Annotated in this window: 90 protein-coding genes and 2 pseudogenes (1 of these 92 running past the window's edge); 80 read left to right on the top strand and 12 right to left on the bottom strand. The window is 48.9% G+C overall.

Going from position 1 to position 115,343, the window contains the following annotated elements:
• The 9 genes from AC0YNV_RS35675 to AC0YNV_RS35635 form a co-directional block, all read left to right on the top strand.
• Positions 1-38, top strand: partial view of a hypothetical protein gene (locus tag AC0YNV_RS35675; protein WP_475772293.1) — the 3' portion only. It extends 406 nt beyond the left edge of the window; the window shows 38 of its 444 coding nt (coding positions 407-444); the start codon falls outside the window, past its left edge; it ends in the stop codon at positions 36-38.
• A gap of 275 nt (positions 39-313) precedes the next feature.
• Positions 314-709: a hypothetical protein gene (locus AC0YNV_RS35670; RefSeq protein WP_475772292.1), complete on the top strand. Its 396-nt coding sequence runs from the start codon at positions 314-316 to the stop codon at positions 707-709.
• Positions 710-817: 108 nt separating this feature from the next.
• The gene (locus AC0YNV_RS35665; protein ID WP_475772291.1) at positions 818-1,183 is read left to right on the top strand and encodes a hypothetical protein; all 366 of its coding nucleotides are present in this window, start codon (positions 818-820) and stop codon (positions 1,181-1,183) included.
• A 970-nt stretch (positions 1,184-2,153) separates the two neighbouring features.
• Positions 2,154-2,627, top strand: coding sequence for a cupin domain-containing protein (locus AC0YNV_RS35660; protein ID WP_475772290.1), 474 nt, complete (start codon positions 2,154-2,156; stop codon positions 2,625-2,627).
• 493 nt (positions 2,628-3,120) lie between these two features.
• Positions 3,121-3,393, top strand: coding sequence for a WGxxGxxG family protein (locus tag AC0YNV_RS35655; protein ID WP_475772289.1), 273 nt, complete (start codon positions 3,121-3,123; stop codon positions 3,391-3,393).
• A gap of 1,375 nt (positions 3,394-4,768) precedes the next feature.
• On the top strand, positions 4,769-5,521 hold the full coding sequence (locus tag AC0YNV_RS35650) for a hypothetical protein (protein WP_475772288.1): 753 nt from the start codon (positions 4,769-4,771) through the stop codon (positions 5,519-5,521).
• A gap of 148 nt (positions 5,522-5,669) precedes the next feature.
• Positions 5,670-5,852 carry a hypothetical protein gene (locus AC0YNV_RS35645; RefSeq protein WP_475772287.1) on the top strand — a complete coding sequence of 61 codons (183 nt, stop codon included), beginning with the start codon at positions 5,670-5,672 and terminating at the stop codon, positions 5,850-5,852.
• 497 nt (positions 5,853-6,349) lie between these two features.
• Entirely contained in the window at positions 6,350-6,721 is a 372-nt protein-coding gene (locus AC0YNV_RS35640; protein ID WP_475772286.1) for a hypothetical protein, read from the top strand.
• A gap of 1,359 nt (positions 6,722-8,080) precedes the next feature.
• Positions 8,081-8,365: an endonuclease/exonuclease/phosphatase family protein gene (locus AC0YNV_RS35635; protein WP_475772296.1), complete on the top strand. Its 285-nt coding sequence runs from the start codon at positions 8,081-8,083 to the stop codon at positions 8,363-8,365.
• On the opposite strand, the pseudogene AC0YNV_RS35630 reads toward AC0YNV_RS35635, so the two are convergent.
• Positions 8,314-8,451: pseudogene (locus AC0YNV_RS35630) on the bottom strand (winged helix-turn-helix transcriptional regulator); the annotation flags it as partial. The gene AC0YNV_RS35635 and the pseudogene AC0YNV_RS35630 sit on opposite strands and share 52 nt — an antisense overlap.
• 62 nt (positions 8,452-8,513) lie before the next feature.
• On the opposite strand from AC0YNV_RS35630, the gene AC0YNV_RS35625 reads away from it, so the two are divergent.
• Entirely contained in the window at positions 8,514-8,921 is a 408-nt protein-coding gene (locus AC0YNV_RS35625; protein WP_475772285.1) for a hypothetical protein, read from the top strand.
• Positions 8,922-9,122: 201 nt separating this feature from the next.
• Here AC0YNV_RS35625 and AC0YNV_RS35620 read toward each other — a convergent pair whose 3' ends face one another.
• Positions 9,123-9,959: an IclR family transcriptional regulator gene (locus AC0YNV_RS35620; protein ID WP_475772284.1), complete on the bottom strand. Its 837-nt coding sequence runs from the start codon at positions 9,957-9,959 to the stop codon at positions 9,123-9,125.
• A gap of 384 nt (positions 9,960-10,343) precedes the next feature.
• Here AC0YNV_RS35620 and AC0YNV_RS35615 point away from each other — a divergent pair, with 384 nt between their 5' ends.
• The 12 genes from AC0YNV_RS35615 (at position 10,344) to AC0YNV_RS35560 (ending at position 23,717) form a co-directional block, all read left to right on the top strand.
• Positions 10,344-12,125, top strand: a complete 1,782-nt coding sequence (locus tag AC0YNV_RS35615) for an extracellular solute-binding protein (protein WP_475772283.1) — start codon at positions 10,344-10,346, stop codon at positions 12,123-12,125.
• 186 nt (positions 12,126-12,311) lie between these two features.
• Complete coding sequence (locus AC0YNV_RS35610; RefSeq protein ID WP_475772282.1) at positions 12,312-13,178, top strand: ABC transporter permease; 867 nt, start codon at positions 12,312-12,314, stop codon at positions 13,176-13,178.
• 15 nt (positions 13,179-13,193) lie between these two features.
• Complete coding sequence (locus AC0YNV_RS35605) at positions 13,194-14,066, top strand: carbohydrate ABC transporter permease (protein ID WP_475772281.1); 873 nt, start codon at positions 13,194-13,196, stop codon at positions 14,064-14,066.
• Positions 14,067-14,188: 122 nt separating this feature from the next.
• Entirely contained in the window at positions 14,189-16,093 is a 1,905-nt protein-coding gene (locus tag AC0YNV_RS35600) for a hypothetical protein (RefSeq protein WP_475772280.1), read from the top strand.
• Between the two features lie 73 nt (positions 16,094-16,166).
• Entirely contained in the window at positions 16,167-16,907 is a 741-nt protein-coding gene (locus tag AC0YNV_RS35595; protein ID WP_475772279.1) for a PIG-L deacetylase family protein, read from the top strand.
• The gene (locus tag AC0YNV_RS35590) at positions 16,904-18,046 is read left to right on the top strand and encodes an ABC transporter substrate-binding protein (RefSeq protein ID WP_475772278.1); all 1,143 of its coding nucleotides are present in this window, start codon (positions 16,904-16,906) and stop codon (positions 18,044-18,046) included. The genes AC0YNV_RS35595 and AC0YNV_RS35590 overlap by 4 nt, the downstream gene beginning before the upstream one ends.
• 109 nt (positions 18,047-18,155) lie before the next feature.
• Positions 18,156-18,827 (top strand): RraA family protein, encoded by a 672-nt coding sequence (locus tag AC0YNV_RS35585; RefSeq protein ID WP_475772277.1) that lies wholly within the window; start codon positions 18,156-18,158, stop codon positions 18,825-18,827.
• Positions 18,828-18,836: 9 nt separating this feature from the next.
• The gene (locus tag AC0YNV_RS35580) at positions 18,837-19,997 is read left to right on the top strand and encodes a mandelate racemase/muconate lactonizing enzyme family protein (protein WP_475772276.1); all 1,161 of its coding nucleotides are present in this window, start codon (positions 18,837-18,839) and stop codon (positions 19,995-19,997) included.
• Positions 19,994-20,881: an amidohydrolase family protein gene (locus tag AC0YNV_RS35575; RefSeq protein WP_475772275.1), complete on the top strand. Its 888-nt coding sequence runs from the start codon at positions 19,994-19,996 to the stop codon at positions 20,879-20,881. The genes AC0YNV_RS35580 and AC0YNV_RS35575 overlap by 4 nt, the downstream gene beginning before the upstream one ends.
• Positions 20,882-21,901, top strand: a complete 1,020-nt coding sequence (locus AC0YNV_RS35570) for a zinc-dependent alcohol dehydrogenase (protein ID WP_475772274.1) — start codon at positions 20,882-20,884, stop codon at positions 21,899-21,901.
• 113 nt (positions 21,902-22,014) lie between these two features.
• Entirely contained in the window at positions 22,015-23,394 is a 1,380-nt protein-coding gene (locus AC0YNV_RS35565) for a GH39 family glycosyl hydrolase (protein ID WP_475772273.1), read from the top strand.
• A 137-nt stretch (positions 23,395-23,531) separates the two neighbouring features.
• Positions 23,532-23,717 (top strand): hypothetical protein, encoded by a 186-nt coding sequence (locus AC0YNV_RS35560; protein WP_475772272.1) that lies wholly within the window; start codon positions 23,532-23,534, stop codon positions 23,715-23,717.
• A gap of 336 nt (positions 23,718-24,053) precedes the next feature.
• On the opposite strand, the gene AC0YNV_RS35555 is transcribed toward AC0YNV_RS35560, so the two are convergent.
• Entirely contained in the window at positions 24,054-24,830 is a 777-nt protein-coding gene (locus AC0YNV_RS35555) for a hypothetical protein (protein WP_475772271.1), read from the bottom strand.
• Between the two features lie 690 nt (positions 24,831-25,520).
• Here AC0YNV_RS35555 and AC0YNV_RS35550 point away from each other — a divergent pair.
• Positions 25,521-26,120 (top strand): TetR/AcrR family transcriptional regulator, encoded by a 600-nt coding sequence (locus AC0YNV_RS35550; protein WP_475772270.1) that lies wholly within the window; start codon positions 25,521-25,523, stop codon positions 26,118-26,120.
• A gap of 142 nt (positions 26,121-26,262) precedes the next feature.
• Complete coding sequence (locus AC0YNV_RS35545) at positions 26,263-27,498, top strand: DUF418 domain-containing protein (protein WP_475772269.1); 1,236 nt, start codon at positions 26,263-26,265, stop codon at positions 27,496-27,498.
• A gap of 835 nt (positions 27,499-28,333) precedes the next feature.
• Here AC0YNV_RS35545 and AC0YNV_RS35540 read toward each other — a convergent pair.
• On the bottom strand, positions 28,334-29,209 hold the full coding sequence (locus tag AC0YNV_RS35540; protein WP_475772268.1) for an AraC family transcriptional regulator: 876 nt from the start codon (positions 29,207-29,209) through the stop codon (positions 28,334-28,336).
• Between the two features lie 172 nt (positions 29,210-29,381).
• Between AC0YNV_RS35540 and AC0YNV_RS35535 the strand changes: the two genes are divergently transcribed.
• The 3 genes from AC0YNV_RS35535 to AC0YNV_RS35525 all read left to right on the top strand — a co-directional run bounded on the left by AC0YNV_RS35535 (position 29,382) and on the right by AC0YNV_RS35525 (position 31,619).
• Complete coding sequence (locus AC0YNV_RS35535) at positions 29,382-31,199, top strand: beta-L-arabinofuranosidase domain-containing protein (RefSeq protein WP_475772267.1); 1,818 nt, start codon at positions 29,382-29,384, stop codon at positions 31,197-31,199.
• Between the two features lie 39 nt (positions 31,200-31,238).
• On the top strand, positions 31,239-31,424 hold the full coding sequence (locus AC0YNV_RS35530; RefSeq protein WP_475772266.1) for a DUF5703 domain-containing protein: 186 nt from the start codon (positions 31,239-31,241) through the stop codon (positions 31,422-31,424).
• A 66-nt stretch (positions 31,425-31,490) separates the two neighbouring features.
• Positions 31,491-31,619 carry a hypothetical protein gene (locus AC0YNV_RS35525; RefSeq protein WP_475772265.1) on the top strand — a complete coding sequence of 43 codons (129 nt, stop codon included), beginning with the start codon at positions 31,491-31,493 and terminating at the stop codon, positions 31,617-31,619.
• A gap of 211 nt (positions 31,620-31,830) precedes the next feature.
• Here the strand turns inward: AC0YNV_RS35525 and AC0YNV_RS35520 are convergent, their stop codons facing one another.
• Complete coding sequence (locus AC0YNV_RS35520; RefSeq protein ID WP_475772264.1) at positions 31,831-34,173, bottom strand: helix-turn-helix domain-containing protein; 2,343 nt, start codon at positions 34,171-34,173, stop codon at positions 31,831-31,833.
• 277 nt (positions 34,174-34,450) lie between these two features.
• Here AC0YNV_RS35520 and AC0YNV_RS35515 point away from each other — a divergent pair, with 277 nt between their 5' ends.
• The 8 genes and pseudogenes from AC0YNV_RS35515 to dgoD all read left to right on the top strand — a co-directional run bounded on the left by AC0YNV_RS35515 (position 34,451) and on the right by dgoD (position 45,765).
• A complete protein-coding gene (locus AC0YNV_RS35515) occupies positions 34,451-35,413 on the top strand; it encodes an ABC transporter permease (protein WP_475772263.1) in 963 nt (320 codons plus the stop codon).
• Positions 35,414-35,441: 28 nt separating this feature from the next.
• Positions 35,442-36,341, top strand: coding sequence for a carbohydrate ABC transporter permease (locus tag AC0YNV_RS35510; protein ID WP_475772262.1), 900 nt, complete (start codon positions 35,442-35,444; stop codon positions 36,339-36,341).
• Between the two features lie 42 nt (positions 36,342-36,383).
• Positions 36,384-38,066, top strand: coding sequence for an ABC transporter substrate-binding protein (locus tag AC0YNV_RS35505; protein WP_475772261.1), 1,683 nt, complete (start codon positions 36,384-36,386; stop codon positions 38,064-38,066).
• Between the two features lie 18 nt (positions 38,067-38,084).
• Positions 38,085-39,356, top strand: coding sequence for an alpha-L-fucosidase (locus AC0YNV_RS35500; RefSeq protein WP_475772260.1), 1,272 nt, complete (start codon positions 38,085-38,087; stop codon positions 39,354-39,356).
• Positions 39,357-39,425: 69 nt separating this feature from the next.
• A pseudogene (locus tag AC0YNV_RS35495) lies at positions 39,426-39,772 on the top strand (alpha-N-arabinofuranosidase); the annotation flags it as partial.
• Between the two features lie 2,428 nt (positions 39,773-42,200).
• A complete protein-coding gene (locus AC0YNV_RS35490; RefSeq protein WP_475772259.1) occupies positions 42,201-42,560 on the top strand; it encodes a hypothetical protein in 360 nt (119 codons plus the stop codon).
• A 128-nt stretch (positions 42,561-42,688) separates the two neighbouring features.
• Complete coding sequence (locus tag AC0YNV_RS35485; protein WP_475772258.1) at positions 42,689-44,572, top strand: sialate O-acetylesterase; 1,884 nt, start codon at positions 42,689-42,691, stop codon at positions 44,570-44,572.
• Positions 44,573-44,643: 71 nt separating this feature from the next.
• Positions 44,644-45,765: a galactonate dehydratase gene (dgoD, locus tag AC0YNV_RS35480; protein ID WP_475772257.1), complete on the top strand. Its 1,122-nt coding sequence runs from the start codon at positions 44,644-44,646 to the stop codon at positions 45,763-45,765.
• Positions 45,766-46,229: 464 nt separating this feature from the next.
• Here dgoD and AC0YNV_RS35475 read toward each other — a convergent pair whose 3' ends face one another.
• A complete protein-coding gene (locus tag AC0YNV_RS35475; protein ID WP_475772256.1) occupies positions 46,230-47,663 on the bottom strand; it encodes an alpha-L-fucosidase in 1,434 nt (477 codons plus the stop codon).
• Positions 47,660-49,705 (bottom strand): beta-galactosidase, encoded by a 2,046-nt coding sequence (locus tag AC0YNV_RS35470; protein WP_475772255.1) that lies wholly within the window; start codon positions 49,703-49,705, stop codon positions 47,660-47,662. Before AC0YNV_RS35470 ends, AC0YNV_RS35475 begins: the two co-directional genes overlap by 4 nt.
• A gap of 210 nt (positions 49,706-49,915) precedes the next feature.
• On the opposite strand from AC0YNV_RS35470, the gene AC0YNV_RS35465 reads away from it, so the two are divergent.
• From AC0YNV_RS35465 to AC0YNV_RS35445, 5 genes are read left to right on the top strand one after another with little or no spacing between them, the layout of a single operon-like run.
• The gene (locus AC0YNV_RS35465) at positions 49,916-51,550 is read left to right on the top strand and encodes an extracellular solute-binding protein (RefSeq protein WP_475772254.1); all 1,635 of its coding nucleotides are present in this window, start codon (positions 49,916-49,918) and stop codon (positions 51,548-51,550) included.
• A 7-nt stretch (positions 51,551-51,557) separates the two neighbouring features.
• Positions 51,558-52,469, top strand: coding sequence for an ABC transporter permease (locus tag AC0YNV_RS35460; RefSeq protein ID WP_475772253.1), 912 nt, complete (start codon positions 51,558-51,560; stop codon positions 52,467-52,469).
• Positions 52,470-52,488: 19 nt separating this feature from the next.
• Positions 52,489-53,358 carry a carbohydrate ABC transporter permease gene (locus tag AC0YNV_RS35455; protein ID WP_475772252.1) on the top strand — a complete coding sequence of 290 codons (870 nt, stop codon included), beginning with the start codon at positions 52,489-52,491 and terminating at the stop codon, positions 53,356-53,358.
• 29 nt (positions 53,359-53,387) lie between these two features.
• Positions 53,388-55,142, top strand: a complete 1,755-nt coding sequence (locus AC0YNV_RS35450; protein ID WP_475772251.1) for a sensor histidine kinase — start codon at positions 53,388-53,390, stop codon at positions 55,140-55,142.
• On the top strand, positions 55,120-56,697 hold the full coding sequence (locus AC0YNV_RS35445; protein WP_475772250.1) for a response regulator transcription factor: 1,578 nt from the start codon (positions 55,120-55,122) through the stop codon (positions 56,695-56,697). The genes AC0YNV_RS35450 and AC0YNV_RS35445 overlap by 23 nt, the downstream gene beginning before the upstream one ends.
• A gap of 2 nt (positions 56,698-56,699) precedes the next feature.
• Here AC0YNV_RS35445 and AC0YNV_RS35440 read toward each other — a convergent pair whose 3' ends face one another.
• Entirely contained in the window at positions 56,700-57,515 is an 816-nt protein-coding gene (locus tag AC0YNV_RS35440; RefSeq protein WP_475772249.1) for an AraC family transcriptional regulator, read from the bottom strand.
• Between the two features lie 398 nt (positions 57,516-57,913).
• On the opposite strand from AC0YNV_RS35440, the gene AC0YNV_RS35435 reads away from it, so the two are divergent.
• From AC0YNV_RS35435 to AC0YNV_RS35420, 4 genes are all read left to right on the top strand, one after another.
• The gene (locus tag AC0YNV_RS35435) at positions 57,914-59,599 is read left to right on the top strand and encodes a type 2 periplasmic-binding domain-containing protein (protein ID WP_475772248.1); all 1,686 of its coding nucleotides are present in this window, start codon (positions 57,914-57,916) and stop codon (positions 59,597-59,599) included.
• Positions 59,600-59,674: 75 nt separating this feature from the next.
• Positions 59,675-60,592, top strand: a complete 918-nt coding sequence (locus AC0YNV_RS35430; RefSeq protein ID WP_475772247.1) for an ABC transporter permease — start codon at positions 59,675-59,677, stop codon at positions 60,590-60,592.
• Between the two features lie 18 nt (positions 60,593-60,610).
• Positions 60,611-61,519, top strand: a complete 909-nt coding sequence (locus AC0YNV_RS35425) for a carbohydrate ABC transporter permease (protein ID WP_475772246.1) — start codon at positions 60,611-60,613, stop codon at positions 61,517-61,519.
• A gap of 39 nt (positions 61,520-61,558) precedes the next feature.
• Positions 61,559-63,544 carry a beta-galactosidase gene (locus AC0YNV_RS35420; RefSeq protein WP_475772245.1) on the top strand — a complete coding sequence of 662 codons (1,986 nt, stop codon included), beginning with the start codon at positions 61,559-61,561 and terminating at the stop codon, positions 63,542-63,544.
• A gap of 166 nt (positions 63,545-63,710) precedes the next feature.
• Here the strand turns inward: AC0YNV_RS35420 and AC0YNV_RS35415 are convergent, their stop codons facing one another.
• A complete protein-coding gene (locus AC0YNV_RS35415) occupies positions 63,711-65,198 on the bottom strand; it encodes an alpha-N-arabinofuranosidase (RefSeq protein ID WP_475772244.1) in 1,488 nt (495 codons plus the stop codon).
• Positions 65,199-65,509: 311 nt separating this feature from the next.
• On the opposite strand from AC0YNV_RS35415, the gene AC0YNV_RS35410 reads away from it, so the two are divergent.
• From AC0YNV_RS35410 to AC0YNV_RS35345, 14 genes are all read left to right on the top strand, one after another.
• On the top strand, positions 65,510-67,225 hold the full coding sequence (locus AC0YNV_RS35410) for an extracellular solute-binding protein (RefSeq protein ID WP_475772243.1): 1,716 nt from the start codon (positions 65,510-65,512) through the stop codon (positions 67,223-67,225).
• Positions 67,226-67,317: 92 nt separating this feature from the next.
• The gene (locus AC0YNV_RS35405; protein WP_475772242.1) at positions 67,318-68,220 is read left to right on the top strand and encodes an ABC transporter permease; all 903 of its coding nucleotides are present in this window, start codon (positions 67,318-67,320) and stop codon (positions 68,218-68,220) included.
• 11 nt (positions 68,221-68,231) lie between these two features.
• The gene (locus AC0YNV_RS35400) at positions 68,232-69,110 is read left to right on the top strand and encodes a carbohydrate ABC transporter permease (protein ID WP_475772241.1); all 879 of its coding nucleotides are present in this window, start codon (positions 68,232-68,234) and stop codon (positions 69,108-69,110) included.
• Positions 69,111-69,185: 75 nt separating this feature from the next.
• Positions 69,186-70,904: a sensor histidine kinase gene (locus AC0YNV_RS35395; protein ID WP_475772240.1), complete on the top strand. Its 1,719-nt coding sequence runs from the start codon at positions 69,186-69,188 to the stop codon at positions 70,902-70,904.
• 2 nt (positions 70,905-70,906) lie between these two features.
• A complete protein-coding gene (locus tag AC0YNV_RS35390) occupies positions 70,907-72,625 on the top strand; it encodes a response regulator transcription factor (RefSeq protein WP_475772239.1) in 1,719 nt (572 codons plus the stop codon).
• 778 nt (positions 72,626-73,403) lie between these two features.
• The gene (locus AC0YNV_RS35385; protein WP_475772238.1) at positions 73,404-75,065 is read left to right on the top strand and encodes an extracellular solute-binding protein; all 1,662 of its coding nucleotides are present in this window, start codon (positions 73,404-73,406) and stop codon (positions 75,063-75,065) included.
• A gap of 90 nt (positions 75,066-75,155) precedes the next feature.
• The gene (locus AC0YNV_RS35380) at positions 75,156-76,895 is read left to right on the top strand and encodes a sensor histidine kinase (RefSeq protein WP_475772237.1); all 1,740 of its coding nucleotides are present in this window, start codon (positions 75,156-75,158) and stop codon (positions 76,893-76,895) included.
• Between the two features lies 1 nt (position 76,896).
• Positions 76,897-78,519 carry a response regulator transcription factor gene (locus AC0YNV_RS35375; protein ID WP_475772236.1) on the top strand — a complete coding sequence of 541 codons (1,623 nt, stop codon included), beginning with the start codon at positions 76,897-76,899 and terminating at the stop codon, positions 78,517-78,519.
• Positions 78,520-78,736: 217 nt separating this feature from the next.
• Positions 78,737-78,880 carry a hypothetical protein gene (locus tag AC0YNV_RS35370; RefSeq protein ID WP_475772235.1) on the top strand — a complete coding sequence of 48 codons (144 nt, stop codon included), beginning with the start codon at positions 78,737-78,739 and terminating at the stop codon, positions 78,878-78,880.
• Positions 78,873-80,411, top strand: coding sequence for a glycoside hydrolase family 43 protein (locus AC0YNV_RS35365; protein ID WP_475772234.1), 1,539 nt, complete (start codon positions 78,873-78,875; stop codon positions 80,409-80,411). Before AC0YNV_RS35370 ends, AC0YNV_RS35365 begins: the two co-directional genes overlap by 8 nt.
• A 458-nt stretch (positions 80,412-80,869) precedes the next feature.
• A complete protein-coding gene (locus AC0YNV_RS35360) occupies positions 80,870-81,607 on the top strand; it encodes an ABC transporter ATP-binding protein (RefSeq protein ID WP_475772233.1) in 738 nt (245 codons plus the stop codon).
• Positions 81,570-82,628: an efflux RND transporter periplasmic adaptor subunit gene (locus AC0YNV_RS35355; RefSeq protein ID WP_475772232.1), complete on the top strand. Its 1,059-nt coding sequence runs from the start codon at positions 81,570-81,572 to the stop codon at positions 82,626-82,628. Before AC0YNV_RS35360 ends, AC0YNV_RS35355 begins: the two co-directional genes overlap by 38 nt.
• Positions 82,629-82,674: 46 nt before the next feature.
• Positions 82,675-85,548: an ABC transporter permease gene (locus AC0YNV_RS35350; protein WP_475772231.1), complete on the top strand. Its 2,874-nt coding sequence runs from the start codon at positions 82,675-82,677 to the stop codon at positions 85,546-85,548.
• A 3-nt stretch (positions 85,549-85,551) separates the two neighbouring features.
• On the top strand, positions 85,552-86,445 hold the full coding sequence (locus tag AC0YNV_RS35345) for an ABC transporter ATP-binding protein (RefSeq protein WP_475772230.1): 894 nt from the start codon (positions 85,552-85,554) through the stop codon (positions 86,443-86,445).
• 283 nt (positions 86,446-86,728) lie between these two features.
• Here the strand turns inward: AC0YNV_RS35345 and AC0YNV_RS35340 are convergent, their stop codons facing one another.
• A complete protein-coding gene (locus AC0YNV_RS35340) occupies positions 86,729-87,490 on the bottom strand; it encodes a helix-turn-helix transcriptional regulator (RefSeq protein WP_475772229.1) in 762 nt (253 codons plus the stop codon).
• A gap of 284 nt (positions 87,491-87,774) precedes the next feature.
• Between AC0YNV_RS35340 and AC0YNV_RS35335 the strand changes: the two genes are divergently transcribed.
• From AC0YNV_RS35335 to AC0YNV_RS35240, 20 genes are all read left to right on the top strand, one after another.
• Positions 87,775-89,163, top strand: coding sequence for an extracellular solute-binding protein (locus tag AC0YNV_RS35335; RefSeq protein ID WP_475772228.1), 1,389 nt, complete (start codon positions 87,775-87,777; stop codon positions 89,161-89,163).
• 97 nt (positions 89,164-89,260) lie between these two features.
• The gene (locus tag AC0YNV_RS35330) at positions 89,261-92,149 is read left to right on the top strand and encodes an extracellular solute-binding protein (protein WP_475772227.1); all 2,889 of its coding nucleotides are present in this window, start codon (positions 89,261-89,263) and stop codon (positions 92,147-92,149) included.
• Positions 92,150-92,166: 17 nt separating this feature from the next.
• A complete protein-coding gene (locus AC0YNV_RS35325; protein WP_475772226.1) occupies positions 92,167-93,123 on the top strand; it encodes a carbohydrate ABC transporter permease in 957 nt (318 codons plus the stop codon).
• Positions 93,124-93,140: 17 nt separating this feature from the next.
• Positions 93,141-94,001, top strand: a complete 861-nt coding sequence (locus AC0YNV_RS35320) for a carbohydrate ABC transporter permease (RefSeq protein ID WP_475772295.1) — start codon at positions 93,141-93,143, stop codon at positions 93,999-94,001.
• 16 nt (positions 94,002-94,017) lie between these two features.
• Entirely contained in the window at positions 94,018-95,478 is a 1,461-nt protein-coding gene (locus AC0YNV_RS35315; protein WP_475772225.1) for a hypothetical protein, read from the top strand.
• A complete protein-coding gene (locus tag AC0YNV_RS35310; protein WP_475772224.1) occupies positions 95,471-96,097 on the top strand; it encodes a Yip1 family protein in 627 nt (208 codons plus the stop codon). Before AC0YNV_RS35315 ends, AC0YNV_RS35310 begins: the two co-directional genes overlap by 8 nt.
• Before the next feature lie 16 nt (positions 96,098-96,113).
• Complete coding sequence (locus AC0YNV_RS35305) at positions 96,114-98,666, top strand: DUF5696 domain-containing protein (RefSeq protein WP_475772223.1); 2,553 nt, start codon at positions 96,114-96,116, stop codon at positions 98,664-98,666.
• Entirely contained in the window at positions 98,663-99,571 is a 909-nt protein-coding gene (locus tag AC0YNV_RS35300) for a carbohydrate ABC transporter permease (protein WP_475772222.1), read from the top strand. The genes AC0YNV_RS35305 and AC0YNV_RS35300 overlap by 4 nt, the downstream gene beginning before the upstream one ends.
• 22 nt (positions 99,572-99,593) lie before the next feature.
• Positions 99,594-100,535: a carbohydrate ABC transporter permease gene (locus AC0YNV_RS35295; protein ID WP_475772294.1), complete on the top strand. Its 942-nt coding sequence runs from the start codon at positions 99,594-99,596 to the stop codon at positions 100,533-100,535.
• A 330-nt stretch (positions 100,536-100,865) separates the two neighbouring features.
• The gene (locus AC0YNV_RS35290) at positions 100,866-102,686 is read left to right on the top strand and encodes a family 43 glycosylhydrolase (protein ID WP_475772221.1); all 1,821 of its coding nucleotides are present in this window, start codon (positions 100,866-100,868) and stop codon (positions 102,684-102,686) included.
• A 151-nt stretch (positions 102,687-102,837) separates the two neighbouring features.
• Positions 102,838-103,851: an endo-1,4-beta-xylanase gene (locus tag AC0YNV_RS35285; RefSeq protein ID WP_475772220.1), complete on the top strand. Its 1,014-nt coding sequence runs from the start codon at positions 102,838-102,840 to the stop codon at positions 103,849-103,851.
• A gap of 18 nt (positions 103,852-103,869) precedes the next feature.
• A complete protein-coding gene (locus tag AC0YNV_RS35280; protein ID WP_475772219.1) occupies positions 103,870-105,402 on the top strand; it encodes a glycoside hydrolase family 43 protein in 1,533 nt (510 codons plus the stop codon).
• A 247-nt stretch (positions 105,403-105,649) separates the two neighbouring features.
• Complete coding sequence (locus AC0YNV_RS35275) at positions 105,650-105,880, top strand: hypothetical protein (RefSeq protein ID WP_475772218.1); 231 nt, start codon at positions 105,650-105,652, stop codon at positions 105,878-105,880.
• A 67-nt stretch (positions 105,881-105,947) separates the two neighbouring features.
• Positions 105,948-107,498, top strand: coding sequence for a glycoside hydrolase family 95 protein (locus AC0YNV_RS35270; RefSeq protein ID WP_475772217.1), 1,551 nt, complete (start codon positions 105,948-105,950; stop codon positions 107,496-107,498).
• Between the two features lie 38 nt (positions 107,499-107,536).
• The gene (locus tag AC0YNV_RS35265; RefSeq protein ID WP_475772216.1) at positions 107,537-108,181 is read left to right on the top strand and encodes a glycosyl hydrolase family 95 catalytic domain-containing protein; all 645 of its coding nucleotides are present in this window, start codon (positions 107,537-107,539) and stop codon (positions 108,179-108,181) included.
• Positions 108,165-108,506, top strand: a complete 342-nt coding sequence (locus AC0YNV_RS35260; protein WP_475772215.1) for a carbohydrate ABC transporter permease — start codon at positions 108,165-108,167, stop codon at positions 108,504-108,506. Before AC0YNV_RS35265 ends, AC0YNV_RS35260 begins: the two co-directional genes overlap by 17 nt.
• 134 nt (positions 108,507-108,640) lie before the next feature.
• The gene (locus tag AC0YNV_RS35255) at positions 108,641-108,859 is read left to right on the top strand and encodes a hypothetical protein (protein ID WP_475772214.1); all 219 of its coding nucleotides are present in this window, start codon (positions 108,641-108,643) and stop codon (positions 108,857-108,859) included.
• Between the two features lie 30 nt (positions 108,860-108,889).
• Positions 108,890-109,030, top strand: a complete 141-nt coding sequence (locus tag AC0YNV_RS35250; protein WP_475772213.1) for a hypothetical protein — start codon at positions 108,890-108,892, stop codon at positions 109,028-109,030.
• A gap of 659 nt (positions 109,031-109,689) precedes the next feature.
• On the top strand, positions 109,690-111,552 hold the full coding sequence (locus AC0YNV_RS35245; RefSeq protein WP_475772212.1) for a beta-L-arabinofuranosidase domain-containing protein: 1,863 nt from the start codon (positions 109,690-109,692) through the stop codon (positions 111,550-111,552).
• A gap of 6 nt (positions 111,553-111,558) precedes the next feature.
• On the top strand, positions 111,559-111,738 hold the full coding sequence (locus AC0YNV_RS35240) for an S-layer homology domain-containing protein (protein WP_475772211.1): 180 nt from the start codon (positions 111,559-111,561) through the stop codon (positions 111,736-111,738).
• Between the two features lie 150 nt (positions 111,739-111,888).
• On the opposite strand, the gene AC0YNV_RS35235 is transcribed toward AC0YNV_RS35240, so the two are convergent.
• On the bottom strand, positions 111,889-113,373 hold the full coding sequence (locus tag AC0YNV_RS35235; protein ID WP_475772210.1) for an alpha-L-fucosidase: 1,485 nt from the start codon (positions 113,371-113,373) through the stop codon (positions 111,889-111,891).
• 154 nt (positions 113,374-113,527) lie between these two features.
• Between AC0YNV_RS35235 and AC0YNV_RS35230 the strand changes: the two genes are divergently transcribed.
• Positions 113,528-114,313: a helix-turn-helix transcriptional regulator gene (locus AC0YNV_RS35230; protein WP_475772209.1), complete on the top strand. Its 786-nt coding sequence runs from the start codon at positions 113,528-113,530 to the stop codon at positions 114,311-114,313.
• Between the two features lie 82 nt (positions 114,314-114,395).
• Positions 114,396-114,818 carry a hypothetical protein gene (locus AC0YNV_RS35225; RefSeq protein ID WP_475772208.1) on the top strand — a complete coding sequence of 141 codons (423 nt, stop codon included), beginning with the start codon at positions 114,396-114,398 and terminating at the stop codon, positions 114,816-114,818.
• Positions 114,819-115,090: 272 nt separating this feature from the next.
• On the opposite strand, the gene AC0YNV_RS35220 is transcribed toward AC0YNV_RS35225, so the two are convergent.
• Positions 115,091-115,343: transposase (locus tag AC0YNV_RS35220; protein WP_475772207.1), on the bottom strand; the 253-nt coding region annotated here is incomplete at its 5' end.

Here is a 115,343-nt window from a genome sequence, read left to right as displayed (position 1 = left end):
TTAATGAACCGATTAAATCAGCAATTGAAAAACTCTAAAGGTCAACTGACTGTCAAGTGAAATTGATTATCCGTTCAACTACTATGAAAGAACGGATTAACTTTCATGCTCTGTGGTGCAGCAAAGAGATGCATGGATGGCTAACGGGTACGATAGCGTCATGACGAAAGGCTGCCGACGAACTGGCAGCCTTCGCTCACCTAACGGGCAGATTTGCTTAATCATCAATTGCCGTGATTATGTATTTTTCTAATACGATACTAAAAGCAAGTTTAGTTTCTAAAAATCATCATTTTGATAGGAGAATATCTTAATGAAAAGACCTTTAGGGGTTTCTTTAATTAGTTATTTTTATATTTTCAGTTCTATAGTTTTACTTTTTACTTCAATTTTCTATGATGCTAATGCCAATCAGATAGGTATAGCTGCACGATTTGGATTATCAAATGCCCCTGAGCAATTAATGAGGGTGTTAGTGGCTCTTACATCTTTAATCATGGTCTTTGGATATATGAGGCTTAGAAAATGGGGATTTTGGATTATGATTGCATATTCCGTGCTGTTTGGAGTAATAAGTTTGTTGTTATCATTATCACATAATCAACAGCCTTTTACTGGGAATATGGTTTGGTCAATTATTGTATTACTGTATACAATTTATGTGAATAAAGCCTTCTTTCAAAATGAAACATCAGTAAAGCCTATTTAATTTATTACCACTCTTTTTAATGCCATCATCAACAATATTCATTGACAGAGTCAATATTAGAACAAAAAATGGATGCACTTTATTAAGCTAACTAGGTACAAGAGCTCAATGTGGCTGCCGCGATTAAGCGGCGGCCTCACTCCGTCTCAAGAGGCATTTTTAAAATATATAATGTTGTATGGCGAAGTTATTTCTTTAGGTGGTGGGCAGTTGAGACTTAAAACTAGTTTAGTGTGTTTGGTGATGTTTTTCATGATGACTGGTTGTTACACTAACAAATCATTGGATGACGCTATACAGAGGAAGTGGGAATCACCCATTAAAGTTCTTCTCATTGATAATAAAAAAGATACCGTTGTCTTTCTAGATCAAGACCAGTATGTGTTTAACACTTTCGAGAAAAAAGGTGACACCTACATTTATTCTACTGACGGGGAAGATGGATGGACATTTACTGATAATACCAGTAGTTGATAATGTGTTTATTGGTCATCCTTCACGGGATTTTTTCGAATCTGAAACTATGTTATGGAAATTTTCAGCGAAAGCATTCGATGAATACGGAAATATAATGGCTGTAACAGGTAATTAAATTAGAGCTTTCTTCCGTACAGATGAATTTGTTATTGAGCAATTACATAGCTTAATAACGCAGGACTGCCGCGTTGCTTCGAGGCAGCTCCTCTTTGGGTTGAAGTAACGGGTACGATAGTGGAGGAGCTTGCTTCGAAGCAGCTTCTCTTTAGTTTATTGAAGTAACGGGTACGATAGCACAATGCTGAACGGCTGCCGCGCGGCACCCTTTTTGGGTTTACTGTGTATATGTAAATAAATGGAGGCGAAACCGTTGAAGCAGAACGTACTAAAGTTCCTTTTTCTTTTGCTTGCATCGTTTCTGATGCTGGCCGGATACGGGGGCCAGGATACGGTTCGGTACTAAGGGCAGGGCTCGAGCCAAGTCCATTTGTGACACCGGTGAGCCTGACAAAGCAAAATTTTGGTCAAGTCCCTCGTTACTATATTGAAGGCCTTCGAGATCATGCCATGCCAATCGACATGCAGAGGCAAATGCAAGCCGCATCTCCTTGCAAGGAAGTATTCACGTTGGATACAGACCATTCGCCGTTCTATTCAACTCCAAAACAACTAAGTAAAATTCTGCTCAACATTGATTAAATTGTATCATTATTTCCTCGGTTCGCAAACGGACACGCAGGAAGACCTTACCGGCCAGCACCTGACAGGGAAGATCGTCATCGTTATGGGGGGGATATTCCGTACTCAGCTTGGAAACCATAAAAGCGCTCAATTGTATTGTTGAAGCATAAACTAATCACCTTAAGGTGTGAGAATGGATCTTTTTTTGATTATCCCTTTCGAACAAAAGAACGGGTAGATGGCAAATTTGAGTTTTTAATTTGTAATTAAAATAGGAGGATAAAAAATGGAACACTTTAAAAACGGGGAAATTTTGGAGGTACTTGGACCGACTATTCAGCACTTAACGGAGTTATCGGAAGATATACCTTTCTGCGTGATGAAAGGCGAGATTGGGCCAGGCGTAGCCGTGCCTGTTCATAGCCATGCGGATCACGAAACTTTCCATGTACTCTCCGGAGAGCTGGAAGCATTCACGGAAGATAGCTGGGTTGTCGTTCGGACCGGCGATACCGTAAACATTCCGGGAAACATGAAGCACGCTTGGAGAAACTCCTCGAGCGAAAATGTAACCTTGCTGATCGCAACGACAGTGAAAATGGGGAAGTTTTTTGTGGAAATTGGCCGACCGGCCGATTCCGTGCAGCCGGGTCCTCCCGAGCCGGCCGCTTTGCAACGTTTTTTTGAAGTGGCCCTAGCTTACGGCTATTGGCTCGGAACACCCGAGGAAAATGCCTCTATCGGTCTCTCGCTGGGCTAAGCTCGCCAAAAGCACCTCCATGCTCTTGACCGTAAGGGGCCGCCTAAGCGTTAACTTGGGTTGGCCCCTTACATATAGGACTTCGAGGATTGGCCGCGTCAGGACACTTTCCGGGCTGGCTATAGATTCCTTATCCCTCCTCGCAAATTAACCTTTCAGTTGCAGCGCGATTTCTCATCGTTATCTCATTTTCATGTTATAAGGTAGGTTGTGTAAAGCAGTGCTTCCCGACAGCATCGCTACATAATGGTCCGCGATGATCCTGCGCCTGCATGGGAATTCATGCCTCGCGCTGCAGTGCCGACCGCAAGGGTCTATGCTACGCTCCCCAATTATTGTTCATTTGGCACAGGATGTGTCTATATCGGCATGCGAGCCGCTCCAAAGATTGCGTAAAGCGAATCACTTTTTATGAGGGATTCTTCAAATGAATATTATTTTTCAATGAGGGGAAAACACATCTGAGGACATTAAATCAAATGGAGGATTTCTCTTGAAAAAACTCATCGCAAGTTTTTCATTGTTCGCTGTTCTCTTTATTATGCTGCTGTTCCCGGCTCAAGCCGAGCAATTGAAAGGCAATGATGATACGAACAGCGCATACGGTACGAATGGTACTTACGGCACGAACGGAATGAATAGCTATAGGGCCTATACTACAGGTATAAACGACAATGATAATACAGATTGGGGATGGGTAGGCCTTCTTGGTTTGATTGGTCTGGCTGGACTCATGGGCAGAAACCGGGGAAGGAACAAAGCTTAAAAACCCTGTTAAATAGCTCTCCTGAAAGTTCGAGATACACTGAAGACCCCGCTAACCGGTTGGTTGGCAGGGTTTTCAAATTAAACGGCATACAACCAAAAAAATTCCAGAACGTTTTTCCTTCTTTAAATGGAAAAATCGTTCCAGAGGTGATACGATGTACCTCCTCCCGATGTTACTAAGAAACGCGAAGATCCTTTTTTGATCCCCATTACTTGTATGAGTCCAATAAAAGATGGTATCCGCAGCGTACTCTCGCTTACGGCCGGACAGCCGCATCTTTACACCCGACACAAAACCGATATAACCCCATCATCCTGGACGGCGAGGTCGCCTGCGTTGATCCGGATACGGGCGACATGGACTTGAAGCGGTCATGTCCCGATTTAAGTAAGAGCCGTGCAGCGATCAAGACCCAATAGTTCGTCTATAAGTTCTTCTATTTTAGCATTGTTTACTGCCTGCATTAATTAGGTTAGACAACGTGTTCTCGAATGCTTTCGGCTTTGCAACCGAGCTTCGCACGTCTTCCCATCTGACTTGCAGTATGTTAATGGTGAAGAAATGGATCAGCTGCCGCTCGGGGGATAGCTGATGTCACAGGGAAGGAGGCAACCTGAAAGGGACTAAGAGCATGTATTGAAAAAATTCAGTGGACTCAAAATCTTTTCATCCGTCCATTCAGCAATTTTTATATCAACAAGCTAATCAAATCGGAATTCAAAACATGTAAACATGGAGAATTAAGGAGGAGTTTTAATACTATATACCGAGCCAAATGATATTGAGGCATTTGAGAACCACTATTGCAAATAAACGGACCCACTGGATATATGCAATCCTAACCAAGAAAGAAACCTTCCGCTTAGACTAAAAAGAAATACTTAGACATTGAGGAAAACCTTCCTAAAATCTACGAGGCGGTTACTTGTTATTCCCTTTTCTTCCTTCCGGTGACTGAAATGCCTTATTGATATCTTCCATACTATCCCAATCCAGTGGCCACGAGATAGTAGAGCCTGAAATTTTTAAAGATGAAATTAAAATTTTTTTAAACTCCGTTTTCTCACGAATGCTCGCTTATTCGCAGGATTTCACCCTTGCCAGAAATACAGAAAGATAGTAAGAGAACTCACGTGGTAGACCTGGACAACGTGAAGGCGTGAGGAAATAGAGGGGGAGACTATTCCCCCATGTTCTTCCATATCCTGCACGTTTCTCACGCCGCCCCTGGAGGTTTTCACTCATATCGAAGCAGGGAATCAATTTATCATCAAAACGTTTTTTTACTGAACGTGATTGGTTTCTGCGTCAGCCCAGTATCAAACAACTCGTACAGGAACATCGTGAATTTATGAGAGGGAAGGGTTCTTTGGTGAGCTTTTATAAGGATGAAGAATGGCTCATTTATGCCGAACCGGTTTCTCTGGATGAAAACTCCATCCAAGTGGAAGTGCTTGATTTGAAAAATATTCAAATAAAGCGGTATGAAGCAACCATTCCGGAACAAAAGGGTTTGTCTTATCTGTACGTGGCGGATGTACAGCGGGTTGGAAATGTCATTCATATTGTGAGCACATATCTTAGCGCGCAGACACGGATCACGCGGGTAGGTCCGTCAGAAATCTATTTCTATAGTGTAATTGACATGAAAAATGGAACATTAATCAGACAGAATCAGTTAAACGTTGGAGTCGACGTCAAGGATGATGAAGATCTTTCAATAAGCCGGAATACTGGTAACTCCTTCGGTCCCAGCGAATATTTATTGTTTGATGCCAGTGTAAGAAAAACCGTATCTGACGGAACCGATAACTTAATTTCGAGGCACCTTTTTTCCTACACATTCAAGACCGGGGAGCTGAAGACGCTTACTTTGCCTACAACGGAAGATCCTTTTGAATCGGTATTCGTTCAGCCTGGCAGCAATCAAGCGACTGTAATTAAAAAAGATAGCGTGATCAAAAACAAGTCGACATTCTCCGATATGATATTAGTACTGGGAAGATCGATAAGAAACAGACAATTACTGCCGAGCAACTGGGTGGAGACAAGATTTATACGGTTCTTACGAAAGAAGACAAGATATTCATTCTCTTGCACCGAAACGAGGTTCCCCAGGTTTTAGTACTTCATGCCACTGATGGAACTATTTTGTATAGTGGAGAAGTTGAATACACGGGGGCGGAGGAGAAAGCTGCCATAGAGATGAAAGAATTGACAGTATTGAACATGAATTTTAAAAGTTAACTAATGTTTTACCATGGGAGGACAAAATGTCTGCTCCAACAGGATGCGAAGATAGAGTCAAAACTCTGAGTAAGGTTGAAAATTTCTGCTATCAAATTGCATACTACCTGCTTCTGGACGAAACGTTGGCTGCCAATGCGGCGATGAAGGCGTTGCTCGCCGAAAGCCCGATTTTTTCCGAGAGACATCAACAGTCCAACAAGAAATAACGAAATGGGTTACGATCAGCCTCCTCAAATAACTTGAGAGACTATACCTTTTCTTGTTATATGGACTTTTTCAGTGGCCTCGTATTGGTCAGGAGTCATCTTTTTTAATTCCCATTGATACCTGTGGCCATAAGCTCCATCTTATCCCAATATGCTTTCGTCAACAAGCTGCGAATCAGACCTGTCAGGTTAACGTTTCCGATAAACGCCTCTATTTCGTGGTCGATGGCCTTCCAAACAGATGGGTGCAGGGTGATCTTTACCGCATGATATCGCCCACCTTGGGTCGGCCGGCACCCTCGGGAGCACCACCATTATTTTTCCATCAATGTCTACCACCACGATTATTAAACAAGCATTGCTAGTTAAGTTCTTAGAGCCTATTAATTCAAAATGTGCGAATATACCACGCCATTCGTCTCGTCCGATATTTGACTTCTTTCATATGCTGATGGGTAGTAACTCATTCACTTATGAAATGGAGTGATCTTGACTAAATGCCAACTATAAAAAATTGCAAAAAAAGGTCACCACACAAAATCGTAAGGAATTGTGCATCGATCAGGCAATTGCAGGCTCAATTGCAAGCCCAACTCCAAGCCCAATTACAGTTCCAAGCGCAAATACAAGCGCAATTGCAAGCACAAGCACAAGCTCAACTACAATACCAAGCGCAAGTACAGTCGCAGATCCAGGAGCAGTCACAGGAACAACTACAAGCGACAATTCAATTACAAGCTCAGATTCAGGCTCAGCATCAAGCGCAATTACAATGGCAAACCCAAATGCAGGGGCAGATGCAGAGTGAAAAGACGACCGTGAATATCAGATCATGTGACCGTCCTGAGCCACCGCCACCGACTATTTAAGTTGTGGAAACGACTTAAATAGTGAATAAATTCTGAATCGGCTCAAGATTATAGTAGCGGGGAATGGTTCAAGATTCGTGAGGTCGAGGGCAAGTAGAATATGGAATAAGCTTCAGCGCAGCTAAAAGCGTCAAGCTGCCATCCTGTAATATATGTCGTTTATTCAAATATCTGCTAGCGTGATCGTTTGGATCGGTCCGCCATAGTAGGCACTTTCGCCTTCCGACGATCGGCATTCTTTGCAAAACTAAAAAAGTGTATGACACTGTACCCGTTCCGGAAACACCACCGGACGCGGTGTGAAGCAAATCGGAACGGGTACAATTGGGAAGATAAGCGGTACACATTCTTGAGATTCGACACCACTATCCAGAAGAGGGACTACTGCAGATTCGAAACCCGAAAACCAGTGGGTCCCTATGTGCGAGGCGCACGACCTAACTATTCGTTAGTGAACAAACAACGGCAATCTGGGATTTTACGTTTAAGTCCTGGACTGCCGTTTACTATTTTTCTGAAGCCACTCTAATAGTAATTATGAGAAACTGCCGACCCTGGCAGATGCTCAGTCTTGGCTCAAAATATAAAGTGGAATTTTTGTTCATATGGGTAGCTTTTTGCATCAATTATAACTACTTGGTTAAGTCTTAATTGAAAGTACATAAATTTTTCGTAACAGAAGGTTTTGCATTCTTCGATGAAGGAAGTCCATATACCTGGCTTAAATGGATGGTTGAGATTTAAATGGAGATATTCAGATCCGGGGAAAAAGAGCTGTATTTTTTGTGTCAGAAATCATGATTTTAGGCTGAAGTTAACAAAATGCACAATCTGTTAAATTGGCGAAAACGCATGCGGGTAGCTGAAAAGCAGCTGCCCGCAAAGCGTTGGCTTCCTCCCCCGACACATATCCGCCATCGTTATTCTGTTGGCGAATTTCTTCTTCGCTTAAATGTCGTCGGGTTTCTGCAGGTCAGGCTCTTTCCTACAAAGCGGATTTCTTCCAGAACGATCGATCAAATACTGTAGGAAGTCGAAGACCGTTTTCTGATCGTGTTGCTATGCTTATTTCGCAAGCATGCAACATATCCCAGGCGCTGCGCTCAATCTGGATGAGGACTTGAACCCGTTTGTATTTACAATTTAATTACGTCAAGATGATCGCTGTCTAATCTTCCCAATACTTCAACAACAAGAGCTGAATTTCCGACAAGACGAACGAAATATACCATTTTTTTGCATAATTCATTCTTTCTTAATCTAGTGCTAATTTTTCGTGAATAAACGGATGATATACTCTCTAGTGAATCTACTAAACGAGAGGATGAATTAATATTGAAAAAATCTTTGGCTTGGCTCATGGTCCTGTGCATGATGGTTCTGCCCTTGCTGACGTATGCGGGGCAGGCAGTAGCTGCGAAGGCCCCAGAGAAAAAGGACAAAGAACTGGGAATCAAAATCATGACATACAACATTCATCACGCCGAAGGCTCGGATGCCGTACTCGATCTGCAACGAATCGCAGATATCATCGGGCAGTCTGGAGCTGACATCATCGGCCTGCAGGAAGTTGACAATCATTGGTCGGAACGGGGTATCGCTTTTTTTAACTCATTGGTTCTTTTATGTCTAAAGGTTAAATGACAAAGAATAAGCGTTTTCCATTTCCCGCCGATCAGATCCAGCGTCGCTTCCACAGGGATGTTATAGGATTTCGGATTACGGGCCACAATGTCACCTCACGCGGTTTATATGCTGTATTATAGCATAAATCAAATGGACCTCTCGCGGCATGAAGCGGAATGGTGAGAGCGTCATAACGGCCACCATGCCGGCTGGTTCCATTATGATAAGAGATGACCGGATGTGGCATCGCGGCACGCCGAATCAATCGGATCATCCCAGACCGAACATTGCCCTGATTTATACGGCAGCGGAAAACGGACCGCAGCAGGGCAGCATTCAAATTCCGCAGGAGACCTACAATGGGTTCTCCGAAAAAAACGAAACAACTCGTTCGCAAAGAGAAAATTGGCTTTCCGGCAGCTCAGCCTTACTAAGCGAGCCATCCTCACCTGACCGCACGGTCAGGTATTTATTTCTACGGGCACACTGTGAGCTGACCATAGTCATTGAGGCTCAACCGTCAGTTCGCCTTGTTCAAATGACTATTAAAAAAACACCAAACACCACCAAGTAGGATAATGTTGGCCAATCAAAAATTTGGTCCAATGAGCCGTGAACTTGGTAACCGTCTGCTAGTATTCCAACAGCAACGACACAAAAGTTTTCGGGATTGAGTTTCGCAACGCACGCAGATCCCAGCGCACGGTGCGGCGTTGTCTGATGGGGGGGACCACATTATGGAGGTCCGCATCGTGGTCTTTCAAGAATAGAAATCCTAACTGGTTGGTTGCTTCTGGTTAGTTGTGTTAACGACAGTGGCTGCAGGGAAATCGTCTCCAGAAAAACCGATAGATTTTGATATTTTTAACGCCGTTTGACTGACCAGATTACCGATCACAGGAATTTCGTGAATGGTTAGTTCTGCTCTTAACGCAGTCACGCTGATTGATGCTTTCAAACGGCCCTCCGCGTCAAAAATCGGAGCACCGATGCAGCGTACTCCAAGCTCCCCTTCCTCGTCCTCGACCGCATAACCCTGCTTACGGATCGTCTCCAAGGCTGCCTTGAATTCACGAATAGTAGTAATGGTGTTCTCTGTTTTCTGCGGAAGCCCTTTGGTTGCTATAATTTCATCAAGCACCGAATCCGGGATGTAAGCAGCTAAAGCTTTCCCGACACCCGATACATGTAGCAGTTGGCGCTGTCCGATGTATGTGGAAAATTTGACGAAGCCCTGATTTTCCAGCTTCTCAATGAATAGAGCCTCACCTTGATCCAACACTGCCAGATGAACGGTATATTTAGAGTCTTCCAACAGCTTCTGCATATAAGGCATTGCGAACTGACGGATATCCATTTTGTTGAGAATGGAATATCCGATGGTCAGAAACTTTGTGCCAATCATATATTTGCCATCTTTTGTTTTGGTAATGTACGCCTGACTTTCAAGCGTATTTAATATGAAAAAGGCGCTTGTTTTTGGAATATCGACGAGCTTGCATAAGTCGGTTACACCAATCGGTTTATCTTGTTCTGCCAGAGTTTCGATAATCGAAAGCGCTTTGTTAAGTGTGGGCACATTATATTTGTTTTTCGATTTTTCCTGATCCATAAGGACTCCTTTTTATCAATAGGATAGCAATTTTTTTTAAACAGCGTTTATCTAAAGTATACATTTGGACATCTGAGGTTGCAACAGCTTTATAAAATAAATTCGCTTAAAGAACCATTAGCCATAGTGGAGTTCTTTGGAAAATTATAGTTGACATTTATAAACACCATTTAATATTATAAACGTAGTTTAAAAAACACGCATTGAATCATGAATATTGGTGACTGAGCATTTACAATCTTAAGGGATTTCATCATTTTAAACAATGTTTGGTTTACGTTGGGTTTGATGCGCGGTTTTCAAGGGGGCGGTGTGTACATAGTGCAGTAATTGTTCAAAGGATGACTGTTGTGTGTTGTTTATAATTCATGGAGGTGCGGGTGGATGAATATGAAAAGATCCAGAATGTTCAGTTTGATAATGGCGCTGTTGCTCATTTTCATTTCAGCTTGTTCCGAAAGTCCGACGAAATCAACGACGACTCCTGCAGACAATGCCACGACTAACACGAGTGATGCAAAAACTAACGAAACCAGCACAACGGAATCGACTAAACAAGAAAACGTTAATAAAGAAGAGTATGTCATTAAAACATTTGCCGACAGTCGTGTGACTAACCACGTCAAACGATTCAGCGATACGCCCATCGGTAAAATTGTAAAGGAAAAATTCAACATCGATTTTGAATTTGTTCCATTCCCAGCGGGGGGAGATATCAAGCAGAACTGGAACTTGATGCTTGCCGGCGGGAACTACCCCGAAATTATATATGCACGGTGTGAGTGTCTGGACACGTTCTCGAAATATATACAAGCCGGTGCCGTGCTGCCACTGGATCCCTACCTCGACAAGATGCCAAATTTCAAAGAACTGTACAAAGAATCTTTGCCATATTGGAAGCATTCCGCCGGGGACGGCAAGCTGTACAACTGGAGTATTCTCGTACCGCAGGACAAGTACAACTGGCTTGAAAGCAATGATATCGCGGTTCGTGCGGATATTCTAAAGGAAGCCGGGTATCCGGAGCTGCTGACTCCGGATCAGTATGTAGATCTGCTTGCCGACGCTATCAAGAAGCATCCACAGACTAACGGCAAGAAGACGCTTGGCGTTGTGGCTCCTTTCGGAGAGGAGTGGGGGATGGCCGGTATCGCACCAATCCTTTACGAGAAAGGGTACAATGTCCAGGTTGCCAATAGCGCCGTCATCTGGAACCAGAAAGACGAAGTATGGGAAGACATGTTTACCAATGAATACACGAAGGAATCTTTCCAATTCTTTAACAAACTTTATAGGGCTGGGGTTCTTGATGAGGAAAGTTTTACGGACAAGGCAGCCCAAACCGCAGAGAAACTGAAAAGCGGCAGAGCTCTTGCGGCATGGTATGTTTGGGGGGATGCAGTGGGATCAAACCAGGCGCTGGCACAAGCTGGCTACCCCGAATTATCCTATATCAAGCTGCCGATTATGGCACAGGGAGCTCTGGATAACGGTGAGAAGAACTGGACACCTCTGCAGGCAACCCGTCCGTTCGATTATGTATGGCTGACCAAAAACACCAAGCATCCGGAAAGGATCATGGAACTCGTTGAATGGGCATCTTCAGATGAAGGCCAAACATTGCTTCAAAGTGGCATAGAGGGTGTTCATTACACCATAGTGGATGGAAAGCGTGTTCCAACCGACGCCTATTTGAATGGCCCCCAGGAGGATCCGGATTATAGCGTGAAAGAAGGCTTTAGCCTGGCTAGCTTCATTGGATGGGTTATGAAAAATTCTCCAACGGATGATCAACCATACAATATGATGAATATTCCGGCTATCAAAGACCGCAATCTCAATGATGTCGAGAAGGAAACGCTTAAGGGGATGGGCTGGGAATCTACTGACGACTGGTGGCTGAAGAACGCAGAGTCGGTGCCGACCGGACTTGCAGCTGGCATCACGGTAGCCCCTAGTTCCTCATTTGGTGCTCTGGAGACAAAATTGACGGAATTCCGGGTCAAAAATACATTAAAGCTGTTTAAGGCGAAGAGTGATGAGGATTTTGAAAATCAATATAATGACCTGATCGCTCAGTATAACAAGATGAATCCCCAATCCTTGGTTGATGAATACAATCGAATGTACAAAGAAGCAGAGGCAGACCTCAAAAAATACGAATAAAGAAGTGATATGCAGGAACCGAATTCCGCAGCGAACGGTATCCGGTTCCGTTCCTTAAAGTAAAGGAGTGAATGCCTTATGGGCACTCAGAGTGGGGAAACGATAGCATTGGCGGAAGCCGGGACCGGGCACCGGTCGAGAGCGTTCCGGTGGTCCAGAATATATAGACACCGCTATTTATATCTCATGGTGATGCCAGCCATTCTGCTCGTATTACTGTTTTCCTATATTCCATTGTTCGGCTGGATAATCGCTTTTAAAAACTATCAGATCGGCTTGAGTCTCTGGAAGGCGGAATGGATCGGTACCGAACAGTTTTCAAGTTTCTTGCTTCAAAGCAGCGATTATTTATACCTGCTCCGAAATACGCTGGTCATGAATGTATCGTCAATTATTGTAAACCTTGTTATAGCTGTTATATTTGCGATCCTTTTAAATGAGCTTCGTGCCAAAAGATTTGCAAAGTTTATTCAGACTGTATCTTTTTTTCCTTTTTTCATCTCTTGGGTCATCGTTTATTCCATGATGAATGCCCTCTTCGGTGTATCAACCGGGGCGATAAATGAGACGTTGATCAGCTGGGGCTTTCTCTCAGAGGGTCTCGACTTACTTGGGGATCCGCGGTATGCATGGACACTAATTATTCTAATGTCGTTATGGAAGTATCTTGGATATAACGGTGTCATATTTATTGCGGCCATTGCATCAATCTCCCAGGATCAATATGAAGCGGCTGAAATCGACGGGGCGTCCCGTTTTCAGAAAATCATGTTTATTACGATCCCGAGCCTCACGCCAACAGTTGTCGTACTGCTAATCATGAACAGTGGATGGATTCTCAATTCGAATTTTGATCTGTTTTATTTATTCACAAATCCCAATAACTGGCCACGTATGGAAGTATTAGATATGTATATTTATAAATACGGATTGCAGCTCACCAACTACCCTTACGCGACTGCGGTGGGGATTATTAAGTCCTTTGTCAGCATTCTGATCCTTCTGTCGGTAAATCGTATTGCTAGAAGATTTACAGGGCGGGGAATCTTGTAGAGGGGAGGGAGCACGATGGGAAGGCGATCTGCCTCTGGCATAATATTTGATTTGGCCAACTTGTTGTTCATGCTGCTTTTGGCCGTATTGATGATCTACCCATTTCTTTATATTTTCAGTTACTCCTTGAGTGTACCGACAAGACTTGGCGGTGGAATGCTGCTGTGGCCTCAAGGATTCACCATCGATTCATACAAGGCTGTATTTCAGCAGCCTTCCTTGCTGCACGGTATTCTCGTCTCGGTAACCCGAACCATTCTGGGTCCTATAGTCATGATTATCATTACCTCGATGGCAGCTTATGTGTTAACCCGGGACGAGTTGTTCGGTGTAAAATCCATGCGTAAATTTTTTGTCTTTACCATGTATATTAGCAGTGGATTGATTCCCTTGTATTTGCTCGTGAAGTCTGTAGGATTGATGGGCTCCTTCTGGGTTTATATCATCCCAGCGTCCGTCTCGGTATTCAATATGATTCTTATCAAAACCTATATTGAAAGCTTGCCCAAAAGTTTGGAGGAAGCGGCTTTAATCGACGGGGCTAACGACCTTGTTCTATTCTGGAAGGTTATCTTCCCTATATGCACGCCTGTTATTGCGGCAGTTGTCCTATTTACCTGCGTGGAGCAGTGGAATTCCTTCATAGATACCCAGATCTATAACGTTATGAATCCGGAGAACCATACTCTGCAATATATGCTCTATCAGACGGTTTCGGGAGCATCCTCGTTGGAACAGGTGAAAATGAATCAGAAGACTGTTAATTTCACGCCGCAAAGCATTAAGATGGCGATCACAATCATTACAGTGCTTCCCATTGTTTTCGTTTACCCTTTCCTGCAAAAACACTTTTCCAAAGGTTTATTGATCGGTTCTATCAAAGGTTAAAACGTTGAAGGATGAAGGCTGAATGTTCAGATGGAAGACTTGAAGATGAGGAAAGAGCTGCTCTAAGGAGAGACGCAGAGATGTATATATAACCAATTTTGGGATGAAGGAGCTAACTTCAGATGGAAAATGTGTCAATCAGCGTATATAAGCTTAGGCTGCGTTTCGAGCAGGGTGAAGGCATGTTTCTTGAGAATCAGTCTTCCGGACAGGTCTGGTTATGGCCATCGTCCACACTTGGTGCAGCAAGTGAGAAATCTGCCAGGAACACGGATACATCGCTCAAACCTTTCAACGGACAGGAACCGATTGTTCTGGAGTCTGCCACCGATTGGGAGATCAAAGCTGTGAATACGGATGGCAGGACTATACGGCTGGAGCTTTCGGGACCCGAGGGAAGGCTCGTTCAGCACTGGGAGCTTGAGTCCATCGGAGTCAATGTATGTACGGAAATCATCGAGTGGAAGGAAAGTCTTCGAGGCGTCAGGGTCATTTCTCCGGGCATTGTGAGGTCCGCTTCCGGAACTTCCCCCGTGGTGCTGCCAATCTACCAGGGCCTGCTCCACAATAAAGGTGCATATGCTGCACTCATCAAGCCAGGATCCCATGGCAGACATCAACAGGGTGTAACCGGATTGCTTGGTTCGGCGGATGGCCTATCCGCCATTGTGGATTTGAATTGGGACTATGAGATATACATTAATGCCCATGAGAATCTTGAAGACGCAGTAGCTTACGTACCGCTTACGACCTTTGGTAAATATATTGATTCCTATACGACGCACTTTCGCATATGCCGTTCCACTGTATTTGATATAGCCCAAACATATCGGGATCACAAAGTTGCCCAGAACCGGTTCAGGACGTGGGATGAGAAGTTGAAGACAACACCCGAATTGGAGAGCATGTTTGGCGCTCCTCATTTTTTTATTGGATATTTTGACAGTGGCCATGATTATCTTGGCGCAATGAACGGGGCGAAAGCAATGGGATTCGATCACGCGTTCGTATACCCTACAGTATTCCGCAGTTTCAACCCGGAAATGCCGCTGAAGGATGGGACGAAATGGATCGATATCAGCAGGATGCATCAAGAGATTAAGGACCTCGGCTATCATATTGCATCATGGTCCTGGCCTGAGGAGGCCGCTATCCAATCCGGTTCCGGAAGGGGCTTATGGTCTATTCTGGGATTGAATGAACAGGGACGCTATGCCGAAGGGTGGGCAACCGGCGACTATCAATGGTATACGGTTGCTGGAGAAGCGCAAGTACAATTCATGCACTGGGCCCAGCAAAATATGTGGCCGGAGCTTACAGCCCAGCATTTCGATGTCACCGGTAACAAGGTGGTTGCTCACAGGTTCGGAAACAGACTGTTTAACCGGGCGGCTGACGTGGAATGCCGGAGATCCTTATTGGAACAGGCCGCTTCTATCGGACCGGTATCGACAGAGGGATTCTGCGACGGATTCCAGGAGGCGATCCATTGCGGGAGTGTGATGGCTTATCCTGCTTGGGGTGACAGTGATTGGTGGACTGTTCCGCTAAATTCAATTATTTATCACGACAGTGCGATGAATGTCTGGTGGGAATGTGACAGTTATAACAATCCATACCACCAGCAACAGCATCATCGTGACCGACACGCAGCTCCGGCCGGGGGAGGTAAGGCGTTACTGCAATCACTTTGGGACGCATTGCAGGGAAGTCCCCCAAATGTGTTCTTGTGCGGCAAAATGTACCGGCCGTCAGATGATGTGAATTTCGCAAATGGTTATAATTTCTATGAAATCGGCTATTACGAAGAGTCGACACAGCAGGCGCTGAAACTAGCAAAGCCTGTTGCCGAGCTGCATAAAAAGATAGGGAAGGAGCAAATCATAGGCTATGACCTCCTAACAACGGACGGCCGGGTCCAGCGCACTTCATTCAAGAACGGGACTACGGTTACCGTAAATTTCGGTCATGAGAGTTGGACCGACGGCGTTAACGTGTATCAATCAGAGTCCTGGTCGTTAAGCTGAGGTTTTGATAAAGGCATGATCTCCCAGGGATGAGAAGAAAACCGCGATTATCATACTGGAAAGGAAGATGGTTATGAGAATATTGGCAGTCGGAGCTCATCCGGACGATATTGAACTGCAGTGCGGCGGTACGCTGGCATTGTATCAACAACAGGGGCATGAAATTTATATGGCCGTATCAACGAATGGGGACAAAGGAAACTTCGATGTCGACCCCACCGAGTTGGCTGAAATCCGGGAGTCTGAATTCCGTGCCTCCTGTCAGGTACTCGGCGCTACCGCGATATGGATGGGCTATGAGGATGAGTATCTTGTCAATGATTTGTCCGGTCGGCTCACATATGTAGACATGATCCGCAGCGTTAATCCGGATCTTGTCATCACGCACAGTCCGAACGATTATCATCCGGACCATCGATATACGCACCAATTGGTATGGGATGCGATCACACTAGCAGGCGTATCGAATGTAAAGACCAAGCATCCGGCAACCAACCGCCAGGTCACGCTTTATTTTATGGATAATCTGGGCGGTATTGAGTTCCATCCGACCGAGTTCGTCGACATCACGGCGGCGATGGATCTAAAGAAGAGTGCGCTGGGTAAACACGTGAGTCAGCTCCGCATTTTTCGCGATTTGTTGGATGTTGATCTGTCGGATGTGGTGGAAACAGTCGGTAAATTCAGGGGCTATCAGGCGGGCTGCAGGTACGCGGAGGCATTTACCAAAGCAGAAGCCTGGTACAGAGGTCTTTCTGAAAGACTCCTGCCGGTAGGCGGCAGTGAGAGCCGATTCGTCTACAAAACGAAATGAAGACGATCACATTTCATAAGCCTTCACACGGCCCGCCGGGTGATGAGAAGCTCTTTCTTGACCGATGGTTTGATGGCTTTCGGCGGGATAAAGGCATTGAGGCGGCATACAGGATCCCGCCCTGGGAGGAGTGGCGTGCCAGACTGCACGCATGGACCGACCGGGAGGACATACACATCATTTATATTCCTGGCTCTTGGCTGCCTGAATTGTCGGCCAAGGGGTTATTGCGGGATCTGTCGTTAGCCATACCTGAGTTCGTAAAACGCTGGGAGGTGCGGTATTCGGCAGAATTGTACGCAATGGGACGTTTTGGAGGCAGGCAATTCGGTATTCCCGTCTATGGTGCGGTATGGTGCTTCATGTATAATGACCGGCTGCTTAAACGCGCGGATATTACCGCCCCTCCTGCAACATGGGAAGAACTCATGAATTGTGCGAGAAAGATTAATGCCGCCATCAATAATGTCATTCCATACGGCATTAATGATGACTCTGACGGACATTTCGTGGACCATGGCTTCGTTTATCTGTTCGCAGGCGGACTGGCAAAATGGAAAAGCTGCGGTGAATCGATTCGTTTCGATAATGAATGGTCTGTAAAGGGGCTTTCGCAACTCCAGGATATGGTGACACAGGGGCTTGCTAACATGCCGGTTAACTCACCGAGCCACCGCATTAAGGAACTCTTTTTTGCGGAACAAGTGGCAATGACCGTAGGGCCGTCGGACTGGATTCTCGAGCAGAGGCGCCGATTTCCGGAGCTTTCCTTACGCGTGGCCATGATGCCCTGCCCTAAAGGAGGGGATCCGCTGTCCTACGCGTCGTGTGGCTTCTACTGTATCATGGCGGGAGATGGAGAGTTACGCGCAGCGGCTTCCTTGTTGAATGAGTTGCTCGAACCGCGTCATCTCGAGCGGCATATCGCAACGGTCGGTATGCTGCCACTCCAAACAGATATGAACTTATACGGTCAGGATGTGGAAATGTCTCTGTTTGTCAGGCAAGTTGCACTTAGCGGGTCACTACCTACCGCCGATGCCGACTTTTCCGGGCCATTGACCCGTGAAATGCTTTCCTGTCTGAACCTGGAGAAGTCTCCTGAAGAGGCGCTTCGGAACGTCAATACGCTCCTATAACAGTATCGATAGGAAAGGGACTCACCATGTTCAACACCGTTTATATTGCGTATCGCCCCTAACCGTAAAACCAGTTTCTAACGCGATACGTTGAGGAGGATGAATTTTAGTGGTTACCAATAAGGATACGGAAATGTTCAAGATTATGAAACAAAAGCTGTATACCGGCGTCATTTGCGATACGTTGGATGAACTGGGTTACCGGAACCAGGCGATGCGTGAAAATATTCGTCCACTGGGTACGCATGTTCCGGAGCCTATTGCGGGAAGGGCGAAGACGATTCTATCGGTGGATGTCTATCATATTCCGGAAAACCCTTATGAGCATGAAATAGCAGCCATCGATAGTATCAAGCCCGGAGAAATCGTCGTAGCATGTACCAATCAATCCGTTCAAAACGGTTTATGGGGAGAGCTGTTGTCCACGGCATCCAAGATGCGAGGAGCCAATGGAGCCATTATCGACGGCCTTATAAGGGACACGAAGAAGATCGCAGAGATCGGATTTACGGTCTACTGTACCGGGATAAAACCAGTCGATTCCCGGGGAAGAGGATCCGTGATCGGCTACGATTGTCCGATTGAGGCTGGAGGGGTTACGGTTAATCCCGGCGACGTGATTTTTGCCGATGCCGATGGTGTTGCCGTCATTCCTTCCGAGATCTTTGAGAAGATCGTTACCGCCGCACAGGAAAAAGTAGAACGCGAGAATCACACACGAAAGGAACTGCTTGACGGCAGACTTCTTCGAGAAGTGTACGACAAATACGGTGTACTTTGAGGTGCGACGATGAAGATTACAGATATTGAACTCTCGATTCTTGAAAGTCCCTACGAATATGGAATGGCAGACGATGCAGGTGATTCGCGTGGTCCGAAGTATGCGATGCTGGTGAAAGTGCATACGGATGAAGGGGTAACCGGCATCTCCGACTGTGATTCCCATCCGCATGTCATGAAAGCGATCATCGATGCCCCCCGTTATTTGCCAGGAATGTCAGAGGGGCTGAAATATGCGGTGATCGGGTCCAATCCTTTCGAATTCGACAAAATATGGAACAGAATGTATCAAAGCGGGTTCTATCATGGGCGTCGTGGTGCGGTGGTTCAGGCTATGAGTGCCATTGATATAGCGATATGGGATATTATCGGCAAGGCTACAGGGCAGCCCGTCAGTGTAATGCTGGGGGGAAGAAATCATGAAAAAATCAAAGCATATGCCAGCACTTTATTTCGTAGCACACCACAGGGGATGAAGGAGGCGGTGCAGAAATATCGGGAACTTGGCTTTAGGGCGGTAAAGTTCGGCTGGGGTGTTGTGACAGCCAATCCTCGCCTTGTAACGGGTCTGGTTGAGGCGGCTCGCCTGGAAGCCGGGGACGAGATGGATATTATGATTGACGGGATATGGACATCCGATTTAAAACTGGCAATTCAGCTTGTTAAGGAGCTTGAGCCGTATCGTTTATTCTTTGTGGAGGAGCCGCTAAAGTCGGATGACCTTGAAGGGTATGCCAAACTAGCTCGCAGCGTGAGCACTCGTATCGCCTGCGGTGAACAGTTAGGGGGTTTATACGAGTATCGTCAACTGATCTCACAAGGTGATGTAGATGTCATTCAGCCCGATCTGACCAGGGCCGGCGGTCTTACAGAAGTGCGCAAGCTGGTATCCCTGGTGGAGCACAGCGGCAAGCTGCTGATTCCCCATGCCTGGACATCCGATGTATTGACCGCCGCTTCGCTGCATCTTAACGCTTATCAGAAAAATCCGGTATTTCAGGAATTCTGCACGAACGATACACCTTTGAGTCGGCAGCTAGCCACGAATCCGCTGGTCCTCGGCGAAGACGGTTATCTCCAGGTTCCGGATGGTCCCGGTATCGGAATTGAACTTCATGAAGAGGCGGTTAGAGCATACACAATTGACAAAGTAAAGGTGGCGTGTACATGACTTCGATGAAGTGGGAGACAGTTTTCGATGGACATACCCATTTATTTGGGCCTGGACATGTAGGGGGAAGCTTCCGGTCAGATGCAAAACGCGCGTGGGGGCAGGGCTATGAACTAATGGCGACGCAGGAAGATCATGCCCGGGCTTTTAATCAATATGCAGGCGCGATTGTTCTGGCATTCAATTGTCCGGCTACAGGAGTCGTTGTACCAGATCTATATGTTTCCGACTATGTTCGATCACGCCCCGGTCAGCTTTTCGGTTTCGCGAGTGTAAACCCGCACGACCCGGATGCGCCGCAAATACTGGAATATTCGATTAAGGAGCTGGGATTATCAGGTTTGAAGCTTGCGCCGATATATCAAAATTTTTATCCCGATCGGGAAATCTATTTCCCGATCTATAAGAAAGCTGCGGAGCTTGATATTCCAATTCTTTGGCATCAGGGAACCTCATTCGTATCGGAGGGATTTCTTGATGCTTCCCGGCCTGCCATGCTGGATCCGATCGCTCGTGCGTTTCCGGAATTGAAGATGGTTATCGCTCATCTTGGTCATCCGTGGCATGGAGAATGTGTATCGGTCATTCGCAAGAATCCAAATGTGTACGCGGACATGTCTGCGCTTGGTTCCAGGCCGTGGCAATTTTACAATGCCATGATGAACGTCGTGGAATACGGTGTGCCCCATAAGGTGCTATTTGGCTCCGACTATCCGTTCTTCACAACGAGTCAGACCATAGATTCATTCCGCAGAATCAATGATTTGACGGAGGGAACCAAGCTGCCGCGCATCCCTGAAGAGGTCATTGAGTCGATTATCTACCGTAACACTGCTATGGTTCTTGGACTTAAATCATTAATACAGAAGCGGGGTGACGCTTAGTTGAGAGCGTTGGTATGGAAAGAAAATGGCGGTATTGAACTGGAACCGGACTGGAAGGAGCCTGACCGCTCTGGACAAAGTATCGTTGTTCGCGTTAAAGCGGCCGGTATCTGCACAACGGACATCCACATGATCACCGGCAAGCTGGAATTCGCCCATCCACCATGGGTGTTAGGGCATGAGATGTCGGGAATCGTGGAAGAAGTCGGTCAAGGAATCGAAGGCTGGATGCCCGGCGACCGGGTCATCATAGATCCAGTGGTCACCTGTGGTAGCTGCAGTTATTGCCTAAGCGGGAAAAAATATCTCTGTCCACATGGTGGAGAGCTTGGAACGACCTGCGGCAGTGGCGGCTATGGCGAATTTGTCGTGGTAAAACAAAGTAATCTGTACCCTCTTCCGGATAATATGAGTTTCGAAGAAGGGGCGATGATGGAGCCGCTAAATTGCACACTGGGAGCTATCGAGCGTGTTCGGAATATGGCGGGGGCAAAGGTTGTCGTTTTCGGACCTGGGCCCGCAGGGCTGCTATTCATGCAGTTGGCCAAAGCATACGGCGCCTTATCAGTAACCCTGGTAGGTCTGGATGATGAAAGGCTCGCTCTTGGCGTTCAGCTGGGGGCGGACCAGACCATTAATCTAAACCGGATAGACGGGGAAGGCAACATTTTAAAAATGGCTTCATTTGATGTTGCCATTGAGGCATCCGGCAGTGAGCGGGCTGTCAGGGATTGTTTCAAATACGTTGCATCCAGCGGAACGGTTGTGCTCTATGGCCTGCATGGGAACGGCAGGATGACAATTGACTCCGATGTAATCGTCAGCAAGGATTTAACGGTGTGCACCTGCATCTCCGCTCCAATGTTGTGGGAGAAGGGGATCAGGCTAGTTGAAGCGGGTAAATTGAATGTCCGTCGCGTCATTACCGATATTATTCCATTCAACGAGGCAGAAGAAGCTCTTAATGCCATTGTAAATAAAACGAATCAGCCAATCAAGGCAGTCATAGCTTATTCCTGAAAAAAGGTAAGGGCAAAAATAATAGCGACCTCCGGCAGGTATTTCGTTCGATGTTGATGCGCTGTAATTAATGGCTGAGTGTTAACGGCAGTAAAATACGAAGGAGGCTGACCATGTATCATAAATATCTGAATCTCCCGAACATAAATATTGGGATTGACACTTCGCGAGTCATAGGACCATTTGAATGGTGGAGACATTCCTTGGGACACGGCGGAATTAATAGTATGCCACTGCCAGATAAAGTCGTACAAGGTGCCGAAAAACTGGGCACAAAGCTCATCCGGACTTTTCTCCAGGAATATTTCTTCATTTATCCCGACCATGACAAGTTCGACTGGAGCAGGATGGACCCCTATATGGATGCCTTGAGCCGAACGGGAGCCGATATCGTAGCATGTATCTGTATCAAGCCGAAAGTGCTGTTCCCGAAGATCGACCAGAGAATTTGGCGTCCTAACAATGTCGGTGAATGGCAAAAGGTCATCTATGAGCTTGTAAAGCGATATTCCGTAGACAAAAAAATTGTTACATACTGGGAGATCGCGAACGAGCCCGACATTGGAGAGTGGGGTGGCTGTCCGTACCTGATCGAAGATGCCAAGGATTACATGGAATATTATCAATTCACCCTGGAACCCATTCTGAAAGCATTCCCTTCGGCAAAGATTGGTGGAATGGCTATAGCCAACGGTCAAAATAGGCTTCTATACGATTTTATTGAAATGTGTCACGCAGACAATATTCAACTGGATTTTGTTTCCTGGCACCTTTACAACGACGATCCGTTCCAGCATAAAAATCTTGTTAACAATGTGAAACAGGCACTCGACAAGTTCGCGACACGGCCGGAGATGCTGGTTACCGAATGGAACAAAGGGTTCGACCAGGTCAGCATTGAGGAACTGGCCATGATGCCGAGAAGAGCAGCCTCCGTCGCCGCTAGCATTTTCGAAATGATGGATGCTGGACTAGACTGGTCCTTCTATTATCATGTATGGGATCAGACCTGTTATCCTGAAGAGTTTTCACCCTTCTTTGAAGATGTAACCATAATGCTGACACATTGGAACGAGATTCCTCACCGGTTCGGTCTGTTTGGCGTTTACGGTGAAGTGAGACCGCAATATTTCGTGTATCAGATGCTTTCCCGGATGGGTGATAGGGAAATAGAGTGGCAAAGTGATGATCCCGAATTATGGGTACGTTCATGTGTTGGTGGTGATCAAATTGCGTTAATGATCTCGAATTATCAGAAGGATATGGACAAATCGGAAGATAAACTTGTGACAAGTCATTTTAAAAATCTGCAGCCTGGCCATAAAGAGATCACAGTTTACCGAATAGATGGGAACCGACGGTGGTCAGAGGAAGATATGGAGTTACTCCCTGTTGAAAATCGTGAGATCTCCGTCGCAGAGGGCATAGAATATAAGATTCAGGTGTATTGTCCTTCCGACAGTGTGACGATGGTAGTTCTTAAAAACAAGTAAGTAAATTGGGAATCACAGCACTGATTCTTTAATAAAACGATCTTGACTGCCGGACCTCCCGGCAGTCATTTTTTTGATGATATTGAAGGGAGTAAATGCGTTTTCGTCTATGCTGATAAACGTTTAAGGAGTGGCATATGATTGAAAAGTACACATTAGCGAATAAGCCTGATCGGAAAATGTTCGTCTTTGTGAAAAATGGTAAGTATTATGGCCACATCGTTAAGGAACGGACTGATAAGGCGCCGGCGCGGATTTTGTTTGAAACAGACAAGTACGATACTGTTGATGCGATAAAGGAAGACAATACGGCTCTAGAATGACACAAATGCTCAGCCGGCCCCGGATGAATCCGCATCCGGAGCTGACGTCTGCGGCATGGCCAGCTTAACTGCAGGTCAAGCAGCTGCTCGGCCCCCGCGGGCTTCGAGCAGCCGGCTCGATTCACTGCTTGCCGGATCCGGCGTTTCCGTCCGGAGCTGATGGCATGCTGGCGAAGCTGCAGGAGAACCTGGAGCGCGGCCGGTTTTTTTAGTTTGAGGGATTGTTGTGTCACCATTGAGGTTAATTGAGTTACTGTCCCCCGGCAGTATTCGACTGATGCTTTAATAAATCACGGCGTGCCAAAAACTATCGTCACCTGCATCCGTTCACAAGCATCAACACTCTAATCGCGAGCCATATACCATGGTCCAGATTGGATCCAGACCATCAATGTACACATTGCCCATCCAAGGTGTGCCGCAGATGTGCAAATAGGCGTATGGAGTACCATCGAACATCACCCAGGAACCTGCATCTCTAATCGTATTAGGCAGTCCGCTCTGCTTGGCATTAAAAGGCCACACGATCATCCAGTGGGGACCAATCGGAATTGCCGGGCTTGTTCTATCAAAAGGATCGGTGTTACTGTGCTGCGTGGCACCACATAGCATATAAATGAGGCCCGGAGCCCGATTCGTGGGCCGTGGCCTCTTGACGATATAGTCCATCACCCATTGTAAGCCCATAGGATCGGCACACATAGGAGGATTGCCAATCTGATTCTCATCGCCAGGAAAACAGACCCAGTTGTTGGTCCCTCGCCGCAGTATGACCAGATTGCCGTCTCCACCCATTTCCGCAACTGTTGCATCTTTGGTGATGTTCAGAGGGCCTGACAACATCGCTCTCGCAATCTTAATACCGAGGGTCTGTTCTTGCTTCGATGTAGGGACTGGCTGTCCAGACGGCATCATTGCAACCGCACTGTTACTGTAAGAGCCAGAGGCCCCTTCTTGATATACCGAACGGGGGGTGTGACTACTTTCATTATTACCTGAAATATTAGCAAGAGGATCGATAAGGGTCTTTCCATTCATTGTTGCTTTAGTTCGGGATGCCACAGAGGAGCGATTTCTCCTTGTTTTTTTGAGCGTTGATTTTCCCTTTGCCATAAACTTCTTCCTCCCTTTATTTTTACTCTTATATAAAGATCTCGCTCGCCAGTAGGATAGAATCCCGTCTTCTCCACAAAAATATATTTCAGATGTCTTGTATTAATGATAACTTTTTCACCTACGTGTTTGCTGCAAACGTGGCGGTTCCGCCCAGCTGTCGGGCCGCCAGCGGCTTCACGCGACGTAGATGCGATTTATTCTATAGAAACTTCGATGGGCTGAGAGATTAATATATCGATACAAGTAAATCCCATTCCCCCTACAGACATTAAAAAAATAACTATCGTCGCTTGGATGGTTATTTTTTATTTTAGACTACCGACACTTTGTCGACAGTCTGGAGCATCAAAATAAAATGATGCCTATTAGCTTGTTTTAACTCAATCAACCTTGTTAATGAGATATCGATTCTTTCAGAACCTCTCTAAAACTCATCGGAGGTCGACTGATTAAATTAGTTAGTGCAGGATCAACTTGTGCGAAATCACCCTGACGACTCGCTATAAACATCCCCATCCGCAAATTTATGACGCGGGCTTAGGCATTTGTAGGCCGTTGGTTTTAAACTTTCCGAGGGGATGGAGGTACCGAAGGAGCTGGAAGTGAAGTTTCTCATATCAGAGTTGCAAATCGGTTGCCATCATTTTATAATGAATAAACATTCAATCTAAAAAGAAAGGAGACCCTATGCCGCGAACAAAGGAACAGTTCGAGTACTTACGCTCCGTCACGAAAAACAAAATCCGTTCGGCCGGTTTGCAATTGTTCTCTCACAAGGGTTTGAAGGGGACGAACGTGCAAGAAATTGCTGTCGTAGCCGGCATCAGTACGGGATTGATGTATCAGCATTATAAAACAAAAGAGGATCTATTCCACGATTTAGTCAATACGGCGATCCAAGAAATGAAGGCGATCGAATTTTTGCTGGAAGCCGACGAACGCCCGTCCGGCATTTTCAAACTATTATCCGGCGCTATGATGCGTGAAATGAGCAAGAATGACGAGTCCGCGCAGTATCTGGTGTTGGTTGCGCACTCTTTGCTGATGGGTGATTTGGACCCGAAGATAGCGGGAGGGCATAATGCCCAATTATTCGAGCGAGTGGCGAATCTAATTAGAAAAGGACAGTCCATGGGGGATTTGCGTCCCGGCGATCCGTATCAAATGACGCTGCTGTTCTTCTCGATGGTGCAGGGTTTAGCTGTGTTGAAGCTTTCGTTAAAGGAACGATTCGTATGCCCAGATGCGGACATGTTGACGGCGTATTTGATCATGGATACGAACTGACCGGAGCCAACCTGTTGTATGCGTGCCGATTATCCAGATCCAATGGAGCGCTGTTGGCTAAAATGGCCGACGCTCTTTTTTTGAACTATTATTGAATGAAAATTTATTCATCAAAATAAACTATTGATAAGGGGATTAAACCATGATAAACGAAGGACCTGTCCCAAAACAGGATCGGGCTCTCGCGCCGGATTTGGCAAGAGGAGTCATGCTGCTATTTATCGCGTTGGCCAACTGCGCCGGAGTCTTCTTTGCCACCGCTCCCGGCGTCGATCCCAACCCGCAAGGATGGGAGCGAATCTATAATCTATTCTCGTTTATGTTTCTCCATGCACGGACATACCCCATGTTCGCCTTCATGTTCGGATATGGGATGATTCAGCTTGCGATGCGTCAGCAGGCGGCGGGAAGAAGTCCGCTTGAAGTGCGTATGATATTGCTGCGCCGTAATGGTTGGCTTCTCGGTTTCGGTCTCATTCATGGCGTATTGCTCTATTCCGGCGACATTCTTGGCGCATACGGAGTAGCGGGGCTGCTGTTCGTCTTCCTGCTGCTGAATCGAAGCGAACGTATCTATCGATTGGTATTCTGGTATTGGGGGCTCCTGATCGTCTACTGTCTGGTCTTGATGATTTGGATTGCCATTAATCTCGCCAACGGGTCTACGGAAACGGCTGTAATTGTTACAAGCCCGTTTCCTTCGTCTTTGTCGCCGTCGTATTCCGTCTCCTTTACGGAAAGACTGAACGAATGGCCGATGCATACGGCTTTAATGTCCGTCTCGATTGCCATTATCGGTCTCGGTGCTTGGTGCGCGAAACGGCGGATACTGGAAAACCCCGCGAACCATCTTCGGATGCTGAGCTGGTGTGCCGTGATCGGGATCGCAGCGGCTGCAATCGGCGGTTTACCGATGGGGCTGCTTAATCTTGGCGTTCTTCACGCCGATGCGGATACCGCGCCGTTGATCAAATTGCTTTATGAAACGATCGGCACGTTCGGAGGGGTGGGCTATGTCTCCGTGTTCGGATTGATCGCCTATGCAATGACCAAATACCCGGTATGTGCTAAAAGCCGGATCGTACGGGCCATTACGGCGCTTGGGCAGCGGTCATTAAGCGGCTATCTGTTTCAATCGATCGTGTGGATGGCCGTCGTATCGCCGTTCACGCTGCATCTAGGCGCGCATTTCGAGCGTTTGACCTTGGTTGCGATCGGAACAGCCGTGATCACTTGGCTCGCAAGCGTAATTGCGGCTTATTATATGGATCGGTACGGAAAGCGGGGGTGGGTCGAAGTGCTGCTCCGGAGATTAACCTACGGACGCTTCTACCGTAAAGGCGTTGTCGACGAAGGCCGGGTAAAGGCAGGATTGTAGAAAATTGCACTAATGGCAGCAACCAAGGGAGATAAAAAGAAAGGGCCATCCCGCAAAGGATGGCCCTAAAACTTGCCGTTACAGACGGCACGGCGAACCGTATCATAAGTAGGGCGAGATTTCGCACGCAAAATCAGTCCGCAGATTATCGGGTGTAAAATTCTCTGTTTGCTAAGATGAGATGGAAAGGTGGTCATTACAATGGACTCGATTCAGAACATGAACAAGGCACACTAGCCTATATTGAGGAGAATCTTGACGATGAAATCGACTTTGAACTAGTGGCCAGAACAGGAGGCTGAGAAAATCACTGGCAGGAAAAAACCCTATTTCTACCATATAATTTCATCAAGAGTTTATATGGGCCAAGTGTAGTCGCGATTGTAACGATGCCTTCGCCAAGGCCCTATGCCGCTTCTCAGAATCTAACTTTTTTTGTAGGAAGTTCACATGAATTTAAGCCGCCAAAATGAGAGGGGGGTGCAAGCTTCTATCAGCATCTTTATTTGCCAATTTTGGGGGTCATAAAGTAAATGCCGATCCTGCTTATGTTCCGGTGAATGACGGGAAATATCAGTCATTCGTGACTTATAAGACGTTTGCTAATTGACATCGGTAGAAACATACCAGCGGATGAATCTGCTTTTTACATGTCTGGCACTGCCACGGGAAGCTTAACCAACGCGGTGCTAAAGAAAGATATCAAGGAAGGCACGGATGTCACTATTGTAGTGGATAAAGTAGGGGCGGATTACAACGGGGTAATTTCTCTGGTATTTAGTGACACGGTCATTGGCTATAAACAAATTTGTCAGTCCCAGCTGGTTCACTTTTTTTATTCGTTATCCCTGTAAACCCTGTTCATGTATTCTGACGGCGAACAGCCCATTACCTTTCGGAACACCCTGCTGAAATAAAAGGGATTTTTAAAGCCGAGTAGGTCGCTGATTTCAGATATATTCCGATTGGAATTTCTCATCATTCTAACCGCTTTATCCATAAAAATCTGGGAGTTAAAAAGATGGATCGTGCTCCCAGTTTTCTTTTTGAATACTTCGCTCAAGTAGCTGTAATTCATATCCAGGGAATTAGAAAGCTCCTGTGAATTAAGGGCGTACACTTTCTTTTGTTCCAGGTATTCCATAATCCGTTGCACGGTACGGTCGGACTTGGTTAAAGGGGATTTTTGCATGGACTCTCTGAAAAGATCTGAAAAAAGCTTCATCGTTTGCAAACTGAGGGTGATTGCCCGAAAAGGATCGGTGGAATGGAATATTCGAACGATGAGCTCTAATCTTTGCTCCATTTTTTTAGGTTGTGAAATCTCTCCTTGTTTGGGAAGCGCAATAAATTTACGATAGTCCTCTTGCGAAATGGACAGCGATGGAGTAGGAGTCAAATAGATGTTCAATTCTTGGAATGTCTCCGTATCCGAATGGCCGTAAAAATGTATCCAGTACCATGAGGTCCCGGCAGACGTTTTCGGCTCTCCCCAATGATGCAGACCGCTCTTCAAAAAGAGGAACTGTCCTTTCTTAATTACATATTCCTTATCTTCTTCCCAAACCTGCATTTGGCCGTCGGAAACATAGAAGAAAACATTCCAGTCCAGCGTCCGATTAGGGTGCGTATATTGGTTTTTTGCGGTATGAACACCCAAATCAAGTATTCTTAGCATTTGATCGAATTGTAGCAATACGCTACTGCTCACCGAAATTCCCCTTTTCATGCAAGTCGTTCATTTTAATTATAAATTCGCATTTCCTAAGTGTCCATTCATTAGAAACCCAAAAATAATATAGATTATCCAAAGGGAATGAATTCAAAGCTCGGATTTGACGTTATAAAATAAAGATATATTCGTTGGAATTGAGGTGTCCGGCATGTTTGCCAATTTTAAACTCGATGAAGTAATGTTGACCGACTATACTTTTTCTCACCGAAGAAATCTCGTTAAAAAGTATATCATTGATTTTGACATCGATCGGCTCATGCACACGTTTAAAATCAATGCGGGAATTCCGTCGAACGCGGAGCCACTGGGCGGTTGGGAAGACGTCGATTGCGGCTTGAGAGGACATTTTGCCGGGCATTTTCTTTCGGCGTGCGCCAAATTCGCATTTGCCGATAAGGATGAAGGGTTGAGCAACAAAGCAAACGAGATCGTCGATATGATGGTAAAATGCGCAAAGCCGAACGGCTATCTAAGCGCGTTCGAAGAAGAGAAGCTGGATATTCTGGAATTCGAAGAAAACCGAAACGTATGGGCACCATACTATACCCTGCACAAAATCATGCAAGGCCTGGTTGACTGTCATCTCTACTTGGGCAGCTCTAAATCTCTGTCTCTTGCCGTAAATTTGGCCCATTACATTCGTAACCGATTCGAAAAGCTATCCTTCTGGAAAATCAACGGGATCCTCCGCTGCACGAAGGTGAACCCGGTGAACGAGTTCGGAGGCATTGGGGATGTTCTCTGCACTTTGTATGACCTGACGGGCGATGTCAAGCTTCTCGAACTGGCGAACATTTTCGACAGGGATTATTGGATTGGGCATCTTGAAGCCGGCAGGGATGTACTTGAAAATCTGCATGCCAACACACACCTCCCCATGATCATTGCCGCCATGCACAGGTTTAACATCAGCGGGGAGGATAAATACAAGACAGCCGCCTTAAATTTTTATCGCTACTTGCAGGGAAGGACTTTTGCCAACGGCAACAGCAGTTCAAAGGCCACTGCGTTTATAAAAGGCGGAGTTTCTGAAAAGTCGGAACACTGGGGAGGATATGGAAAGCTGAATGATGCGTTAACCGGAGGGGAAAGCGAAAGCTGCTGCGCGCATAATACGGAAAGGATTCTGGAGCGTTTGCTCGAATGGTCGGGCGCGATTGAATATCTGGATCATATGGAATCCCTGAAATTTAACGCCATCTTAAGCAGCGCGAGTGATAAAACGGGTCTTTCCCAGTACCACCAGCCGATGGGAAGCTGCGCGTTCAAGAAATTCAGCGGCCCGTACGATTCCTTCTGGTGCTGCACCGCGTCCGGAGTCGAGGCGATGAGCGAGCTTCAAAATAACATCTGGTTTAAACATGATGACACGATCCTGCTCAACGCCTTTATATCCTCGACTGTGATTTGGAAAGAAAAGAATGCCAAGATCACTCAATCGACAGACTACCCCGACCTGCTTACCTCAACGCTCGTGATCGAGGCCGCCGAACCTGCGGAGTTTAAACTGATGTTGAAGGAAAAAGCCGTTAAAGCGGTCAGGATCAATTCCGTCTCTATCGATCTGAAGAAGGAAGACGGCTATATCGTGGTTCAACGTGTTTTTAAGGATCAGGATAAAATCGACATTGAAATCGATGCCCACTTGCATTTGGTACCGCTGCAAGGTTCCGAAGGTCTGTCGGCAGTTAGGTACGGTAGCATTTTACTCGCTCAGATTGGACGAAATCGTCCTTTGAAGGGCATTGCCGAACGCTATCTCCATGAAAAATTCGTCAAGTTTCAGTCGAATCGATTGGAATTTGCTGTCGATGACGATCAGGGCAATCAAGCTAAATTTATCCCATTGTATCGAGTGGAGGAAGAAGAATACACGGTCTATTTGGACTTGACGGGGAATTCATTGCTGGATAGCGACGGCTTTTCCTACGCAAAGGACGGAAGCTCGGCCTATGCAGAAGGATGATAGTGGGGATTATATGGATATCCGAAAGTATCATGTGAAGTGGCTGTCGCAAAGCGTCAAATCCGGCGAACCATGCCCTACGGTATCTTTGATACGGGCGCCAATGTTTGGGTTGACAAGAACGAAGTTCTGATGTACATCGATCGCAGCGGAAGCTTCGATGAGAACAATCAGATGCTGAAGCTCGGCTGGTTCAGTTTACGTTTTAGCCGGAATCCATTTTAGCAAAAATTTTCGCAAGAACTTGATCTGGAAAAGGGTTTTGTAAGATCTTGCGGCGATGACATGGGGATGGCAGTCTGGTTAGAAATCGAATCCGTTGCAGAGATTGAAGTTACGATGCAGTACGAGAGTTGGCGTACGGAAGAGAGGAAGCTGGCTTACGGAGAATCGGGACGGGGGAGAGGCAAGCGGCCGTAAGCTACGTCTGTTACCCCGGGAAGGTGATCACGTACCCGGACCGCATCGTCCGCGACGACAAGAGCGTTACGTCCAGCGATTGAACACCGACTATGTCGATATCCTGTTCCTGCACGATGTAGAATTTATGGAGCGGGATATCCTTTCCTTTACGAAGAAGCGATTCCCGCTCTTCAACGGCTTAAGGAACAGGGCACGCCGGACATTAATCTTACAGATTTCCGCCACCTCCGGGCAAGGTCGTGCCCGGGCAGTCTTGCATCCTAGTCGACTTATATTCGGTCGGCGTAATGCCGTGAATTCTTCGGAACGCTCTGCGAAACGTATTGGCTGAATGGTATCCGACCTCCTCCGCCAGCCTTTGGATCGGCAAATCGGATTCCACGAGCAGTTCCCGAGCTTTCTCCATACGCAAAACCTCCACATATTCGGAAAATGTGACACCCGTTTGTTCCTTGAAAAATTGGGACATGTAGGCTTCGGACATGCCTGTCTGATCGGCGGCGTACGTCAGGCTGAATTCGGGATTCATGAACGAAGTCCGGATCAGCTCGATCACTTCTTCCCTCAATCGATGATTGTGGCTTTTTTTTCGTTCCAGCACCGAATCGCAGATCGAATAATAGGCAGTACGGATATTATCGTACATCCGCGCCATCGTGTCCGCCGTGTCCGTCGCGTCGACGGATCTAATCTGATTGGCCCAGTATGATTTCGCAGCTCCCTGCTCGTCCAGCTTGACGACGCTCCCCCATAATTCGCTCAGGAACAGATTCAGCATCGGAAGAGACAGCTTCCGTGTCCTGAAGTTTTCAACAAACAGGCTTTGTAAAATCTCGTTGATGCTCGCTTTGTCCCCGATGCGGGCGCTGTTCATCAAGCGGACTTCCATATCGTCGGGGTAAAAGTACCGGTCAAAATGGACTGGCCGTTCGTTGTACCATAACACACCGGGCTTATGCTCCTGCCACAGGGCGAGGCTCATGATACTCCTCGCATCCTCGAATGATTGAGGCACATGAGCCAGACTGCCGCACGGTCGTCCGACAGCAATGACGGCAGGCAGCTTCAGCTTTTCCCGGATCAACTCGTCGAGCTGCTGGATCGTACGGCTCAACAGTTGCCTGCTTTCTTCCCATTCAAGTCCCGGCAGTTCAATCAGTAATGCGATCAGGTCTTCGTCCAGATCGTAGAGATGCACCTTTTCGGACACCCCCTTCAGGACGGCTTGTCGCACATGTATCCGCTTTCTTTCCAGATCGTGCAGAAGCTCGACATTCATTTCGTCTGGATACCCGCGAAACTGCAGCAGAGCGACGGCAAAAAAGGGACCCTGAATCTGCAATCCGCTGTAGGCCAGCAAGGAATGCAGCTCGTTTGTCGAGCTAAAGCTGCCTTTTAATAATTTATGGAAAAAGTCGCTGTATACATACGGAAATTGCTCATCCAGCCTGACCCGCAGCTCTTCGTTGCTCAATAGCAGCCCGGACAGCGTGGTTGCGATCGTGCCGAAGGCATCACGAATTTCGTTAAGATCCTTGTGCAGCCGGTTGGGAATGAGCTTCAGCAGATCCCGAACAGCTTGGGTGTTCTTGTAGGCCAACAAACACGCGAAGGCCAGTCCGAACAGCAGGGTAATAAATAAAATGATCAACGTCATTTTTTTAATGTAGTAGACGTTTTGCAGCACCACCTTGGCGGGTTGGGCAACGACAAAGGTCCAGCTATTGACTTTGGACGTAATGTAGCTAATGTATTGATCGCCGGTCGCTGCCGACGGCTCAATGATCCCCGCGGCATTGCCGGCGGGAATATACTCCGGCCGTCTGCCGGCGGAATGAGACAACTGGGAAACTACCTTTTTGTTCTGGTCGAGAATATATACCGCTTCGCCGTTGGCTGTGTTGATGGCGCTTAGGATGCGCTGGATTTCGGTATTGTCGATCATAATCATGACCGCTCCGTAGGAGAATTTCGGCGTTCCCAGGGACTGCATGTATGTGATCGCCGTATAGGGCTTGCCGTCCATGACGACATTCCGAGCAGGCAGCGTATCCTCCTGATGCCAGACGTTCATTGCCTGCTGGTGCCAATAATCGAAGCTCTCATCGTCGAACTGCAGGTGCTGACCGTAAAATTCCTTCGCCTTGTAGATGGAATTGGGGGTCAGGGCAACGTCGCTGTTGCGGAACAAGATCGCGTAGTCGAGGATGATGCTGTTGGCGATGCGGTAGTCGACGATGCTTTGCTGAGTATTGATCATGCGGTATACGTTCTGAAAGGGCTGCGTTTCATACTGAAACGATTTAATTTTCGGATTGTTCATTGTCTGGTATACAATCATGTCGACCTCGGAAAATTTCTGGTCGATCCCACTCTTGATCTGCTCCAGCGTCGTCAGGTTCGACTTCATAATGCCGGCTTCCACGATATCTAGCGTCTTCTCGTACACAACGGTGCCGATGATGAGCGGGAACAGCAAAAAAATCAAATACGGGATTAAATAGCGGATGAGTATATTTTTGTAGGAACGCATTTCGGAGAAACGGGACATTGGATCACCTGCAGAACGGATTTTAAAGCGGTTTCAAAAAAACAGTCTAGCCATGTGGGCGATCAGTCTAATTTATTATAGTACAACGGCCTGCCTGCAGATAGGTGCAATTGCCATTTCTAATGAATTGCACGCTGGTTTTACAAATGCTTCTCCGGTTTTCTAATGCATTACCCCGTTTTTGGGGAAAAGCCGCTATCGCCCGAGAAGCTCTACTGCTAACGTAATAGACGTAATCGCGAAGGTTGCGAAATTTTATGGGGAGGTCACTTGCTGGATGAAGACACTCATTGGAGATCGGAAGAAGGTGAGGCACAAGACAGCCGAGCAATGGCTGGTGTTCAGACGGGTCCGCAGAGATTGGCAGTTGTATGCGCTTTTATCGTTGCCGCTTCTTTATCTGCTGCTGTTTAAGTATGTCCCGATGTACGGAGCTTCGATTGCCTTCAAGGATTTTTTGCCGTCAAAGGGCATTTGGGGCAGCGATTGGGCAGGCCTGAAGCATTTTTACCGCTTCTTCGGCTCGTATGATTTTTGGCGAATCATTAGGAATACGTTCAGCCTCAGCGTCTATCAACTCGCTGCAGGGTTTCCTTTCCCGATTCTGCTGGCGCTCAGTTTGAACCAAGTGAGGGACGGATTTTTCAAGAAATCGGTGCAGATGGTGACATATGCCCCGCATTTCATCTCCGTCGTCGTGGTCGTCGGTATTCTGCTGCAGTTTCTGAATCCCCGGACGGGCATTTTTGCCAATCTGTTCGGCCTTCTTGGCATGCAGCCCGTCAATATTATGGGCAAAGCGGAGTATTTTCAATCCCTGTACGTTTGGTCAGGCGTCTGGCAGCAGCTCGGATTCTCATGCATCATATATTTGGCGGCGCTTACAAACATTGATCCGTCGCTTCATGAATCCGCTGCCATCGACGGCGCGCACAAGCTGCACCGGATGTGGTACATTGATCTGCCGGGCATTATGCCCATCGCACTCATTCTGCTGATATTAAATGTAGGGAGCATGCTGGACCTTGGCTTCGAGAAGGTGCTGCTGCTGCAAAATCCAATTAATCTGCGAACGTCCGAGATTCTCGACACGTATGTGTACAAGGTGGGGCTCATTTCAGCCTCAATGAACTACTCGTACTCCGCCGCGATCGGGTTGTTCCGCAATGTGGTCAGCCTGTTCCTGCTTGTTGCCGTTAACCGAATCGTTCGAAAATTTACGAACAGCAGCCTGTGGTAAATGCTGCGGTCGACGAAAGGAGCCGTTCATGAAACAACAACATGCCATCAAGGATACGGGAATCGACCGCATGTTTGCGATTGTCAATCATGCACTGCTGATCTTGCTGCTGGTAGTGGTATTGTATCCTTTGATATTTATATTAAGTTCCAGCTTCAGCTCGATGGATGCGGTCATCGGCGGCAAAGTATGGCTGTGGCCGGTCGATCCGGGGCTTGAAGGCTACAAGGCCGTCTTCAGCCAGAAATCCGTCTGGGTCGGGTTTGCCAATTCGACCGTCTACACGGTAGTAGGTACGGTGATCAGCGTCGCAATGACGGTATTGGCCGCATATCCGATGTCTCGTAAAAATTTGCTGGGACAAAACTTCATTATGTTCCTGTTCGTTTTTACCATGATGTTCTCGGGCGGGCTGATCCCGACCTATTTGCTGGTCAAGGATCTCGGCATGCTCGATACCAGATGGGCGATGCTCTTGCCAGGCGCGCTGTCGGTATGGAATATGATTATTACCCGTACTTTTTTCCAGACTTCGATTCCAAGCGAGCTGCTGGAGGCGGCTCAGATCGACGGCTGCTCGGATTTCCGTTTCCTGACCAGCATGGTGCTGCCGCTATCAGCACCGATCTTGGCGGTCAACTGTCTCTTCTATGCGGTCGGACAGTGGAATTCGTTTTTTAACGCCCTAATTTATTTAAGCTCGCCTTCCCTGTTTCCGCTTCAGATTGTGCTGAACAATATTCTCGTTCAGAATGAGGTGGACAACAGCATGCTGGCGCATGCCGGTGACCAGTTGGCCCGGCAAGGCTTGCACGAGCTGCTGAAATATTCGCTGATAGTCGTAGCGTCTCTCCCGGTGCTGGTTATTTATCCGTTTGTTCAAAAGCACTTTGTCAAAGGAATCATGATCGGTTCGCTGAAAGGCTAAGTGTTGCGTACTTAAACTCTATTCGGGAAAGGAAGATTGGCGTTGGAAGGAAAAGCTTTCTATATCGCAATGTCGGTCCTGCTCGTTCTAACATTAGGTCTGTCCGCCTGCTCCGGCTCGGACTCCTCTGGCAACAAGAAGTCCGAATCGTCCGCCGCAAATCAGGAAGGAAACATGACGGAAGCGGGGACGTTTCCGATCGTCAAGGAGAAAACCACCCTGCATGTGCTGATCAGGGGTCATGGACTGGTGCAGGACTTCGTGAACAACGAATTTACGAAGTGGTATGAGGAAAAGACGAACGTGCACATTGAATTTGACATCGCTCCCGAGAAGAATTCCGGCGACAAGCTGAGTCTGATGCTGGCAAGTGGCGATTTGCCGGACATCATCATGGGATTCAATATGCCGGATACGCAGGTTCTTACGTACGGCCAGCAAGGCATCTTTATCCCGATGAACGATTTGATCGAGAAGTACGGCGTCAATACGAAGAAGGAATTCGAGAAGTATCCCGTCATTTTCAAGGACCGGATTACGGCGCCTGACGGCAATATTTACGCGCTTCCGAATATTGAAAACTGCTACCATTGCTCCATGTCGCAGCGCATGTGGATCTATACGCCGTGGCTGGATAAACTCGGACTGAAGATGCCGACGACGACCGAGGAGTTTTATCAGGTGCTGAAGGCGTTCAAGGAGAAAGACCCGAACGGCAACGGAAAGCAGGATGAAATTCCATTGACCGGCGCCATCGACACGTTCACCAGCTATCCCGACGCCTTTTTGATGAATGCCTTTATTTACAACAACTATTTTCAAAACAACAAGCAGTTCTTTGTCAAAGACGGAAAAATTGATACGGCCTTCAATAAACCGCAATGGAAGGAAGGGCTGCAATACCTGAACAAGCTTTACAAGGAGGGTCTGATCGCGCCGGAGACATTCACGCAGGATCAGACGCAGTTGCAGCAATTGGGCGAGAACCCAGATGCGGTGATTGTGGGGGTATCCGCCGCCCACAATATGGGAACGTTTACGCAGTACAACGGCGAGAGCGGCAGGTGGCTCGATTATAAGGCGATCCCTCCTCTCAAAGGACCAGATGGCCTGCAGGTAGCGGCATACGACCCGTACGGCGGGAATGAATACGGCGCGGCAGTCATCACCAATTCCAGCAAAAATTCTGAAATCGCATTCAGATGGCTGGACGGCTTCTACGATTTCGAGGCTTCTTTCCGGAACAGCTACGGCATAGAAGGCAAACAATGGGAGAAGGCAAAGCCGGGAGACAAGGGGCTTGACGGCCGTCCGGCTACCTGGACAAGACTGGAAGAGTATGGATCTCCGCAAAGCTTCGGCTGGTTTGCCCGTGCGTTGTTCGACAATGCCGAGACGAAGATGGGCGAGTCGGTAGCTGACCCCAATACCAACCTGGAAGCCATTCTCTACAACGAGACGAAGAATAAGATGGAACCTTATCAGGTGAGCATGGATCAGATTGTGCCGCCGCTGTACTTCGGAGAACAGGAAGCGGCCGAAATCAGCGACCTGTCCACAACGATCAACGACTATGTCAATGAGATGAAGGTGCGGTTTATTACGGGCGACGCTAATCTCGATCAGGATTGGGATTCGTACCTGAAGACACTGGACGGAATGAACCTGTCGCGTTATCTGGAAATTTATCAGCAAGCCTACGATGCAAAGAAGAAAAATACCTAAACGGAGGAACAACAAGCCATGGTTCAACGCTTTTACGATGAGAGAGACATCTTTTTCGACAGAAGGTTCGGCATGTTCGTTCATTGGGGCTTATATGCCATCCCTGCCTGGCACGAGCAGATTTTATGGCGCGGAAAGGGGATGATGAAGCGCAGCGAATACGAGCGGCTGGTCGATCAGTTCAATCCGGACCGCTTCGATCCGGACGCCTGGATCGATATGGCGGAAGCCGCCGGCATGCAATATATTTGCTTTACAACCAAGCATCATGACGGATTCTGTCTGTGGGATACCCGGTATACCGATTACAATGTAATGAACAGTCCCTTCGGAAAAGATATACTCGCGATGCTGGCCGAGGCATGCGAGCGGAGAAACTTCCCGCTCAGTCTCTACTACTCATGTCCGGATTGGCATCATCCCAATTATCCGAATATGGGCAGGCATCACGAGATGTTCGCTCCCCGGGCCGCCGAAGAGCCCGATATCGACCGGTATTACGAGTTTGTGCGCAAGCAGATCGAAGAGCTGTGCACTCGCTACGGCAAAATCTATCAATTTTTCTGGGACATCAACGTGGCGGAGCACTACGATCCCAGTCTGAATGAGCTGATCCGCAAGCTGCAGCCGGGCATTCTGATCAACAACCGCGGGCCGGGCGAGGGCGATTACAGCACACCGGAACGGATTCTTCCCGAAGGAAACGAATTTCGGTCGCCGGCAGAGGCCAACCAGTCGCTCGGGAGGGAGAGCTGGTCCTACAAAAGCGACGAGGATTATTACAGCCACAAATTTCTGATGCAGAGCATCGACAAAATTTTGGCGATGGGCGGCAATTATTTGCTGAATGTCGGCCCCAAGGCAGACGGCTCGTTTCCGGAAGAGAGCGTTCAGGCTTTTCAAAAAATTGGAAAGTGGTATAATACAGTCAAAGAATCGTTCGAACAGGCGCTCCCCGCCTCCGCGCTGATTCACAAGGATGTCGTAGTTACGTCCAGTGGAGACAGGATTGAAAGAGACCATGCGCTGGCGACGAAAAGAGGAAACACGCTCTACGTTCATCTCTACCGGGATATCCAAACCACGGCGATCGTGCTGAAACCATGGGATATTCTTCCCAAAAAAGCAGTGCTACTGAACAACGGACAGGAGCTGGAAGCCCGTGTCGATCTTATTCCCTCTCACTGGAGAGAGAAACCTTATCTGAGAATCCGAAATCTGCCTGTCAATGAATTGACGGACGAAGTACTTGTCATAAGGCTTGACTTTGACGAATCGTTAAGCGATTGACGACAGGACTTCTGCAGCGAGCCCTTCAGGCGCCACCCGGAAGGGGTAATCCTGACGAGGAAGCAGACGATGAAAAACGTGGTCAAAATTGACGCCCAGGCCGGCAAACACACAATCGACCGTAACATTTACGGGTATTTTGCGGAGAATCTGGGCCGTTGTATTTAGCAGGGTTCTGGGTAGGGGAGGATTCGTCCATTCCGATTACGCTCGGCATTCGGAACGATATTGTGGAAGCGCTTAAATGGCTGAATATTCCGATTCTTCGCTGGCCGGGCAACTGCTTCGCCGACGAATACCACTGGATGGACGGCATCGGCCAGCGCGAGAACAGGCCCGAGATGATCAACACGCATTGGGTCAGAGTGGTCGAAAACAACCGTTTCGGCAACCATGAATTTTTCGATTTGTGCGATAGCCGCCCGGAACTCGTACTGAACGCCGAACTGAACATAGAACGTCCGCATGCAGCGGACAGGAAAGGAATGAAGAAGATGGAACGGGTTGTTATAGCATGGGATGAAACGATCCCGGCGGTTTCCTTTGCGGCTGCAAAGCTGCAGGAGGCGTTGGAAAACCGTGGCGCGGCCGTTGCCGGCATCTCGCCCCCCTCACTGGCCGAGACGGACGCCCCAATTCGCATTGTGCTTACCGTTGCGCAGGAGGGGGACGCCGCTCTCGCGGCGGAAGGCTACACGATCCGGATGGAGTGGAGAGATGGCATTATGCTGTGCCGTGTGACCGGCGCCGATCCGGCCGGAGCAATGTACGGGGGGCTTGACGTCGCGGATTCAATCAATGCCGGAACGAGCGTCTTCAATCTTTTGAACAAGACCGGCAAGCCGCATATCGCCGGACGCGGGATCAAATTCAACATCCCGCTTGACGCGCGCACGCCAAGCTATTCCGACAACGGCGACTCTGCACAGCACAATATTCCCGAGATGTGGAGTATGGGCTTCTGGCGGGAGTTCCTCGACGATATGGCGCTGTACCGGTACAATACGCTGTCGCTGTGGAATCTTCACCCCTTCCCGTCGATGGTCCGCGTGCCCGAATATCCCGACATCGCCCTCAGCGACGTGAAGCGGACGACGTCTCCGATCCAGGCGAGCCTGATGGGAACCGACATGTCGACCGAGAAGACACTCGCTTCGCTTGAGACCGTCCGCGTTATGAGCATCGAGGAGAAGGTCAACTTCTGGCTCGAGGTTATGCAGCATGCAAAGAACCGCAACATCGAGGTCTTCATCATCACGTGGAATATGTTCACATACGGCACAGAGGGCAACAGCTACGGCATCTCCTGCGATCAGGACAACGAAACGACAGCAGACTACTTCCGGGCCAGCGTCCGCGCCTTGTTGGAGGCATATCCTCTGCTTGCCGGAATCGGCGTAACCGCTGGCGAAAACATGAAGCACGGCGATTCGCGTGCCAACGAGGATTGGCTTTGGCGCACGTACGGAGAGGGCGTAATGGATATCAAGCGGAAGAATCCGGAACGCAAGGTGCGGTTCATTCACCGGGCGCATCAGTCGGCTCTGTCCACCATTGATCAGGCGTTCTCAGCTTACCCGGATACGTTCGATTACAGCTACAAATATTCGCTTGCGCACATGTATTCGTCCGTTCATCCACCGTTTATTTATCAGACGAGCGGCTACAAGGAGCTGGAAGGCGGCTTCCTGACCGAACTGCCGGAGGGCCGCAAGACGTGGCTTACTGTGCGGGACGACGACTACTATTATTTCCGCTGGGGCGATCCGGAATTTGCCCGCCAATATATTCTGAATATGCCGCCAGCGGAGAAGCTGGCCGGTTTCTACATGGGATCGGACGGGGTCGTCTGGGGGCGTGAATTTGTCAGCACTGAGCCGGATACGCCGCGACAGTCGATCATTCGCAAGCGCTGGTACAGCTTCTTGCTGTGGGGCCGGCTGGCTTACGAGCCGACGCTTCCCGACTCCTATTTCGAGCGGCAGCTTGCGTTCCGTTTTCCGGAAGCGCCGAGCCACGCGCTGCTTGAAGCTTGGTCGGCGGCCTCGCGCATTTTGCCGCTTGTCACTACGTTCCATTGGGAAGATAACCATCTGGATTTTCAATGGTATCCCGAGGCGTGCTGCAGCAATCCGAAAATCGCCAAGGGGTTCCATACGGTGGAGCACTTCATGAACGACGCGCCGATGCCTGGGAGTGGACTGATGAGTATCCCCGATTATTGCGCTCATTTGAGCGGCAAGCGCGCCGTCGACGGCATCACGCCGGAGAGGGTAGCGCAGAATTTGCGCGAATATGCGGAGCGCGCGCTGCAGTTCGCCGGCGAAATCGACCATGGGGATGACAAGCAGCTTCGCCTGACGCTCGGCGATCTGCAGGCGATGGCATACCTCGGCCGATATTACGCCGCCAAAATTTCCGGCGCGCTGCAGCTGTGCCTGTTCCGGCAGACGGGCGATACGTCCTGTCAAACGCAGGCGGTCTCATATCTGCATTCGGCGTCCGGACACTGGCAGGATTACGCCGCGCAAACTGCGAGCCTATACGTGCCGCAGCAGTTGACGCGCCAGGGATGGAACGTTGTGGACATTTCGGCACTCCAGACGCGGGTGGACGAGGATATCGCCATAGCCAAGAACGCGTAGGCGCATATCATCTTCGCCCGGCGGGCCAGGACACGGCGGAACCTGCGACAACATGGATATTCAGGACAAGGAGGCGGGCATCTACGCCCTGTTCGGACTCCTGTCCCTGTACGATCTGACCGGCGAGGCCCGATAGCTCGAGGCCGCGATCGGAGCGGCCGACTATACCGAAACGTGGACCTATGCCTGGAAATTCCCGGTGCGAACGCTGCTGCCGAAACATCCCTTCAACAAGTATGCGATCAGCTGGCAGAGCATTATTACCATCGGCGGCGGAGCCGACGTCTACATGGCCGCATGCTCGTATACCTACTACAGGCTGTATGTCATAACGGGCGACGAGCATTATCTCGATTTTGCCGAGTTCATTCACAAGAATACCCGGCAGTCCAACGACGTGGACGGCAGCATCGGATACATTATGCCAGGACTTGGGCACGAGGCGGCAACTTTACCAGCCAGATCCTGCAGAGCCACTACCACTGGCTGCCCTGGTGCACCTATGTGGAAATCGATCCTTCTTCGAGGCTGTTTGACACCTTCTGGGGCTACGAGATAGCGGACGCCTAGCGACTCGGCCCGGAGGAGAGAGCCGGGAGAAACCGGATATACGACACGTTTGCTTGACGGGAGCGGACGCACAGCGGGAAAAGCGCTTAAATTGGAGAATGAAACAAGGAGCTTTCTATGACGAAAATCAAATTGCCCCGCCTGATCGGCGACGGTATGGTGCTGCAACGAAACGCAAAGGTGAACATATGGGGCCAGGCGCCGGCGGGAGAAGCCATTACGGTCCGCTTTATGGGCAAGATTCACAGTGCGGCTGCCGATGCGAACGGCCGGTGGCAGGTAAGTTTCCTGACGGAAAATGCAGGCGGACCCTATAATATGGTAATCGAGACCGGGAAAGGCAAAGAGAGCGTCACAATAAGCGATATCCTTCTCGGTGATGTATGGCTTTGTTCCGGTCAATCCAATATGGGAATGAGAATGCTTTCCGTCAAGGGTTTGTATCCCGAGGAAATCGCCCGCTCCGGCAATGATTCCATACGGCAGTTTTCCGTTCCGGTCAAATACGACTTTCAAGAGCCGCAAGCCGATTACGAATCGGGGAGCTGGATGGCGGCAGACCCGCAAAGCGTTCTGGACTTCACGGCTGTAGGATATTTCTTTGCCGCGAGGCTGTTCGAGCAGTATGGCGTTCCAATCGGCCTGATTCACGCAAGCCTGGGCGGCGCGCCGATAGAAGCCTTCATGAGCGAAAAGGCCCTGTCCGCTTTCCCGGAGTGTGTTGAGGCGGTAAGCGTGCTCAAGGATAAAGCCTTCGTGGAAGCTCTGGAGAGAGGGGATCAGACGGCGCGGGAGGAGTGGACCTGCAATATCAATCGAAACGACGCGGGATTGAGCGATGACGGGAAGCCGAGTCTGGGTACCGGCTTCTTCACGGCGGCATGGCCGACCATAACGGTGCCGTCTTATTGGGCGGATGAGGGATTGGGGCAATTCAACGGCGTTGTCTGGTTCCGAAAGGACATCGAGCTTCCGCCCTCGCTTGCGGGCAAGCCGGCAAAACTTTTTCTGGGACATATAATAGACGAGGATACGGTTTATATCAACGGAATCTTTACGGGAAGCACCCCCGGCCAATATACGCCACGAAAATACGAGGTTCCGGAATGCTGTCTGCGGGCAGGCAAAAATACGCTGGTCGTTCGGGTGGTCAATGCCTCGGGCAGAGGCGGCTTTTACAAGGGCAAGCCCTATCATCTGGTAATCGGGGAGACCATCATCGATTTAAGCGGGGAGTGGCAGTATCGAATCGGGGCTAAAAGCGAGCCGCTGCCCGTCCCCGCGTTTGTCCAGTGGCGTCCGCTCGGCCTGTACAACGGCATGATTGCACCGGCCGTCCGCTACGCCGTCAAAGGAGCCGTCTGGTATCAGGGTGAATCCAACGCCAAAAATCCCGAGCCGTACGAGAGGCTGTTCAGGGCCATGATTGAGGACTGGAGAGCGAAATGGGGCATCGGTGATTTCCCGTTCCTGTATGTTCAGCTGCCCAACTATATGGAACCCTCGGATCGGCCTACCTCAGGCGGATGGGCCGCAATCCGTGAGGCTCAACGGAGGACGCTCACCCTGCCCGGCACAGGGATGGCGGTCGCCATCGATCTCGGAGAGTGGAACGACATTCATCCTGTAAATAAAAGGGACGTCGGGCGGCGGCTGGCCCTCGCGGCAAGGCGGGTAGCATACGGTGATGATGCGGCGGCCCATTCCGGCCCCATGTTCAAGTCAGCGGCAAGAGAGGGAAACCGAATCCTGCTGTCCTTCGACGGTACGGGCGGCGGATTGACAGCCAGGGGAAGGGACAGCCCGGGACACTTCGCCATATCGGGAGCAGATAGGGTATTCGTCTGGGCGGATGCCGCGATTGAGGGCGACGTTGTCGCTGTATGGCACGACCGGATTCCCGATCCCGTCTATGTGCGATACGCATGGGCCGACAATCCGGTAAGCGCCAATCTGTGCAATCAGGAAGGATTGCCCGCTTCGCCCTTCACTACCGAATAAGCTGATTCATTGCAGGCCGAATCACTGCCTGCCATCTTGCATGTGAATTTAATCATGGAGGCCCAAACGAGATGAAAATCACCGAAATTAAAACCTATCTGGTATCCACGCTCAGACAGAATTGGCTATTCGTCAAGGTCATGACGGACGAGGGGATTTACGGCTGGGGCGAGGCCAGCGTGGAAGGTCAGACGAAGGCGGTCGAGCAGAGCATTCATATTTTGGCGGAGCGCAGCGTGATTGGCGAGGATCCCCGCAATATCGAGAAGATCTGGCAGAAGATGTACCGCCACGGCTTCTGGAAGGGTGGGTTCCTCTATATGTCCGCCATCAGCGGGATCGATCAGGCGCTGTGGGATATAAACGGCAAACTCTATAATGTCCCGGTATACATGCTGCTCGGTGGAGCCGTGCGCGACAAAATCCGAACCTATACGCATGCGGGCAACGCGGAATCTGCGAAGAAGGCGATCGACATGGGCTTTGACGGCGTCAAAACGGGCGGCGGAAAACATGGAAGCCTGCACGATCTGGCCTCCAATACCGAATTTCTGAATGAGAATCTGGCCGCGATCCGCCAGGCTATCGGCAAGGACAAGGCGCTCTGTATCGACAATCATGGCCAGTCGGGACCGGCGGAGGCGATCAGGCTGCTCGAGGCCGCTGCCAAGCACAATATCCATTTCTTCGAGGAACCGATTCCTCCGGAGAACTCGGCCGTGTATAAGCGAATCCGCGACAATGCGGGCAACATCCCGATTGCGGCGGGTGAGCGCCTCTTCACCCGCTTTGAGTTCCGCGAGGCTGCGGAAAACCAGCTGTTCGACTTTGCCCAGCCCGACATCTGCCACTGCGGGGGCATTACGGAAATCCGTAAAATTGCTTCGCTGGTGGAGACGTACTATATCAAGCTGGCGCCCCACAATCCGAACGGGCCCGTCGCAACGGCTGCGAGCCTGCACGTAAGCGCAGCCACTCAAAACTTCGATATTCTGGAGTTTGCGGCCCATTCCATCTACGCTCGGCCGGACATTTGCAATATGACGTTCAAGCCCGAAAACGGGTATTTTCCTTTGCCGAAAGGTCCCGGCTTAGGTATAGAGCTTAATGAAGAGGCGTTTGAGAAATATCCGTTCACTTATATGCAGTACGAACCGCGATATAATCTGGATGGCAGCGTCGCAGAAATTTGAGGATGCGCTCCCAACGGTGAAGAATTGAAAATACGATTCTGGCCATGGCTCGATACTTCGCTCACGACGGCATCGAGGGCGGATATTTAATTACAAGAACTTCCGCAACTTTTTTCAAAGGAATGGTTATTATAAAATTCATAATTGCAGCGGCCGCGATCTTGGGAACAAGAGGGAACGGCCGCCTGATTCCAATTCCGTCCCCTTCCGCTTTACTACTTGAATAGCGCACAAAAATGGCCGTGATTCTGGCTGTTTTATAATTTCTTCGGACAATTCGAGCAATCGTGGAATCTAGTTAGTGCGGATATATTATTGACGATTCTGCCGCTTTTGATTATTTATTTGCTGGGACAGCGATACACTATTACGGGCATGACGAACGGATCTGTAAAGGGTTGAACTTGGGACGGAATAAAATCGGGCAGCTCAAGGATGATTTCCTTGGCTGCCCGTTTCGTGCATTATCCGATATTCTGAGGACTAAGATACAATTCAACTGCGGAAAGCGTGGGACACCATCTGGATTCAGCAATCGTTAAGCGAACCTGCTTCGCCTTCACCGGAGGGAAGCTGCAGATCCGTTTATATCCCACCACGGTGCACTCATACAGCTTGTTCCAGGAGCCATCTACCAAATACTCGATATACAGCCTTTCGATCCTTTGACCAGATGCGATATGCTCCTGAAGCACGATTGTGTCGAAGGTGCTTTCTTCCTGAAGCTCGATCTCGATGCTGGCTCTCTCCGTCAATTCCTTGGGGCTCCAATACGTATGTTTGTCGCCATCCAGGATACGCTCGGCCTCGTGCTGCCCATCCAGGGATTCCGAGGCAGCGACACTTCCTCCGGAAGCGAGATTATCCTTGAACGTAGACCTGAGTCTGCTGCCAAGCTCCGCCATGCGCTGGGCATCGTTCTCATGAATCAATCCCCGCTTGTCGGGAGGCAGGTTCAGCAGGAACGTCGAATTGCCGCCAACCGATTTGTAGTAGATATCCAGAAGTTTCTCCAGGCTTCTTACCTGATCGTCTTCGGAGGCATGATAGAACCATCCGGGACGGATAGACGTGTTGACTTCAGCCGGATACCATGCCAGGCTCGATTTGTCCTTGATTGCTTCTCTGCTGCCCAAGTTTTCGTCGCGGGAGTTCGCCCGTCTGGAGAACTCGCCGTCATCGACGTGCTGGGACGCCTCTTGGATCTTCTCGCAATCCTGCAGCTCCTCCGGAACTACGCTCCATTCGGAATCTCGCGTATGTCCGGCTTCATTGCCGCACCAGCGCACATCCGGACCGCATACGGAGATGACGGCGCCAGGCTGAAACTCGCGAATCACCTCGTAATACCCGTCCCAATCATAGACCTGTTTCATTCCATTCGGACCTTCGCCGCATGCGCCATCGAACCAGACACAAAAAATATCGCCGTAGCCAGTCAACAGTTCGCGCAGCTGGTCTTTGAAATAGTCGTTGTAGAGAGAAGAGCCATAGCGCATGTCATGACGATCCCACGGGGACAAATATACTCCGAACGCCAGACCCCCTTCCCGGCAGGCATCTGCCACTTCCTTGACCATGTCTCCGTTGCCGCCTCGCCATGGACTGTTTTTAATCGAATGCTCCGTGTAGGCGCTCGGCCATAGACAGAAGCCGTCATGATGCTTGCAGGTCAAAATCAGACCCTTCATGCCGGCGGATTTGCACACATCCACCCATTGCTTGGCGTCGAATTCCGTTGGATTAAAGATGGAGGGATCTTCGTCACCAAGGCCCCATTCTTTATCCGTAAACGTGTTGATGCCAAAATGGATAAAAGAATAAAACTCCAGTTCTTGCCATGCCAGCTGGCGCGGGGAAGGGACAACCTGGGCAAGGCTTTTAATGGATACGCTCATCGATCATTTCCTCCTTCTAATTGGTTTTGGAATTGTACAAGCTCTGCGTCATAGGCGTCTAAAGTCAGCTCGGATTCGAACGATTGACAGGAGAAGAGGCCCGATCCGGAACGAGGCAGTGACAGCGTCTGAGCTTTGCCTGTTGTATTGACATACAGGATATCGCCATTGTCCAATCGCCGTGCGGCTACACCCGAAGGCGTTGAAGTCCCCTCGGCAATTCCAAGCGCCGGATATAAGGAGTCTAGCAGAATTGTCAGAAACTCCGTGTTTGCCGGAAGTGCGACGTAGATGGCTTCGCCTTTGCCGTAGCGATTGCGAGTGACGGCGGGGGAGCACTCCCATGTATTGGTGAAGGCCGCCATCGTCTCGGCCGTACGAGGCTCCAGGATCTCGTAATAATCGATCACGGGCTGGAGTTCCCGGGAGTCCATTATGATCATAGGCTTCTCGCGCTCCAATCCCAGCTCCGTTTTCTCTAGCCCGCCGGCATTCTCCTCAGGGGTATGGCTGCGGGTTCTGACAAACGCTCCGCTGCGGATACCGAACACATCACTCAGGCCCCCGGGCTGCGCCGTATCGAACACCTGATTGTGCGTGTTGACCTTCGCTGAATAGGCCGTCATGATGACAGTGCCGCCTTGCTTAATAAAGGAACGAACAGCTTCGGCCGACTCGCTGTCCATCACCGCATGCCCGGGGACGATCAGCAGCTTGTAGCTTTTTCGAATGTCGCGCAGATTGACGATGTTGCAGTCCAAATTGGCGAGCTCGAGCGCTCTGTATGCTTGCAAGATCTGCTCGGTATAGTCGGTCTTATAGAAGCTTCGATTCCCCGCCGTTACCTTCAGACTTTCATAGGAATAGGCGACAGCAATCTCTGCTTTAGTCCTTCGCGGGAACCCTCTGTCCTTCAGCTGCTTGAATTCCTCTGCGATTTGTTTGAACTCGTCATATTTCCAGCCGGGAATGCCGTCATGATCCACGAGACCGAACACGTACTGCTCCTCGCCGCCAAGCATCGTACGCCATGTCCAGGCGCATACGGCTTGCGCTCTGTGGATCAGTGACAGGTAGGCATACATTCGCATGGCATTGCGGGGAGATGCGTATCCGCCGAAATCGCCGGTCTGGAATTCCAGACACCAGATCGGCTCGTCCAGTTCTCCAATCCGATGATCCATGAAAAAGCAGGCCGCAGACAAGGCACTCCGGTCCTCCGGATTCGTGCCCGGATAGAACCCAATGCCGGGCAAATCGATGATATTTTGATACTGCTTCAAATAATCGAAGCCATAGCCGGGATTCTCGGACCAATGATTGGTCGTTTCCCTTGTGTGCGGGGCCAATTCCTTTACAATATTGCTTAATCCTTGCATATAGGCCAGTGTCTCATCAGAATAAAAACGAGACATGTCCAGCATGCGCTCCGGAGCGCCTTTCACTTGTCCGGAGATCGGCAACACAGCGTCGTTGAAGCTGTTCAACTTTCTGGACCAACGCTGGGAAGTCCAGGCCCGATTGAGTCGCTCGACCGTGCCGTATTTGTTCCGCAGCCATGCCTCGAATCGATCCCTGGCTGCGTTGGAATACGAAGGCGAGCCTGAGCCGAGCTCGTTGCATAGCCCGAAGGCATACAGCGCAGGATGATGCCGATAACGCAAAACCAGCTGTTTGGCAAAAGCATAAGCGTATTCCTGGAAGGCAGGATGGCCAATGTCCTCCATGTATCGCGTTTGCGCTTCCATTCGGAAGCCGCTTGGAGCAGTAAGTGAAATTTCGGGATATTTTTTGTGTAGCCATGTCGGGGCGGGACGGGTCGCAATATCCAGAACGACCTTGATGTCCGTCTCAGCAAATAGCGCCATCACCTCGTCAAACCATTCGAATGTATAATTGCCTTCCGATGGTTCGAAGCTGTCCCAGCACAGATGGCCTAATCGCACTATATTGAAAGAAGCTTTGCGCATCAGCTCAATATCGTGACGCCATCGCTCACGCGGCCAGTCGTGGGGATGGTAATTAGCGCCTGCAAATAACATGATGATCACCGCCATATAAGAATATTAAAACTTAAAAATATGATAAATGCTGAAAGGGAAATAAGAAATATAAAAAAAGAATATCGATATATAAGAAAATGAAATTACTTAGCAGAGACTAAAATAATTATATAAATCTCGTGATATTGTTATTTATTCAACCTTCCCTACGAGGATATACTGAGCGTATGAGAAACAGGAGGTCAAGATATGAAGAAAAGACTTGCAAAGCAAACGGCAATAGCGATTGTAACGGGCTCATTGCTATTGTCGGCCGTGGGGTGCGGCAAGGAACCAAACTCCGAACAGGAAGAAAACGCCGCACGCGAAGCGACCATCTCTCTAGGGCGGGTAGTTGGATCGGACAACAAATTCAAGAACGGAGAGAGTATTGAAGATAATGTTCATACACGATGGGCCAAAGAAAAGTTCGGCATCAACTTCAAGGTGGAATGGAGTGTAGGAACCGGTGAGGCGTATGATACAAGGCTCCGTCTCCTGCTCAATTCCAATGACAAGCTTCCGGATGTCTTCACTCTGAGCAATCCGACCCTCGAGAATCAGGTTGTCGACTCGGGCAAAGTTATGGATATCGGCGAGGCCTTTGAAGAATACGCTTCACCGCGGCTCAAAGAACTGTATGCGCAGTATCCCGAGATCTGGAACACGGTGTCGTATGATGGCCGGCATTATGGCTTGCCTACTTTTAACGCCAACAGTTCTTTTAGTGTATTATGGATCCGCCAGGATTGGTTGGATCATTTGGGTCTGAAGCCGCCGACCACGCTGGAAGAGATGGAGACGGTGATGAACGCATTTGTTAATAAGGATCCTGACGGCAACGGACAAAAAGATACGATTGGTTTGTCGCTTTCTCTTAAAAAAGGAGTAGCAGCCGTCAAGGATACGTATATGGCATCCAGCGATTTTCTCTTCGGTCAGGCTGCCATACCTACGTACTGGACAGAGGCGGCCGACGGAACGCTGCAATACGGCTCCATTCAGCCGACGGTCAAGGAAGGGCTGGTCAAAATGAGCGAATGGATGAGCAAGGGTTATCTGGATAAGGACGCGGGCATTATGGACGAAGCCAAAGCTGCGGAAAGCTTTGTTCAGGGCAAATCGGGCATGGTATTCGGTCCGACATGGATGTCGACGTATCCGTTCAATCAGGATATGGACTTTGATTATCGACCGATCCCGGTTCCTGCCGGAGTCGATGGCAAGGTGGGTTTCGGCAGCGAGCCGCAATCGTCTATCCGATTCTATTTCAACAAGGACTTTAAGCATATGGACGCGTTCTTCGATTATTTGGATGCCATCATGGGTCCCGGCTTCTATGATCCCGATTCCGAATTTGCCAATGGCTGGGCGGAAGGTTACGATTATGTATTGGTCGACGGCGAGCCGGTGTACGACCAGGACAAGATTCCTGGGGGCTGGATCGACGTCAAGAAGTATTCGATCTATGGCAATGATATTCAAACGCCGAAAAAAGAGCTTGAGGTTATGGCTAGACTGGGGCGTGGCGAGACGCCGGAGACGCCTTATGAGAAGTATTTCTCGGCAAGACCGAAAAAATGGGCGGAGGCGGCCGCCGTTCTGGAAACGTATCTCGACGATGCGGCTGTATTTGACCGATATACCGGCCCGCCAACGGCAACAATGGTTCAGAAAGGCGAGTTGCTGCGCAGAATGGAAAATGAAGCATTCATGGAAGTTGTATATGGTCAAAAATCGCCGGATGCATTCGATGCGTTTGTGGAGAAGTGGAAGTCTTCCGGAGGCGACGACATCACGAATGAAGTTAACGAATGGTATCAAGCGGTGAATGCGAAGGAGTGAGGCTTGAATGACGGAGGGAAGGAAGAGCTGGAGGGGGTTGTTTCGCCACCTCCCTCTTCATTTGATCATATTGCCATCGGTAATTTGCTTGCTGATTTTCAATTATGCTCCAATGGCCGGACTGGTCATGGCGTTTCAAGACTATAAGCCTCGTTTGGGCTTGCTGAAGTCGGCATGGATAGGTTTTGAGCATTTTCAATACATGTTTACGTATCCCGACAGCTTGCAAGTGATCTATAACACCTTGATTATCGCTGCACTTAAGATTGTCGCAAATATCGTGGTGCCGATCGTTTTTGCATTGCTGCTTAATGAAGTTCGCAAGATTGTGTTCAAACGATTTGTTCAAACGCTGGTTTATCTGCCTCATTTTCTGTCCTGGGTTATTCTCGGCGGCATATTGACGGACATTCTGGGCAATAAAGGCATTATCAATCAGTTGATTTCATTTTTGGGAGCCGAGCCCGTGTTTTTTCTTGGAGACGGCACATGGTTCAGGCTGACGGTCATCATAAGCGACGTATGGAAGGAATTCGGTTTCTCTGCCATCATCTATCTCGCGGCGATGAGCGGCATCAACATGTCGTTGTACGAAGCGGCGGAGATGGATGGCGCGGGACGTTTCAAGCAGACGCTTCATGTCACGCTGCCTGCGATGGTGCCTGTGATCCTGGTAGTGGGCACACTGGCTTTGGGCAACATCCTCAATGCAGGTTTCGATCAAATTTTCAATCTGTACAATCCATTGGTCTACAAGCAAGGAGATATTATCGATACTTTTGTGTACAGGGTAGGCCTTATGAACGGGTCGTTCAGCTTCGCGACCGCTGTCGGTTTATTCAAATCGGTTGTTAGCTTCGTACTTATTGTTGCTGCATACCGACTTGCCTACCGGTTTGGCAATTATAGGATTTTTTGACATAGGCAGGTGATAGCTGATGTATCAAAAGACGATCGCATACCGTTGGTTTACGGCGGGCAACACCTTTTTTTTGGCAGTATTGGCCATTCTATGTATATTGCCGCTAATTCATGTGGCAGCAGTATCCCTTAGCTCCAGCTCTGCGGCTACTGCCAACCGGGTCTACTTCTGGCCGGTCGATTTTACGGCCGAGGCTTACCTGAGAACGCTGACGAATCCTTCTTTTCTGCGTTCCTTGTTCTTTTCGGTGGAAAGGACGGCTGTCGGCACGTTATTTTCCATGTTATTGACTGTAATGGCAGCATATACGCTGTCGCGATCTTTTGCCGGAAGGTCCTTTTATGCCTGGTTCTTCGTATTTACCATGCTGTTTAACGGCGGATTGATTCCCACCTATCTTGTCGTTACCCAGCTCCAATTGACCAATACCCTCTGGGCGCTTATCTTGCCTTCCGCCGTCAGTGTGTTTAATACGATCCTGATGATGCAGTTTTTTCGGGCTATTCCCAAAGAGCTTGATGAGGCGGCGCATATTGACGGAGCGGGATATATGCGGTCACTGGTTTCCATCTATCTTCCGCTGTCGCTTCCTTCCCTGGCCACGCTGTCTCTGTTCGCGATGGTTTGGCACTGGAATTCGTGGTTTGACGGTTTGATCTACATGACGGATTATCGGAAGTACCCGCTGGCCACCTTCCTTCAGACTATCATTCAGAGCGGGGACATGCGAAATACCAACATTGATCCGGGTCAGCTTCAGATTTTGTCGGAGCGAACGGTTCGATCGGCACAGATTCTGATCGGCGCCTTGCCGATTTTGATCGTGTATCCATTCCTTCAGAGGTTTTTCGTGCAAGGCTTGACGATGGGGGCGGTCAAAGAATAAAATCGGAAGAAACTTGGGAGTCGTGGCAGATGAGCAACAAGGAACACAGTCTCTTTTCCAAATTGATCGGCTCGCTTGTCTTGCTCTTGCTGCCGGTTCTGGTCCTTTCGGTATACTCCAGCCGGGTCAATGAAGACGTCATTACCGGCCAACTGAAACAGTCGAACATTAGCCGGCTGTCCACACTAGGCACGCAGATGAATTATATTATCATGCAGATGGAAACTTTTTCGTACATGCTGCTGCGGGACCCGAATGTGGTTGAATTTCAAGATTTGTCTCTCCTTTACCCCAACCATTACGAGCAGATCAGGAAGAAGAAAATTATTCTAGACAAGCTGTATCTTCAGGCCGCCTCTACGAACTGGATCAATGACATTACCGTATATTCGCCGCAGTCGGGGCAATCCTTGTCCACCATGCACGGGACAATGTTCAATCCGGAGCGGCTTCAGGAGTTAAGCGAGGAGAATTGGAATTTTATCTGGAACCATAGCGGCGTCGGCGAGCTTGGCAAGGTGATTCATCTAACCTTCGAACAGTACAAAGGAGGCATCGCTAACGCGAATGCCATCATCGAGATCGGCTTCGACATGAGCAACGTGATTCGTATGCTGGATGAATTCAAGGCGCAGGGTAACGGAGAGGTTTTGTTCTACAGGTCCCGGGAAGATTATCTGTCTGCCAGTTCGATGCCGCCGCTTCTCCTTGAACAAGGGCTATCGGCATTGCAGCGTACTCCGCTTGTAAGCGTAGGAGACATGACGCTGAAGCTCGACGGCATCTCGTATCTGCTAACCTATTCCGACGTTCAGGCGCTTGACGGTTATGTGGTCCATATTGTGCCTCTCGACGAGATCCTTACACCTCTGCGGATTGCCAATCAGTTCAGCTATCTTGTCCTGGGGCTGCTTCTAATTGTCGGCATCGTCGTCTCCTGGCTGCTTTACCGTAATGTGCAGGTACCTTTGGGGGCGCTTGTAAAAGGGGTGCAGCAGATCAAAATGGGCCAATACAAATCAAGGATTCCGCAGCAGGCTAACAATGAATTTAGGTTGGTGATTTCTAGGTTCAATGAAATGGCGGAGCAGATTCAACAATTGATTGAGAATGTGCTGGAGCAGAAGCTGCATGCGCGCGAAGCCGAGCTTAAGCAACTGCAATCACAGATTAATCCGCATTTTCTATACAACAGCTTGACCTATGTGGTCAGCATGACCAAGCTCGGCAACAAAGATGCCGTGATTAACATGGCCTACCATCTCTCCGACTACTATCGTTACACCACTCGTGTCGAGTATCAACTCGTCAAGCTGTCCGAGGAGTTGAAGAACGCCGACGACTACTTGAGCATTCACCGGATGCGGATGAAGCGAATTCGATATTCGATCGGGGCGATGCCGGGGTTGATGGAGGTCAAAGTGCCTCGATTGATACTGCAGCCGATCATTGAGAATGCGCTGATTCATGGTATAGAGGGTATGGAAGACGACGGTGTCATAGCAATAACGGGCAACCTCACTGGAAGCGTGTGTGTACTGATCGTGGAGGACAATGGCGGAGCGATGACGTCCGTGAAGGTCCTGGAGCTTCAGCGGCTGTTGAGCGGCAATCCTAATGATCGCACGTGGAGCTGCGGCTTGCGAAATGTCCATCGGCGGCTGCAGCTTCGTTACGGAGCTGATTCTGGCTTGAGGCTATCGTGCAACGCTGCCGGAGGACTTCGAGTCGAGCTGCATTGGAGATTGGAGGCAAGTGACAATGAAGCTGCTGATCGTAGATGATGAGGAACATCTGGTGGATAGCATGATCGCGAGCATACCGTGGCAGGAGGCTGGAATCACAGCATGTTTTGCGGCGTACTCCGGCAAACAGGCATTGGATATTATACAGACGGAGACAGTAGACATTGTGATTACCGATGTTCGCATGCCTGGTATAACCGGCATTGAACTGATCAAGACGATCAAAAGCAAGTGGCCGCATATATCCTGCATGCTTTTGACCGGTCATGCGGAGTTTGAATACGCTCAGCAAGGGCTGAAGCATAAGGCGTCTCATTATTTGCTCAAGCCGGTCAAGGACTCGGAGCTGCTCGCCGCCGTTAATGAAGCGGCTGATGCCAGAAGGGATGAGCAGGAGCAAGTAAGGGCTTTTATCCATTCGCAAGCCATGGTGCATCGCAATCTTCCAGTGCTTCGCGCCAATCTGCTTAATAACCTTATCCGGGGGCAAACGATTCCTAAGGCCAAATTGGAGGAGCAATTGCAGTTGTACGATATTCCGATCTGCTCCGATGATGACGTATCTCTAATACTCATCCGAATTCATGATGTGTATTTGCGATATCAACCGTCGGATATGCCTGTACTGGGGTTTGCCGTCGCGAATATTGTGGAGGAGCTACTGTCCGGAACCGGCAAAAGCTGGAGCAGCGAAGATCTGTACGGTAATCTGGTATTTGTCATCAGGCGCAATACCGGGGATATGACCGATCAATGCATCGAACAACTGGCAGATGAGATGAGACGGGTAGTCAACCAACTGCTGCATCTTGCAATTTCGGTGGTGCTGTCGCCAATCGAAACGCTTGCGGGAGGATTGGAAGAACTTTATCAACGCTGCATCGCCACGATGCGCTCGCAAGTTGGACATGAGCATGATTTGGTCGTACGACTTGGCGGCGAACACAGGAGACCGGCATCCCATGTGGTAGGCTCCCTCTACTCGCCCCCTTTATTTCCGCATTTGCTGGAAGCGGGCAACTGGGCGGGAGCGAAGGAGAAGCTGGATGAGATTGAGAAGGAATGGAAATCCAAATATAACGGCTCCAACGAACATTTGTCCGAGATTTATTACTCCCTGAAGTCCGCCTTCTCGTACTTTGTGCACAAAAACGGCAAGCTTCTGGCCGATTATCGCCTGCACGGAACGACGGAAATGAAGACCATCGAAGAGCTGGCCTATTGGGCTGCGGACATTCTGGAGCGGCTGCAGAATGAGTTGAATTCGGAGATGTCGGCTACTCGCCACTCGCTGGTTGCGCAGATTCATCAGTTTTTACAGGAGCATCTATCGGAAGACGTGTCACTGCAGGCTATCGCGGATTATGTGTATATGCACCCTACTCATGTTTCGAAAGTATTCAAGAGGGAGACAGGGGAGACGATATCCGATTACTTGCTGCGCTTGCGAATGGATCATGCAGTTGTTTTATTAAAGGAGAGCAGATACAAGATTTATGAAATTGCTTCGCGTCTGGGCTACAAGAATCCGACGTATTTTATCAAGGTTTTCAAAGAACGCTTTGGCGTAACGCCACAGGAATTCAGGGATTGATCCTAGTTCTGCTCCCGGAATCGCTGCGGAGTCATGTTCTCGAAATTTCGGAAAGTGGACACGAAGTGGCTGGCATCCAGAAAGCCCACCAAGGATGCGATTGATTTAATGGTAAGCGATTTGTCCTTGATCAGAAATTCTTTCGCTTTCTGAATGCGCAGATTTATCAGGTATTGATAGGGACTCATTCCGGTTGTGATCCGGAACAGGTAGTTGAGCCGCTGCGAGCTAAGGCAAGCGTAACTGGAGAGATCGCCGAGGCCGATCGACGGGTTGTGGAAGTTTTCTTCCATGAATCGAAACAAGGGCATCAGGCGGAGCGAATGCTGGGAATAGGAGCGCTGCTTGTCCACTTGCCCATAGCGTTTCAAATCCATAAGGAATCGATAAAGGAAGGCGGAGCCGTCCATACCTTTGAAATCGAAATGGCCTAACGCCAGATTGCGGCTTCTCCTGTGAAGCTTGGCCAGCCTTGATCCGGGCTCCCAGGTAATCACTGTAGAGGTGGCGAGGCTTAGCGAAGATACAATCGTTGGCGCGAGATTGCCGTTGAACGTAACGTACCAGGTCGACCAGGGATGCGATAACGTGACATAACGATGAGGAACTTGAGGCGGGAGCAGAATGCCCTGATTCGCGGCTAATGTCACCGTCGACCCGGAGCATTCGAATTGCCCTTCTCCGCTGGTGGTATGCAGCCAGTGGTAGCAGTGATACCCTTCGGGCCTGTCGAATTCCTCCTGCCATTCGTTCCAGCCCATAAGCTCGATATAGATCGGCAATGCCCGGTCTAAAGGTGTGACTAGCATTTGCTTCATGTAGTGTTTCATAGTCAATCACTACTTTCATTTTTTTATATGCCTCTTTAATTATATCTGATTTTACTTTGTGTGACCATCCATTATAATTAACGTAGCTTATTAATTTGGAATTCCCAGAAATAATGATTGTTTTTCAAGTAATGACTCGAATATCCCCTTGAATTTTTTCCAGAATTTTATGGATGCGTAACATTTTGAAAGCACTCACATTATTATTGGCGAGAGCTTTCCTTTTCAAAGGATGAAAAGGAATCGCCATCATATAGAGTGGAATTATTTTATATGAAATAATTACAGAATATTCAAAAAAAGGAGGTGATGCGGGGCCTTCAAAGCTTGGCACAGCAAGGGGTTACAGCATAATCAAACTTGAAATGATACAGGGGGCTTCAACAATGAACGTTAAACGGAAGATTGCGACGATGATGACCGTCATTCTGATTATCGTATTGCTAGCCGCGTGCTCGCAAAGCAACAATAGCAATAATGAGAACGCTGCCACATCGGGTGACTCCGCCTCGAACACTAACAATTCGTCTGCCGGCAGCAAGCCCGTAAAAGTGAATTTATTCGCGGGTACATCCAGCTTTAACGGCAATCTGGATACGAACTGGTTTACGGAATATGCAGAAGAAAACTTCAATATGGATATCCAGTGGTCTACCGTGCCCAATACGGATGTAGCCACCAAGCAGCCGCTGCTTCTTGCAAGCGGAGATTATCCGTCCATCTTCTGGGCGGGGAACTTCAGCAATGAAGACCTGTTGAAATACGGAAAACAAGGCGTCTTTGAACCATTGAACGATCTTCTTCAGGAGCACGCGCCGAACGTCTGGAACGCCATTCAGAATACGCCTGCGCTGAAGCAAGGGTTGTTTACTCCGGACGGCAACATCTACGGCCTGCCATTCTACAACTATTGCCTTCACTGTTATTATTCCAGCAAGCTCTGGGTCTATAAACCCTTTCTTGAAAAGTATGGCTTGAGCATACCGACCACAACCGAAGAATTCGAGCATATGCTCGAGGTGTTTAAGCAGAACGGTATCCTGCCGTTAACCGGCTCGACGGATGGCTGGAACTCTGACCCGACTACATTCCTTATGAATGCCTTTGTGTACAACGATGGCGGTAATCATCTGCAGATCAACAACGGCCAAGTTGAATTAGCCGCGATTCAGGACGGATGGAAGAAGGGACTCGAGTATATTAACCGGCTGTATGCCAAAGGGTTGATCAGTAACGCGGCATTCACACAGACCAATGATGTGCTTAACAAGCAAGCCATCAACCATGAGGTTGGAGTTGTGCCCTGGGGCTGTATGAACTGCGTCGTCGGCTCGGAGAACATGAACGACGTTATCAACTGGGTAACGATTCCTCCGCTTAAAGGTCCGGATGGCGTGCAATATGCAGCTTTCAGCGGTAACGGAGTAAGCGGCGCCGTATTCGCGATTACGAATAAAGCTTCTGACGAAGAGAAAATCGCCATCATGAAATTGCTTGATTTCATCTGGACTACGGAAGGTACGACGATTACCGATTACGGACCAGAAGGCAAGTACTGGTTCAAAGCCAAGGATGGCGACAAGGGCCTAGTGGGCACGTCGGCAAAGTTCGCGATCGATATTCAGCCGCCTACTCCATTTACCTGGGGCTGGAACCAGTTGGGACCAATCTATCAATCCGAAGAATGGCGAAATAGTATCGTCGCTAAAGCTCCTTTTACGCCTGATGGATCGGGCTCGGAAGCGCTGCTTCACTACTACACGGAGAAAGACTATAAAGGCAAGCAACCCGGAGAAGTGGTGCCAGCCTCTATATGGATCGATCCCGTGAAGTCGCAGCAATTTTCGCTGCTAAAGACTAACATCAACAATTACGTGAAGCAATGGACTGCTGAATTCATCGTCGGCAACAAGTCACTAAGCAAAGATTGGGATGCTTACGTCTCCGGCGTTCAGAATCTGGGATTGGATGAATATCTGAGCATCACCCAATCCGCCATGGTCAGCCCGTTCGATACGAGCAGCTTCCAGCGTGACGATGCTGTCATCAAGAGTCTAGAATCGTTGGAATAGGAGTCGCAACGGCATCATCCCCTCGAGGCTTCCTGGAGAGGATGATGCAACTTCTTTAAGCGAGGAATGATAAACATGAAACAAAGTCATGGGATAAATAAAAGAATCGTTCGGCACTGGCCGTTGTACGCCATCATCGCGCTGCCTACTGCTTTTCTGATCGTATTCAGTTTTTGGCCGATGCTGGGGGTGCAGATTGCGTTCCGCAATTTCAGCCCGGTGCTGGGCATTTGGGGAAGCCCCTGGGTCGGCTTTCAGCAATTTGAGCTATTTCTATCCTCCCCGTATTTTGGGCCATTGCTTAAAAACACGCTAACCATAAGCATCTATTATCTTGCCGTTTCCATTCCATGTGCAATTATCCTGGCACTCGCTTTGAACGAGGTCAAAAACGGCCGGTTCAAAAAGGCCGTGCAGATGTTTACTTATGCGCCTTATTTTATCTCGACGGTCATTCTGGTCGGCATGATTCAAATCATGCTTTCGCCGACAAGCGGACCTCTTGCCCTTATCTCCCAACTGTTCGGTAAAAACAATCCTCCCAACGTGCTGGCTAGCGCGGATAGTTTCTCCTCCATCTATGTCTGGTCGGGTATCTGGCAAGAGACTGGATACGGGGCCATTATCTATCTCGCGGCTCTGGCTGGAGTAAACCCTGAGCTGTACGAGGCCGCCAAGATCGATGGCGCCTCCCGTTTGCAGAAAATTCGGTATATCGACCTGCCTGGCATCAGCTCGACAATTATTATCCTGATGATCCTGAGCGTCGGCGGGCTGCTCAGCGTCGGCTTTGAGAAGGTATATCTTCTCCAGAACAATCTGAACTTGAGCTCCTCGGAGGTTATATCTACTTATGTTTATAAGGTCGGTCTGGTTAATGCCGACTTCAGCTTTGCCGCTGCAATAGGTCTCTTTAACTCAGTCATAGGCTTGATCTTGATTACAGCCGTCAACTATAGCGCCCGAAAAGTTTCGGACAGCAGTCTGTTCTAGGTTAGGAGGATATATTCTATGCGTCACACAACCACGATCCGAGAGTCTGGGGCGGACCGCATTTTTTTGTTTTTCGTATATACAGGCTTGACTCTGGTTCTCGTTATGGTGCTTTATCCACTGCTCTTTATTGTCAGTTCTTCATTCAGCTCGGGAGCAGCCGTACAGAGCGGCAAGGTGTGGCTGTGGCCAGTCGATCCCACGCTGGACGGTTATATCGGCGTCTTTAAGTACAGCGCGGTATGGACCGGATTTGCCAATTCACTTCTTTATACCGTAGGCGGCACCTTGCTAAGCGTCTCTCTCACGGTTATGATGGCATATCCTTTGTCGAGGAAAGAGATGTTCGGACGTAGCGTCTGGATTTGGGCTATTCTGTTTGCCATGCTGTTTAATGGGGGACTTATTCCTTTTTATCTTGTCGTCAAGCAGTTGGGCATGCTGAATACGCCATGGGCGATCATCGTACCGTCGGCGCTAAATATCTTTTCCATTATTATCGCCAAGACCTTCTTCCAGACCTCATTGCCCAAGGAGCTTTACGAAGCCGCGCAGCTGGACGGTTGCGGCGATTTCCGATTTTTAACGCGCATTGCGCTGCCGTTGTCCAAGCCGATCCTTGCCGTTTTAATTCTGTGGTCCGCGGTCGGACTGTGGAACTCGTACTTTAATGCCCTTATATTTTTGAACTCCCAGTCTCTGTACCCGTTGCAGCTCGTGCTGCGCCAGATTCTGGTAGAGAATAAAATCGATTATACGAGCATGTCGTCGACATTGGATACCCAGAGGCTGACACTAATGCAGAATATGGAGACCTTGTTGAAATATTCACTGATTGTAATCACGACGATTCCGATCTTACTTATCTATCCATTTGTGCAGAAGTATTTTGTCAAAGGCGTTATGGTAGGATCCGTAAAGGAATAGAGCGATCATAAACAGGCTAGACGGAGGTAACTTGATATTATGACAAGAATGGGTGTTGCATATTATCCGGAGCATTGGGATCGAGCCATGTGGGACGAGGACGCGGAGATGATGCGTCGGACTGGTGTTGGAATCGTACGTCTGGCTGAATTCGCCTGGTCTCGTCTGGAACCGCAAGAAGAGGAATATAACTTAGAATGGCTCGACGACGCAATCGAGGTGTTTCATCGTCGGGGTATACAGGTCGTATTGGGCACTCCGACGTGCACGCCCCCGAACTGGCTGACGCATCGTTATCCCGATGCGCTGCCAGTCGACGCCCAGCAGCATCCACGCTATCCTGGCGTGCGAGGACATCGTTGCTACAACAGCCCTTCCATGCGGAGGCTGTCGGCGCGAATTGTCGAGAGGCTCGCCGACAGATATGCCGAGCATCCCGCAGTGATCGGTTGGCAGATCGATAACGAATTCAGTCTGAACGAATGCCGCTGCGAACATTGTGCGGAAAAGTTCAGAGATTGGTTATGCGGTAAGTACGATTCTTCTTTGACCAAGTTGAATGAATCATGGGGGACCGTTGTCTGGAGCGGCGAATACAGCGACTGGCGTCAGGTTTCGCCGCCGCAGGGAAGCGCTGCTTTTCAGAATCCTTCCTTTCTGCTGGACTGGAAGAGGTTCGAGACGGAGTCTGTGGTGTCGTTTCAGCAACTTCAGCTGGACTTGCTGAGTCAGCGATGCCCTGACCAATTCGTGACACATAATATTTGGAGCTACCCGATGGCTCTGGATTACTATAAGCTCTGCGAGCCCCTGGACTTTGCTTCGCTCGATTATTATCCCGGCACCAGTCCGGGAAAAGCGGACACAAGCGGTTATGGAGGCGCGCTGACGCTGGATCTGGCAAGAGGCATCAAGCGGCGGGGGTTCTGGATTATGGAAACGATCAGCGGTCCACCGGGCTGCTGGTTCCCGATGTGGCGAACGCCTCAACCAGGGTTCATCCGCGCATTTGCATGGCAATGCATTGCCAGAGGAGCAGATACAGTCGTCCATTTCCGGTGGCGGAGCGCGACGATCGGCGCCGAGCAGTTCTGGCATGGCCTGATCGATCACAGCAATGTTCCCGGCAGACGATTTGAAGAGTATACACGGCTGTGTAGAGAAGTGAATCGGTTATCTGCGCTCATTCAGGACACCGAGGTGCGCAGCGAGGCAGCGATGCTTCACTCGCATGACATTTATAACGCTTTCCAGATGCAGCCTCAAGCGGAGGGCATGGACTACTTTGACAACCTCAAGCTCTATCATCGGGCGCTGACCAAAGCGGGGATCATGTCGGATGTATTGAATGTTACCGATGACTTGAGCGGGTATCGGCTCATCGTCGCCCCGTCGGTATATATGCTGGACGAAGCCGTGGCGCAGCATCTTGAAGCTTGTGTCCGGAACGGCGCCACGCTGATCGTGACCCCTCGAACAGGTGTCAAAAACGAAAATAATGTATGCTGGCTGAAGCCGCTTCCCGGTCCTCTTGCCGATGCGGCAGGGGTGCGCGTCTCCGAATACGACCCTGTAGGCCTTGATTCGCATACCATCCGCACCAAGCAAGGCCTTACGTATACTTGCAGCCAATGGTGCGATATTTTAACGCCAGAAGGGGCAGAGCCATTTGCCTGGTATGAGGACGACTTCTATGCCGGCAAGCCTGCAGCCACTTGCCATAAGCTGGGGCAAGGACAGGTGATCTACTTGGGAACGGTGGCCGAAGAGAGTTTCTACGTGGAATTGTTCATCGACGCGGCGGAGAAGGCGGGGTTCAACCGCTTTGAGGGATTGCCTGATGGAGTGCAGATATCAATACGCGAGAAAGACAGCTCACGTTATCTGTTCATAACCAATCTGAGCCGCCAGCGGAAGACAGTGCCTCTAGGAGGCCGATATTATGGATTGCTTGCGGAAGCGACGGTCGGACCATCTCTGGATATGGAACCTTATGGCGTCGAAATCGTGTCTTTGCCGCAATAGAACAAATATCCGAATTTTAACAGGCAAAAGGGCAGTCTCAAAAGTAGGTATATTACACTTGACGAGAATGCTCGATTAGTGAAAAATCGGCAAAAATAAAAGAAATGGCGGTGCTGGAATTTATCCTTGCACCGTCATTTCTTTCATTTGATCGATTGCCCGGAGGCTACTCTACCATGATTTCTGCTACGCAACAGGCGGGCAGTTTAATCGAAAAGCAATTGTCCTTCACATTCATATCCGGCATCGTATTAATTTCGACTTGAGCAGGCTGCCCGAATCGGTTATGGCTGTTCATATCGCCGCTGATCAGGCGGATAGAGGCGGAAGAGAACGCCTTTCCCTCAAGAATTACCTGCACCAGTCGAGGCTCGTCTGCCGACAGGTTTACAACCGTTGCATGAATTCTGCCATCAGCTCTCTCGGAGGCACTGACGTGAAGCGCGGGCACGGAAGCTTCTTCTGTCCCCGTAAGGTCCTGCTGTATGTAGCTTTCGATCAATGTGGAATTCTGATGCCCCTTAAACAGATCAAATACGTGATAGGTGGGAGTAAGGAGCATCTCTTCTCCTTCGGTTAGAATAACCGATTGGAGCACATTTATCATCTGTGCAAGATTGGCCATATGCAACCGGTCGCTGTGGGCGTTGAAAATGTTCAATGATACCGCGGCAGCAATGGCGTCGCGCATGGTGTTTTGCTGGAAAAGAAATGCGGGATTGGTACCCGGCTCGGCCTGATGCCATGTTCCCCACTCGTCCATAATAATCGACACTTTGCGTTCGGGGTCGTACTGATCCATCACATACTTATGTCTGCGAATCAGTTCATCGACATACAGGGCGCGACGGAGCGTTCGGTAATAGCTGGCCTTGTCAAACCCCACGGCCGGTCCCTTACGTTCCCACGCGTATTCTTCAGTGTCATAATACCCCGGCATGGTGTAATAATGCAGCGAGAGACCATTCATCCTATTACCTGCAAGGCGCATCAAGGTTTCCGTCCATTTATAGTCGGCACCGTCGGCGCCGCAGGCAACCCTGAAAATCTTATTGCTGTCATAGTTGCGGATGAATGTTTCGAAGCGCTTGTATACATCCGCATAATATTCCGGCCGCATATGCCCGCCGCAGGCCCAGTTTTCGTTCCCGATTCCCAAAAACTCTATGTTCCAGGGCTCCTCGCGGCCATTTTGACGCCTCCAGTCCGCCATCGGGGATTCACCGCTGAAAGTCATGTATTCAACCCATTCGCTTGCTTCCCGTGGGGTGCCGGAGCCAACGTTCGCTGCGATATAGGCGGAACACCCGATCTGCTCGCAAAGATCCAGAAATTCATGGGTTCCAAACGTGTTATCCTCCACCACGCCGCCCCAGCCCGCGTTGACGATACGCTTGCGAACAGGTCCGACGCCGTCTTTCCAGTTGTAGTATTCGGCAAAGCATCCGCCAGGCCATCTTAATACCGGAACCTCAATATGCCGCAGCGCGTTCACGACGTCGGTTCGTATTCCGCGTATATTGGCGATTGGACTGTTTTCACCTACATAAAGACCGTTATAAATCCCGATCCCTAAATGCTCCGAGAAGTGCCCGAAAATGTTTTTGTTAATTTTAGAATACTTTCGTCCCGAATTAATGATCAATAACGCCACAAATATCCTCTCCAGTCCGTGTATGATGATGGATGTTCCGGTTATGCGGATGCAATCGAACCTCTTATCGGCGTATCATTTTGCTTGCGGTTATTTATTATAGCGCTTTCAAACGATCGGTTTCAACACAAAATGCCGTTCATCCGCAAGGTTGTAAAAAGATGAAAAGCGAGTAAAAAACGGTTAGGCGGGGCGCGAGAATGAAGTAAAGAGATGTTAGTTATGTCATAACCGGAAGATAGATTAATCTAAGAATTCGGGTTACAGTTGAGAAGCATAATGCTTTACAATTTTAGAGGGGGGTTATGAGTGTGAAAAGTAGAATGTACACAAAAGGAATGGTTATGTTCGTTTGTTTGCTAATGATCGTAAGCGCTTTATCAGCATGTACGTCCGATTCACCAAGCGATCAACAGCCAAGCCAAACGCCGGCGGACGGCTCGGGCAATGAATCCGGCGAAGCAGTCTCCGGAGACAATAATCCATTGGGCAAGTATGATACACCGCTTACCATTCACTTCGCACGTGATGTGGATGATGATTTGCAGGATAATATCATTCCCAAAACTCCAGGAGAGACGGTTGATGACAACCGCTGGCTGAAAGCGTTCTCAGAAAAATTGGGGATTGACGTAAAATACGACTGGACCGTGAAGATTGGAGATCCCTATACCCAAAAAATCAACGTGACGCTGGCTTCAGGTGAAATTCCCGACATGCTCCGCGTTACGGCTGCACAGATGAAGCAATTGGCCGATGCTGATATGATCGAGGATTTGACACCATATTGGGATGCCTATGCTTCTGATTTTCTGAAGGAGTTGTATGCGGTTCAGGGTCCCGCAGCCCTCGATGCTGCAAAAATTGACGGTAAAATGATGGGCTTAGGCCCAGCCGAGGTTTACGGTGACGGCGTATTCCTATGGATCCGTAAGGACTGGCTGGATAATCTGGGTCTGTCGGAGCCTAAAACGATGGCTGATGTCCTTGCGATCAGTGAGGCATTCACAACTCAGGATCCGGATAAAAACAATAATAAGGATACCTATGGTCTTGCGTTAACAAAGGATCTTTACAGCGGTGCCATGGGGTTGGAAGGCTTCTTCTCAGGGTACCATGCTTATCCCAATATGTGGATAGATGACGGAGCAGGCAATTTGGTATGGGGCAGTACCCTTCCCGAAGTAAAGGAAGCGCTTCAAGTACTGTCTAATATGTATAAAGTTGGGCAGATCGATAAGGAATTTGGTGTAAAGGATGGCGGAAAGGTAGCGGAAACGGTCACATCGGGTAAGATCGGTATGCAATACGGCGCGCAATGGAACCCCATGTATCCGCTTATCAGCAGCTATCAGAACGATCCCAACGCAAACTGGGTAGGTTACTCGCTGGTTTCGGTCGACGGAGAACCGGCTCTTTCGCCTCAGGTATTCGGAGCTTCCGAGTTCTGGGTTGTCAGGAAGGGCTTCTCCAATCCGGAAGCGCTGATCAAAATGTTCAATCTTCATGTTGAACTAAACTGGGGAGAATCCGGAGATTTTGACTATTACTATATGCCAGCCGCCAATGACAGCGTAGGCGTATGGAAGTATTCGCCGGTTCAGCCGTTCCCTCCTTTTAAAAACCTGAACGCGTTTAGGAAGATCCAGGAGGCACGAGCCAATAGTACGTTGGATCAATTGACCGGCGAAGCGATGTCCATACACAAGAATATTGTCGCGTTTGAAAATGGAGATACCTCTCAGTGGGGATGGCCTAAAATTTACGGAGTGGAAGGCGTGTTTCGACACGGTGTGAATTATGTCGATAACGATCTGTTCATGCTCGAAGCTTTCGCAGGACCGCCTACCCCAACAATGGCGGACAAAGAGTCCGCACTGACAGCGCTGGAAATCGAGATATTCGTGAAAATCATTATGGGCGCCGCTTCCATTGATGAGTTCGACAAGTTCGTTAAGGATTGGAATAGGCTTGGCGGTGCCGATATAACCAAGGAAGTCAATGAATGGTATGATTCCGTCAGCTGAATAATCTGAAAAAAGGGAAAGAATACTGGAGTTTCTGCTAGTATCCTTTCTCTTCTATGCGAGTATTATTTTATTGAAACAGGGTGAATCGTATGCAAAAAAGAAGGTTGATAAGGGAAGTTCCGCTGCATTTGATGATATTGCCGGGGTTCCTGTTTTTGCTCATCTTCAGTTATCTTCCCATGGCGGGCATCATCATAGCGTTCCAGAAGTTTTACCCGGCCAAAGGCTTGTTTGGCGACCAGCAATGGGTTGGGCTGAGCAATTTTCAGTATGTGATGAGCTTACCCAATTTCCAAAACATCATGTGGAATACCCTTTACATTGCGGTAATGAAAATCACTTTGGGTCTTCTTGTCCCAATTGCAATTGCCGTTCTTCTAAACGAAGTCAAAAGGCTAGGGTTGAAAAGAGGCGTTCAGACAGCCGTTTATTTGCCTCACTTTTTATCCTGGGTCGTATTAGGCGGCATTTTTATCGATCTTCTGTCGCCCACCGACGGCCTGGTGAATCGAGTCATTCAGGCGTTTGGCTTTGAACCAATCTTTTTCCTTGGGGATAACCGATGGTTCCCGATAACGATGATCCTGACGGATACATGGAAGGAATTCGGATATGGAACGATCGTTTATCTTGCCGCAATTACAGGCATTAACCCGAGTTTATATGAAGCGGCACAGATCGACGGAGCTAACCGCTGGAAGCAGACGCTGCATGTAACCCTGCCGGGTATGCAGATGGTCATTGTTCTTCTTATGGTTCTCAATCTTGGCAACCTGCTCAATGCCGGCTTTGATCAGATTTTCAATTTGTACAGCCCAATGGTGTACGAAAGCGGGGATATTATTGATACCTTCGTGTACCGCATTGGCATGTTGGACGCTCAATTCGGCGTAGCAACCGCCGTCGGATTATTTAAATCGGTCATAGCGCTAATACTCGTGTCCATCTCCTATTTCTTCGCTTATAAATTTGCAGACTATAGGATTTTTTAGGGGGGATTTTTGTGCTCGTGCAAAAGAAAATCGACTGGTTTGCGATTATTAATCATTGCTTTTTGGTGCTCGTCTCCGCGCTGTGCTTGATCCCGATCATTCACATCCTGGCTGTTTCTCTAAGCTCCAGCGCTGTGGCGGCAACGGGGGCGGTAACTTTATGGCCCAAGGAATTCACTTTAAGCTCTTATGAGTTCGTCGCGCAACGGGGAGCCTTCTGGCAATCCATGCTCGTGTCATTTCAACGAATTGCTTATGGGGGAACGATTAATCTGTTCCTTACGATCATGATAGCCTATCCGCTGTCCAAAGAAACCGCTGAATTCCGGATTCGGAGCTTCTATTCATGGAGCTTTTTCATCACCATGATCTTTAGCGCGGGGTTGATACCGACCTATATGGTTGTTCGCCAGCTTGGGTTGATTGACAGTGTATGGGCGCTTGTTCTGCCTACCGCGGTTCCTGTGTTTAGCGTAATCTTGCTGCTCAATTTCTTCCGCGTTGTGCCAAAGGAATTAAGCGAGTCTGCCTTTATGGACGGGGCCGGTCATTGGACAACGCTGTGGCGGATTTATGTACCGGTATCTTTGCCGGCATTGGCGACCATTCTATTGTTCTCGCTGGTCTCGCATTGGAACAGCTGGTTTGATGGATTAATCTATATGAACGATCCCAGCAATTATCCTGTCCAAAGCTATATTCAGACCATTGTGGCTCAGCGTTCTTTTAGTACGATAACGGCGGAGGAAGCCAAACTTATGGCGACCATATCGGATAAAACATTGCGAGCGGCTCAAATTTTTCTTGGGGCACTGCCCATCCTTTGCGCTTATCCTTTCTTACAGCGTTTTTTTGTGAAAGGGATCGTGCTGGGGAGCGTAAAAGGATAGTTTCCCGGCTACGAATTAAATTCGTTCTATGGTATTATATCCATAAAATTTATTGGCTGCGTATGTAAGGGGGAGGTGCAGATCAGAGATAGTATTTTTGCAAGGTTGATCGCGACATTTCTGTTGGCGATCATACTGATTTCCTTGCTTGGAATCTACATGTACAATTGGAGCCTGCGTACCGTTAAAAATGAAATTGTGAACTCCTCTGCCGCTCAGGTATCGTTTTATCTGAAAAGTCTGGAAGAGGAAATCGAACGCATTAAAATTTTGCAATACGATACGCTCAATGACGAGTATCTTGCGAAGCTTACCGTTCGTTATCCGATTATGAACGAGCATGAAATAATGGAAAGCATGAGAAAACTGCAACAACGGCTGGTAACCATCCATAATAGCAGCTCTTATATTGCCAGCGTAAGCGCGCATATCCTCCCGATTCAAAAAACGATATCCTCCGTCAGCTCGGTGAGCCCCATCGACATGGAAAAATTCGAGCGGATCCGGGTGCCGGAGGGAGAAAAGGGAGCGCAACTGGTACAATACGAGAACAAACTTTATTTAACTACCCTTCACGATGGAAACGCCGGTTTGTCTCAGTCGTACATGATTGAAGTTGAAATCAACACGACTGCGTTGCAAGAGTCGTTAGAGCAATTTTATACCTATGACGATAACGGCTCTTTTTTAGTGGACCTAACGCACGATGTGGTGATAACCGGAAAAGAAAAGGACGATACCGAGATTTTGGAAGGACTGGTAGAAAATTATCACCGTTTTGTAAGCGTTAACAACGGTTATGCCGCCATTCACGGTCAGAAAATTTATGTCGTTTCCCTTCGGTCGGATTATCTTAATATGCTGCTGCTGCGTTATATCCCGCAAGAATTAATATTTGTACCCGTACAAAGTTTTTATATCTGGTTATGGATTTTCACCGGCGTTGGCGTGTTGATGATTATTCTCTATTCCATCTACACCTTTAATTTGATCCATAAGCCTATGAGAAAGCTTGTGGGATCATTTCGTCGTGTGGAAAGCGGCGACTTTAACGTATCTATCAACATAAACAACAAAAACGAATTCGGCTTCTTGTACCAAGGATTTAATTCCATGGTCCAGAATGTATCTGCCTTGATCGACCAGGTATACAAGCAGAAGATTCTCAATCAGAAGGCTGAGTTAAAACAATTGCAGACACAGATCAGCCCGCACTTTTTATATAACAGCTTGTTTTTGATTCATTCGATGGCAAAGCTTAAGGATGATAATTTAATCCCGTTTACCAAACTTTTGGGCGAATATTTTCAATTTATTACACGAAATGCTTCAGATGATTTGCCACTTTATGAAGAGGTTGAACATGCCCGGACTTACTCGGAAATTTTGATGATGCGTTACCCCAGCAGACTTTCCATCAAGTTTGAAGAATGTCCCGAAGCGGTCAGGGACGTACAGGTCCCTAGATTAATCCTTCAGCCAATCGTTGAAAACGCTTTTAAGTATGCCGTGGAAAAAACGAAAGGAAAAGGAATCATTCTGTTAAGCTTTCGTCTGGAAGAGGCTTCCGTGCGGATAATGGTTGAAGATAATGGAGCGGATTTATCGGATCAAAAATTGAATGCCTTACAAAAGCTCTTTTACGATGATTCGATTATTGAAACGTCAGGGCTAATCAATATTCATAGACGAATCAAATTGATTTACGGCGCCGATAACGGATTATATTTAGAGCGAAGCGCAATGGGCGGTTTAAAGGTATCTTTGCGACTTAATCCAGAGGTGAGAGGTTGAGCATGTACAGGCTTCTAATCGTAGATAATGAAGAAATTATCGTGAATCATTTGTATGAGATCTTTCGCGGCCTTGATCATTTGGATCTTGATGTGTATAAGGCCTACAGCGGGGAGGAAGCCATTGAGTGGCTCAATCGAACAAGAATCGATATCGTGCTTACAGATATCGATATGCCAGACATAAATGGGTTGCAGCTCATGGAGGAAATTTTTAAAAGCTGGCCCCAGTGCAAGGTTGTATTATTGACCGGTCACAGCGAATTCGAATATGTGTATAAAGCGATTCAGCATCGGGACGTAAGCTTTATACTTAAAGCCGAAGATATCGAAAAAGTTATTCAGGTCATAGAAGAGACCATTTTGAAGATTCGTATGGAAATCAAGACGGAAGATTTAATTCGTAATGCAAAAGAGCAAATCCATATGGCGCTGGATTTATTTCAAGAAGATTATATTTTGTGCATTTTAAGGGGCAATCCCAACGTACAAGTTACCAAGGGGCAGTTTGAACAGCTGTCGATTCCGATGAATGCGCAATGGCCGGTCACCTTGGTGACGGGAAAGATTGATAAATTACCTGAGGACAGCGACTATATGCAACAGATGCAGCTTATGTATTCGGTTCGTCAGGTTATTCGAAGATATCTTGCCACTCATGTGAATATTGTGATGGTTTTAGACGAGAATCATCGGATTGTTATATTAGCACAACCTAAAGAATCGTTAACGAGTATCTTCGAGGCAAAATCGGACCTAATTGAGCAAACTTACATGAAAACGGTGTCCTACCTTAAAGGCTCTTTGGAAATCATACAGTCGGCTTGTCAGGAGAACATCGGGATTTCAATCAGCTTTACAGTCGGCAGTGAAGCGTGCTGGTGGAACTCGATCTCCAATCAATATCATTCGCTTTACCATTTGCTCAACTACCGAATAGGTATGGAAAGCACCATCCTACTAGTTGATAGTGAGATTAGCAACACGATTCGCAATGAGGTCGGCTTGATCATAGTCAATGAGGAAGAATCCGCTGAAGAAGCGAAGCTGGTAACAGAGCTCAAGTCAAAAAATCTTTCTGTTATCGAGCAGTATCTGGATTCAGGACAGAGGGAGAAGTATTTTGAAGCGATAGAGCAGTTGCTTGTCCCCTTAACGGGTATTCGTTCTAAAAGCAACGCCCTGGCGCAGGAGGCTTACTACACGGTATCCCTGTATATGATGTCATATATTAACAGATGGGGACTAAATGAAAAGCTGTTCCTTAACTGTGGTCAGTTGCAACTGATGCGGACGGATTTTTTTGATACCTGGAACGAAGCGGCAGTGTACTTGAAGGAGTTGTCGGTCGTTCTTTTTGATATGCAAACAAAAGAGCAAAAGAAGCGGGCGGATAATACGATCGACTTTATAAAAGAGTTTATTATGAACCATTTGGATGAGGATTTGTCATTGGTGCGATTATCAGAACAAGTGTATCTGAATCCTTCGTATTTGTCGCGCATCTATAAACAGGAAACCGGCAGTAATCTGACGGAATTTATTGAATCCATTCGTTTAGTAAGAGCAAAGGAATTGCTCAAAAGTGAAAAAATACGAATCAGTGATATTGCCCGGCAGGTGGGATACGAAACGGCTACTTCATTTACTCGTTTTTTTAAAAAAGCAACCGGTTATTCCCCGCAGGATTACAGGGAAAAGCATATTTTAAAGATTCCATAAGGGGAAAAGCAGGGAGCTTCTTCCTTGCGGCTGAAGCCTGAAGCCATTTATAGATGTGTTGTTAGGGATGATAGGCTTCCGCTGCTCCTTGCGGGAAGGAACCAATAGTGCACAGGAAAATTGACACTGAGACCTTCAAATACATTTGCACGTGACTTTGCAATTTGACCGCGTCCGTATCGACGTGGGAAAGCATTTCGGGATCGCTGCTCTTGATGAAATAGTCCAAATAGCTTTGTTCGGTGACGCCATGCCTTAATTCGATGCTCCTGGAATACCTCCTCCGCAATGTTGCTGACGGCGTATTCGGAAGACATTGCTTCCGAAGTGGAGATGGAGAATGAACGCGAGTGGGGTAGTTGGCGGTTTTTCTTTAAGACGGTAAACCAGGAGCGGAGGGATACCGTTATTCTTAGAAATAGGCACTCTAAGTGCTTAAACCATAGCCATAAGAAATGATAGAGCCGGGTCGCATTTTGAACCGGCTCTTCTTCGTGGCATGATGCAAGGCGTAAGGGGAATTGTGGAAGTAATGACTATGCCTAAGCAGATCGTACCGCAGGAGAGCGCCTTCACCGACGGGGCTGCGGCTATAGAAGCCGCTAACCGCCAAGCATTCCTCGTGTGAATTGTTTCTATCGCAAATTAGTAAAGATAGGGTAACGATATAAAAAAATGCATCTTGCATGACCGGAATTCGATCTGGATAATTATAATATTACGCTGGCTTGCCACCAATACATGTGAAATGGGGTTACATCTGTTGCGGATACCAATAATGAATAAGTCCAAGCTTATGCTTACCGCATTATTGTCTGTTCAAGTTATATCGGGATGCAGCCAAAGCGACAATACGCATAATCAAAAGCCGGACGGGAACGAACAGGTGATTGAATATAATGAATTAGGGCTAAGCAAATATGATCCGCCGATCGAAGTTACCTTCGTAAGGGAAACTGGCGAAGGGTTGGAAAATTTAATCAACGTATTGCCGGGACAAACGCTGGAGGACAACACGTGGAGCCGTCTGTATGAACAGGTGCTCGGCATCAAAATAAAGTACGATTGGGTCGCCAAGGGCGATCTCTATTATCAAAAATTAGGCGTCGCGCTTGCTTCGGGCGATATCCCGGAAGTGGTAAGGGTCAATGCGCAGCAGCTCAGACTGCTCAGCAACGCGGGATTAATTCAGGATTTATCCGAAGTTTACGAGAAATACGCCACTCAGCTAACCAAACAGATTCTTAGCCAAGAAGGAAACGGTCCGTTCGATGCGGCAACGATCGACGGCAAGCTGATGGGCATTCCGGAAACGGGTTCCTCTATTGAGGGGGCTCAGTTTATATGGATCCGGACAGATTGGCTCGATCGACTCGGCATGAAACCGCCACGTACCATGAATGATTTGCTGGAAATTTCGAAAGCGTTTACAGAAGGGGATCCGGACCAAAACGGCGCCAAAGACACAATCGGTCTAGCGATTACGCAGTATTTGTTGGATCCCGTCATGGGATTAACAGATTTTATGGCAGGCTATAATGCGTTCCCGAATATGTGGATCAAGGACGATTCCGGCAAACTTGTATACGGAGGCATTAAACCGGAAGTGAAAACGGCATTGCAAACCCTGCAGGACATGTATCGGGACGGCCAAATCGACAGCGAATTCGGAATTAAGGATGGCATTAAAGCGAAGGAGCAAGTAGCTGACGGGAAGATCGGCATGCTTTATGGGGAGCAATGGGGATCGTTTCTCGTTCAATCGAGCCGCGAAAACGATCCGAACGCCCAGTGGCAGGCCTTTCCGATCGTTTCCGTATCGGGGGAAGCGCCGAAGGTACCGCTCCGGTTCAGCACCAATCAGTTCCTTGCGGTTAGGAAGGACTATAAGCATCCCGAAGCGATCGTTAAGCTATTTAATTTGCATCTGGAAAAAAATTGGGGTAAAACTGCCGAATATGAAACCTACTACAGCTCGCCGTACCCTATATGGCAGCTTTCCCCCGTTACCCCTTATCCGGCAAGAAAAAACCTGGACGCGTATCTACAACTGGATGAGGCCCGCCGAACGGGGGATATATCCGTCTTAAAAAACGAAGCTAAAGCCATACAAAAGAACATTGATACATATCTTTCCGGCGGTGCGGACAAGGAATCCGGGTGGGGATGGGAGCGAACATACGGCCCCTCGGGAGCCTTTGCGATCGTTGACCAATACGAGAAAAATAATCAGTTATTATATGAGAGCTTTGTCGGAGCCCCGACGGAAATGATGATCGAGAAAAAAGCCATTCTATATGATCTGCAAATTGAAACCTATGTGAATATCATACTTGGCAGATCTATTGACGAATTCGATCGATTTGTCAAAGAATGGCATGTGCTGGGCGGTGAGAAGATGACGACTGAAGTAAACGAATGGTTTGCTGAAAGACAGTAATCAAGGCAAGGAGGTCATGCTCCGGATTTGTCTGCTAAACGGCATAACTCTCTTGAATTCATTCACTAAAGCGGCAACGGAGGCGTTTTCTTGTTTAAATTTCCCGCTGTATCATTGCGTAATACGATCTTTGTCCGATTGGTACTTACTTATCTCATCGTTGTGCTCCCCATTATATTGCTTGGGGTATATCTGTATAACTGGAGCTACAAAAACGCAAGCCAGGATATATCGAGAGCGACCGTTAAGCAGTTGACTTATTATTTAGAGGGTTTGGACCGGGAACTCGAATGGATGGAGCTTCAGCAGTTCGATATCCTGGAGGACAGCGAGCTGAACAAGCTTGTCGCTACTTGGGAATTAATGGATAATGTGGAAAGAAGATCAGGCCTGAACTACCTGCTGCACCGTCTTACGTCGTTCCAAAACAGCAGTCCCTATATTAAAGATATCAACGTGCATATCCGTTCCATTAACAAAACGGTCTCGGCTGCAAATGACGTATATAAATTTGACGAGGAGAGGTTCAATTACTTCCGTTCCAGTGCCGGAAAAAATGACAACCGGCTGATCAATTGGAATAACACGCTTTATCTCAGCGCCTCCAAGCAAAGTGGGACAAAGGGGGAGGAGCCTTTATTCCTCATTGAAATCGAGCTGCATACGGAGAGGTTAAGGGAATCTTTGCATCAGATCAACATTTATCCGGATAGCGGCTCAATTCTGATCTCGGAGAATACGGGATTTGCGCTAATGAGCAATGAGGCATCAAACCCCGTGATCCGGGACTACGTGAGAGGAACGAGTGCATCAAGCGGCAGCATCTTTTTATTAAAGCTGGACGGCCGAACCTACCACATCGACAAAGCCTATTCTAATAAACGGGAGCTTTCGGTCGCTACATATTTGCCGGAAGAAACCGTCAAAAGACCTTTGAGCATTTTTTACCGGTGGGCATGGGTATTTGCCATAACGTCTCTGTTTGCCGTTGTTATTTTTTCCTATTCTTCTTATACGTTTATTCATAAACCGCTGTTGTCTCTCGTCCAGAGCTTTAAACGGATGGAAGGGGGTGCATTGAACATTCCAATCGAACACGGTAAGAAAGACGAATTCGGCTATTTATATACAAGATTCAACCATATGCTGATGAAATTGCAAAGCCTGATCGATCAGGATTTCAAACTGAAAATGATGATGCAGAAGGCGGAGTTAAAGCAGCTGCAGTCGCAGATTAACCCGCATTTTCTATATAACAGCTTCTTCATTCTGAACTCACTGGCGAATACCGGGGATCTGGATCGGATTGAACAATTTACCAACATGCTTGGGGAGTATTTCAGGTTTATTACCCGAAATAGCGAGGACCATGTTTTGTTGTCGGAGGAAACGAGACACTCGCGTATGTATACGGAAATTCAGAAGCTCCGGTTCTCAAGACGCATTCGGGTGCAATTTGATGATTTGCCGAAGGATATGGAGCATATCCGGGTACCGAGATTGATCATCCAGCCTATTATCGAGAACTCGTACGAGCATAGTCTTGAGAAAATGACCGAGGAAGGCCAGCTTCGCATTTCGTTCGAGCTGGATCCTGGAATGGCTCGGATCATTGTAGAGGATAACGGGGACACGATCAGCGATACCGAAATTGAAGCGCTAAAGGTCCGGCTGGATCATACGGCCGAATCCTGCGAAATGACGGGCATGATCAATATCCATCGGCGTCTTGTATTAACATATGGTGATGACAGTGGCTTGTCGCTGTCCAGAAGCGAGTTAAACGGTCTGAAAGTTGTTATTCGAATCAAGCTGCAGGAGGTGAGTTAGGATGTATAGACTTTTAATCGTCGATGATGAGGAAATTATTACGGATGGTCTATACGAAGTGTTTAATCAGCTCATGCCGGAAACGCTGGATATTTGTAAAGCCTATTCCGGCAAGGAAGCGTTGAATTGGATGTCGCGCACGCGAATCGATATCGTACTCACCGATATTCGCATGCCGGGGATGAGCGGTATGGAATTAACCGAAGAAATTCTAACTTTTTGGCCAAGATGCAGAAATATTTTTCTCACAGGATACAGCGAGTTCGACTATGCTTATAAAGCCATTCAAATGCCAAATGTCCGGTATTTGTTGAAGACGGAAGGGTTCGCGAAGGTAACCCAAACCGTGCAAGAGGTCATCCATGAATTAAATCACGGCATTCAAATGAATAAGTTAGCAGAGCAGTCCCGCGAACAGAAGGATACGCTTGAATATATGGCGCAGGGTGAGTATTTTAGACATTTTCTGCAGAAGAGCCATGTTTATGAGGAGAGTCAGGAGTCGCTGGTTAAAGACTTCAACACATTAAATATTGGCATGGATCCCAAGGCGCCGGTTGTGCTGGCCCTCGGCCGCTTATCCTTTCCGGCGGGGACGGCTTATGCCGAGAGAAACGAAATCCTAGCTTCGTCCAGAATCATATGGAACTCCTTTCTTACCGAGCAGACGCGAAGCATTGGAATCGTGGATAAGCACGGAGACATCGTATGGTTTCTTCAGTCGTCGCTGCACTCCGAGGAGAAGTTCAACAATCACTTAATCCGTTATTTGGAAGGAACGCTGGAGCTGATTCAAGAAGCGTGTCTGGCGTCGCTGGGCGTGATAATCGGCTTTACCATAAGCGGCAGCAACTGTGAATGGGGAGATGTAAACCAGCAATACGAGAGGCTTCGTCAGCTGCAGCAGTTAAAGATCGGTGACGGTATTTCCATGATAATGGTGGACCGTTCCGACCCGCTTGCTGTCTGCTCTATGAAAGAAGGTTTTGTGTTAAGCCACAAAGCCGAGATCATGGCAGCGCATCTTGAAGCGGACAGGGCAGCGGAGTACTTCGAGGAATTGGAGAAGCTGTCGAAGTCCGCTTTAAATCCAAACGGCAATGTCCAGAGAACAATTGAAGCGTATTATTCCATCGCACTTGTCCTTCTCTCTTATATCAATCGCTTGGGGATGCATAGTTACATTGAAGATCACGGAACGCTGATGCGTCTGGATGATCATGCCTCCATGAAAGAAGGCTTCCTCTATTTGAAACAAATCGCGGATGCGATATTTAAATTCAAGCGTAAGGATGAACGGGACCGGGCCTCCCAGATCGTCGAACGGATATGCCAATTTATTGAGGAACATTTAAGCGAGGATCTGTCGCTGGTTCGGCTAGCGGAAATCCATTATTTTAATCCATCCTACTTATCCCGTTTTTTCAAACAGGAACGTGGGATTAATTTATCCGAGTATATTGATAAATGCCGGTTAAAAAAAGCGAAGGAGCTTCTAAAGGACCCGGATTTGAAGGTAAGGGAGGTGGCATTGCGCGTCGGCTACGAGGCGGCTCACTCGTTTACCCGTTTTTTTAAAAAGGCGACGGGACTGACGCCTCAGGAATACCGGGATACTTTGTAGGCAAGCGATAGTCATTAATCAATCAGCAACCGGCTCGAAGCTGCGTTCCGATTACTGGTTGGCCTCAGATTTGCCACAACAGGCTTTATTTATGTCTACACCTCAAAAACCTATAACTTGCCTGGTAATATGTAGCAATCGGCAGGTTGTTGCCTCGAGCTGCAAGCTATACACTTTTTACATATCGGAAGAGGAGGCGAGCATAAGGGAAGGAGGCGTGAAAGAAGACGCTGTTATGCTTAGTAAAGAAAAGGGAACCGCTTATGATTTTAGCCTATTAATCGATGAATTCCCAGGCGGCGAAGGAATTGGCGACGATCAGATTAAAATTGAATCGGGAGTTGACACAAGTCATGAATGAAGAAATTAAAATGAATAGCTTGGAAATCGGTTTTTCCGACAATAAAACGGGATCGTACGACGTTAGCGGTGACGCTGCCAAAGCGACCTGCGCTCCGCCTGCCAAGGCGGTCGGGAAGCTTCCTCCGAACGGCAACCCGGTCGTCTCCCATAAATTCGGCGCTGATCCATATGCGCTGGTATTCAAGGATCGCGTCTACCTGTACAATACGAACGATGTGCTGGAATATGACGGGGGAGGCATTGTCAAAGACAATACATACGGAAACATTAACAAGCTGTCGGTTATTTCAACGGATGACCTGGTGAACTGGACGGATCACGGCGAGATCGCTGCCGCAGGCCCGGAAGGCGCGGCCAAATGGGCGACGCAATCGTGGGCGCCTGCAGCCGCACATAAAGTCATTAACGGAGAAGACAAGTACTTTTTATATTTCGCCAATAATGCCAGCGGCATCGGCGTATTGACAAGCGACAGTCCGATCGGCCCGTGGGTGGACCCGATCGGGAAGCCCCTTATATCGAGAGACATGCCCGCCGCTGCAGGCGTGACCTGGCTGTTCGACCCTGCCGTGCTGGTAGACGACGATGGCAAAGCCTATATCTACTATGGCGGTGGCGTTCCGGAAGGAAAGAATGAAATGCCGAATACCGCGCGCGTGATGCAGCTGGGCGACGATATGATCAGCGTTGTCGGCGAAGCGGCGGCAATCCCGGCTCCTTATATGTTCGAGGATGCCGGTATCAATAAATACAAAGGCGTTTATTACTATACCTACTGCTCGAACTTCTACAACGGCGTCCGTCCGGAAGGAAGTCCTCCGGCCGGGGAAATCGCCTATATGACGAGTGACCAGCCGATGGGTCCATGGACGTATCAGGGAACTATATTAAAAAATCCCGGACACTTCTTCGGGGTTGGCGGCAATAACCATCACGTTATATTTCAATTCCATGACGCCTGGTACATTGCTTACCATGCGCAGACCTTATCCAAAGCGATGGGTGTGCCTAAGGGCTACCGTTCGACTCATTTGAATCGGGTTCACTTAAAAGAGGACGGTTCTATCCAGGAGATCGCCGCTGACATGAAGGGTGTTTATCAAATCAAGGATTTCAATCCGTACGCTCGCGTTGAAGCTGCGACGATGGCGTGGAACGCAGGAGTTAACACGCAGCTGCGATTGATGGACGACAATGGGCAAGCTTATGCGAAGCTGGCTGTTACCGGCATTCATGTCGGAGATTGGACTGCGGTTTCAAAAGTGAATTTCGGCAGCGGGGCATCCTCCTTTATGGCATTGGTATCGGGCGAGAAGGGCGGCATCATGGAGCTTCGCTTGGACGATCCGGAAGGACGGCTGATCGGGACGCTTGCCGTGCCTTCGGCAACCGGGTGGACCGAGTCGATAACGGAAGTCTCGGGCGCCGATGGTATTCATGATCTCTATTTTGTGTTTAAAGGAAAGCCCGGTATGGAGTTGTTTGAACTTGGCTCCTGGCAGTTTAGCCAAGAAGCAACTGTTGGCTAACTCGTACTCAAGCGCAGGTTTTTCACCGTAATGATAATAAACCTATAGACACACGAGACATTTTATATTCAACAAGACTACGCTTACTTCGAAACGACCGCAGGAAAACCTCCCGCTAAAGATTCATATTTGAGCCCAAATAGCTGATACAGGCTGGCGCAACTAATGGGGAGGCTCGGCGAATGGCTGGGTCTTCTCTTTTTTTGAAAGTACGCTTCACACGTATGAGCATAATGAAGATCGCGGTCCAGGCCATCAGGTTAAGGGGACGGCGGTCTTTTTTTATCAGTAAAACTATCATTTGAAGGGTGATTAAACAAGAAACGAACAGGTATTGTTCGCGAAATGAAAGCGCTAAAATTATGTCAGATAGAACCCAATAGGCTTTAAATATTTGTAAAGCATGTGCTGATATGTCTATACAGCATGACCTGTATACGAATTGGAGGGGGAGCGCGATGGCTGCGAAGGCAGAGGAACAGAAAGAGGCAAACGGCGAAACGATCCTGAAGGCATCAGGCATTAAGCGGATCTTTGGTAGAGGCCATACCGCCGTTACCGCGCTGGCGGGCATCGATCTGGCCATACCCGCCAGATCGATGGTGGCGCTCAAAGGCCGGTCGGGTTCCGGCAAGACGACACTGTTGAATATTCTAAGTACGCTTGACGAGCCTTCGGAGGGGCAGGTGTTTCTCCGAGGACAGGAGATTACCGGATTATCCGGCGCGCAGCGCAGCGCTCTGCGGCGCAAGGAGATCGGTCTGGTGTTCCAATCGTTCGGTCTGATTCCACTGATGTCCGCTTATGAGAACGTGGAGTTCGGGCTGCGTATCGCGGGTACCCCTATCAAAGGCAACCGCGAGGCCGCGGAGCGGGCGCTGGAACGCGTCGGCATGCGGGAAAGGATGAAGCACCGGCCGACGGAGCTGTCCGGCGGCGAGCAGCAGCGCGTGGCGATCGCCCGCGCGATAGCCCACGAGCCTGCGCTGTTGATCGCGGATGAGCCGACCGCGGAGCTGGACAGCAAGATGGGACTGCAGGTCATACGTGTATTCCGTGATCTTGTGAATCGGTCCGGCATGACGATCGTTCTAACGACGCACGACCCGGGCATTATGGAGCTTGCCGACTACGTTATCGCATTGGAGGATGGACAAATTGTACCGCAGACGACGCATGAATTATTCGTTGTTTAGAAGGCTTCCCCTCGTCAAGTATATGACCGTTATACTCGTCGCTTCAATAGCGCTATCCGGCTGTTCGCTGCTTCCCTTGGAGAACGAGGCGCTTCAGCCGCCGCTCGTCCAGCCGGCAGAGGAAGAATTGGATATCGTGGTCGCAGCCAAGGGAAGCATTCAGACGTTCCTCAAAGGAACGTCAAACTTCGTGTCCTCGAGCACGGATGCGCTCTCGTTTAAAGAATCCGGCGGGCGGTTGAAATCCATCAACGTGACGGTCGGCCAAGAAGTGAAGGCAGGCGACCTGCTAGTCGAGTTGGAGACGGGCGATCTAGAGCTTCAGATTCGTCTCCAGCGGCTGAATGTAGAGCGTACGCAACTGCAATACAAGCAGGCACGGGATGCAGGCGCGCATGAAACCGAGCTGCGACTGCGGGAGATTGACATGGAGCGGGAAACGATGATGGTGGAATCGATGGAGAGACGGCTTGACCAATCGCAGCTGCACTCGCCGATCACAGGGATTGTCACCTTCGTCGAATCGTTGAATGCGGGCGACTTTATTAACGCGTATCAATCGATTGTAACCGTGGCGGATCCGTCAAAGATGCAGCTCACTTATGTTGCGGCAAATACGAAGGACCTGCTTCCGGTAGAAGCGGGAATGCCCGTAAGCTTGAAGTATAAGGGCAAGGATTATAAAGGGAAGGTGCTGCAATCACCTTCTAACGTGCCCCTCACAGCTGACGAAACGAAGGCCGAACGAAATTCGGTGACCATTATTATCGGCATTATTGATGAGCCTGATGGTGTCCAGATCGGTCATAGCGCGGAGCTTACGATCGAGCTTCAGAAGCGCGAGAACGTCATTGTACTGCCGCGTTCGGCGATTCGCTCCTATATGGGCCGCAGCTACGTTCAGGTCTCGGAGGGCGATCGCCGCAAGGAGGTCGACGTCGAGCTAGGATTAACGACTTCGACCGAGGTGGAGATCGTCCGCGGTCTGGAGGAAGGTCAGCAGGTGATCCTGAACAATTAAACCAAATGCCCGGATTATCCGGACGCAAGAGAATTGGGGTGTACATATGGCCTTATGGACGATGATCCTCCGCAAAATGGCAAATAACAAATGGCTGCAGCTGAATCTGTGCTTTGGCCTTACCGTATGTGTGGCCTTGTTCAGTTCCATGCCCCTATATTCTGAAGCCATCCTGCAGCGGACATTGTTAAAGGAGCTCCAGCTGGTACAGAGCCGGGACGCCGTTTATCCGGGCTTTGTCCGGGTCAGCACGACCGTCTCTTCATCCAAGATGGATAAGGAGACGTCTGAAGTGATTGCTCGGGCTGACAAGTTCGTGCATACGATTCCAGGCAGGGCGGGTCTTTCGGCGCTGTCCTTCTACCAGCAGCGGTTTACACAAAAAATGAAGGTGTACGGTGCCGACGCCTCGGAGCAGGAGAAACAGTCGCAAAAAACGGCGGGCAGCTTTAAATCCTTATCCGAGGTGGAGAAGCGCGTTCGGCTGATCGACGGCCGATTGCCGGTTGACCGAACGGATGGCGTCTTCGAAGCGCTCGTGACGCAGAAATTTCTTTTCGCAACCAAACGCGGTCTCGGGGAAGAACTAGTGGCGGAATCACCCGAAGGGGAGAAGCTCCGCTTCCGTGTCATTCCGGTCGGCATCATCGAGACAGACACGGTGGCCGACCCGTATTTGCCGTATTTGACGACAGAGGCCGAAGACGGTTTTATTATTCCGTTTGAGCAATTCGAGCGCGAATTTACCAAGGGCGGCAGAGCAAGGCTAACCGACCTAGAATGGCGCTTTGCCCTGAATTACGAACAGCTGAGCGTTGACAGTATCGACCAATTCATCAAGGCCAATACGGACATCCGGCGTTATTTTCGGGGACGGCTGGGGGTGGAAGAGGTTAACGTACCGGCGGTCGAGACGTTGGCGTCTTATCAAGGAAAACAAGCGAAGCTCGATGTGATGATGCTGTCCCTTTACTCTCCTGTCATGCTGATGCTGGCCTTCTATTTGTATATGGCCGCCAATCTTATTATCGAACGTCAAAAGACTGAAATCTCCGTTCTTCGCAGCCGCGGAGCGAGCCGTCTGCAAATCATGGCGGTCTACATGGTGGAGAACGCGCTGCTCGGTCTGTTCGCGCTGGTCGCCGGACCGTTCCTCGGCGTTGCGTTCACAAAGGTGCTTGGCGCCTCAAGCGGCTTCCTGGAGTTCGTCCAGCGATCGGCGCTTGAAATCAGTCTGACCAGCACCGCCTATAGGATCGCGGCGATTGCCGTGGGTTCAGCGATCGTGCTCATACTGATTCCGGCCTTCCTTGCGACAAGGACGAGCATCGTGGGACACAAGCAGCAGATGGCGCGCCTGAACAGGATGTCTTTCTGGCATAAGACCGGGCTCGATATCATTTTCGTCTGCCTGGCGGTCTATCTCCTATACAATTTCAATAAACGACAGGAGGACTTAAAGCGGCTGGCGCTCGATTACGACGCTTTGCAGCTTGATCCGATGCTGTTCCTGATGCCGGCACTGTTCGCGCTCGGCGGCGGACTGCTCGTGCTGCGTGTGTATCCGTGGCTCATCCGTCTCATTTACTTGGCGGGACGCAGATGGTGGTCGCCGGCGCTCTACAATACATTGGTTCAAATCAGCCGCTCGTCCGGGCAGTATTTGACGATCAAGGTATTTCTGATTATGACGGTCGCAACTGGTCTCTTCAGCGCGAATGCAGCAAGGACAATCAATGATAACGTGGAGAGCAAAATCCAGTACGCGATCGGCGCCGACATTGCGGTTACGACGCGCTGGGAGAGCGATGCGCCGCCTCCGCTGCTGTCCGGCTCCCAGCAGCAGCCGCAGACTGAAGCAGGTTCTACGGAAACAAGGAGGGTTCAGTATGCCGAACCGCCGTTCCAGCCGTTTCAGGAGATGGAAGGCGTGGTGGAGGTCGCAAAAGTGTTCAAGAAGGAAGGGGCAAGGTTCAGTTCATCAGGCAGTGGCAAGACCGGCAAGACTATGCTGCTCGGCATCGATACGATGGATTTCGGCAACACAGCCTGGATGAAGAACGGCCTGCTTGAATACCCCATCAACAGCTATTTGAATCTGATGGCGCTGAATCCGAAAGCGGTGCTGGTCTCTCGCTCACTCGCCGATGCGACAAAGCTCAAACCGGGCGATCCGATTCGCGTCTCCTGGGACGGTCTCGACCAGGTACAGTTCACCGTATACGGTGTCATCGACTACTGGCCGAGCTGGAATCCGCTTCCGGTCGGCGAGGCGATAGACAAAGAGGCTGCGGAGCCACATCTGATCGTCGGCCATCTGGGCACAATCCAGAACAGGCTTGCAGTTGAGCCTTATGAGGTATGGCTCAAACTGAAGGACGGTGTTTCCAGTCAGGCGGTATACGACCAGCTGGCAGAGAAGAAAGTACCGGTTACCGACCTCCGTGATGCGAAACAAGAGCTGATCCAGTCCAGGAACGATCCTTTCCGGCTCGCGATCAACGGCGTTATGACACTGGGCTTCATGATCTCCATGCTGATCAGCTTCTTCGGTTTCCTGCTCTTCTGGGTGCTGACCCTGTCGGGAAGGACACTCCAATACGGAGTACTGAGGGCTATGGGTATTTCATTCACGCAAATTATAGGGATGCTCGTCAGTGAGCAGCTGTTCACCTCGGGAGCGGCCGTCATTATCGGCGTAATCATAGGCAACTTGACCAGCGAAATGTTTGTTCCCTTGTTCGAATTGTCGTTGCAGTCAACCGATCAAGTGCCGCCGTTCGAGATTACGAATCAGCTCAGTGATTATGTGCAGCTTTACAGCATCGTCGGCACCATGCTGACGACCGGTCTGGTGATTCTCGGCTATCGACTGTCGCGGACCAGGATTTCCCAAGCGCTGAAGCTGGGAGAGGAGTAACTTATGATTCGATGTGAAGGTCTCGTTAAAATCTATAAAACGGCGGATCTCGAGGTCGTGGCCCTGCAAGGTCTCGATATGAATGTCGAAGCTGGCGAGCTAATGGCCATCATCGGAAATTCCGGCAGCGGCAAGTCAACGCTGCTCAACATGCTGGGCGGACTCGACAAGCCGTCAGCCGGCAAGCTGTTTGTAGACGGCAAGGATCTGCTCACGTTCGGAGAGCAGGATCTGGTGAAGTACAAACGGGATTCGGTCGGGTTCGTATGGCAGAACAATGCACGCAACCTGATCCCCTACCTGACCGCGCGGGAAAACGTCGAGCTGCCTATGCTGCTGCGCGGCAGACGCCGGCGTGCGCGCGCGTCCGAGCTTATGGAGGCGGTGGGACTCGGCCGCCGGATGACGAACCGGCTGAGCGAGCTCTCCGGCGGGGAGCAGCAGCGGGTTGCGATTGCGATCGCCCTTTCGAACGAACCGCGGCTGCTGCTAGCTGACGAACCGACGGGCTCGCTGGACACGAATACGTCCAATCAGGTGCTGGAGCTATTCCGTACGTTGAACCGGACGATCGGCCTTACAATTGTTATTGTGACGCACGATCCGCTGCTGGCGCGCAAGGTGGACCGAGTCGTTCAGATCCGCGACGGCAAGACGTCGGCGGAGATGATCCGCCGGGTATCGCATGCGGAGGAGCTTGCGCTGATGGATGCGGAGAACGCCCGGTACGAGGCTGTAAGCCATGTGGAGTATGCCGTTGTCGATAAGGCGGGACGGCTGCAGATCCCCTCCGGGTACCTTGACCTGGAGGGCTTCAGGGACAGCAACAAAGTTCGAGTGGAGATGGAAGACGGCCGCATCGTTCTTTACCCGCCGGAGGCCAGTAAGACGGACTGACGCCCACTTCGCGTTCGGCAGCATTGATGCATCAAGGTTTATCGGGCAAAGCTACTGCCCGAATATTTGAGGGAAATCGAAGGAGCGGGCAGGGCTGGCAAGGCGAGGCGGCAATGAAATATTGACAGCCTCTGTCTTGGCTGCCCATTCGGGGATTAAGCTTAGGGAAACGAGTAACCGGTATGCATTAATAAGAAACTTCTAAATTATACAAATTAAAACGGCCGCTTGCTTCGTTTGAACCAAGCAAGCGGATTTCCATAATAATCCGCAACATGCGAATTTATGCCGTAAATGAGGACATCTTCCTGTACTCGTTAGCGCTTACACCGGTGTACGACTTGAACTTTTTGTAGAACCAATCCATTTCGGTGTATCCGACTTCGTTAGCGATTTCATAAACCTTCATGTCGGTTTGTTCAAGCAAGGATTTGGCTTTCTCCATGCGCTTTTGCAGCAGGTATTCGTTAAAGGTCATGTTCTCGTGATATTTGAATTTCTGTCCCAGGTAAGAGCAGTTAAAGTGCAATATATTGGATATTTCCTTTAAGGTGATGTTTTGTTTCAGCGCTTCCTCCACGTATTCCTTTACTTTATCGATGACGTTGGCCTGCGGGGAAGGATCATTTTCCGATAAGGACAAGGGCTGCGTATACTGTTCCGCATGCGGGGCTAAGTCGAGCGTTTGCTTTACATTCTGCAGACTTGCGGTTAGTTCTTCGGTCGACAAAGGGTCGGGCAAATAGTCGCTGACTTGATAATACATCGCCTTTCTTGCAAGCTGGAAGTCCGTGCCCCCGCCGATGAGAATAATCGGTACGCGGCTTGTGCTGCGGATTTTGCCGCAAAGTTCCATCCCTTCTTCATGATAGCCATTCATATGAATCGCAATCAGCGAGAAATGATGTTTGGTGAATAAAGACATGGCGGCTCCGGAAGAGCAGGCATAACCATCCAAGACAAATCCCATACTTCTCCAATCTATCAAATTTCGTGTCTTATCTACAGGTTGAATATCCAGATCGACTAACAGTATCTTATACACAATGTTTACCTCCCAATGCATTCGCGTTACGTCGGCCCCCTCCCTTATGCCCCTCAGTGATTACGCTTTCATTATGGTAAATACACGAATGATTAACAATGTGCTTTTCTTTATATCCTAAACAGTTGTTTACCACTTATCATTACAAGTCGGTTCGGAATCGAAAACGTCAGCTCTCAACCTATAATTAGACGGGTAGAATACCTCGCGTCCAACAGGTTGTTGCTGAATTATGTAAGCGCTACAATTTTGTTGTGTTCATAAACCTTAAGGGGGATTAAGTCATGCGGATCCGTAACATGATATTTCTGTTATTCGCCATGGTTCTCGTTCTCGCAGCATGCAGCGGCGGTTCCAACACCAACACCGGCACCAACACCGGTAATAACAACGGAACCAGCAACGCAACGAACAGCGGCGAGACCGATAAGCCAGACAACGCGGCGGTTAACAATGAGGAGGACGAGAGCAGCACGCCGGAGATGGATTTCGACCTGGGCGGCAAAACAATTAAAATCGTATCGTGGTGGGATATGACGATTCCGGAGGACAATCCGGACAATATCCAGCGTAAGAAAAACCTAGACGCTTTAATGGAGAAGCATAATTTTAAAGTGGAATATATTGCTATCGATTACGGCGAATACCAGCAGAAGGTCACCGCTTCCTTGCTGGCGGGCGAGCCGATTGGGGATATCGTCCGATTAGGCAAAACATATACGGTGCCAACGCTTGTGAAGCAAGACCTGTTATGGCCAATCGATGAGTATACAAAGAACCCTAGGGCATTTAACCAGAAGGTCACCAATGAATATTACCAGTATGAGGGCAAAGGGTACGGATTCAGCGAGAGTCAAGCCAATCTGGTTCAGGGTATCTTCTACAATCGCACGCTTTTGAATCAGTTGGGCTTGAAATCGCTTCAAGAATATGTGAACGAAGACAACTGGAATTGGGAGACGTTTACTCAGGTTGCCAAAGAGGCAAACAAGGATACGAATAACGATGGCAAGCTGGATACATGGGGGCTTGCGAATCCGTCGCTTATGGATCAAGCCCTTTATTCCAACAATACGGGACTCACCAAGGGGGAAAAGCAAAATCTGGAGGATCCCGCAACGCTTGATGCGCTTAATTTCGTTTCCCGTTTGGCAACTGAGCAAGTTGCCAGACCTACTGAGGGAGGCGATTGGACGGAGCCTGGCCAATTCTTCCGTCAAGGCAACACGCTGATGTATGCGGGAGCCCTGTGGGAGCTTGGCGGCTTCAAGACGGATATGCCGGACTATGAGCTCGGTTTCGTTCCCTTTCCGAAGGGACCCAATGCAACAACCTATCATTCCGCAGAAGCGCTTTTCCAAGCCTTGACGATTCCGAGAGCGGTCGAGAATCCGGAGCAGCTCCTATATATCTGGGAGAAGATTAACGATATCGATTCCATGTATGATTATCCCGATCAGGGCATGTATGAGACCTTGTTTACGAATGAGGATGACATCAACAACGCCAAGTTGGTTGCTCCAAACATGATCGTTCTCGACCACAACACATTCCCCAATCTGAAATTCAACGAATTCGTCGGCGAGTTGAACAGCGGGGTGTCGGTATCCACCGTCGTCGAGAAGTATAAAGCGACGTTCCAGGCGGCAATTGACGAAGTGTACGGTTCTTAACATGTGATAGCGTGTGACCGACAGTCCCCATTTAGAAACTACTTCTATAATGGGGACTGTTGTTGAATTTAATCTCTTGCAGCAGGAGGGAGAAAAGTTGAACTTCAGAAAGAAGAACTATGCCGTAATCATACTAGTTCTCGCCGTACTGGTATCGTCTATTTGGGCTTTATACCCTACAGATTCGTCCGATCACAGTCTGGCCATGGCGGATTTCACCGCCGTTACGGCATCGGCAGGGGAAGACAGCTATGAAACCTACTTGAATAGCCACTCGGCTGCGAATAGGCCGGAAGAGGTCATCCGTATCGAAGGCGAGGGCTACTCGGGAACGACCGGCGTCGGATTCGAAATCTCGGGCCGCCTAGACGGGCTGGACGGCGAAGCAGTAATCACGCCGGAAACTGGGGCAATCCGCTGGGATGTGCAAGTCGAGCATGCAGGTCTGTACAATGTAAGAATTCATTATTTGCCGATTGAAGGCAAGAGCTCTGCCATTGAAAGGCAATTTGCCATTAATGAGAAAATTCCTTATAAGGGCGCAGACATCCTTTTATTTGACCGGGTATGGGGTAATCGGCAGGACGAGATCGAGAAAGACGACCGCGGCAACGAAATTCGGCCGAGACAGGTGGAGAATCCGGTATGGCAGCTCGCCGCATTTACTGACCGCAATGGTTATTATGACGAGCCTTATTCCTTTTATTTCGAGAGCGGGCAGCAATCGATTTCCTTGACGGCCTTAAGGGAACCGGTGGCAATTGATTATATTGAGCTGTACCAGGACGATACATTGAAGTCGTATCAAGAGTTAAATAACGAGTACAAGGCCGAAGGAATCAAACCCGCCGTTGATCAGTACATTCTCATTCAAGCGGAAGATGCCGTCGCCAAGTCTTCGCCTACTTTATATCCGTTATCGGATAGATCTAGCCCGACCGTTGTTCCGTACAACGTATCGAAGCTCAGAATCAATACGATCGGCGGATTGAACTGGAAGCTCCCCGGACAATGGATCGAATGGGAGTTCGAGGTCTCTGAGGACGGTTTGTATCAGATCGCACTGAAGCAGAAGCAGGATCAGCTTCGAGGCGTTTACGCCACACGAAGCTTAACCATCGATGGGAAACATCCGTTTCAGGAGATGAAGCGACTTCGCTTTAACTTTGATATGGAATGGAAGATGAACGTGATCGGCGGTGACGAACCGTACCTGTTCCACTTGACAAAAGGCACGCATCGCATTCGGATGATGGTTTCGCTCGGCGATATCGCTCCTTTGATTCGAACGATCGAATCGAGCGTGCTGCAGCTGAACGAAATGTACAGAAATATTTTGATGATTACGTCGAATTCCCCAGATCCGTTCCGCGATTACCAATTGGAGAAGCGGATACCGGATATGGTTAAGACGTTCGAGGAACAAGCCGTCATCATCCAGAGCGTGGCCGATTATTTGGAGCAAACGACGGGAGAGTTAAGTGACAAGGTCGCCGTTCTGCATACAATGGTCGGCCAATTGAAAGAAATGGCGGAAAATCCGGAGACGGTCGGCACCCGACTGAACGCGTTCAAAGTCAATGTCGGCGGTCTCGGCACATGGATTCTTACTGTTCGCGAGCAGCCGCTGGCATTGGATTATCTGATCATCTCTTCACCGGGACATGAGCTGCCGAGGGCGGAAGCGACTCTCTTCGAGGAGGCTAAGCACGAGCTTGGCGCATATTTTGCCTCCTATACCGAGGATTACGACAGCATCGGCAATACGAACGGGAAACAAGACAGTAAGATCACGGTTTGGATTACAACGGGGCGCGATCAGGCGCAAGTGCTCAAGAGCTTAATCGACGACTCCTTCACGCCTGATTCGAATATCGCAGTAGACCTGAGGCTCGTGCCGGGCAACATCCTTCTGCCGGCTACGCTGGCCAGCGAAGGACCAGACGTGGCCATGCAGATCGGCGAAGATGTTCCTGTGAACTATGCAATGAGGGACGCCGCGGCGGACTTGACGCAATTTGCCGATTTCGATGCAGTCGCATCCCGTTTCCATGACAGCGGACTCGTTCCGTACAAGTTTGATGACGGCGTGTATGCTCTGCCGGAGCAGCAATCGTTCCCGATGCTGTTCTATCGCAAGGACATTCTGGAGGAGCTTGGCCTTGCGCCGCCAAAGACATGGCAGGATATCTATAACATGATCTCCGTTCTTCAGAAGCATAACATGGAATTTTGGATGCCGATCGAAGCTACAAACGCGAGTCTAGTTCCGAATGCGACCTTCTCCATGCTGCTCTACCAGAACGGCGGCGAGTTTTATCGGGACGGCGACAAGAAGACCGCGCTCGATACCGATATTTCTATGGAAATGTTCAAGAAGTGGACGCAATTTTATACGAACTACAAATTCCCGGTGCTGGCGGATTTTCCGAACCGGTTCCGTACGGGCGAGATGCCGATCGGCATCGCGGATTATACGACGTACAATATGTTGACAGTCTTGGCTCCGGAAATCAAAGGGCTGTGGGAATTTACGCTGGTTCCAGGCACGGAGAAGGAAGGCGGCACTGTGAATCATGAGGTAGCCAGCCATACGACAGGCGTCATGATGATGGAAAATGCCGATAACAAGGACGCGGCATGGGCGTTCATGAAGTGGTGGACCAGCAAGGATACGCAAATCGCGTACGGACGCGAGATGGAAGGTCTGATGGGTGAAGCTGCGCGTTATCCGACGGCCAACGTCGAGGCGCTCGAGGAATTGCCTTGGCCGGTCAAAGACTACAACAATCTGGCGAGCCAGTGGGAATGGGTCAGAGGCATTCCGCAAGTACCGGGCGGCTACTTCACCGGCCGACATCTGGACAACGCCTTCCGAAAAGTCGTTAACGCGAGCGAGAACCCTCGGGAAGCATTAAACGATTACGTACTCTACATTAACGACGAAATCGAGATCAAGAGGAAAGAATTCAATTTACCGTATTAGTTTGGGGGTGGAATCCATTGCAAGCCGAAACAACCAGTCAAGCCGTGCCCAGCCTTATCCATCCGGACAAAAAGTCGAGATTGGCCCATGCGTGGACGGAACTGAAAAAAAATAAGCACTACTATATTCTAATGAGTCCGTATATGCTTATTTTCTTTACCTTCACCGTCATTCCAGTCGTCTTTTCGTTAGTCCTTAGCTTCTTTTATTTCAATATGCTCGAGTTTCCGCGGTTTGTCGGATGGCAGAACTACTCGAGACTATTTCTGAACGACGATATCTTCATGATTGCGCTGAAGAACACATTCTTGTTTGCGGTCATTACCGGACCGGTCAGCTACATTGCATGCTTTCTATTCGCATGGATCATCAACGAGCTGTCACCGAAGGTGAGGGCGTTCATGACGCTGATTTTTTATGCACCGGCGATTTCGGGGAACGTGTTCTTTATTTGGCTAATCGTATTCTCAGGAGACCGCTACGGTTACTTGAACGGTTTCCTGATTAAATTCGGATTTATACTGGAACCGATTCAATGGCTGACGAATGAACATTATATACTTGCTATCGTCATCATCGTGCAGCTCTGGCTTAGTCTAGGCACAAGCTTCCTGGCTTTTATCGCCGGCCTGCAGACGATCGACAGGTCATTGATCGAAGCGGGAACAGTAGATGGAATCAAGAACCGTTGGCAAGAACTGTGGTTCATTACTTTACCCTCGATGAGGCCGCAATTGCTGTTTGGCGCCGTCATGCAAATTACAGGATCACTGGCGGTTGCCGACATTACGGTAGCGCTGGCGGGCTTCCCAAGCGTCAACTACGCCGCGCATACGATCGTTACGCATTTGATGGATTATGGCACGATCCGGTTCGAGATGGGTTACGCGTCCGCGATTGCGACCGTACTCTTCTGCATTATGATCGGAGCTAACAAGGTGACGCAAAAATTGCTCAGAAAGGTAGGTGAGTGACGTTGGTCGTTAGATTGATGGCCGCTTTCCGAACGCCGAAGAGACTGAACCGTTCGTTTACGGTTAACTTTATCTTGTTCGCGTTTCTTGCTGTGTTCGGAGCCTTCATGGCGCTGCCGCTGCTTTATGCGGTGAACAACGCCTTCAAACCACTCGACGAATTGTTCATTTTCCCGCCGCGCTTCTTCGTGAACAATCCGACAATGGATAACTTCTACGACCTGGTTGCCTTGATGGGCAATTCCTGGGTACCGTTGTCGCGCTATATCGCCAATACGCTGCTCATTACGCTTATCGGAACTGCGGGACATATCCTGCTTGCTTCCGCGGCGGCGTATCCGCTGGCGAAATATCGTTTTCTCGGCTCGACGACGCTGTTTTCGATTGTCGTGCTTTCACTTATGTTCTCAGGTCATGTTACGGCCATTCCTAACTATATGGTTATGTCTTGGCTCGGCTGGATCAACTCGCATGCGTCGATTATCGTTCCGTCGCTCGCGTTCCCATTAGGGCTGTTCCTGATGAAGCAATTTATCGAGCAAATTCCGACTGCTTTGCTGGAAGCGGCCAAGATCGACGGAGCGAACGAATACCGGATTTACTGGACCATTGTCATGCCGAACGTTAAGCCCGCATGGTTAACACTCATGATTTTACAGTTTCCCGCATTATGGGGGACCGATGGAGGCAACTTCATTTACAGCGAAAACTTAAAGACGCTTCATTATGCGCTTGGTCAGATTACGGCGGGCGGCATCGCCCGCGCAGGCGTCGGAGCGGCAGTCGCGCTGATCTTGATGATTGTTCCGATTACGCTCTTCGTCATCTCTCAGAGCAGCGTCATTCAGACGATGGCGACCTCCGGGATGAAAGAGTAGAAGGGGGACTTGTACGATGTTGAAGAGCAGATCAAGAATAAGAGCTTGTGTTCTTGCGGCGGTTTGCTGCTTGCTTGGCGTGAGCGCGGGAGGGACTCTTACGCATGCGCAAGACGGCGGGGCTTCCTATAATTATTCCGTCTGGGGCGAGACTGTCATATCACCGTCCGCATACGAAGCGACAACCTTGTTGGACGGCTCTGGTCCAGGAACAGAATCGTTCAACAATCCGAGCGATCTGCATGTCACGGCGGACAATGAAATTTACGTGCTGGATTCCGGTAACAATCGGATTGTCGTGCTCGACCGGGATTATCGACAGACGGCTGTCATCGACTCCTTCAAACGCGACGGGCAGGCCGATACCTTTCTGAATCCACAGGGCATTTTTATAACCGAACAGAAGCACGTTATTATCGCGGATACGGGCAATAAACGCGTCGTTCATCTCGACCAGAACCATCAATTGGTGAAAGTAATCGAGAAGCCTGAGTCCGAGCTGCTGAAAGAGAACTTCGAGTTTCAGCCGGTACGTGTCGTCATGGACAAGGCGCAGCGGACCTATGTCATGGCGGTAGGCGTATTCGACGGATTGATGGAATTTAGCGCGGAAGGTGCATTCACGTCTTTCATCGGCGCGAATCGCGTTATGGTCGATCCGGTCGAGCTGTTCTGGAAGAGGCTGTCGACGAAGGCGCAGCGAAGTCAGATGATTATGTTCACGCCGACGGAATTTACGAACCTCGATATAAACGACGAAGGCTTCATCTACGCGACGAGCGGAGAATGGGGCGACAACATCCGGAAGCTGAATGCCCAAGGCAGCGATATTCTAAGGAGGACCGGATACTACAGTCCGCAAGGTGACATTCGCTATTCGAACGATGTCGGGCCTTCCAGGCTCATCGATATCGATGTCACGGACAGCGAAATCTACTCCGTTCTCGATTCGAAGAAAGGCCGGATCTTCACTTACAACGGTGACGGCCATTTCATGTACACGTTCGGCGGCATAGGCAATCGGCTGGGAGAGTTCAACACGCCGGTCGCCATAGAACGCGTGGGGGACGATTTCCTGGTTCTGGATAAGGCGTTCGGCGAGATTACGGTGTTCCAGACGACGGAATACGGCCGGACATTAAACGAGGCGGTCAGAAGCTACTACCGGGGCGAAGAAGAAAAAGCGTTTCATCTCTATGAACAAACCATTAACATGAACGCGAACCTGGATTTCGCTTATTCCGGCATCGGCAAGGCAATTCTCCGGCAAGGCGACTACGACGGGGCGATGCAGTATTTCAAGCAAAGCCTGGACCAACCGAACTATTCGAAGGCGTTCCTGCTCTTTCGCAAGCAAGTGCTGAGAGAACACTTTGGCACGATTATGACCGTCATTATCGCGCTAGCGGCCGTCTTCCTGCTCGTTCGGGCATACCGGAAAATGTTGGATAGAAAGAGGGGCGTTTCGGTTGAATAGAGAGCTCATTAAATATCCTTTATATCTTATCATGCATCCCTTTAACGGTTTTTGGGAGCTGAAATACGAACGGAGCAAGAAGCTGAATCTGATTTTATCGTTTGCGATCTTGCTGCTAATGGTCTTGACCAATGTCCTGAGCAGCCAGTACAGCGGGTTTTTGGTCAATATTTATAATCCCGACAACATGAACAGCCTGATGGAGATTACGTACGTGGTCGTGCCGGTCTTGTTTTGGTGCGTGGCCAATTGGTCGCTTACGACGCTGATGGACGGAGAAGGGAAGTTCGTCGAAATATTCACGTCGACCTGCTTCGCGATCGTTCCGATGGTCATCATCAACTTTCCATGGATCTGGTTAAGCAACGTTATTTCAATGCAGGAGACGACTTTTTATTATTTCTGCAACAGCTTTGCCGTCCTGTGGTCCATGTACTTGTTGTTTGTCGGAAATATGACCGTACATCAATTCACGCCGAGCAAGACGATTGGAACGATCCTGCTCACGGTCGTCGCTATTGGTTTCATGGCATTTCTCTGCTTATTGTTTTTTAGCCTTCTCCAACAGATTATGACTTTCGTCTCCGTTATTTATCAAGAAATCGCCATGAGGAACTAAGGAAGGGGGAATGGAGATGCATTCAGCTAGAAATGCTATATTGTCCGCGTTCATCGTCGCAGGACTGCTGATCTCCGGTTGCTCGGGTACAAGCAACACGAAGCAGGCTTCCGGAGAGCAGCAGTTGGAGGCTGCGTTCGAGCTGGGCAAGGCGCTTAACCCTTCCTTTACGGATACGCGCGTCGCCGGTATGAAGGGAATCACCGAGAACGACCGGCTTCGGCTGTTTGTCAACGACGAGACGGGCGCCATTGCCGTTCTGAATAAACGCAGCGGCGAAATATGGCACAGCAATCCGCCCGAAGGAGACGCCGATCCGATCGCAGCTGGTGTCAACAAGGGCTTACTGTCCTCGCAATTAAAAATCGATTACTATAATAGCTTCGGGCAGATCAGCTCGATCAACACTTTCTTGGACAGCGTCGCATACAAGCAAGTAAAGTTCGATCCCATTCCGAACGGGGTCAAAGTCACCTATAAATTCGGCAAGGCCGAGAAAACGGCTCAGGATTTGCCGCTTATGCTAAGCTTTGCCCGTTTCGAGGAATTGTCGGGCAAGCTGGATAAGGCGGGACAACGCGCGTTGCGAATCGCTTACACCGAAGATCCCGAGAAATCGGCCTATGTCCGGAACGACCAAGCGCTGAACGGGCTTCAGCTGGAACGTGCATTCAAAGCGTTCGAGGATGCCGGCTACACGAGTGAAGATTTAGAGAAAGATATGGCTGAGCTGAACTTCACACAGGAGTCGCCTGCACCGAGAATCTTCATGGCCTCGATTGAGTATACGCTTGATGCCGATACCCTCGTCGTTAAAGTACCGGCCGGGGACATTAAGTCGCCGGGCGAATATCCGGTCAGCAGCGTTTCGGTGCTAAGCTTCTTTGGAGCCGGGGGGACGGAAGAGAAAGGCTCGATCTTCGTGCCGGACGGTTCCGGCGCGCTAATTGACTTCAATAACGGCAAAACCAAATACCCGGCGTATCAACAAGCGGTATACGGGGCAGACCTGTCGATGGAGGCAGTCGAAGACGCCGTTCACGAGCAAACCGTCAGGCTGCCTGTGTTCGGCGTCATACTGGAGGGTAGCGCCTTCCTGGGCATTATTGAAGAAGGCGCCTCAGCTGCTACCATCAATGCGGATATTAGCGGTAAATTAAACAGCTATAATTACGTGTATCCGGCCTTTAACGTCATTAACAAGGGAGAATTGACGCTCCAAGCGAACGGAGCGGAGCGCACGCTGCCGAAGTTTCAGGAGAATCCGATGAAGAGCGACTTTAAGGTCCGCTATGCCTTTCTTAGCGGGGAGGATGCTACATATCAAGGAATGGCCGAATACTACCGTCAATATTTGGAGGGCAGCGGCGGATTGCCCGATATGAAGGCGGAGAACGAGGAAGAGGAGCTTCCGTTCTATCTTCAGGTTGTCGGAAGCATAGCAAAGCAGAAGCATCTCGTCGGCGTTCCGTATCGTACGCTGGAACCGCTGACGACGTTCGAACAGGCTCAGCAGCTGATAAATCGGATAAAAAACCTTGGCATTGCCAATATCAAGCTGAGGTATGCGGGCTGGTTCAATGGGGGCCTCGATCACGAAGTGCCGGACGGCGTGTCGGTTGACCGGGTAATCGGCGGCGCCAAAGGCATGCGCGATTTGACAGCGTTCGCCAAGGAGCAAGGCATCGATCTGTATCCGGACGTTGCCGTTCTGACTGCGCATACGGGGAAAGGGTTCGACGAGAAAGAAGAAGCTTCGCGCTCGCTGCGAGGCGTGCCATCGGCGTTTTACCCGATTGATCTGGCGCTAGGCCGGCGCGACCGGAACAAGCCGCCGTCGTATGCCGTTTCGCCTCGCCTGGTTGGTACTTACGTTGAAGAGATGCTGAAGGACTTGAAGGACTTCGATACAGGCGGTATTTCGCTTCGGGATATGGCTGATCAGCTGAACAGCGACTTCCGCAAGAACAAGCAAATCGACCGGACGGAGTCCGAGGACATTTCCATTCAGGCTCTGAACGATATTCGCGAAGCGAATCTGAACATCTTGGCCGAAGGAGGCAACGCGTACGCCCTTCCTTATTTGTCTGATATTACGAATGCGCCGATGTCAAACAGCAAATTCAAGCTCGAGGATGAAGAAATTCCGTTCTATCAGATGCTTATTCGCGGACATATCGACTATACGGGGACGCCGTACAATCTGACCGCCTATACCAATGTCCGGCAATATATTCTGAAATGCCTGGAATACGGCTCAGGCGTGTACTTCGAGTGGATTCACGAGCCGAATTACAAGGTGAAGGATACGGAGTTCAGCAAGCTGTACGCCGTCAATTACGAGCTGTGGCTGGACCAGGCAGCGGAAATCTATAAAGAAGTAAATGCGGTACTGAAGAACGTCCGGAACGAGCGGATCGTCGCGCACGAGAAGCTCGGTGACGGCTTGTTCAAAACCGTCTATGAAAGCGGAATGTTCGTCATCGTGAACTATACGGATAAGCAAGCGACAGCCGAAGGGATGACTGTGGATGCCGAGAGTTATGTGACGGGTGGTGAGCAATCGTGAAACCGATATTAAAATTTCGCCTTAAACCGAGGACGTACGCCGAGCAGAAAGCGCTTTTGGGCTTTCTCTACGTATTGCCGTGGCTGCTCGGATTTCTGTTTTTTTTCCTCATTCCGTTATTGAATTCGTTGCGATACAGCTTAAGCTCCATTACGGCTAATGCGAATGGCATGACAATTGATTTTATCGGATTTGCCAATTACATCGAGGCTTTGACGGTGAACACGAGCTTTAACCGCACACTGACGGAATCAATCGTGAATATGATCATTAACGTGCCTTTAATCGTCATCTTTAGTTTGTTCCTAGCCGTACTGCTCAATCAGAAATTCGTCGGCAGAGCCATCGCCAGATCGATTTTCTTCCTTCCGGTCATACTTGCTTCCGGTGTTATTGCGACTCTGGAAGCCTCCAGCTTGGTTCAAGCGATCAACGAGCAAAATGCCACCGAAGGCGTATTCTCGACAGGCACGATCGAAATGGCGAAGATCATGATAAATTCCGGCGTGAATGAAAATGTTGTCTTTTATCTTATGGATGCGGTCGATCGGATCTACCAGATCGTAAGCCAATCGGGCGTGCAAATCTTGATCTTCCTGGCAGGAATCCAGACGATTTCTCCCCAGCTCTACGAGGCGTCCAAGATCGAAGGAGCTACCGGGTATGAAGCCTTCTGGAAGATCACGTTCCCGATGGTTAGCCCGCTTATTCTCGTCAATGTGATCTACACGATTATTGACTCGTTCTCCAGGAACAACATGACGACGCTCATCAAAGAAACGGGCTTCACGAGCTTCAACTTCGGGCTCAGCTCAGCGATGGCTTGGATTTATTTCCTGGCAATCATGATCATTTTGCTGATTAGTACGTATTTCATATCCAAACGGGTCTTCTACCAGGAATAGAAGGAGAGTGAGAGCATTGATAATGGCCCAATTGTTATCGGTTGAAAATTGGAAACGATGGCTGTGGACAATCGTCCGGCTGGTATTGATCGTTGGACTGTCTTTCGTCATTTTGTATCCGATCATTCAAAAAATATCGACATCGATCAAGGATAAAGCTGACTTGTATTCGCCTATTGTCGTATTCATTCCCGAGCATTATACGCTCAATAATTTCAAGCAAGCGATCGCCATCATGGATTACTGGGAGACTCTGCTTAACACGTTCGCGCTCACGAGTATGACAACGATATTGACTGCCGCATCGTGCGCGCTTGCCGGGTATGCGTTCGCCCGTCTTAAATTCAAGGGAAGCAACCTGCTCTTCGCGGGCGTTATCCTGACCATTCTGGTTCCGCCTACGACGATTCTGATCCCGATCTATATGAACTTGAAGGACTTTACCTTGATGGGCCTAATCCCATTATTGACCGGCAAGCCAATAAATCTGTTGGATTCGTACTGGCCGTTTATTCTGACTTCGATCACCGCAAACTCGCTGAAGGCAGGCCTCTATATTTTCATTTTCAGGCAGTTCTTCCGGGGCATTCCGAAGGAGGTCGAGGAGGCGGCCTATATCGACGGTGCGGGCGTCGGCTCGACGTTCCTGCGGATCATGCTGCCGAATGCCATTCCGTCGATCATTACCGTGCTGCTGTTCTCGTTCGTATGGCAATGGAATGACAGCTTCTTCACGACAACGTATTTGACGTCGAGCAAGGTGATGTCTACGCAGCTTGCTTCCCTGCCGTACAATCTGGCGATTCTGCTTGAGGGCGGCGCAACGACCAACAAGGATCCATTCTTCATGAGCATGGTGCAGGACACTGGCATCCTGCTGGCGATCCTGCCGCTCGTTATCCTTTATTTGTTCGTTCAGCGTTATTTTGTCGAAAGTATCGAGCGCACCGGGATCGTCGGTTAACCTTTGCCGAGCGATACAGAAAGCGTCTCTTGCGGGGACCGGAGGTTACCCCAAGGCGCTTTCTGATTGAAATAGCTTTTATTGCGACGTGTTTGCGCATTTGCGCCTGTGCGGGACGGCGAAGAAGCGGGCATCGCCATGGACATGAACGACTGGCCTTCCGGCGTGTTATAAATAAAATCATCAGGATGAGCGATATCGATATATCATTGTTTGACGATGGCCTCTATTTTAAAATTTCATTGTAAAATCAATATTAACGCAAGCGGATCACAATGCTTCACGTGTGAATCGTATTCGAAATTATCAATAAAGGGTGAGCCGACTAGTATGATAGCAGAAACGAAGAAAGAAAGTCACTATGTTCTATGCTATACGAGAGTGCCACAGAAGGATATCATTTACGCAGCAAAGCTCGCATTCAGCATGCATCTTGCGTATAGCGAAGACGGTAAACGCTATCAAGCATTGAATCATAATTCCGGGGTTTTGTTTGCCAAAGCGACGGATAACGAGAATGGAACGATGAACGCAAAAAGCTTGAAAAATCCGTATCTCTTCCAGCTAACGAACGGCGCTTACGGCGTGGTTGCGATACGTACGGAAGCAGATGGTCAAAATGACGAACAAAGCAGAGGATCGGTTCTCTTCTTTACTTCATCCGATCTGCTGCAATATAAAGAAATCGGCCTTATTGACATGAAAGGCGATACCTTTGTACATGACGTGTACTGTGAGTATGATGAAACGAATGAGGTATACGACATCCGCTGGAGCGATGAGTCCGGGATCAGCTACAGGAACTTTATCGCGGATATTTTCAACTTGGACGGTGCATCGGTACCGGAAGAAATAGACACTTTTGCATGGGATCCCGTATCTGCAGCTATCGAAGGATTCGCGCCACGCAATGCGATTCGCGTCCCGCAGGAATTGGCTCATCGACTTGTATGCAAGCTTACGGTTCCCACGAACGTTGCAATCGAAGTTCCGGACACCGTCGCAGCGGCATCGGCAGAAGAATTAAAGAAAATACGGGCGACCGCGGTTTATAGTGACGGAACAACGGCATCCAAACGAGTGGACTGGAAAACGGCAGCGGTTGAGTGGAGTACAGCGGGAACTTATCGCATTTCGGGAACCGTTCATCAGGAGCATTATGATTTCCCCATTGCGATCAACCGCGCGGATCCTTGTATTGCCAAATGGAACGGCAAATATTATTTCATTGCCACCAACGATGCCGACCACAATCAAACCTTATACATCAGGGAAGCCGATACCATTCCCGGTCTGGTAAATGCCGAGGAAGCATTAATACTTGACACGAAGACCTATGATCATATTAAAGGCCTATTGTGGGCGCCTGAGATCCATATCATTGAAGATGAATTGTACATTTTTCACGCGGCAACGACTGGCGATTTTTTATATGAAGAGTGCCACGTAATGCAGCTGCGCAAAGGCGGCAATCCGACCTGTGCGGCAGACTGGTCGATGCCACGGTGCGTAGTCAAGAAAGACGGTACGGAATTATGCGAAGCAGGCAAGGTCGTCTCCCTTGATATGACCGTTATTCATTTGAGCGGGGAGTACTATGCAGCCTGGTCGGAGCGTCAGTTTGTGCCTATTGATCTTGGAGCATGGATTTATATTGCAAAATTGGATCCTAAGGAGCCATGGAAGCTGACAAGCGATCCGGTGCTGCTTACGAAACCGGATTACGGCTGGGCCAATAACCATACCTTTGTCGACGAAGGACCGTTTGCCATGATTAGAGGCAATAAGTTGTTTGTCACCTTTGCCAGTGCAGCGGTGGATGCCACGTATGTCGTTGGACTCCTGACCGCGGATACGGATGCGGATTTGTTGAATCCTGACAGCTGGACAAAGGGGAATTATCCGCTGCTGACCTCCAGAAGCGTTCCGGGGGAATACGGTCCTGGCCATAATTCCTATGTTACGGATGATGACGGCTTTATTTGGAATACCTACCATGCTAGACCAGGCGTTGATGCTTCTAGGGGTTCAGGCTTGCGCCGCGTTCATTTTGACATTGACGGATATCCGGTTCTGGATTTGACGGAGGATAAGGACCTGAACAGGGAATTGGCCCATGTTTCTATTAATGTCCTTGTAAAGGAGGACTAGGAGCAGTAAACCTATCATTTGCCGGGTAAACGAACAAACAATCGACAGGTTGCTGCGAGTGTGTCCAAGCGCTACACTTTTGGTATGAAGAACTTACCTATGGCTTGTATAACCTTTAAGGGTTGGATAGGAAGAGGAGGCGAACGAAGAAGTGGTCAATTCTCGTACGGATGGGTTCACAAAGCTGCATGAAGCGTTCAGGAAGCAGTTCTTAATAGGGGCGGCAGTGAATCCAAAGACGCTGGTCATTCAGCGTGAGTTGTTGGCGCATCATTTTAATAGCATAACGGCCGAAAATGAAATGAAGTTCGAGCGTGTGCATCCTGCAGCAGAACGGTATACGTTTGAGGAAGCGGACCGCTTGATGGCATTCGCGAAAGCGAATGGCATCGCGGTTAGAGGTCATACGCTCGTATGGCATAATCAAACGCCCGATTGGATGTTTGAGGATCAATCAGGAGGTGCAGTTGAACGCGATATGCTGCTCGGGCGGATGAAATCCCACATTGAAACGGTCGTTACGCGTTACAAGGGAGATATCTATGCATGGGATGTCGTGAACGAAGCCGTTTCCGACAAAGAGGGGGAGCTGCTGCGCTCATCCAAGTGGCTCGATATCGCCGGCGAGGATTTTATTGCCAAAGCGTTCGAATACGCGCATGCTGCAGACCCTGAGGCGTTGCTATTTTATAACGATTATAATGAATCTGTACCCGAGAAGAGAGAAAAAATCTATGCCTTGGTCAAGTCGTTGAGGGAGAAAGACGTGCCGATCCACGGAATTGGACTGCAAGCGCACTGGAGCCTGGACCATCCGTCGCTTGACAATATTAGCCAAGCGATCGAAAGGTATGCAAGTCTTGGCGTAAAGCTGCATATTACGGAGCTGGACGTATCCGTCTTCCGTCATGATGATCGCCGAACCGATCTGGAGGCGCCGACAGAGGAGATGCTTGAAAGGCAAGCGGAACGTTATAAGCAGTTTTTCCAGCTGTTTAAGGAGCATAGCGAAAACATTACTTCCGTGACATTCTGGGGAGCGGCCGACGATTATACGTGGCTCGATAACTTTCCGGTGAGAGGCCGCAAAAATTGGCCGTTTATTTTTGACGCGGAGCATCAGCCAAAGCAATCCTATTGGAACATTACGGGAGCTGTCAAGTGAGAACAGGGGGAGCAGGAGATGAGCAAAACGGTAATCACGAATCCGATCATGTGGGCGGACGTTCCGGATGTGGACCCTATAAGAGCAGGAACAGCCTACTATATGGTCAGCACAAGCATGCATTCAATGCCGGGCTGTCCGATTATGAAATCGGAAGATTTAATGCATTGGGAGGTTGTGGGCTACGTATATGACCGGTTCGAGGATAACGACGCCCATAATCTGATCGATAGGAAAAACATTTACGGAAAAGGCTCATGGGCCGCCAGCCTCCGTTATCATAACAGGCTGTTTTATGTATGTTTCTCGAGCAACGACATGCGTAGCTTCTACATTTACCGGACAACCGATGTCGAGAACGGACAATGGGAGCGCTCCGTCATCAATGGACTACTGCATGACCCGGGCTTATTGTTTGATGAAGACCGCGTGTTTGTGTTCTCCGGTAACGGCGGCATTTACATCACCGAGCTGACATCCGATGCGACGGCGATCAAACCGGGCGGAATTAACCAGCTCCTGTTCGAAACGGAGCGGAATGGGATCGGGCTTCGATGCGAAGGCTGCCACGCTTATAAATTAAACGGCTATTATTATTTGCTGTTCATCGAATGGCCTAAGGAAGGCGAAGGCGCAGGCGCAGGAAACGCGCGGCGCAGGCAAATCTGTTATCGTTCGAAGGAGCTGCTGGGTCCGTATGAACGCAAAATCGTATTCGATGACGACATGGGGTATCACAACAAAGGTATTGCGCAAGGGGGCATCTTTGACACTCCGGGGGGCGAGTGGTATGCGATGCTGTTTCAGGATCATGATGCCGTAGGCAGAATCCCTTATCTCTTGCCGCTATCCTGGGCAGACGGATGGCCAGTCTTCGGAATCGACGGAAAGGCGCCGGAGCAGTTTGAAGTAGATTTGCCTCCCTCTCCCAAGGAGCCGCTGGTTATCAGCGATGAGTTTGATTATACGGAAAACAAGCTGGCTTTGAACTGGCAGTGGAACCATAACCCGGATAATGGGCTTTGGTCGGTAACGGAGAGGCCCGGTTATCTAAGATTGACAACCGGCAGCATAAACGAGAGTGTCGTCTACGCCCGCAATACGTTAACGCAACGGACGGAAGGTCCAGCGTGTTACGGGATAACACTGGTAGACGTTTCTCATATGAAGCCGGGAGACCATGCAGGATTGGTTGCCTTGCAGAGTCATTTCGGCACCGTTGGCATTAAAGCTGCGGAGAACGGCGAAAAATTCGTTGCGATGTGTGTTAATAGCGGCGACGGCAGCGAGACTGTGCTCGAGAGGATCCGATTCGACGGCAGTCACATTTTCTTGAAGATTGAATTTAATTTTGAGGACAGTACCGATATTGCGGGTTTTTATTACTCTGCAGACGGAAGCAATTGGAATCGAATCGGCGGTTCGTTAGAGATGAAATACACGCTGGATCATTTTATGGGCTACCGGATCGGGCTTTTCCATTATGCATCCAAGGAAATTGGCGGGCATGCCGATTTTGATTATTTCCGATATGGAATAAGCGCCAAATAGATATTCTCATTATATTCATCAGTGCCGAATCCAGTCGGTACTGATGTTTTTTTGCATAAAATATATACGATTGCATTAAATGTCGGCTGGTCAGCAGTGGTCGATAACTATATCGAAGGCGCTTGGAAGACGCCGGCGTCCGGGCAACGTATGCCTTGCTTCCATAATTAAAGGCATAGCGGAGATCAAAAATTGACAACGCTTTCTCAAAAATGTTTGCTTACTGCAGCGGTCTGCGGGAAGTAGTATGAGAGTAACGGAGGAAATGCCGGTGCACGTATCGCGCACGTCCGCGCAAGTTCCTTCGATGCGCTTGCCTGCAGACCGGGCTTGCCGGGCTTGGCCAACTTCACCGGTTGAGCAGCTGGCGGATAGTTCTGCCACGCTTCGCTTGGTCAATCTGATACTTTACGAGGCTAGAGATACCATCATTCAAACGAGCGCCTTCGGCGAGTTCTCTTTCTTGAAGCGAGCGTAAGGATTGACAGAGGTAGCGCACTAATTGAACGGCATGAATCACAAACTGACTGAAAGGCGGGATTGATATGAAGCTTTGGTATGATTCGCCCGGCTCGACATGGAAAGAAGCGATTCCGATTGGAAACGGGCGGCTTGGAGCCATGGTGTTCGGAGCACTGGAGAAGGAAAGAGTCCAGATCAACGAGGAGACGATGTGGTCTGGTGCTCCGCAAGATTACAACCGGGATGATGCTAGCCAGTATTTACAGAAGGTTAGGGAGATGATCTTTGAGGACCGCATCGAGGAAGCGGAACAGGTGTTTCTGAAGCAAATGATGGGCGATCCTGTCAATTTGCAGTCCTATCTGCCTTTTTGCGATTTATGGTTAGAATTTCCGGAGCATCGGCTGGTCAATCATTACCGCCGAGAATTGGACTTGGAACGGGCGGTGGTGACGGTAAGCTACGAAGTAAACGGGGTCGCGTATACCCGTGAGATCTTCTGCTCGCATCCAAGCGGGTGCATGGTTATCCGGCTTGCGGGCAGCTCGCAAGGAAGCATTAGCGTAAATGCCTCGTTGTCCAGCGTACATCCGGATACTTTCATTCAGACGGACGGAAACGATACGATCAGACTTGTTGGACAGACTGGCACACGCAAAGAGGCCAGGCATTGGATCGCCGGTTGGGAAGGGCCGGGGCTCCGGTTTGAAGGCGTACTCTCGGCTTATTGTGATGGAGGACAGTGCAGGGTTGCCGATGATGTCCTGCTGATTGCGAACGCAAATGCAGTGACATTCGTTTTTTCCGGAGCGACCGGTTTCGTGAATTATTGTGATATCGGTGGGGATCCGACAGAGAAAAACAAGCAATACCTAGCACGTATCCCCGGTCGTCCTTACGAAGAAGTGTTGAACGAACATATTGAGGATTATCAATCCTTGTACAAGCGTGTTGCTGTGCGGCTGGGCGGTGATGCGAATAAGGATCAAGAGGACGGGGGAGGAGATCAACTGCCGACGGATCAACGCATTTGCTCTTTTCGTCAGACGGAGGATCCGGCATTAGCGGCATTATATTTTCAATTCGGTCGATATTTGCTTATAGCCTCTTCCAGACCTGGCGATCAGCCTTCCAATCTTCAGGGAATCTGGAATGAGGAGGAATGGCCGGAATGGGGCAGCAAATGGACGACCAATATTAATGTCCAAATGAACTATTGGCCAGCCGAGGTTGGTAATTTGATGGAATGCCACTTGCCACTATTCGAATTGATCGACGATCTTCGTGTCACCGGCTCACGTACCGCAGAGATCTATTATGGCGCGCGGGGATTTGTCGTCCATCATAACACTGATTTATGGCGAGCCGCGGCGCCAGTCGATACCTATGCGGGAATTTGGCCGCTCGGCGGAACCTGGATGGTGCAGCATTTATGGGATCACTATGAGTACAATCCTGACTTGACCTTTCTCAGGGAAAGGGCATACCCCGTTATTAAGGAGGCCGCGAGGTTCATCTTGGACTTTTTGGTAGAGGTGCCCGAAGGAATCAAATTCGCCGGCATGCTGGTGACCAACCCTTCATATTCGCCGGAGAATGCCTATATGGACGGTCGAATCGCAGACGGCACCTGACTTATTCATCCACGATGGACTTGCAGTTGATACGGGACTTGTTCGAACGCTACCTGATCGCTTGCGAATTGTTGCAAGCGGACGATGCATTCAAAACCGAGGTTAAAGCCGCGCTCGATCGGCTGCCGTTCATGCAAATCGGCCGGTATGGACAATTACAAGAATGGCTGGAGGACTGGGACCGTCCCGAAGACCATAACGGCCATGTCTCACATTTATATGGTCTATATCCCGGCAATCAGATTTCCCAGGAGGACACCCCTCAATTGTTCGCCGGGGTGCGGAAGAGTCTTGAGCTTCGCAACAGTGGAAGAAGCCTGGCTTGGCCCGCAGCGTGGCGCATCGCGCTTTACGCGCACCTGAAGGACGACAGGAGCGCTCACGACCGCCTCGTCGACTTGTTGGCAGATTCAACGAACCCTAACATGTTCAATCAGCATGAGCCTTTTCCCATGCAGATTGACGCGAATTTCGGCGGCACCGCCGGCATCGCAGAAATGCTGTTGCAAAGCCGTGCTCGATATAAAGGCGAGTGCGCGGAATATCTGATTGAACTGCTGCCGGCGCTTCCAATTCAATGGTCGGAAGGAGCCATCAAGGGACTGCGCGCGCGTGGAGGCTTCGAGATCGACATGACGTGGGCAGGGGGGATGCTGATAAAAGCAGATGCCGAAAGAGCTTGACGAGGCCGGTGTTATTGACGGATGCGGGCCAAATCGATTATTTTTTGCAGTTATTTTCCCGATGCTTCAGCCGGCGGCGGTAACTATCTTCATACTTTCGTTCCTCAATACATGGAATGAGTTTGTATTGCCGCTTTACTACTTGAATAGCGCACAAAAATGGCCGATGACTTTGGCTGTCTATAATTTCTTCGGACAATTCCAGCAATCGTGGAATCTGGTCAGTGCAGACATACTATTAACGATTCTGCCGGTTGTGATTATTTATTTGCTTGGACAGCGTTACATTATTACGGGCATGACAAACGGGTCTGTAAAGGGATAAGGGTGGAGGATTGAATTGTGCTCGGAAAGGAAGAAAACATTTTTCGAATATTCGTGTACAAATGGATTTGTTTGAAATGGCAAGTTTTTCATACCACACCAATAAAGCTCCAGTTCATCTGGAGTTTTTATTTTATGTTGAGGGGTATGGAAGTTAAGCAGTCGGACCACAGCGCAATGGACGAAGCCCAATCCCGTATCATTAAATTAAAGTTGATCAGATGGCGGGGGCCCTATTCTCCGGCAGCCCGCATTACTCGCGCCGATTATTTGGTCTTGCTCGACAAGACCATGGGATTGACGGCGGAATTTGAAGGGAATTTCGCAGACGCGGAGCCAAACGCCTACTATTAAGAAGCGCTTGGCGTTGCGAAGCAGCTAGGCTTGGCTGCGGGTACCGGCAATCATGAATTCCATCCGCTGGAAAACATCTCGCGGCAGGATATGATGGTGCTGACCGCTCGCGCATTGGGGAAAGTCAAGCAGCTGAAAGCCTTGGGAGATCACGCCATAGTTTTCATTTAATGGCCGACAACTTTATTTCGTGTTTTGACAGGGTTTTTGTTTATTAAAATCGTAGGTCTAATCTCCGGCTCCGGAAATAAGCTTAACCCTCAGGCGCCAACGACATGAGTGGAAGCGGCAGTATTCCTCTACCGGACAGTCTAAAAGTTATTTTCAAAAGGCGAACGATTTTTCCAGGAATAAAGCGCATAAAATCAACACCGTAAATCCGCAACTATTTTTTCTTTGGACAATGAGTACAATTTGAGCCTTAAGCACATAACAGTAAATATTCCTCTGTAACTTGGGGCCGTTGATCTACGTCAATAAAGAATCGATGTTTACGCTGGCGCTGGGGCCTGCAGCAGTTTATCGGGTATTACACGACCCAATGGGAGTTGCTGATGGCGGCGGCTACGATGGTTCTTATCCCTCCCATTCTATTATTTGTTATCGGACAGAAATACTTTATCAAAAGAATCGCCGTGTCTGGGATCAAGGGTTGAGAATTTCTATAGTTTGAAGGGGGAAATGCCAAGTGATTGACGGGTAGTTTCTGACCGATGAAAGTGTTAGCTTTTAAATGGGTTTACTCTTATGCGGAACGTCTTATTCAAAGAGAACGAGTAAACAAGGGATGTTCGGGTCAGTTTAGACAATGGATAGGGAGGTGCCAGTGCGTGGAAGAATTGAGAGGGGAGCATGTCCTCATTCGCGATGGCGAATTAAAACGCAGGCAGGAAGCGAACCGGGATTACTTGATGAAGCTGAACAGTGACCATCTTCTCTTTAATTACAGACTGGAAGCCGGCCGATACTCGGGTAGGGGCATTCCTCAGGGGGTGCACGGAGGTTGGGAGTCGCCGGTCTGCCAGCTTCGGGGCCATTTCCTCGGCCATTGGCTGTCGGCAGCGGGTATGCATTACTTTGAGACCGGGGACCCGGAGCTGAAAGTGAAAATGGATCTCATCATCGATGAATTGGCCGAGTGCCAGAAGGACAACGGAGGGCAGTGGACAGGTCCGATTCCCGAGAAATATTTGCACTGGATCGCGAACGGAAAGGGTATCTGGGCTCCGCAATATAATCTCCATAAACTATTCATGGGTCTTGTAGATGCTTATCTTTATGCCGGGAATCAGAAGGCGCTTGAGATCGCGGATTCGTTCGCGGACTGGTTCGCGGATTGGAGCGGCCGATTCTCCAGGGAGAAATTCGACGACATCCTGGATGTGGAGACCGGCGGGATGCTGGAGGTCTGGGCAGATCTCCTTCAAATCACAGGAAAGGATAAATATAAGACGCTGCTGGAACGTTATTATCGCAGCAGGCTCTTCCAGCCCTTGCTCGAAGGCAAAGATCCGCTGACGAATATGCATGCGAACACGACCATCCCGGAAGTGCTCGGCTGCGCCCGAGCGTATGAAGTGACGGGCGAAGGGCGATGGATGGATATCGTGAAAGCTTATTGGAACTGCGCGGTGACGGAGAGAGGACACCTGGCGACGGGAGGACAGACGGCCGGTGAGGTCTGGATGCCGAAGATGAAGATGAAGGCACGTCTGGGGGACAAGAATCAGGAGCATTGTACGGTCTACAACCTGATCCGGTTGTCGGAGTTCCTGTTTCGGCATTCAGGCGACCCCGCTTATGCCCAATATATCGAATACAATCTCTATAATGGCATCATGGCCCAAGCCTACTACCAGGAATATCATTTGACCGGCAACAAGCACGACCACCCCTCGACCGGACTGTTAACGTACTTCCTGCCGATGAAGGCTGGTTTGCACAAGGATTGGAGCACGGAGACTGACAGCTTCTTCTGTTGTCACGGAACCATGGTCCAAGCGAACGCGGCCTGGAATCGAGGCCTTTATTATCAGGACCGGAACGGCATTTATGCATGCCAATATTTTGACTCCGAGGTGACTTTGGAAATCGGGGGAGACCCCGTATGGATCCTTCAATCACAGGATCGGATGAGCGGAAGCATGCTGAGTTCTTCGAACACAGCGGGGTATCAGGAAATTAACGAAATGACCGCGTACCATGAAAATAGGCCTACGTACCGAAAGTATGATTTTGTCATTCGCACATCCGCCCCGAAAGCGTTTACGTTCCATTGCCGGATTCCGGAATGGATCACGTCCGAGGCTATTATTTACGTCAACGGCATCCTTCAGGGGAAAACGGAGGACAGCGGCCGATTCTATCCTATTCAACGAACCTGGGTGGACGGCGACAGGATCAGCCTGATCCTGCCGATCGGTATCCGCTTCATTCCGCTGCCGGATGACGAGTGCACGGGGGCTTTCCGTTTTGGTCCCGAAGTGTTGGCAGGCGTATGCGAGGCCGAACGAATTTTGTATGCGGAGAATGACGACATCGCTTCCGAGATCGAAATGGAAAACGAGCGCGAGTGGGGGAGCTGGCGTTTCTTCTTTAAGACGGTAAATCAGAACCCGGCGATTCAATTGAGGCGAATTCGCGATATCGGGTATGAGCCGTTCCAGATTTACTTCAAGGTGAAGAGGGTCTGATAGGCCATGCCAAACCGGCACGATCTAATACCTGAATGGGCAAGTAGTTCTGTAGCCGCTCTAAAAGATCTGAACATCATCAACGGGAAAAATGGCCATTTGTTTGACCCAAGCGGATACTCGACGCGCGCGGAATCGGCAACCATTTTGATTGCGATGATGGAATATAACGAGTTGGAGATGTAAAGGCAAAGTCGGGGACGGCAGCGGAGAGAAATTCCCGGCCGTCCTCTGTCATTCATCCAAGCATTGCCCTTTTATTCAGGTGGTAGCCATTTGGCATGGGGGCCGCAGAATCGGAACAAGAAGCAGACCGCCAATCTATGATTCCTACAACTAATCGATCGTAATTTTAAAGCAAACCGGATAATCGGTTAGAATATTCCCTTGAACGGTAATCCTTAATCCGGCTTCTTCACGGCAGAATGCTGCAGCATTATCAAATCCTAATATCTCAACGGATACAAGATCTCCGTTGAAATATTTGCTGTCTTTCTTCAGTGATTGGATGATGACTTCATTGTTCGCTGGCCAACTGAGTACAGTCGCGTAAAGATAAGGTGCCTTATAGGTGAAACGGATATCTTCACTTGTGAAAGGTTCCCGTCCGACATCTGTAAATGCACCCTCAGGTACTATTGTGGATCCTTCACCGAATATATTCCAGTATGTCGTATCATAGATAGACTCGCCATTCGTATCTAGCCATCTTCCAATGCTAAGAAGCACTTCTGTCTCTTCTTTTGTAATTGTTCCATCTGATTTGGGTCCAATATTAAGGAGCAGGCAACCATTTTTACTAACAATATCAATGAGATCACAGACGATATCTACAGGATTCTTAAAGTCGTTGTTATTTGTAAAACACCAAGAATTTATCGCTATTGCCGTGTCGGTCTGCCACAATCTCGGTCTGATATTACTTAGCTGTCCACGCTCAACATCGAAGATAGCTGTACCATAAGCAAACGCATCATACTTATAATTAATCGCTACATCGATGCCCCATTCAAGCGAGCGATTATAATAATAAGCAGCAAATTTTTTGATATACGGTTTAAAGGAGGCGTTGTGAATCCACCAATCAAACCAGACGATCTTCGGCTGATATTTATCCACTAACTCACAGGAGCGGACAAGCCAATCCTCGAGATGCTCCTGAGGTGCGGGCGAAGAGAAGATGTTATGCGAATCCTCCACACTCGCTGAAGAATAGATAGGACTCGCATAACCATAAGGCTCCTGGAACGTGATGTTTTGAATACCAGAATCGAACGTTCTACCACCTCCGTAAAAGAAGAAATTCTCCGCTCGATGACTTGATACGGCAAATATAAGCCCTTCCTTCTCTACTGCTGATTTTAATTCTCCAATAACATCACGTTTCGGTCCCATTTTGGCAGCATTCCAATCAGATAACTCACTGGCGTACATCTGAAAACCATCATGATGTTCGGCTACAGGCATAATATATTTGGCTCCTGAGGCTTTAAACAACTCAACCCACTTCGATGCATCGTAATGTTCTGCTTTAAATTGCGGTATAAAATCGGCATATCCAAAATCCTTGTGTTCGCCATAGGTTTGAATATGATGCTCGTATTCTTGAGTGCCCTGAATATACATATTACGGGGATACCACTCATTCTTAAAAGCCGGGACACTGTATACACCCCAATGGATAAATATTCCGAATTTCGCCTTTTGATACCAAGAAGGTTCGGGATATTCACTCAGAGATGCCCAAGAATCTTTGTAAGGACCGTTCGCGACAATCTTATCAATCGCTTTCAAATGCTGTTCATATTTTCCATTCATCATAATGAAGACCTCCTTAATATCAGCCTTTCTTTTTTAAGTATAGCAGGGTCATGGCGATATTGAAGGGTGTATTTGAACATGTATGTGGACGATATTAATCCAATATGATATTTTTATGATGTTTAAACAGTAGGAAGAAGGGACCTGACCTTAAATGTTCAATATTTTTGAGAATATATCCGTTAAGAGTCTGATAAGCAGAGTAAATGTTTGCGCTCCGGATTGGGGAGAAGAGAACTGTGTGTATGCCTATAATAAATTTTATTATTTTTTAGAAGGGCAGTGCACCCTCATTCTGAATGGGGATACCTTCATTCCCCAACCGGAGGAACTCTTCTTGATACCTGCCTATACCCCGCATACTTACTATCAGAATCCTGATCATCCCATCATGAAGTATTGGACCCATTTTAATCTCATCTTTCATCAAGAACAACAAAAACTCGTCTACCACAAAGAAACTGTCAAATGTACCATCCCGAAACATCAAATCATACCCGTCTTTGCTGCATTAGCCCAAACTAATCTTTCGACGAACCCGTTGGATACTTTGACTGAAAAATCTGCATTATTGGAAATTTTGAGAATTTTTCTGAATAATGTGAATTTGGATAAGATATTACCGATAAACAAAGACCACTTTATGAGTAAGATGGATCATTATATTAAACAGCATCTACATACTGAGATCAGTTTGAATGAGCTTGCTGATCTGGTGCATCTGCACCCGAACTATTTTATAAAATATTTCAAAAAGCATTTTTCGGTTACACCTATCGAGTATGTCAATGCAATCAGACTTCAAACGGCAACACATCTTTTAAGGAATCAATCCGATCGGAGCATTCAGCGTATTGCACATGATGTAGGATTTAATGACTACAGGTATTTCTCGCGAATTTTCAAGAAGAAGTACGGGGTGTCTCCATCGCAATATTGAGGAAACAGCAGAATAAATTTTCCGTTGTCATCCACAAAGCCGCCTTGGGCACCGAATTGTATGTCAATTTCCGGCGGTCTCATTGCTTACGGCCATGTCCAGATCCAAGGTGACGCCATTCTCTATTCAAGCCACCGCGATGGTCGTGTCGATCGTACCCATACTCGGCGGGTATCGACTGCGATTTGGAAGGAAGCCGGAGGTAGTTAATCAGTCCCAAGCTTTTCAGCTGAATCCCGGTCGATATTTTGAAGTTCTTAAAAGCGATTATGATCCCGTTTTTTGGTGGGGCGTACCTTGGGAAACGGGAGTGGGTACGGCTTTAACCTCATACAAGGAAGGCTCGGAAACGACGCTCCAAGGCGAACAGTATTCCAAAATCACTTCGTTCAACCAGGCTATCGGAAGAGAACCGCCGCACTTTCTACAAGGTGTTCCACAAGCATGTGGGACTTACGCCAGGACAATACCGCAGCCGCAATCTGCCGGCTCAGCAGGAAAATAGGTAATCAGAGAGGAGTGAATGGCGTGCCACAGCTACAACTACGGCCACATAAAAATATGAGGTCCACCAGAAAGATCTGGTGACCTCATAATACGAACGGGTAAGATAGCGCAAGACAAATATGAGGCAGCCGGTCACGATCAATCGGCTGCCTTTATTCAACTACCCCGAAAATTACTATTAGCTCAAATGCTATACTGGTAAAAGGGAATGACAAATAACCGTCCCATAGATTTTGGGAAGGTTTTCCTCAATGTTTAAGTATTTCTTTTTTAGTCTAAGCGGAAAGTTTCTTTCTTGGTTAAGATTGCATATATCCAGTGGATCCGATTATTTGCACAAGCGATCACAGCTACTTTAAACAATTTGCCCTCTGCACGCTTTTTATCGTAATAAGACCTCAATTTTTTATTACGTGAGCTTCGTATTCCACACCGTACAGCTTGGTATAAGGCTGTTCGGAGCCTTCTAGAACCACGTTTAGTGATTGTATTTCGGGTAGCTGTAAACTTGCCGGAAGAAAAA

This window comes from Paenibacillus sp. JT31N11 (assembly GCF_056269285.1).
This window is presented reverse-complemented; position numbering and strand designations above follow the sequence as displayed.

Bases quoted from the DNA above. Each gene is read 5' to 3' on its own strand.
- AC0YNV_RS35485 (WP_475772258.1), top strand. From the start codon at position 42,689: ATGACGAAAATCAAATTGCCCCGCCTGATCGGCGACGGTATGGTGCTG.
- AC0YNV_RS35605 (WP_475772281.1), top strand. From the start codon at position 13,194: ATGGGAAGGCGATCTGCCTCTGGCATAATATTTGATTTGGCCAACTTG.
- AC0YNV_RS35635 (WP_475772296.1), top strand. From the start codon at position 8,081: ATGGTCCTGTGCATGATGGTTCTGCCCTTGCTGACGTATGCGGGGCAG.
- AC0YNV_RS35470 (WP_475772255.1), bottom strand. From the start codon at position 49,705: ATGTTATTTGCAGGCGCTAATTACCATCCCCACGACTGGCCGCGTGAG.
- AC0YNV_RS35260 (WP_475772215.1), top strand. From the start codon at position 108,165: ATGCCGAAAGAGCTTGACGAGGCCGGTGTTATTGACGGATGCGGGCCA.
- AC0YNV_RS35430 (WP_475772247.1), top strand. From the start codon at position 59,675: ATGAAACAAAGTCATGGGATAAATAAAAGAATCGTTCGGCACTGGCCG.
- AC0YNV_RS35590 (WP_475772278.1), top strand. From the start codon at position 16,904: ATGAAGACGATCACATTTCATAAGCCTTCACACGGCCCGCCGGGTGAT.
- AC0YNV_RS35580 (WP_475772276.1), top strand. From the start codon at position 18,837: ATGAAGATTACAGATATTGAACTCTCGATTCTTGAAAGTCCCTACGAA.
- AC0YNV_RS35240 (WP_475772211.1), top strand. From the start codon at position 111,559: ATGCCAAACCGGCACGATCTAATACCTGAATGGGCAAGTAGTTCTGTA.
- AC0YNV_RS35550 (WP_475772270.1), top strand. From the start codon at position 25,521: ATGCCGCGAACAAAGGAACAGTTCGAGTACTTACGCTCCGTCACGAAA.
- AC0YNV_RS35405 (WP_475772242.1), top strand. From the start codon at position 67,318: ATGCAAAAAAGAAGGTTGATAAGGGAAGTTCCGCTGCATTTGATGATA.
- AC0YNV_RS35320 (WP_475772295.1), top strand. From the start codon at position 93,141: ATGGCCGCTTTCCGAACGCCGAAGAGACTGAACCGTTCGTTTACGGTT.
- AC0YNV_RS35360 (WP_475772233.1), top strand. From the start codon at position 80,870: ATGGCTGCGAAGGCAGAGGAACAGAAAGAGGCAAACGGCGAAACGATC.
- AC0YNV_RS35555 (WP_475772271.1), bottom strand. From the start codon at position 24,830: ATGGCAAAGGGAAAATCAACGCTCAAAAAAACAAGGAGAAATCGCTCC.
- AC0YNV_RS35460 (WP_475772253.1), top strand. From the start codon at position 51,558: ATGACGGAGGGAAGGAAGAGCTGGAGGGGGTTGTTTCGCCACCTCCCT.
- AC0YNV_RS35665 (WP_475772291.1), top strand. From the start codon at position 818: ATGTGGCTGCCGCGATTAAGCGGCGGCCTCACTCCGTCTCAAGAGGCA.
- AC0YNV_RS35565 (WP_475772273.1), top strand. From the start codon at position 22,015: ATGTATCATAAATATCTGAATCTCCCGAACATAAATATTGGGATTGAC.
- AC0YNV_RS35255 (WP_475772214.1), top strand. From the start codon at position 108,641: ATGTTGAGGGGTATGGAAGTTAAGCAGTCGGACCACAGCGCAATGGAC.
- AC0YNV_RS35275 (WP_475772218.1), top strand. From the start codon at position 105,650: ATGAGAGTAACGGAGGAAATGCCGGTGCACGTATCGCGCACGTCCGCG.
- AC0YNV_RS35450 (WP_475772251.1), top strand. From the start codon at position 53,388: ATGAGCAACAAGGAACACAGTCTCTTTTCCAAATTGATCGGCTCGCTT.
- AC0YNV_RS35375 (WP_475772236.1), top strand. From the start codon at position 76,897: ATGTATAGACTTTTAATCGTCGATGATGAGGAAATTATTACGGATGGT.
- AC0YNV_RS35625 (WP_475772285.1), top strand. From the start codon at position 8,514: ATGAAGCGGAATGGTGAGAGCGTCATAACGGCCACCATGCCGGCTGGT.
- AC0YNV_RS35660 (WP_475772290.1), top strand. From the start codon at position 2,154: ATGGAACACTTTAAAAACGGGGAAATTTTGGAGGTACTTGGACCGACT.
- AC0YNV_RS35545 (WP_475772269.1), top strand. From the start codon at position 26,263: ATGATAAACGAAGGACCTGTCCCAAAACAGGATCGGGCTCTCGCGCCG.
- AC0YNV_RS35500 (WP_475772260.1), top strand. From the start codon at position 38,085: ATGGTTCAACGCTTTTACGATGAGAGAGACATCTTTTTCGACAGAAGG.
- AC0YNV_RS35515 (WP_475772263.1), top strand. From the start codon at position 34,451: ATGAAGACACTCATTGGAGATCGGAAGAAGGTGAGGCACAAGACAGCC.
- AC0YNV_RS35465 (WP_475772254.1), top strand. From the start codon at position 49,916: ATGAAGAAAAGACTTGCAAAGCAAACGGCAATAGCGATTGTAACGGGC.
- AC0YNV_RS35305 (WP_475772223.1), top strand. From the start codon at position 96,114: ATGCATTCAGCTAGAAATGCTATATTGTCCGCGTTCATCGTCGCAGGA.
- AC0YNV_RS35520 (WP_475772264.1), bottom strand. From the start codon at position 34,173: ATGTCCCGTTTCTCCGAAATGCGTTCCTACAAAAATATACTCATCCGC.
- AC0YNV_RS35335 (WP_475772228.1), top strand. From the start codon at position 87,775: ATGCGGATCCGTAACATGATATTTCTGTTATTCGCCATGGTTCTCGTT.
- AC0YNV_RS35525 (WP_475772265.1), top strand. From the start codon at position 31,491: ATGGCAGTCTGGTTAGAAATCGAATCCGTTGCAGAGATTGAAGTTACG.
- AC0YNV_RS35295 (WP_475772294.1), top strand. From the start codon at position 99,594: ATGGCCCAATTGTTATCGGTTGAAAATTGGAAACGATGGCTGTGGACA.
- AC0YNV_RS35445 (WP_475772250.1), top strand. From the start codon at position 55,120: ATGAAGCTGCTGATCGTAGATGATGAGGAACATCTGGTGGATAGCATG.
- AC0YNV_RS35610 (WP_475772282.1), top strand. From the start codon at position 12,312: ATGGTGATGCCAGCCATTCTGCTCGTATTACTGTTTTCCTATATTCCA.
- AC0YNV_RS35280 (WP_475772219.1), top strand. From the start codon at position 103,870: ATGAGCAAAACGGTAATCACGAATCCGATCATGTGGGCGGACGTTCCG.
- AC0YNV_RS35615 (WP_475772283.1), top strand. From the start codon at position 10,344: ATGAATATGAAAAGATCCAGAATGTTCAGTTTGATAATGGCGCTGTTG.
- AC0YNV_RS35345 (WP_475772230.1), top strand. From the start codon at position 85,552: ATGATTCGATGTGAAGGTCTCGTTAAAATCTATAAAACGGCGGATCTC.
- AC0YNV_RS35435 (WP_475772248.1), top strand. From the start codon at position 57,914: ATGAACGTTAAACGGAAGATTGCGACGATGATGACCGTCATTCTGATT.
- AC0YNV_RS35315 (WP_475772225.1), top strand. From the start codon at position 94,018: ATGTTGAAGAGCAGATCAAGAATAAGAGCTTGTGTTCTTGCGGCGGTT.
- AC0YNV_RS35350 (WP_475772231.1), top strand. From the start codon at position 82,675: ATGGCCTTATGGACGATGATCCTCCGCAAAATGGCAAATAACAAATGG.
- AC0YNV_RS35455 (WP_475772252.1), top strand. From the start codon at position 52,489: ATGTATCAAAAGACGATCGCATACCGTTGGTTTACGGCGGGCAACACC.
- AC0YNV_RS35640 (WP_475772286.1), top strand. From the start codon at position 6,350: ATGCCAACTATAAAAAATTGCAAAAAAAGGTCACCACACAAAATCGTA.
- AC0YNV_RS35290 (WP_475772221.1), top strand. From the start codon at position 100,866: ATGATAGCAGAAACGAAGAAAGAAAGTCACTATGTTCTATGCTATACG.
- AC0YNV_RS35475 (WP_475772256.1), bottom strand. From the start codon at position 47,663: ATGAGCGTATCCATTAAAAGCCTTGCCCAGGTTGTCCCTTCCCCGCGC.
- AC0YNV_RS35645 (WP_475772287.1), top strand. From the start codon at position 5,670: ATGTCTGCTCCAACAGGATGCGAAGATAGAGTCAAAACTCTGAGTAAG.
- AC0YNV_RS35560 (WP_475772272.1), top strand. From the start codon at position 23,532: ATGATTGAAAAGTACACATTAGCGAATAAGCCTGATCGGAAAATGTTC.
- AC0YNV_RS35575 (WP_475772275.1), top strand. From the start codon at position 19,994: ATGACTTCGATGAAGTGGGAGACAGTTTTCGATGGACATACCCATTTA.
- AC0YNV_RS35390 (WP_475772239.1), top strand. From the start codon at position 70,907: ATGTACAGGCTTCTAATCGTAGATAATGAAGAAATTATCGTGAATCAT.
- AC0YNV_RS35235 (WP_475772210.1), bottom strand. From the start codon at position 113,373: ATGATGAATGGAAAATATGAACAGCATTTGAAAGCGATTGATAAGATT.
- AC0YNV_RS35440 (WP_475772249.1), bottom strand. From the start codon at position 57,515: ATGAAGCAAATGCTAGTCACACCTTTAGACCGGGCATTGCCGATCTAT.
- AC0YNV_RS35510 (WP_475772262.1), top strand. From the start codon at position 35,442: ATGAAACAACAACATGCCATCAAGGATACGGGAATCGACCGCATGTTT.
- AC0YNV_RS35425 (WP_475772246.1), top strand. From the start codon at position 60,611: ATGCGTCACACAACCACGATCCGAGAGTCTGGGGCGGACCGCATTTTT.
- AC0YNV_RS35230 (WP_475772209.1), top strand. From the start codon at position 113,528: ATGTTCAATATTTTTGAGAATATATCCGTTAAGAGTCTGATAAGCAGA.
- AC0YNV_RS35385 (WP_475772238.1), top strand. From the start codon at position 73,404: ATGAATAAGTCCAAGCTTATGCTTACCGCATTATTGTCTGTTCAAGTT.
- dgoD (WP_475772257.1), top strand. From the start codon at position 44,644: ATGAAAATCACCGAAATTAAAACCTATCTGGTATCCACGCTCAGACAG.
- AC0YNV_RS35535 (WP_475772267.1), top strand. From the start codon at position 29,382: ATGTTTGCCAATTTTAAACTCGATGAAGTAATGTTGACCGACTATACT.
- AC0YNV_RS35595 (WP_475772279.1), top strand. From the start codon at position 16,167: ATGAGAATATTGGCAGTCGGAGCTCATCCGGACGATATTGAACTGCAG.
- AC0YNV_RS35365 (WP_475772234.1), top strand. From the start codon at position 78,873: ATGAATGAAGAAATTAAAATGAATAGCTTGGAAATCGGTTTTTCCGAC.
- AC0YNV_RS35600 (WP_475772280.1), top strand. From the start codon at position 14,189: ATGGAAAATGTGTCAATCAGCGTATATAAGCTTAGGCTGCGTTTCGAG.
- AC0YNV_RS35620 (WP_475772284.1), bottom strand. From the start codon at position 9,959: ATGGATCAGGAAAAATCGAAAAACAAATATAATGTGCCCACACTTAAC.
- AC0YNV_RS35420 (WP_475772245.1), top strand. From the start codon at position 61,559: ATGACAAGAATGGGTGTTGCATATTATCCGGAGCATTGGGATCGAGCC.
- AC0YNV_RS35670 (WP_475772292.1), top strand. From the start codon at position 314: ATGAAAAGACCTTTAGGGGTTTCTTTAATTAGTTATTTTTATATTTTC.
- AC0YNV_RS35270 (WP_475772217.1), top strand. From the start codon at position 105,948: ATGAAGCTTTGGTATGATTCGCCCGGCTCGACATGGAAAGAAGCGATT.